The 98,968-nt window shown below is 54.9% G+C and carries 80 protein-coding genes, 1 tRNA gene and 2 pseudogenes (1 of these 83 running past the window's edge); 44 read left to right on the top strand and 39 right to left on the bottom strand.

Going from position 1 to position 98,968, the window contains the following annotated elements; all coding sequences use genetic code 11:
• From FE839_RS06580 to FE839_RS06560, 5 genes are all read right to left on the bottom strand, one after another.
• Positions 1 to 1,461, bottom strand: a 1,461-nt coding sequence (locus FE839_RS06580; protein ID WP_171034832.1) for a sugar ABC transporter ATP-binding protein, incomplete at its 3' end; no start/stop codon positions are given.
• Positions 1,461 to 2,069 (bottom strand): DUF2291 family protein, encoded by a 609-nt coding sequence (locus tag FE839_RS06575; protein WP_138360038.1) that lies wholly within the window; start codon positions 2,067 to 2,069, stop codon positions 1,461 to 1,463. The genes FE839_RS06575 and FE839_RS06580, both read right to left, overlap by 1 nt.
• A gap of 11 nt (positions 2,070 to 2,080) precedes the next feature.
• Positions 2,081 to 3,022: a D-ribose ABC transporter substrate-binding protein gene (locus FE839_RS06570; protein WP_138360037.1), complete on the bottom strand. Its 942-nt coding sequence runs from the start codon at positions 3,020 to 3,022 to the stop codon at positions 2,081 to 2,083.
• A gap of 118 nt (positions 3,023 to 3,140) precedes the next feature.
• The gene (entD, locus tag FE839_RS06565) at positions 3,141 to 3,800 is read right to left on the bottom strand and encodes an enterobactin synthase subunit EntD (protein ID WP_138360036.1); all 660 of its coding nucleotides are present in this window, start codon (positions 3,798 to 3,800) and stop codon (positions 3,141 to 3,143) included.
• Positions 3,801 to 3,867: 67 nt separating this feature from the next.
• Entirely contained in the window at positions 3,868 to 6,105 is a 2,238-nt protein-coding gene (locus FE839_RS06560; protein ID WP_138360035.1) for a TonB-dependent siderophore receptor, read from the bottom strand.
• 385 nt (positions 6,106 to 6,490) lie between these two features.
• Between FE839_RS06560 and fes the strand changes: the two genes are divergently transcribed.
• From fes to entF, 3 genes are read left to right on the top strand one after another with little or no spacing between them, the layout of a single operon-like run.
• Positions 6,491 to 7,690 carry an enterochelin esterase gene (gene fes / locus FE839_RS06555; protein WP_138360034.1) on the top strand — a complete coding sequence of 400 codons (1,200 nt, stop codon included), beginning with the start codon at positions 6,491 to 6,493 and terminating at the stop codon, positions 7,688 to 7,690.
• A gap of 27 nt (positions 7,691 to 7,717) precedes the next feature.
• Positions 7,718 to 7,921, top strand: a complete 204-nt coding sequence (locus tag FE839_RS06550) for an MbtH family protein (protein WP_138360033.1) — start codon at positions 7,718 to 7,720, stop codon at positions 7,919 to 7,921.
• 10 nt (positions 7,922 to 7,931) lie between these two features.
• Complete coding sequence (gene entF, locus FE839_RS06545) at positions 7,932 to 11,813, top strand: enterobactin non-ribosomal peptide synthetase EntF (RefSeq protein WP_138360032.1); 3,882 nt, start codon at positions 7,932 to 7,934, stop codon at positions 11,811 to 11,813.
• An 85-nt stretch (positions 11,814 to 11,898) separates the two neighbouring features.
• Here entF and fepC read toward each other — a convergent pair whose 3' ends face one another.
• Genes fepC through fepD form a run of 3 tightly spaced genes read right to left on the bottom strand, consistent with a single transcriptional unit; the run spans position 11,899 to position 14,686 of the window.
• Positions 11,899 to 12,693, bottom strand: coding sequence for an iron-enterobactin ABC transporter ATP-binding protein (gene fepC, locus FE839_RS06540; protein ID WP_138360031.1), 795 nt, complete (start codon positions 12,691 to 12,693; stop codon positions 11,899 to 11,901).
• Positions 12,690 to 13,682 (bottom strand): iron-enterobactin ABC transporter permease, encoded by a 993-nt coding sequence (fepG, locus tag FE839_RS06535; protein ID WP_171034831.1) that lies wholly within the window; start codon positions 13,680 to 13,682, stop codon positions 12,690 to 12,692. Before fepG ends, fepC begins: the two co-directional genes overlap by 4 nt.
• Positions 13,679 to 14,686: a Fe(3+)-siderophore ABC transporter permease gene (gene fepD, locus FE839_RS06530; protein ID WP_138360030.1), complete on the bottom strand. Its 1,008-nt coding sequence runs from the start codon at positions 14,684 to 14,686 to the stop codon at positions 13,679 to 13,681. The genes fepG and fepD overlap by 4 nt, the downstream gene beginning before the upstream one ends.
• A gap of 112 nt (positions 14,687 to 14,798) precedes the next feature.
• Between fepD and entS the strand changes: the two genes are divergently transcribed.
• A complete protein-coding gene (entS, locus tag FE839_RS06525) occupies positions 14,799 to 16,040 on the top strand; it encodes an enterobactin transporter EntS (RefSeq protein WP_138360029.1) in 1,242 nt (413 codons plus the stop codon).
• Between the two features lie 648 nt (positions 16,041 to 16,688).
• On the opposite strand, the gene fepB is transcribed toward entS, so the two are convergent.
• Positions 16,689 to 17,648, bottom strand: a complete 960-nt coding sequence (gene fepB / locus FE839_RS06515; protein ID WP_138360027.1) for a Fe2+-enterobactin ABC transporter substrate-binding protein — start codon at positions 17,646 to 17,648, stop codon at positions 16,689 to 16,691.
• A gap of 453 nt (positions 17,649 to 18,101) precedes the next feature.
• On the opposite strand from fepB, the gene entC reads away from it, so the two are divergent.
• From entC to FE839_RS06470, 9 genes and pseudogenes are all read left to right on the top strand, one after another.
• Complete coding sequence (gene entC / locus FE839_RS06510) at positions 18,102 to 19,280, top strand: isochorismate synthase EntC (protein ID WP_138360026.1); 1,179 nt, start codon at positions 18,102 to 18,104, stop codon at positions 19,278 to 19,280.
• Between the two features lie 12 nt (positions 19,281 to 19,292).
• Positions 19,293 to 20,900 carry a (2,3-dihydroxybenzoyl)adenylate synthase EntE gene (gene entE / locus FE839_RS06505; protein WP_138360049.1) on the top strand — a complete coding sequence of 536 codons (1,608 nt, stop codon included), beginning with the start codon at positions 19,293 to 19,295 and terminating at the stop codon, positions 20,898 to 20,900.
• Positions 20,901 to 20,913: 13 nt separating this feature from the next.
• Positions 20,914 to 21,765: an enterobactin biosynthesis bifunctional isochorismatase/aryl carrier protein EntB gene (gene entB / locus FE839_RS06500; RefSeq protein ID WP_138360025.1), complete on the top strand. Its 852-nt coding sequence runs from the start codon at positions 20,914 to 20,916 to the stop codon at positions 21,763 to 21,765.
• Positions 21,765 to 22,520, top strand: coding sequence for a 2,3-dihydro-2,3-dihydroxybenzoate dehydrogenase EntA (entA, locus tag FE839_RS06495; RefSeq protein WP_138360024.1), 756 nt, complete (start codon positions 21,765 to 21,767; stop codon positions 22,518 to 22,520). Before entB ends, entA begins: the two co-directional genes overlap by 1 nt.
• Complete coding sequence (entH, locus tag FE839_RS06490; protein ID WP_138360023.1) at positions 22,521 to 22,934, top strand: proofreading thioesterase EntH; 414 nt, start codon at positions 22,521 to 22,523, stop codon at positions 22,932 to 22,934.
• Between the two features lie 257 nt (positions 22,935 to 23,191).
• Complete coding sequence (cstA, locus tag FE839_RS06485) at positions 23,192 to 25,297, top strand: pyruvate/proton symporter CstA (RefSeq protein ID WP_138360048.1); 2,106 nt, start codon at positions 23,192 to 23,194, stop codon at positions 25,295 to 25,297.
• A gap of 54 nt (positions 25,298 to 25,351) precedes the next feature.
• A complete protein-coding gene (locus tag FE839_RS06480) occupies positions 25,352 to 25,549 on the top strand; it encodes a YbdD/YjiX family protein (protein ID WP_138360022.1) in 198 nt (65 codons plus the stop codon).
• 742 nt (positions 25,550 to 26,291) lie between these two features.
• Positions 26,292 to 26,663, top strand: a pseudogene (gene gpJ, locus FE839_RS06475) (TipJ family phage tail tip protein); the annotation flags it as partial.
• Positions 26,664 to 26,675: 12 nt separating this feature from the next.
• Positions 26,676 to 27,563 (top strand): phage tail tip fiber protein, encoded by an 888-nt coding sequence (locus FE839_RS06470; protein WP_138360021.1) that lies wholly within the window; start codon positions 26,676 to 26,678, stop codon positions 27,561 to 27,563.
• Positions 27,564 to 27,691: 128 nt separating this feature from the next.
• Here FE839_RS06470 and FE839_RS06465 read toward each other — a convergent pair.
• From FE839_RS06465 to FE839_RS06455, 3 genes are all read right to left on the bottom strand, one after another.
• A tRNA-Pro gene (locus FE839_RS06465) sits at positions 27,692 to 27,768 on the bottom strand.
• A gap of 77 nt (positions 27,769 to 27,845) precedes the next feature.
• On the bottom strand, positions 27,846 to 29,606 hold the full coding sequence (gene yejM / locus FE839_RS06460) for an LPS biosynthesis-modulating metalloenzyme YejM (protein WP_138360020.1): 1,761 nt from the start codon (positions 29,604 to 29,606) through the stop codon (positions 27,846 to 27,848).
• A gap of 19 nt (positions 29,607 to 29,625) precedes the next feature.
• Positions 29,626 to 29,853: a YejL family protein gene (locus tag FE839_RS06455; protein ID WP_138360019.1), complete on the bottom strand. Its 228-nt coding sequence runs from the start codon at positions 29,851 to 29,853 to the stop codon at positions 29,626 to 29,628.
• 178 nt (positions 29,854 to 30,031) lie between these two features.
• Here FE839_RS06455 and yejK point away from each other — a divergent pair, with 178 nt between their 5' ends.
• On the top strand, positions 30,032 to 31,039 hold the full coding sequence (gene yejK, locus FE839_RS06450) for a nucleoid-associated protein YejK (protein ID WP_138360018.1): 1,008 nt from the start codon (positions 30,032 to 30,034) through the stop codon (positions 31,037 to 31,039).
• A gap of 239 nt (positions 31,040 to 31,278) precedes the next feature.
• Here yejK and rplY read toward each other — a convergent pair whose 3' ends face one another.
• Together rplY and radD are read right to left on the bottom strand one after the other, a co-directional pair.
• Positions 31,279 to 31,563, bottom strand: a complete 285-nt coding sequence (gene rplY / locus FE839_RS06445; RefSeq protein WP_138360017.1) for a 50S ribosomal protein L25 — start codon at positions 31,561 to 31,563, stop codon at positions 31,279 to 31,281.
• 137 nt (positions 31,564 to 31,700) lie between these two features.
• Positions 31,701 to 33,458: a DNA repair helicase RadD gene (radD, locus tag FE839_RS06440; RefSeq protein WP_138360016.1), complete on the bottom strand. Its 1,758-nt coding sequence runs from the start codon at positions 33,456 to 33,458 to the stop codon at positions 31,701 to 31,703.
• Between the two features lie 148 nt (positions 33,459 to 33,606).
• Here radD and rsuA point away from each other — a divergent pair, with 148 nt between their 5' ends.
• The 3 genes from rsuA (at position 33,607) to FE839_RS06420 (ending at position 36,437) form a co-directional block, all read left to right on the top strand.
• A complete protein-coding gene (gene rsuA / locus FE839_RS06435; RefSeq protein WP_138360015.1) occupies positions 33,607 to 34,326 on the top strand; it encodes a 16S rRNA pseudouridine(516) synthase RsuA in 720 nt (239 codons plus the stop codon).
• Positions 34,323 to 35,525, top strand: a complete 1,203-nt coding sequence (locus FE839_RS06430; RefSeq protein WP_138360014.1) for a Bcr/CflA family multidrug efflux MFS transporter — start codon at positions 34,323 to 34,325, stop codon at positions 35,523 to 35,525. Before rsuA ends, FE839_RS06430 begins: the two co-directional genes overlap by 4 nt.
• A 567-nt stretch (positions 35,526 to 36,092) precedes the next feature.
• On the top strand, positions 36,093 to 36,437 hold the full coding sequence (locus tag FE839_RS06420; protein ID WP_138360012.1) for a YejG family protein: 345 nt from the start codon (positions 36,093 to 36,095) through the stop codon (positions 36,435 to 36,437).
• A 3-nt stretch (positions 36,438 to 36,440) separates the two neighbouring features.
• Here FE839_RS06420 and yejF read toward each other — a convergent pair whose 3' ends face one another.
• From yejF to FE839_RS06375, 9 genes are all read right to left on the bottom strand, one after another.
• Entirely contained in the window at positions 36,441 to 38,030 is a 1,590-nt protein-coding gene (yejF, locus tag FE839_RS06415; RefSeq protein ID WP_138360011.1) for a microcin C ABC transporter ATP-binding protein YejF, read from the bottom strand.
• 1 nt (position 38,031) lies between these two features.
• Positions 38,032 to 39,057 (bottom strand): ABC transporter permease, encoded by a 1,026-nt coding sequence (locus FE839_RS06410; protein WP_138360010.1) that lies wholly within the window; start codon positions 39,055 to 39,057, stop codon positions 38,032 to 38,034.
• Positions 39,057 to 40,151 carry a microcin C ABC transporter permease YejB gene (locus FE839_RS06405; protein ID WP_138360047.1) on the bottom strand — a complete coding sequence of 365 codons (1,095 nt, stop codon included), beginning with the start codon at positions 40,149 to 40,151 and terminating at the stop codon, positions 39,057 to 39,059. Before FE839_RS06405 ends, FE839_RS06410 begins: the two co-directional genes overlap by 1 nt.
• Before the next feature lie 9 nt (positions 40,152 to 40,160).
• Positions 40,161 to 41,966 (bottom strand): extracellular solute-binding protein, encoded by a 1,806-nt coding sequence (locus FE839_RS06400; protein WP_138360046.1) that lies wholly within the window; start codon positions 41,964 to 41,966, stop codon positions 40,161 to 40,163.
• A 71-nt stretch (positions 41,967 to 42,037) separates the two neighbouring features.
• Complete coding sequence (locus FE839_RS06395) at positions 42,038 to 43,600, bottom strand: cyclic di-GMP phosphodiesterase (RefSeq protein WP_138360009.1); 1,563 nt, start codon at positions 43,598 to 43,600, stop codon at positions 42,038 to 42,040.
• 173 nt (positions 43,601 to 43,773) lie between these two features.
• On the bottom strand, positions 43,774 to 44,346 hold the full coding sequence (gene mepS, locus FE839_RS06390; protein ID WP_138360008.1) for a bifunctional murein DD-endopeptidase/murein LD-carboxypeptidase: 573 nt from the start codon (positions 44,344 to 44,346) through the stop codon (positions 43,774 to 43,776).
• 427 nt (positions 44,347 to 44,773) lie between these two features.
• Complete coding sequence (locus FE839_RS06385; protein WP_138360007.1) at positions 44,774 to 45,481, bottom strand: phosphatase PAP2 family protein; 708 nt, start codon at positions 45,479 to 45,481, stop codon at positions 44,774 to 44,776.
• 42 nt (positions 45,482 to 45,523) lie between these two features.
• Complete coding sequence (locus FE839_RS06380; protein ID WP_138360006.1) at positions 45,524 to 46,501, bottom strand: CobW family GTP-binding protein; 978 nt, start codon at positions 46,499 to 46,501, stop codon at positions 45,524 to 45,526.
• 119 nt (positions 46,502 to 46,620) lie between these two features.
• A complete protein-coding gene (locus FE839_RS06375) occupies positions 46,621 to 48,087 on the bottom strand; it encodes a mannitol dehydrogenase family protein (RefSeq protein ID WP_138360005.1) in 1,467 nt (488 codons plus the stop codon).
• Between the two features lie 210 nt (positions 48,088 to 48,297).
• Here FE839_RS06375 and uxuA point away from each other — a divergent pair, with 210 nt between their 5' ends.
• Positions 48,298 to 49,488, top strand: a complete 1,191-nt coding sequence (gene uxuA / locus FE839_RS06370) for a mannonate dehydratase (protein ID WP_138360004.1) — start codon at positions 48,298 to 48,300, stop codon at positions 49,486 to 49,488.
• Positions 49,489 to 50,258: 770 nt separating this feature from the next.
• On the opposite strand, the gene yeiP is transcribed toward uxuA, so the two are convergent.
• Complete coding sequence (gene yeiP / locus FE839_RS06365; RefSeq protein ID WP_138360003.1) at positions 50,259 to 50,831, bottom strand: elongation factor P-like protein YeiP; 573 nt, start codon at positions 50,829 to 50,831, stop codon at positions 50,259 to 50,261.
• A 148-nt stretch (positions 50,832 to 50,979) separates the two neighbouring features.
• On the opposite strand from yeiP, the gene FE839_RS06360 reads away from it, so the two are divergent.
• Positions 50,980 to 51,234: a YkgJ family cysteine cluster protein gene (locus FE839_RS06360; protein ID WP_138360002.1), complete on the top strand. Its 255-nt coding sequence runs from the start codon at positions 50,980 to 50,982 to the stop codon at positions 51,232 to 51,234.
• A 32-nt stretch (positions 51,235 to 51,266) separates the two neighbouring features.
• Here FE839_RS06360 and setB read toward each other — a convergent pair whose 3' ends face one another.
• Positions 51,267 to 52,448, bottom strand: a complete 1,182-nt coding sequence (setB, locus tag FE839_RS06355; protein ID WP_138360001.1) for a sugar efflux transporter SetB — start codon at positions 52,446 to 52,448, stop codon at positions 51,267 to 51,269.
• Between the two features lie 330 nt (positions 52,449 to 52,778).
• Here setB and fruB point away from each other — a divergent pair, with 330 nt between their 5' ends.
• Genes fruB through fruA form a run of 3 tightly spaced genes read left to right on the top strand, consistent with a single transcriptional unit; the run spans position 52,779 to position 56,554 of the window.
• Positions 52,779 to 53,909, top strand: coding sequence for a fused PTS fructose transporter subunit IIA/HPr protein (gene fruB, locus FE839_RS06350; protein ID WP_138360000.1), 1,131 nt, complete (start codon positions 52,779 to 52,781; stop codon positions 53,907 to 53,909).
• Between the two features lies 1 nt (position 53,910).
• Positions 53,911 to 54,849: a 1-phosphofructokinase gene (gene fruK, locus FE839_RS06345; RefSeq protein WP_138359999.1), complete on the top strand. Its 939-nt coding sequence runs from the start codon at positions 53,911 to 53,913 to the stop codon at positions 54,847 to 54,849.
• Positions 54,850 to 54,865: 16 nt separating this feature from the next.
• Entirely contained in the window at positions 54,866 to 56,554 is a 1,689-nt protein-coding gene (gene fruA, locus FE839_RS06340) for a PTS fructose transporter subunit IIBC (protein ID WP_138359998.1), read from the top strand.
• 366 nt (positions 56,555 to 56,920) lie between these two features.
• Here fruA and nfo read toward each other — a convergent pair whose 3' ends face one another.
• Positions 56,921 to 57,778, bottom strand: coding sequence for a deoxyribonuclease IV (gene nfo / locus FE839_RS06335; RefSeq protein WP_138359997.1), 858 nt, complete (start codon positions 57,776 to 57,778; stop codon positions 56,921 to 56,923).
• 96 nt (positions 57,779 to 57,874) lie between these two features.
• On the bottom strand, positions 57,875 to 58,924 hold the full coding sequence (locus FE839_RS06330) for a YeiH family protein (protein ID WP_138359996.1): 1,050 nt from the start codon (positions 58,922 to 58,924) through the stop codon (positions 57,875 to 57,877).
• 356 nt (positions 58,925 to 59,280) lie between these two features.
• On the opposite strand from FE839_RS06330, the gene yieE reads away from it, so the two are divergent.
• Both yieE and FE839_RS06320 read left to right on the top strand, forming a co-directional pair.
• Positions 59,281 to 60,147, top strand: coding sequence for a DNA-binding transcriptional regulator YeiE (gene yieE, locus FE839_RS06325; RefSeq protein ID WP_138359995.1), 867 nt, complete (start codon positions 59,281 to 59,283; stop codon positions 60,145 to 60,147).
• A 161-nt stretch (positions 60,148 to 60,308) separates the two neighbouring features.
• Positions 60,309 to 61,778, top strand: coding sequence for an amino acid permease (locus FE839_RS06320; protein ID WP_138359994.1), 1,470 nt, complete (start codon positions 60,309 to 60,311; stop codon positions 61,776 to 61,778).
• A gap of 152 nt (positions 61,779 to 61,930) precedes the next feature.
• On the opposite strand, the gene FE839_RS06315 is transcribed toward FE839_RS06320, so the two are convergent.
• On the bottom strand, positions 61,931 to 63,886 hold the full coding sequence (locus FE839_RS06315; protein WP_138359993.1) for a ligand-gated channel protein: 1,956 nt from the start codon (positions 63,884 to 63,886) through the stop codon (positions 61,931 to 61,933).
• Between the two features lie 453 nt (positions 63,887 to 64,339).
• Positions 64,340 to 65,176: an S-formylglutathione hydrolase gene (gene fghA / locus FE839_RS06310; RefSeq protein WP_138359992.1), complete on the bottom strand. Its 837-nt coding sequence runs from the start codon at positions 65,174 to 65,176 to the stop codon at positions 64,340 to 64,342.
• 366 nt (positions 65,177 to 65,542) lie between these two features.
• Here fghA and folE point away from each other — a divergent pair, with 366 nt between their 5' ends.
• From folE to mglC, 6 genes are all read left to right on the top strand, one after another.
• Positions 65,543 to 66,211, top strand: a complete 669-nt coding sequence (folE, locus tag FE839_RS06305; RefSeq protein ID WP_138359991.1) for a GTP cyclohydrolase I FolE — start codon at positions 65,543 to 65,545, stop codon at positions 66,209 to 66,211.
• Between the two features lie 16 nt (positions 66,212 to 66,227).
• Positions 66,228 to 67,385 (top strand): DUF418 domain-containing protein YeiB, encoded by a 1,158-nt coding sequence (gene yeiB / locus FE839_RS06300; RefSeq protein WP_138359990.1) that lies wholly within the window; start codon positions 66,228 to 66,230, stop codon positions 67,383 to 67,385.
• A gap of 155 nt (positions 67,386 to 67,540) precedes the next feature.
• Complete coding sequence (galS, locus tag FE839_RS06295; protein WP_138359989.1) at positions 67,541 to 68,566, top strand: HTH-type transcriptional regulator GalS; 1,026 nt, start codon at positions 67,541 to 67,543, stop codon at positions 68,564 to 68,566.
• Between the two features lie 282 nt (positions 68,567 to 68,848).
• Positions 68,849 to 69,847, top strand: a complete 999-nt coding sequence (gene mglB / locus FE839_RS06290; RefSeq protein WP_138359988.1) for a galactose/glucose ABC transporter substrate-binding protein MglB — start codon at positions 68,849 to 68,851, stop codon at positions 69,845 to 69,847.
• A gap of 117 nt (positions 69,848 to 69,964) precedes the next feature.
• Positions 69,965 to 71,485 carry a galactose/methyl galactoside ABC transporter ATP-binding protein MglA gene (gene mglA / locus FE839_RS06285; RefSeq protein ID WP_138359987.1) on the top strand — a complete coding sequence of 507 codons (1,521 nt, stop codon included), beginning with the start codon at positions 69,965 to 69,967 and terminating at the stop codon, positions 71,483 to 71,485.
• A gap of 15 nt (positions 71,486 to 71,500) precedes the next feature.
• Positions 71,501 to 72,511: a galactose/methyl galactoside ABC transporter permease MglC gene (mglC, locus tag FE839_RS06280; RefSeq protein WP_138359986.1), complete on the top strand. Its 1,011-nt coding sequence runs from the start codon at positions 71,501 to 71,503 to the stop codon at positions 72,509 to 72,511.
• Between the two features lie 61 nt (positions 72,512 to 72,572).
• Here mglC and sanA read toward each other — a convergent pair whose 3' ends face one another.
• The 4 genes from sanA to FE839_RS06260 all read right to left on the bottom strand — a co-directional run bounded on the left by sanA (position 72,573) and on the right by FE839_RS06260 (position 75,516).
• Complete coding sequence (gene sanA / locus FE839_RS06275) at positions 72,573 to 73,289, bottom strand: outer membrane permeability protein SanA (protein WP_138359985.1); 717 nt, start codon at positions 73,287 to 73,289, stop codon at positions 72,573 to 72,575.
• Between the two features lie 124 nt (positions 73,290 to 73,413).
• Positions 73,414 to 74,298 carry a cytidine deaminase gene (gene cdd / locus FE839_RS06270; protein WP_138359984.1) on the bottom strand — a complete coding sequence of 295 codons (885 nt, stop codon included), beginning with the start codon at positions 74,296 to 74,298 and terminating at the stop codon, positions 73,414 to 73,416.
• 127 nt (positions 74,299 to 74,425) lie between these two features.
• On the bottom strand, positions 74,426 to 75,121 hold the full coding sequence (locus FE839_RS06265) for a CidB/LrgB family autolysis modulator (protein WP_138359983.1): 696 nt from the start codon (positions 75,119 to 75,121) through the stop codon (positions 74,426 to 74,428).
• Entirely contained in the window at positions 75,118 to 75,516 is a 399-nt protein-coding gene (locus tag FE839_RS06260; RefSeq protein ID WP_138359982.1) for a CidA/LrgA family protein, read from the bottom strand. The genes FE839_RS06265 and FE839_RS06260 overlap by 4 nt, the downstream gene beginning before the upstream one ends.
• Positions 75,517 to 75,924: 408 nt before the next feature.
• Between FE839_RS06260 and dusC the strand changes: the two genes are divergently transcribed.
• The 4 genes and pseudogenes from dusC to FE839_RS06240 all read left to right on the top strand — a co-directional run bounded on the left by dusC (position 75,925) and on the right by FE839_RS06240 (position 81,278).
• Complete coding sequence (gene dusC / locus FE839_RS06255; protein WP_138359981.1) at positions 75,925 to 76,872, top strand: tRNA dihydrouridine(16) synthase DusC; 948 nt, start codon at positions 75,925 to 75,927, stop codon at positions 76,870 to 76,872.
• A 142-nt stretch (positions 76,873 to 77,014) separates the two neighbouring features.
• Positions 77,015 to 77,848, top strand: a complete 834-nt coding sequence (gene bglG / locus FE839_RS06250; protein WP_138359980.1) for a transcriptional antiterminator BglG — start codon at positions 77,015 to 77,017, stop codon at positions 77,846 to 77,848.
• 47 nt (positions 77,849 to 77,895) lie between these two features.
• Positions 77,896 to 79,867 (top strand): annotated as a pseudogene (gene bglF, locus FE839_RS06245) (PTS beta-glucoside transporter subunit IIABC).
• Between the two features lie 16 nt (positions 79,868 to 79,883).
• Complete coding sequence (locus FE839_RS06240; RefSeq protein ID WP_138359978.1) at positions 79,884 to 81,278, top strand: glycoside hydrolase family 1 protein; 1,395 nt, start codon at positions 79,884 to 79,886, stop codon at positions 81,276 to 81,278.
• Positions 81,279 to 81,368: 90 nt separating this feature from the next.
• Here the strand turns inward: FE839_RS06240 and FE839_RS06235 are convergent, their stop codons facing one another.
• Positions 81,369 to 81,938 carry a DedA family protein gene (locus FE839_RS06235; protein ID WP_138359977.1) on the bottom strand — a complete coding sequence of 190 codons (570 nt, stop codon included), beginning with the start codon at positions 81,936 to 81,938 and terminating at the stop codon, positions 81,369 to 81,371.
• Between the two features lie 1,333 nt (positions 81,939 to 83,271).
• Here FE839_RS06235 and FE839_RS06230 point away from each other — a divergent pair.
• Together FE839_RS06230 and pbpG are read left to right on the top strand one after the other, a co-directional pair.
• Positions 83,272 to 83,859, top strand: a complete 588-nt coding sequence (locus tag FE839_RS06230; RefSeq protein ID WP_138359976.1) for a Yip1 family protein — start codon at positions 83,272 to 83,274, stop codon at positions 83,857 to 83,859.
• Between the two features lie 174 nt (positions 83,860 to 84,033).
• Positions 84,034 to 84,981, top strand: coding sequence for a D-alanyl-D-alanine endopeptidase (gene pbpG, locus FE839_RS06225; RefSeq protein WP_138359975.1), 948 nt, complete (start codon positions 84,034 to 84,036; stop codon positions 84,979 to 84,981).
• Between the two features lie 74 nt (positions 84,982 to 85,055).
• Here the strand turns inward: pbpG and FE839_RS06220 are convergent, their stop codons facing one another.
• Positions 85,056 to 85,610, bottom strand: a complete 555-nt coding sequence (locus FE839_RS06220; protein ID WP_138359974.1) for a GNAT family N-acetyltransferase — start codon at positions 85,608 to 85,610, stop codon at positions 85,056 to 85,058.
• Between the two features lie 94 nt (positions 85,611 to 85,704).
• On the bottom strand, positions 85,705 to 87,447 hold the full coding sequence (dld, locus tag FE839_RS06215) for a D-lactate dehydrogenase (protein ID WP_138359973.1): 1,743 nt from the start codon (positions 87,445 to 87,447) through the stop codon (positions 85,705 to 85,707).
• A 286-nt stretch (positions 87,448 to 87,733) separates the two neighbouring features.
• Between dld and bglX the strand changes: the two genes are divergently transcribed.
• The 5 genes from bglX to FE839_RS06190 all read left to right on the top strand — a co-directional run bounded on the left by bglX (position 87,734) and on the right by FE839_RS06190 (position 93,980).
• Positions 87,734 to 90,031 carry a beta-glucosidase BglX gene (gene bglX, locus FE839_RS06210; RefSeq protein WP_138359972.1) on the top strand — a complete coding sequence of 766 codons (2,298 nt, stop codon included), beginning with the start codon at positions 87,734 to 87,736 and terminating at the stop codon, positions 90,029 to 90,031.
• A 206-nt stretch (positions 90,032 to 90,237) separates the two neighbouring features.
• A complete protein-coding gene (osmF, locus tag FE839_RS06205; RefSeq protein ID WP_138359971.1) occupies positions 90,238 to 91,155 on the top strand; it encodes a glycine betaine ABC transporter substrate-binding protein OsmF in 918 nt (305 codons plus the stop codon).
• A gap of 6 nt (positions 91,156 to 91,161) precedes the next feature.
• Positions 91,162 to 92,319, top strand: coding sequence for an ABC transporter permease (locus tag FE839_RS06200; RefSeq protein ID WP_138359970.1), 1,158 nt, complete (start codon positions 91,162 to 91,164; stop codon positions 92,317 to 92,319).
• Positions 92,312 to 93,259 carry an ABC transporter ATP-binding protein gene (locus tag FE839_RS06195; protein ID WP_138359969.1) on the top strand — a complete coding sequence of 316 codons (948 nt, stop codon included), beginning with the start codon at positions 92,312 to 92,314 and terminating at the stop codon, positions 93,257 to 93,259. Before FE839_RS06200 ends, FE839_RS06195 begins: the two co-directional genes overlap by 8 nt.
• Complete coding sequence (locus tag FE839_RS06190; RefSeq protein ID WP_138359968.1) at positions 93,243 to 93,980, top strand: ABC transporter permease; 738 nt, start codon at positions 93,243 to 93,245, stop codon at positions 93,978 to 93,980. Before FE839_RS06195 ends, FE839_RS06190 begins: the two co-directional genes overlap by 17 nt.
• On the opposite strand, the gene FE839_RS06185 is transcribed toward FE839_RS06190, so the two are convergent.
• Complete coding sequence (locus tag FE839_RS06185) at positions 93,955 to 94,068, bottom strand: protein YohO (RefSeq protein ID WP_138359967.1); 114 nt, start codon at positions 94,066 to 94,068, stop codon at positions 93,955 to 93,957. The genes FE839_RS06190 and FE839_RS06185 overlap by 26 nt on opposite strands.
• A gap of 228 nt (positions 94,069 to 94,296) precedes the next feature.
• A complete protein-coding gene (locus FE839_RS06180) occupies positions 94,297 to 95,088 on the bottom strand; it encodes a MerR family transcriptional regulator (protein WP_138359966.1) in 792 nt (263 codons plus the stop codon).
• A gap of 210 nt (positions 95,089 to 95,298) precedes the next feature.
• On the opposite strand from FE839_RS06180, the gene FE839_RS06175 reads away from it, so the two are divergent.
• The 3 genes from FE839_RS06175 to FE839_RS06165 are packed head-to-tail and all read left to right on the top strand — an operon-like array spanning position 95,299 to position 98,221.
• A complete protein-coding gene (locus tag FE839_RS06175) occupies positions 95,299 to 96,987 on the top strand; it encodes a sensor histidine kinase (RefSeq protein ID WP_138359965.1) in 1,689 nt (562 codons plus the stop codon).
• Entirely contained in the window at positions 96,981 to 97,700 is a 720-nt protein-coding gene (gene btsR / locus FE839_RS06170) for a two-component system response regulator BtsR (RefSeq protein WP_138359964.1), read from the top strand. The genes FE839_RS06175 and btsR overlap by 7 nt, the downstream gene beginning before the upstream one ends.
• Positions 97,701 to 97,753: 53 nt before the next feature.
• Entirely contained in the window at positions 97,754 to 98,221 is a 468-nt protein-coding gene (locus tag FE839_RS06165; RefSeq protein ID WP_138359963.1) for a YehS family protein, read from the top strand.
• 609 nt (positions 98,222 to 98,830) lie between these two features.
• Here the strand turns inward: FE839_RS06165 and metG are convergent.
• Positions 98,831 to 98,968, bottom strand: the 3' portion of a protein-coding gene (gene metG, locus FE839_RS06160) for a methionine--tRNA ligase (protein ID WP_138359962.1). It continues 1,896 nt past the right edge of the window; 138 of the gene's 2,034 nt are visible here — the last part of the coding sequence; the start codon falls outside the window, past its right edge — the gene reads right to left on this strand; the stop codon is at positions 98,831 to 98,833.

The following is a 98,968-nucleotide window of genomic DNA, read 5'->3' as shown; positions in this document are numbered from 1 at the left end:
GGTTAACTTGCCGCCGGACATCACCAAAATACGGTCAGAAACCGCCATAATTTCTTTGAGATCGGAAGTAGAGAAGACAACTGCTATGCCTTGTTGTGAAAGCTGCACCATCATGCGAAATACGTCTGCTTTCGCACCGATATCAATGCCGCGAGTCGGTTCGTCGAGGAACAGGACTTTGGGGTTTGTTAACAGCGAGCGACCAATAACCACTTTCTGCTGGTTACCGCCGCTCAGCGCCTGAATTTCCACTTCCGGTGAAGAAACTTTAATCGACAGGTTGCCGATGGTGCTGGCTACGACGGTTTCTTCTTCTTTATTTGCGATGGTTAGTCCCCGCCGCAGCCGTCGCCACAAGCTGGCAATTGTCAAATTATTGGCGACGGAGGAAACTGGGAAGATGCCGGTACGCTTACGATCTTCCGGTACCAGGCTCATTCCCATACGTATACGATCGGCGGGAGTTAAGCGTTGTGGCACCGGTTTACTGTCTAACCATAATTTGCCGAAATAGTTACGTTCGGTGCCAAGCATGCATTCAAATAACTCGGTTCGGCCCGCGCCCATGAGGCCATAAATACCGACAATTTCGCCTGTGTGAACTTTAAAGCTAACATCATTCACCACTTTATTTCCGGCCGCATTAACACAGGTAATATGCTCAGCTTCGAGTAAAGGCGCGCCAAAAGTCCGTCCAGGTTCGAGGAAATTACTGACAGGATCGCTGCCTAACATTTCACGAACAATCCATGGGACGTCAATATCAGAGACTTTTGCTTCTGACTGGAATTTGCCGTCTCGCAGAATAGTGATGACGTCGCCGATAGTCATCAGTTCCTCCAGACGGTGCGAAATATAAATAATTGTCACCCCCTGGCGGGTTAGTTCACGGATCACGCGAAACAGAATGTCGACTTCGGTCTTACTCAGTGCAGATGTCGGCTCATCCAGAATCAGTATGTCTGCATCTTCTGCCAGTGCTTTGGCTATCTCTATCAACTGTTGCTGACCGACTTTGAGATTTCCGACCAGTTCTTTGGGAGAGATGGGTTGATCGAGGCGTTTTAATAGCTCGACGGCACGCTTTTCCTGCTCTGCTTCGTTAATTGGCGCAATACCTTTTTGCAGTTCACGACCAAGAAAAATATTCTCGGCTACGCTCAGATTTTCAAACAGGTTTAATTCCTGATGCACCATGCCGATACCGTGAAGCGCGGCTTCACGGGTACTGGAAAAATGTACCGATTTTCCATTGAGCACTATTTCCCCCAGGCTCGGCTGTTGTACGCCAGCAAGGATTTTCATCAGCGTTGATTTTCCGGCACCATTTTCACCGATAATAACGTTAACCTTGCCGCGCCAAACGTTGTAGTCAACATTGTCCAGCGCCACCGTACCGGGAAACAGCATTGAAATGCCTTTTGTATGCAAAATTATATCTTCAGCAGGAATATCGCTCATTACGGTGTCTCCTGTTTCAGTGCAAGCGCAGCGGCATCCTGAGCTGTTCCATTGCTTAATGTCACCGCGAATAGCACACTGATCTTCTTGCCGACCCATTCAGAATCAATTTTAGGTAATTGTTTAACCGCCTCCCGGTTATAGGCCCGTGAAAGCTGGGCAAACTGAACCTGGTTAGTGAAATCTTCAAATTTGAAGCCAGTGGCATCACGAATAGCATTACCCCGTATTACCGGTCCAACCTGAATGGCGAGGGGACGTCCGTTAATGTTGAAAATAAGTTTTTGTTCACGCGTGTTGCTAATATCAACGTCGAGAACAGTAGCGTTCAGACGCACAAAAAAACTGGCTGGCGTACTTCTTGATGACGCCAGTTGATTCTCCAGTGCATTCATGTCCAGGGAATGCTGACTTGCGGTATCAATAACTCGTGTTTTCCAGGTTTGTTGTGCGATCTGCTGTGGTGACAGATTATCGAAGCTTTGTTTCGCATTAGGATCGGCAGGCAAGATCGGTTTGCCATTGTCATCCAGATCAACCACAGTGCAGGCCGTCAGCAACAGAGCGGCGCACCCTAACAGTGCGGCCCCCCATTGTTTAAAAGACATAGCGTTTCACCTTACTCGCTGAGGTTAAACTTATTCAGTTTGCTGGCATTGGAATCATCAATAAGAATGCAGTCCATTAACTGTTTTTCTTCTTTTTGCGCTTTGCCGTTTTTCAGAAAAAAGTCGGCCTGTTCAACGGCCATCTGTGCCTGCTTCCAGCCGGGTTGCAATACGGTAGCTTTGATATTGCCCTTATTGATAATGGAATCACGGGTATAATCACTGCCGTCAAAGCCAACAATAATGACATCTTTCTTGCCGGCGGCTTTCAGTGCGGCCTCCGCGCCCAGCGCCATTGTGTCGTTGCCGGAAATCACGCCAACGATGTCTGGATTGGTTTGTAATATGGCTTCCATTCGAGTAAAAGCTTCCGTCTGGCTCCAGTTAGCTGTTTGTTGCGCCACCATTTTCATATCCGGATAGTCATCAAGTATGTCGTGATAGCCCTGAGAGCGAACGCTGGCATTGGTGTCCGATTGACGGCCAAGCAGCTCGACATATTTACCTTTACCGTTGAGCAACGCGGCGAATTTTTCCGCGCCAATTTGCGCACCTTGATAGTTGTTCGAAACGATTTGTGCCACCGCGATACCCGTTTTATTGATTTCGCGATCGATAAGAAATGCCGGAACGCCAGCCTCCTTTGCTTTTTCCAGTGGCCCAACGGTGGCATCAGCGCCGGCATTATCAAGAATAATGGCCTTTGCTTTGCGGGCGATGGCGGTTTCAATTAATTGGTTTTGTTTATTCACATCATCGTCATGGGAGGCAATGAGTGTGCTGTAACCCAACTCTTTCGCTTTTTCCGCTGCGCCATCAGCCTCAGCTTTAAAGAATGGGTTGTCATGAGAGGGGGTAATAATGGCAATCAGGCCGTTGTCGGCGGCACACAGTGAACTGGATGCGGCAATCATTGAAGCGAACAGGACGGATTTAACAAAGGTAACTTTCATCGTTTTTCTCCATATTGAATATTTATTCAATAATGATTTATTATTCATAGTAACGATAAAGCTGAGTTGTGGAAGTGTCTATGGTTTAAACCGTTAATTTTTTAAAAGGAGAAAGAGATCACGATTTATAACGGGGTAAAGTACAGGTAATGATATGGCGGTCTATTTTTAAGTAATTAATTTTTATAGTAAATTTATTTAATAAAGGAGAGAAGTCAGTATTTAGCTGCAAATGAAGTGTCGCTGGAGAGGCTGATATTACCTGGGCGCTATGAAAACCCGGGAAGGACAGAGCATGAGATGACCACGCCTTAAACCCACTTTCTTTCGCCGAAAACGCCAGCGTCAGCGCCAGTTCTGGCGGCAGGCCGCTGGCTTCCAGCACTTTTTTTTCCGCCGCATTGATGATGCTGCTTTCCAGTTCGGCTGCCAGAGAGGGCGAGAGTATCCGTTCGATATCAATACCGACCGGTTGATCTGAGACCACCGCCAGCGCGCTATGTTCGCAGTGGCTGATGCTTCCGTACCACGGCGCTGGCCACAGCGGCTGACGCCGGTCGCCAATCGCCGGGACACATTTTTCCCCCACTTCCCGCAGCGCATAAACTGCGGCAATGCGCCCGGCAAGATGCTCGGTCTGACGTTTACGGGCGCAGTCGGTTAACCGGGCGTGATGAGGCAACCACAGTAAATCCGCTGGCTGAAAGGTCGCCGGGTCGAAATCTACCCGCTGAAGCGAGTGACCGGCAAGTTGAATGATCGAGTGATTGATTTGCATTGCGTGATGTTAGCAGATTCTCCCTTCCGCCCTCTATGGGAAGAGGGCGGGGGATTCAGACAAGCAATCAGAAGTGGGTATTGACACTCATATACCAGGTACGGCCAGGTTCGTTATAGGTGTACGCGCCTGCGCCATACATATAACCCTTGTTACCGCCTGTGGTTTGCGCGTTACCGGCACGCCAGTGGCGCTTATCGAAGACGTTATCCACGCCGCCGGTCAGGCTGACGTTTTTCGTAACATCCCAGGTCGCGCTCAGGCCGAGAATGCTGTATGGGCTAACCACGTCTTTCTCGCTACCTGTGACGGGTTGACCTTTGTAGTTATATTTCTTCGGCTGCTGCTTACCATACCAGGTAAAGGTCGACTGCAGAGAAACATCCTGATGTACTTGCCAGCTCAGGGTTGAGTTCAGCGTGTATTCGGGAATAATCGACAGACGATCGCCGGTAGTTTTATTCTTACTCTTTAACATGTAAGTGATGTTGTTGGTCCAGTTAACCGTTTCGCTCACAGGAACGTTCAGGGTGCCTTCCAGACCTTCAACCACTGCTTTCGGCACGTTTTCCCACTTGTAGAGATCGGTACCGTTACTGTTGGTATAAACAGGCGCATAACCTGCTTCAATCTTGTCACGATAGTCGTTGCGGAACCAGGTCACGCCTGCCAGCCAGCCGTCGCGTTTAAATTCGAGGCCGATCTCTTTGTTGATGCTGGTTTCGGCTTTCAGATTATCATTACCCTGTAGGTAGCAGCCACCCTGGCTCGCATAGCAGCCCTGGCCTTTACTGTACAGAATGTAGTTGGGGTTGGTTTGAAACAGGCTTGGCGCTTTATAGGCGCGGGCGATACCCATTTTTAACGTGAAGTCATCCCAAAGTCCCTGGGACAAGTTCAGCGATGGGCTCCAGTTATTGCCGACGATACTGTGGTGATCGAAGCGCAGTGCCGGGGTCAACATGGTAGTGTCGGTTAACTCCATGTTGTTCTCAGCAAACAGAGAGAAAATTTTTGCTTTTGAGTATGGACTGCGACCAGCGCTATCGTAGCCTGGGATATCTCCGCCCAAAAAGGTTTGGGTATTAGAGGATTTATCCTTCATCCGTTGCTGGTTCCACTCAGTACCCAGAGTCAGGTTCTGGTTCACCAGCAGATCGAACGGTATGCTCACTTCACTGTGCAGCGTGACATCGTTCAGATCGGCATCAATATATTTTTGCGTGGAATTCGGGTCAAAGATCCCTTCAGTACCGCCCGCCAGACCTTCAGGCGTCCGCGAGTTACGGGTACGTTCATACTGCGCCCAGTTACTGGTGGTGATGCCGTTATCCCAGGCGCCGTTCCAGGTCAGGGAGTAGTTGTTGCGATAAAGGCGGTTAGTCTCTTTACCGTAGTTCTTTTTCACCAGATCGTTACTGTTGGTGTTTTGCGTATCGCCAGAGTAGAGGTTGCCCTGACGGCTATAGCCCGCTTCCAGCTCAATGGACTGCATCGGGGCGAAGTCCCAGCGCACCGTGCCGTTAATATCTTTATTAATCACCCCTTCACGCCCGGCGGGGAGAGTGTCAGCATAAATGCCGGTACGCTCAGACTGATGTCCCTTGTTGATATCCCAGGCGTCGGCCTGCGTTTTATCGAGGTTGCCGTACAGGCGGAAGCTGAAGTCGCCGCCCAGCGGGCCGCTAAGGCTAAAGTTGGTGCGTTTAGTGGCGCCTTCGTCTTTATGTTCCGGAACGTTGAAATAGGTATCCCATGAACCGTGCCACTCATCGCCGCCTTTCTTGGTGATAATATTGACGACGCCGCCCGCCGCGCCATTACCGTAACGGGCGGCGGCCGGGCCGCGAATAACTTCAATACGCTCGATCATTTCCGGCGGCACCCAGCCGGTATCGCCACGGGTATCGCGTTCGCCGCGCCAGCCGAGACGCACGGAGTTGCGGCTGGTAACCGGTTTTCCGTCAACCAGGATCAAGGTATTTTCCGGGCCCATACCGCGAATATCAATCTGGCGATTGTTGCCGCGCTGGCCGCTGGTGGAGTTACCGGTCAGATTGACGCCCGGCATGGTGCGGATTATTTCCGAGATATCACGGGCAGGCGGATTTTTACGAATTTCATCGGCGGTAATGGTTGATACGCCCGGAGCCTGAAGGTTCTGCTCGGCAGCGGTAACCACCATAGTTTCATCAGAGGTTGTTGTTTTGCTATCCGAGGTCACTTCCGCCGCGCTCAGCGGAAAGGCGACCCCATAGATACCCAGATTGACCAGCAAGGCCAGAGATTTGATCCTGTTATTCATTGTACATCCTGCTTTTCGTCGCCACCTTCTCCAACACATCCTTCCCGTTCGGGGGAGAGTGGTGGTGCCAATGTCGCCAGTAGAGGGCAAAGGCACTCCATCGCTGACTAAGATCCCGGTCCTCAGGTATAGTATTGGCCTGTTAGACTCAAGGCTGTGCTCGCGCTCTGCGCGCTGTCCATGAGCAAACCACTGGCAACAATAATGCCTGCTGGACCTGGCTCTAAATTAGCCATCTCTGACATGTTTAATTTGAAAGACGCGCTTCCCACAGCGCGCTAATACGCTATTGCAAATGGAAATGGTTATCAATAATATTATCAATAAATATTGCGTTTATTGATACGTTTGTTGATAAATGTCACGATAAACATAAGGTTGGTGAATGCATAAGAGAGGAAGCGATGGCTGGTGGCAGAGCCTCTCCGGTCCGCAAATAGAGGCCATTGATGGCGCGTATCGGGTGACGTTCTGGTGGCGCGATCCGGCAGGCGACGAAATGTCTTCGCCAACTCAAAAGGTGTGGATCTATATCACGGGTGTCACTGACCATCATAAAAACTCGCCGCCACAAACGTTACAGCGCCTTCCAGGTACCGATGCCTGGTTCTGGCAAACAACGCTTTCTCCCGGCTGGCGCGGCAGTTACTGCTTTGTTCCCTCTGAGAGTGATGATGACTTTTCCCCTCAGCTTTTTAACGGCGAGAGTCCGGACCGCACGCTGCTGCGCGAAGGCTGGCGCAAGCTGCTGCCGCAGGCGATTGCCGATCCGCTAAACCCGCAAAGCTGGAAGGGAGGACGCGGCCATGCCGTCTCTGCGCTGGCGCTTCCTGATGCGCCGGAACAGCCGGGCTGGGCGCTGAGCGATGAATCATATCAGCCGCCGGTCTGCATTGAGTGGCAGAGTCAGCGTCTTGGCAATACGCGACGAATATGGATTTACGCCACTGGCGCAGCACACCCGCAAGCGCGCCCGCTGGCGATCCTGCTTGATGGACAGTTCTGGGCTGAAAGTATGCCGGTCTGGTCGCCGCTGGCGGGCCTGACTCGTGAAAAGCGGCTTCCGCAGGCGGTTTATCTGCTCATTGACGTGATTGATAACCAGCACCGTGCCGAGGAGCTTCCCTGCAATGAAGCGTTCTGGCTGGCTGTTCAGGAAGAGTTGCTGCCGCTGGTGCGCCAGACAACGCCCTTTAGCGATCGCGCGGATCGCACCGTGGTGGCTGGCCAGAGCTTCGGCGGCCTGGCGGCAATGTTCGCCGCGCTCTACTGGCCGCAACGTTTTGGCTGCGTGCTCAGCCAGTCCGGTTCCTACTGGTGGCCCCATCGCGGCGGCGCGCAGACGGGAGTACTGATCGAGCGCTTAAGCCGCGGCGAACTCCATCCTCAAGGGTTGCGAATCTGGCTGGAAGCCGGTGTTCGCGAACCCATCATCTTTCGCGCGAACCAGGCGCTTCTTGCGCATCTGGAACCGCAATCTGTTTTCTGGCGTCAGGTTGACGGCGGGCATGATGCGCTTTGCTGGCGCGGCGGGCTGACGGCGGGACTTATCCAGCTATGGCAACCTTTATGCCGCGAAGAGTAGCGAAGCACGTTTTACGAGGAATTTGACATGCAATTCAGTAACCCCTTCGATGATCCGCAAGGGCAGTTTTACATTCTGCGCAATGACCAGCAGCACTACAGCCTGTGGCCGCATCACTGCGCGCTGCCGGAAGGCTGGGCGGTGGCGTGCCCGCCGCAGTCAGTCGATGCATGTAACCGCTGGCTGATGGCAAACTGGTCAACCCTTACCCCCGCGCACCATGCGATCTGAGGAGCCAATGATGAGCACGCGTTTACCGCTGGTGGCGGCACAGCCAGGGATCTGGATGGCCGAGCGCCTTTCGACGCTGCCCGGCGCCTGGAGCGTCGCCCACTACGTCGAGCTGCGCGGCGATATTGATCCGGCTCTGCTCGGACGGGCGATCGTCATCGGGTTGTCGCAGGCTGACACCCTGAGCATGCGTTTTACTGAAGATAATGGCGAAGCCTGGCAGTGGGTCGACGAAAGCCGCGAGTTTGCCGAACCGGAGTATCAGGACCTGCGTGGGGAGAGTGACCCGCATGCCGCCGCGCTGGCGCGAATGCAGGCCGACCTCGGGCAGAACTTGCGCGTGGACGGTGGTAATCCGCTGGTCTGCCATCAACTGCTGAGGGTGGGAGAGACTCGCTGGTACTGGTATCAGCGTTATCATCATTTACTGGTCGATGGTTTCAGTTTTCCGGCGATTACCCGCCAGATCGTCGCGATTTATCGTGCCTGGCGACGTGGCGAAGAGACGCCCGCTTCGCCGTTTACCCCCTTTGCCGACGTGGTGGAAGAGTATCAGCGCTATTACGGCAGCGATGCCTGGCAGCGCGACAAACAGTTCTGGCAGGAGCAGCGTGAAGCCCTGCCGCCTCCGGCCTCTCTCTCAGCCGCGCCTTTAGCCGGGCGGGCGACCAGCACCGATATCTGGCGAATGAAGCTGGAGGTTGATGCTGACGCCTTCAACCGCCTGGCGGCGAGCGCGCCGCAGTGCCAGCGTGCGGACCTGGCGCTGGCGCTGACGACTCTGTGGCTGGGGAGGCTATGCAGCCGAATGGCGTACGCCGCGGGCTTTATTTTTATGCGCCGGATGGGCTCGGTGGCGCTAACCGCCACGGGGCCGGTGCTGAATGTCCTGCCGCTGGCGGTCAATATTGACGCCGGGGACACGCTGCCGGAACTGGCAACGCGTCTCGCCGGGCAACTGAAGAAAATGCGCCGTCATCAGCGCTATGACGCTGAACAGATCGTTCGCGACAGCGGTAAGGCGGCGGGCGATGAACCGCTGTTTGGTCCGGTGCTCAATATTAAAGTCTTTGACTACCAGCTCGACATTGACGGCGTGCAGACGGTGACGCATACCCTGGCCACCGGCCCGGTGAATGACCTTGAGCTGGCGCTATTCCCGGATGAAGCGGGCGGCCTGTCGCTGGAGATTCTGGCTAATAAACAGCGTTATGATGAACCGACGCTACGCGGGCATATCGCCAGATTATCCCTGTTGTTGAGCCAGTTTGCGGAGAACCCGGATCTGCGCTGTGGCGAAGCGAATATGCTGTCCACAGAGGAAACGGCGCGGTTGCGGCAGGTGAATAATACCGCTATTGCGCTCCCCGAGACCACGCTGAGCGCGCTGGTTGCGAAGCAGGCGGAAAAGACCCCGGATGCGCCTGCGCTGGCAGATGCCCGCTGGCAGTTTAGCTATCGCGAGATGCGTCAGCAGGTGGTGGCGCTGGCTGAATTGCTGCGCGCGCGTGGCGTCAAACCGGGCGATAGCGTGGCGGTGGCGCTGCCGCGTTCCGTGTTTCTGACTCTGGCGCTACACGGTATTGTTGAAGCCGGAGCCGCGTGGCTACCGCTGGATACCGGTTATCCCGACGATCGTCTGAGGATGATGCTGGAAGACGCCCGTCCGTCATTACTGATTACCTCTGAGGATCAACTGGCGCGCTTTAGCGATATTCCCGGCCTGCAAAGCCTGTGCTATCAGCAGCCGCTGGCGGCGGGCGATGCTGCACCGCTGGCGCTCTCTCAGCCCCGGCATACCGCGTATATCATCTTCACTTCCGGCTCTACCGGGAGGCCGAAAGGGGTGATGGTCGGGCAAACCGCCATCGTTAACCGCCTGCTGTGGATGCAGGATCACTATCCGCTCTCCGCTGACGATGTGGTGGCGCAGAAAACGCCGTGCAGTTTTGATGTCTCGGTATGGGAGTTCTGGTGGCCGTTTATTGCCGGCGCGCAACTGGTTATGGCCGAGCCGGAAGCCCATCGCGACCCGCTGGCGATGCAGCGGTTTTTTGCCCGCTATGGGGTGACCACCACGCACTTTGTACCATCGATGCTGGCGGCATTCGTCGCTTCGCTGGATGCGGAAAACGTCGACTCCTGTAAAACCCTGCGTCGGGTATTCTGCAGCGGAGAAGCGCTGCCGACGGCGTTATGCCGGGAATGGGAGAGGTTAACCGGAGCGCCGTTGCATAATCTGTACGGCCCGACGGAAGCGGCGGTGGACGTAAGCTGGTATCCGGCCTGCGGGCCTGAACTGGCGGCGGTGACCGGTACCAGCGTGCCGATCGGCTGGCCGGTGTGGAATACCGGATTGCGGGTTCTGGATGCTTCACTGTGCCCGGTGCCGCCTGGCGTGGCGGGGGATCTCTATCTGACCGGCATTCAACTGGCGCAAGGGTATCTGGGGCGTGCCGATTTAACCGCCAGCCGCTTTATTGCCGATCCTTACGCGCCGGGCGAGCGCATGTATCGCACCGGTGACGTGGCCCGCTGGCTGGATAATGGCGCGGTTGAATATCTTGGGCGCAGCGACGACCAACTGAAAATTCGTGGTCAGCGTATTGAACTCGGTGAAATCGACCGGCTTATGTCGGCGCTGCCGGATGTAGAACAGGCGGTGACGCATGCCTGCATCTTCAACCAGGCCGCAGCCACCGGCGGCGATGCCCGTCAACTGGTGGGTTATCTGGTTTCTGAATCGGGCCTGCCGCTGGATACCGCGGCGTTAAAAGCGCGACTTGGCGAACAGTTGCCGCCGCATATGGTGCCGGTGGCGCTGATTCAACTGCCTGAACTGCCGCTCAGCGCCAACGGTAAGCTGGATCGCAAAGCGCTGCCGTTACCAGCGCTGAACGGTGAACGCGGCGGTCGTCCGCCGGAGCCGGGAGTAGAAACCAGCGTTGCGTCGGCATTCAGCCAGTTACTGGGCTGCGAAGTGAATGATATCGACGCCGATTTCTTCGCGCTTGGCGGCCATTCGCTGCTGGCGATGCGCCTGGCGGCGCTGTTGAGCCGCGAGCTGGCGCGGGAGGTGACGCCGGGACAGGTGATGGTTGCTTCTACCGTCGGCAAGCTGAGCGCGCTGCTGGCATCCGATCTTAGCGATGAGCAGGCTCAGCGTCTGGGCTTCGACGCGATCCTGCCGCTGCGCGAGAGCAGCGGCCCGACGCTGTTCTGCTTCCATCCGGCTTCCGGTTTCGCCTGGCAGTTCAGCGTGCTGGCGCGCTATTTAAGCCCGCGCTGGTCGATTACCGGCATTCAGTCACCGCGACCGCAGGGGCCGATGGCGACGGCGGCGGATCTGGATGCGGTCTGCGAACATCATCTGCAAACCTTACTTCAGCAGCAGCCGCATGGTCCCTATTATCTGTGTGGTTATTCGCTCGGCGGTACGCTGGCGCAGGGGATTGCCGCCCGCTTACGCCAGCGCGGGGAAGCGGTGGCGTTCCTGGGGCTGCTGGATACCTGGCCGCCGGAAACGCAGAACTGGGCGGAAAAAGAGGCTAACGGTCTGGATCCTGACGTGCTGGCGGAGATTGCGCGGGAACGTGAGGCATTTCTTGCTGCCCGGCAGGGGCAGGCTTCCGGCGAGCTGTTCAGCGTTATTGAAGGCAACTACGCCGATGCGGTGCGCCTGTTAACCACCGCTCACAGCGCGAAGTTTGACGGCAAGGCGACGCTGTTTGTGGCGGAGAAAACCCGTCAGCGAGGCATGGACCCGCTGGTGGTCTGGGGGCCGTGGGTCGGTGAGCTGGAGGTGTTTAGCCAGGATTGCGCGCATGTGGATATTATCTCCCCGCAGGCTTTTGAAGCGATTGGTCCGGTGCTCAGGGAGATTCTGGGGTAGCGCTTACCCGATCTACCAAATTATGGGAAACCGTAGGCCCGGTAAGCGTAGTGTAGCGCCACCGGGCGAGTCCGTGAACGCCAGTTTAACGTCGCCCCAGCGGCACCACCAGCGGCGTATGGGCGACCGGATCGTCAATGATCGTACAGCGCAATCCATAAACCTTCTCGATCAGTTCGGCGCTGACAATCTCCCTCGGCGCGCCTTCGGCGACAATTTTGCCGTCGCGCAGGGCAATCAAATGGGTGGCGTAGCGGCAGGCCTGGTTCAGGTCGTGCAGGACTGCGGCCAGGGTATATCCTTTTTTCTGATTCAACTCGCTAAGCAGTTCAAGCAGATCGATCTGATGGCTGATATCGAGCCAGGTGGTCGGCTCATCCAGCAGCATAATCGCTGTCTCCTGAGCCAGCACCATGGCAATCCACGCCCGCTGGCGCTGGCCGCCGGAGAGGGTATCGACGCTTTGCAGCGCAAGCTCAGTGATCCCCGTGGCTTTCATTGCCTTGCTGACCGCCTCTTCATCTTCTTTACGCCAGCGGGTAAACAGCGGCTGGTGCGGATAGCGCCCGCGGGCGACCAGCTCCTGAACGGTGATATCGCCCGGCGTGGTGGCGTTCTGCGCCAGCAGACCAATACGTTTGGCGACCTCTTTACTGGCGTAATGCTGGATCTGCTCACCATCAAGATAAACATGACCGCTGACTGGCGTCATCAGACGGCTGAGGGTTCGTAGCAGCGTCGATTTACCGCAGCCGTTGGGACCAATAATGGCGGTAAAGTGCCCGTCAGGAATGGTGACGCTCAGCGATTCAGCGATGGTCTTTTTGCCGTACGCCAGCGTCAACTGGTCGCCGCGCAAACGGGAAGCTATAGCGGTCATTTTTTGCGGGACTCCTGAATTAATAACGCGATAAGGTAGATACCGCCAAGGCTGACGGTCACTACCCCTACCGGTAACTGATAAGGCATAAACAGACGCTGAGCACAGTAGTCGGATAGCGCCAGCAGCAGGGCGCCGCACAGCGCCGCCTGGGTTAGCCCCCAGCGCGCGGTACCGCTAAGACGGCGCGCGATATGCGGGGCCACCAGCGCAATAAACGAAATCGGTCCGGCAAGCGCGGTGGCGGCGGCGGTAAGCAGCACCCCAACCAGCATCATCAGCAGCCGTGAACGCTCAACCCGCACGCCCAGCGCGCAGGCGGTATCGTCGCCCATCTCCAGCAGCCGCATACGTCGCGCCAGCAGCGCGCCGCAGATAAGCATCAGCAGGATCAGCGGCGCGGAGGGCCAGGTTTTGCCCCACGTCAGGCCGTTAAGGGAACCGGCATACCATAATCCGGCGGAGAGCGCGGTTTCAAGCGAGGCGCGTAACAGCAGCCAGGTATTGAATGCCACCAGCATGGCGCGAATGCCGATACCGATAATAATCAGGCGAAAGGTCTCAATGCCGTTGCGCCAGGCCAGCAGCCAGACCACCAGCGCGGTGAGGATACCGCCGATCATTGCCGCCATTGAGATGGCCGTCAGGTTCTGGCCGAAGAACACCATCGCGATCAGTACGCCGCTCCAGGCCCCGGTGTTAAAACCCATGACGTCCGGGCTGCCCAACGGGTTGCGGGTCAACGACTGAAAAATCGCGCCGCTGACGCCGAGCGCGGCGCCGATAAGCAGCGCCATCAGCACGCGCGGCAGACGCCATTGGGTAACGACAAGGGCGACATTGCGCGGCGCATCGCCGAGCAGGGCGGAAATGACCTGGTTAACACTTAACGGCACCAGACCGGTTCCGAGCCCCCACAAGGAGATCAGTACGCTGGCGACGAACAGCAGCAGGCAGCTAAAAATCAGGCGACGAGAAGGCGCAATCACATCGTACCTCCACGCGGCTGGCGGCGCACCAGCCAGATCAGGACCGGCGCGCCGATAAAGGCGCTCACTACCGATACCCGTAATTCGCCGGGAACCAGCAGACGGCCAAGTATATCGGCAAACAGTAGCAGGGCAGGCGTCGCCAGTAGGGTAACCGGTAGCGACCAGCGATGATCGGCGCCGACCAGCCAGCGGGCCATATGCGGCATCATCAGGCCGATAAACGCGATCGGCCCGACCACCGCCGTGGCGCTGCCGCACAGGACGGTAATCGCCAGCAGACCGATTAGCTGGGTGCGGGCGACCCGACTGCCCAGCGCGGTTGCGGTATCGTTGCCGAGGCTCAGGCTATTTAATGCCCGGCTCAGCAGCAAGGTGACCAGACCAGCGATAATGACTGGGATCAGCACGATTTTCAGGGTTTGCAGCGTGCGCACATCCAGCGACCCGGCCTGCCAGAAGCGTAACTGATCGTAGACGTCGGGGTTCAGCAGCGCGATGCCGCTGGAAAGCCCTTCCAGCACCGCCGCCAGTGCAACGCCCGCCAGCGTCAGGCGAACCGGACTCAGCTGGCCGCCGCCCTGGCTACCGGTAAAAGCCACCAGCAGCGAGGCGGCAAAGGCGCCGCTAAAGGCCATCAGCAGTTGTTCCTGCGGCGAAGAGATACCAAACAGCGCCGCGCCCAGCACGATAGCGAAACTTGCACCAGAGTTGACGCCCAGAATTCCCGGGTCCGCCAGCGGATTGCGGGTGAGTGTTTGCATCAGCGCGCCGGCCAGACCCAGCGCGGCGCCGGCCAGCAGCCCGGCGAGCGTTCGCGGCAGTCGGGCGTCAAGGACGATGGTGCAATCCGCGCTCTGGCAGGTTCCGGTGAAGGCATCAACGACGACGCTGAACGGCAGCGGTTTGGCGCCAATCAGCAGGCTGAGTGCAATCGCAATGATTAAAATGATTAAAAGACCCGGCACGGCAAAGGCGCGTACCGTAGTCGTGGAAGACGGCATGGCATACATCCCTGACTTGATAATGATAGCAATTATCGTTATCGATTTTATCCGGTTATGTTAGCATGTGCACCCCTAAAAATGGTATGGAAAATAATAACAAGGCGCTGTCATGAACCGACAATCCTGGCTGCTGAACCTCAGCTTGCTGAAAACTCATCCGGCCTTTCGCGCCGTCTTTATCGCTCGTTTTATCTCCATTTTGTCCCTTGGCCTGCTGGGCGTGGCGATTCCGGTGCAAATTCAGATGATGACCCACTCAACCTGGCAGGTGGGGCTGTCAGTGACCTTAACCGGCGGCTCAATGTTTGTCGGTCTGATGGTTGGCGGCGTACTGGCCGATCGCTATGAGCGCAAGCGTTTGATCCTGCTGGCGCGGGGTACCTGCGGTATTGGCTTTGTCGGCCTGTGCCTGAACGCCATGCTGCCGGAACCGTCGCTAATCGCTATCTATCTGTTGGGGATCTGGGACGGCCTTTTTGCATCCATTGGCGTGACCGCGCTACTGGCGGCGACCCCGGCGCTGGTCGGACGGGAAAACCTGATGCAGGCGGGGGCGATCACTATGCTAACGGTGCGCCTGGGTTCGGTGATTTCACCGATGATTGGCGGCCTGCTGCTGGCGAGCGGCGGCGTTGCCTGGAACTATGGCCTGGCGGCGATCGGCACCTTTATCACGACCTTAACGCTGCTGCGCTTACCGCTGCTGGCCCCACCGCCGCAGCCGCGGGAGCACCCGTTAAAATCATTGCAGTCGGGGCTGAGATTCCTCTTCAATAGTCCGCTTATTGGCGGCATCGCGCTATTGGGCGGTTTGTTGACGATGGCCAGCGCGGTTCGCGTGCTCTATCCGGCGCTGGCCGGAAGCTGGCAGATGTCGGCGTCGCAGATTGGCCTGCTGTATGCCGCGATTCCTCTGGGCGCGGCGCTGGGGGCGTTGACCAGTGGACAACTGGCGCAGACGGCAAAGCCTGGCGTGCTGATGCTGGCGACAACCGTGGGTTCTTTTGCCGCGATTGCGCTGTTTAGCCTGATGCCGGTGTGGGAACTGGGGGCGCTGTGTCTGGCGTTATTCGGCTGGCTGAGCGCGATAAGCTCGCTGCTGCAATATACGTTGATTCAAACCCAAACCCCGGAAAATATGCTTGGCCGGATCAACGGTTTGTGGACTGCGCAGAACGTGACCGGCGATGCGATAGGCGCGGCGCTGCTTGGCGGTCTCGGCGCGATTCTGACGCCGGTGGCTTCAGCGAGCGTCAGCGGCTGGGCGCTGGTGATTGTTGGCATCGTGCTGGTGGGATTGCTGCGCGAACTGCGTCGTTTTCAGCGCCCTGATGCGGTGAGCGAAAGCTAGTTGATGTTGCTGGCGGTGGTCAGTTCAGGGGGATTTACCTGGGTTACGATTTGTTGAGCGGTTCCGTTAATCGGTGGTTTAAACGAAAACCTAATTCGGTTGATTCACTAACTGAGCTGATACGGGCTGAAATATAAAGGATATAACTTTTTTATGACTTTCAGCCTCTGAAAAGCCCCTGACGAATAACGGACTCACCGCATGGGGGTTGGGCGCATCAAGGAAACCTGGCGAGAACGCAGGCGCGCATCCAGGACTGGCCGCCAGGACGGCGGCCAGAGGGCGGGTCGAGACAGGGACAAAATTACCGGGAGCAATTTTGAACAGCGCTTGCGCTGGCCCTGGAAGGGCGAGTCCCAGGGATGGGACGAGTAGCGTCGAGTCCCGCCCGGTCCGCCAGATGAAGCCGGAGTGGAGCGGACCGCGCAGCGGCAGGTTTTCAGCGCCATGCCGGGGGTGCAGGGGGACGGGCGAAACGTCCCCCTGCCCGTTCACACGCTGTGGATATAACGAATATCCGCGTATTTATAGTGAACGGAATAGTCCACGGAATCTGAATGGGTGAAAACGAAAAATGCCATTTTCGCCAGAACCACCGAAAAGTGATTGCTGTTGACAAACGCCGCCGCCGACCACGCCGATGACCCGTTAACCGAAAAGCGCCGACAAACGCTGTAGCACCAGCAGGGCGCTATAGTAGTCGAGGCGGAAGGTTTCCGTCCCCAGTGGATAAACACGCTTGCCTGCTACCGCCGGCAGATGTGACAGCAGGGGATTAGCGTAAATCGCATCAGCATCTTTTTGATCGCCAGCGAACAGGAACAGACTCTGGCCGTTCAGCCCGGCGGCTAAATTCTCACCGCCCAGTTGCACAATATCATGACGCTTCCCCTGGCTGTGGCTGGCGTGCAGCCCCGTAGGTAGGGTTGCGAGCGTGAAACCCAATTGTTCGAGCATTTGCCCCTGGGCAGACTCTTTCGTCCAGATATTGGCGCTATGGGCGGCGGCGGTGTAGACCAGCGCAGTGACCGGTTGTGGCGGCAGCGTCATCTTCTCTTTAAGTGCCGCCAGCTTTTTATCAAATTCAGCAATCCGTTCAGCGGCCTGTTTTTCATGGCCCGTAATCTGCCCCAGTTCGGTCAGCAGCGCCTGCCAGCTCTTATCGTCGTAGTTGATGATAAGCGTCGGGGCAATCGTCGACAGTTGATCGTAGAGCGCTATCGCTGAGTCGCCGCCGGTGGCGCTAATCAGAATCAGATCCGGCATTTGGGCGGCGACCGCTTCGGCGCTTGGCTCGCCAATATAGAGCCGCGATAGCTTGCGCGCTTTTGCCACTTCGCTCCACTGACGCAGAAACCCCTGATCGTCGGCGACGCGGTTATTTGGCGTCGTGGCGCCACTGGCGACTACCGGCGCGTCAATCGCCAGCAGCGAACCGGTTAATGTCACGCTGGTGGAGACAATGCGCAGCGGCTGGCTTTCCAGCGTATGCGTCCCGCGACTGTCGGTAATCTGACGCGGCCAGTCCGCAGCCAGCACTGAACTAATTCCTAAAAATGCCAGCCCGCTGGCGAGGAGAATATGGCGGCAAAAGGTGGAGAAATTCACGAATTCGCATCCTGATTAAGTTGTGATAAATGCTGCTGGTTTTCAGCGTTGTGCTGTGTGGGGCCCTGTGTAAGCAGCACAACATGCTATCTGCAGGTTGACATGTAGAGCAATACCTTTTAGGTTAGCGAACCAAAATATAAATGATAATTATTCGTAATCCTTTTTATCATTTTTTTTGAGGGTTATACCCTAAATCATGCGAGTTTCAGGGCACAATGGTTAACCGCTTTAAACCACGTTTGCGCGCTCCCGAAGGGGAGAATCCTTCAGGTCGAGTCACGTGGCGACAAATTCGGCAGAGCCGAATTTGAACGACCGCTGATGGCGCCCTGCAGAGAGACCGTATTCCCGGGAAATTACGCCGGTAAGTATCTGCAAGAGGGCAAGTCTCAATAATGCACCGGGGCGCCGTAGCGAACGCATCTGCAACGTAGAGTATGACGGGTATATATGGAAACGTCTTTGGCTGAGGATGTTCGGGAGAAAAAAATGACCCTGCCGCCGGAAAGCTTCTTCTTTATGTCGCCGTATCGCAGTTTCAGAACATCTGGCTGCTTTAGTCGATTTTCGCATCCTGCCGCTGATGGCGATAATCTCAACGGCGAATTCCAGCAAAAAATGGCCGCCGCTTTTAAAGCCGCGCGGGCTAACGGGATCGCTGAACCCGTGATGGTCGGTGCGATCCCGTTTGATACAAATGAGCCATCCGAGCTGTTTATTCCCGCAAGTTGGGAGGCATTCTCCCGTACTGAAAAACAGCGCTCCGCACGTTTTGAGTCGGGGCAAGCGCCAATGGTGGATATTGTTCAGCGCCAGGAGATCCCTGAGCAGGATACATTTATGGCGATGGTTGAACGCGCGGCAGCGCTGACCGCGACGCCGGAAGTGGATAAGGTGGTCCTGTCGCGTTTGATCGATATCACCACTCAGGAACGGGTTGATAGCGGCGTACTGCTGGAGCGCCTGATTGCCCAGAATCCGGCCAGTTTTAACTTCCACGTGCCGTTATCAGATGGCGGTGTGCTGTTAGGAGCCAGTCCGGAACTGCTGCTGCGTAAAGAAGGTGCGCATTTTAGCTCTCTGCCGCTGGCCGGTTCGGCCAGGCGTCAGCCGGATGATGTTCTGGATCGTGAAGCGGGGGGCAAGCTGATGGCGTCAGAAAAAGATCGTCATGAGCATGAACTGGTTGTTCAGGCGATGAAAACGCTATTAGCCCCGCGCAGCAGCGCGCTCTCTCTGCCGGATTCTCCGCAACTGATCTCCACGCCGACCTTGTGGCATCTGGGAACGCAGATTCAGGGTACCGCTCAGGGAAAAGAGAATGCCATGTCGCTGGCCTGCCTGCTGCACCCGACGCCAGCCCTCAGCGGCTTCCCGCATCAGGTGGCTAAGCGCCTGATTAGCGAGCTGGAGCCGTTCGAACGCCAGCTGTTTGGCGGTATCGTCGGCTGGTGCGATGACGAAGGCAACGGCGAGTGGGTGGTGACGATCCGCTGCGCTCGCCTGCATCAGCGCACGCTACGGCTGTTTGCGGGCGCCGGTATCGTTCCTGCCTCTTCACCTTTGGGCGAATGGCGGGAAACCGGCGTCAAATTGACCACCATGCTGAATGTATTCGGCTTGCAATAATAAGGGACTATGATGATCGAATTTAATCGCTGGCCGGAAGATTTCGCGGCCCGCTACCGGCAAAAAGGCTACTGGCAGGATTTGCCGCTCACTAACCTGATTACCCGACATGCGGAAAACGACGCCACCGCCATTATTGATGGTGACAGGCGCTACAGCTATCGTGAATTTAATCGCCTGGTGGATAATCTCGGCGCCTCGTTACAGCGTCAGGGCCTCCGGCGCGGCGAAACGGCGCTGGTGCATCTGGGGAATGTCGCGGAATTCTACATTACATTTTTTGCGCTGCTGCGTATCGGCGTCGCGCCGGTTAACGCGCTGTTCAGCCATCAGCGTAGCGAGCTGAACGCCTACGCCGCGCAGATTGCACCGGCTTTGTTGATTGCCGATCGCCAACATGCGCTGTTTGCGGATGATACGTTTCTTAACGCTTTCATTGCCCAACACGCGTCGGTACGTGCCGTGTTGCTGCTGAACGACAGCGGAGAGCAGAGCCTGACGGCGGCCATTGCGCGTCCGGCTGACAACTTTATCGCCAATCCGACACCGGCCGATGAAGTGGCGTTTTTCCAGCTTTCCGGCGGCAGTACCGGTACGCCGAAGCTTATTCCCCGCACCCATAACGATTACGACTACAGCATTCGCCGCAGTAATGAACTTTGCGGGATTAGCGCCGAAACACGCTATCTGAATGCGCTTCCCGCTGCGCATAACTACGCCATGAGTTCGCCGGGGTCGTTAGGCGTGTTTCTTGCCGGCGGCGTGGTGGTACTGGCCCACGATCCGAGCGCGACGTTATGCTTTCCGCTGATTGAAAAACACCAAATCAACGTAACCTCGCTGGTTCCCCCGGCGGTAAGTCTGTGGCTTCAGGAGATCCATAGCGCGGGCAGCAACTCTCAGTTGCAATCGCTACAACTGCTGCAGGTTGGCGGAGCGCGCCTGTCCGCGACGCTCGCCGCCCGTATCCCGGCGGAAATTGGCTGTCAGCTTCAGCAGGTCTTTGGTATGGCCGAGGGGCTGGTGAACTACACCCGTCTTAACGATAGCCTGGAGCGGATTATCAATACCCAGGGCTGCCCAATGTGCCCGGACGATGAAGTGTGGGTGGCGGACGCAGACGGTAATCCGCTGCCGCGCGGCGCAGTGGGGCGTCTGATGACCCGTGGCCCATACACCTTCCGCGGCTATTACAAGAGCCCGCAGCATAATGCCGAAGCCTTTGATGCTAACGGTTTCTACTGTTCTGGCGATCTGATTTCGATCGATGAAGATGGCTATATCACCGTGCAGGGGCGGGAAAAAGATCAGATCAACCGCGGCGGTGAAAAGATCGCAGCGGAAGAGATCGAGAACCTGCTGCTGCGTCATCCTGCGGTGATCCACGCCGCGCTGGTGAGCATGGAAGACAGCCTGCTGGGTGAAAAGAGCTGTGCGTATCTGGTAGTGAGCGAACCTCTGCGCGCGGTGGCGGTACGCCGTTTCCTGCGCGAACAAGGGGTCGCCGAATTTAAACTTCCCGACCGCGTGGAGTGCGTTGATGCGCTGCCGCTAACGCCGGTGGGCAAAGTCGATAAAAAACAATTACGTCAGTGGCTGGCTGAACGCAAGCTGGGCTGAAGGAGAAGACAGAATGGCAATTCCTCAATTACAGGCTTACGCGCTGCCGGAAGCCAGCGATATCCCGGCGAACAAAGTGAACTGGGTATTTGAGCCGTCCCGCGCCGCGCTGTTAATCCACGATATGCAGGAGTATTTCCTCAATTTCTGGGGCGAGAATAGCGCGATGATGGAAAAAGTGGTGGCCAATATCGCCGCATTGCGCGATTTCTGCAGACAGAACGCTATTCCGGTCTTTTACACCGCGCAGCCGAAAGATCAGAGCGATGAAGATCGCGCGCTGCTCAACGATATGTGGGGGCCGGGTCTGACCCGCTCGCCGGAACAGCAGCAGGTTATCGCCGCTCTTGCACCGGATGAGCACGACACCGTACTGGTGAAGTGGCGCTATAGCGCGTTCCATCGCTCACCGCTGGAAGAGATGCTGAAAGAGATGGGGCGCGATCAACTCATCATCACCGGTGTTTATGCGCATATTGGCTGTATGACGACCGCGACCGATGCGTTTATGCGCGACATTAAACCGTTCTTCGTTGCCGATGCGCTGGCCGACTTTAGCCGTGAAGAGCACCTGATGGCGCTGAAATATGTCGCCGGACGTAGTGGCCGCGTGGTGATGACCGAAGAACTGCTGCCGTTGCCCGCGTCTAAAGCCGCGCTGCGCGCGCTGGTGCTGCCGCTGCTGGATGAATCCGATGAGCCACTGGACGATGAAAACCTTATCGATTACGGTCTGGATTCGGTGCGTATGATGGCGCTGGCCGCCCGCTGGCGTAAGGTTCATGGCGATATCGATTTCGTGGTGCTGGCGAAAAACCCGACCATCGATGCCTGGTGGGCGCTGCTTTCTCGTGAGGTGAAATAATGGCCGGACTGGATTTTCACGGTCAGACCGTGTGGGTTACCGGAGCAGGCAAAGGCATCGGCTACGCCACGGCGCTGGCGTTTGTTGACGCTGGCGCAACGGTGACGGGATTTGATCTGGCGTTTGACGGCGAGAGCTATCCGTTCGCCACCGAGACGCTGAACGTTGCCGACGCGCAGCAGGTGGCGCAGGTGTGCGGCCGTCTGCTGGAGAGCGTTGAGCGGCTTGATGTACTGGTTAATGCGGCGGGAATTTTGCGGATGGGGGCGACCGATACGCTGACTCTGGAAGAGTGGCAGCAGACTTTCGCGGTCAACGTCGGCGGAGCGTTTAATCTGTTCCAGCAGACGATGGCGCAGTTTCGTCGCCAGAAAGGCGGCGCGATCGTCACTGTGGCCTCCGACGCCGCGCATACCCCGCGCATCGGTATGAGCGCTTACGGCGCATCGAAAGCGGCGCTGAAGAGCCTGGCGCTGACCGTCGGCCTGGAGCTGGCGGGCAGCGGCGTGCGCTGTAATGTGGTTTCGCCTGGATCGACGGACACCGATATGCAGCGGACGCTGTGGGTCAGCGAAGATGCTGAACAGCAGCGGATTCGCGGCTTCGGCGAACAGTTTAAGCTGGGTATCCCGCTGGGGAAAATTGCCCGCCCGCAGGAGATTGCGGATACTATCCTGTTCCTCGCTTCCGATCACGCAAGCCATATCACGCTGCAGGATATCGTGGTGGACGGCGGCTCCACGCTGGGGGCGTAAATGGCCTGGAAACGTCAAATGACGCTGGATGAACTGAACGCCACCAGCGCAAATACCATGGTGGCGCATCTGGGGATCGTTTATACCCGCCTGGAGGAGGGCGTGCTGGAGGCGGAAATGCCGGTTGATGCGCGTACTCATCAGCCGTTTGGCCTGCTGCACGGCGGTGCGTCGGCGGCGCTGGCGGAGACGCTGGGTTCCATGGCGGGATGGCTGATGACCGAAGAGGGCCAGTGCGTGGTGGGAACCGAACTCAACGCCACCCATCACCGGGCGGTCTCCAGCGGCAAAGTCCGCGGCGAATGCCGACCGCTGCACCTGGGACGTCAGGGCCAGAGCTGGGAAATCACCATCTTCGACGAAAGAGGAAGGCGCTGCTGCACCTGTCGCCTGGGCACGATGGTACTTGGCTGAGGTATCCTTTTCCCCGTTAGGTCGTATCCTGACGGGGAACGTAACCGTAATGCGGCCTCAGGGACGTAACCGCGATCCGGGAAACGTTATCGATAACCATTTTCATTTATTTTCCTGCCAGAAGTGATCTCGCTTGCAATGTGAGATAAATCCTTGCCGCCAGGCGACATCTGTATCGTTTCAGAGTTGTTAGAATCCGCATTGTGTTCTAGAAACAAATTGTAACATCCTGCTTATCCTACCTGTGGAACACAATGATGAATAATTCAGGGAAATACCTCATCTGGACACTGCTCTCCGTTATCGGAGCCTTTGCCCTTGGTTATATCGCGCTAAATCGTGGAGAACAGATCAACGCGCTATGGATTGTCGTCGCGGCAGTCTGCGTTTATCTGATCGCCTATCGTTTCTATGGACTGTATATCGCCAACAATGTGCTGTCGGTCGACCCGACGCGGATGACCCCGGCGGTGTGTCACAATGATGGCCTCGACTATGTGCCGACCGATAAAAAAGTGCTGTTCGGTCACCATTTTGCGGCTATTGCCGGAGCGGGGCCGCTGGTTGGCCCGGTGCTGGCGGCGCAAATGGGCTACCTGCCGGGGATGATCTGGCTCCTCGCGGGTGTGGTGCTGGCCGGGGCGGTACAGGACTTTATGGTGCTGTTCGTTTCCACCCGTCGCGACGGGCGTTCGCTCGGCGAACTGGTGAAAGAAGAGATGGGCCCGGCCGCTGGTGTACTGGCGCTGGTGGCCTGTTTTATGATTATGGTGATTATCCTCGCGGTGCTGGCGATGATCGTGGTGAAAGCGCTGACCCACAGCCCGTGGGGAACCTACACCGTGGCCTTCACCATTCCGCTGGCGATTTTCATGGGTATTTATATTCGCTATCTGCGTCCCGGCCGCATTGGCGAGGTGTCGGTGATTGGCCTGGTGATGCTGGTATTCGCCATCATTTCCGGCGGCTGGGTGGCGGAAAGCCCCACCTGGGCGCCGTGGTTTGATTATACCGGCGTGCAGTTAACCTGGATTCTGGTGGGTTACGGCTTTATTGCCGCTGTGCTGCCGGTGTGGCTGCTGCTGGCTCCGCGGGACTACCTCTCTACTTTCCTGAAAATCGGCACCATCGTGGGGCTGGCGATTGGTATCCTGATTATGCGCCCGACCCTGACCATGCCCGCGCTGACTAAGTTTATCGACGGTACCGGCCCGGTGTGGAGCGGCGATCTGTTCCCGTTCCTGTTTATTACCATTGCCTGCGGCGCGGTGTCCGGCTTCCATGCCCTGATCTCTTCCGGCACCACGCCGAAAATGCTGGCCAATGAAGGGCAAGCCTGCTTTATCGGCTATGGCGGCATGCTGATGGAGTCCTTCGTGGCGATTATGGCGCTGGTGGCGGCCTGTGTTATTGATCCGGGCGTCTACTTTGCGATGAACAGTCCGATGGCGGTGCTGGCGCCGGCAGGTGTGGTCGATGTGGTGGCATCGGCGGCGCAGGTGGTAAGCGGTTGGGGCTTTACGGTGACGCCGGATACGCTCCACCAGATAGCCAACGAAGTGGGTGAACAGTCGATCATTTCCCGTGCGGGCGGCGCGCCGACCCTGGCGGTGGGGATGGCCTATATTCTGCACGGTGCGTTGGGCGGCCTGATGGACGTCTCGTTCTGGTATCACTTCGCGATTCTGTTCGAGGCGCTGTTTATCCTGACGGCGGTGGATGCGGGAACGCGGGCGGCGCGCTTTATGCTCCAGGACCTGCTGGGCGTAATCAGCCCCGGATTGAAGCAAACCAGCTCCCTGCCAGCCAACCTGCTGGCGACGGCGCTGTGCGTGCTGGCGTGGGGATACTTCCTGCATCAGGGCGTCGTTGACCCGCTCGGCGGTATCAATACCCTGTGGCCGCTGTTTGGTATCGCCAACCAGATGCTGGCAGGGATGGCTCTGATGCTCTGTGCGGTGGTACTGTTTAAGATGAAACGCCAGCGCTATGCGTGGGTGGCGCTGTTGCCGACCGCCTGGCTGCTGATTTGTACCCTGACGGCGGGCTGGCAGAAATCCTTCAGTCCCGATACTAAAGTCGGGTTCCTGGCGATAGCTAATAAGTTTCAGGCGATGATCGATAGCGGTAATATCCCGTCACAGTACAGTGAATCGCAACTGGCGCAACTGGTGTTTAACAACCGTCTGGATGCCGGTCTGACCATCTTCTTTATGGTAGTGGTTGTGGTGCTGGCGCTGTTCTCCATTAAGACCGCGCTGGCGGCGCTGAAAGAGGACAAACCGACGGCGAAAGAGACCCCTTACCAGGCGATGCCTGCTGATGCAGATAACCTGGTGACTCAGGTTAAACGTGCCCACTAAGGCGTGACTTTATCGCCCTCTTTGTGAGAAGGAGGGCGATTATGAGAGTTGAAAATGTTTGATACCCTTTCGAAAGCGGGAAAATATTTAGGTCAGGCGGCGAAAATGATGATCGGCGTGCCGGATTACGACAACTATGTCGCACATATTCGTGCGACACATCCTGAGCAGACACCAATGACTTACGAGGAATTTTTCCGCGAACGTCAGGATGCGCGCTACGGTGGAAAAGGCGGCGCGAAGTGCTGCTAGGCTGGAAGCGTTAGGCCACGCTTCTGCATGACTTGCCGCTTATCCGGGCCCGTCAGACTGTGCGGTTCGCGCCTTAACGCGCAGCCCAACGACCGCTTGCGGCGTTCACGAAGACGGATACATCCTCTTTATGGGTAATGCGGATCAGTTAAGGGCAGTCAGTTGTGTTTATGGCTGGCTGAGCGGTTCTGTTAATCGGTGGTTTAAACGAAAATCTAATTCGGTTGATTCACTAACTGAGCTGATACGGGCTGAAATATAAAGGATATGACTTTTTTATGACTTTCAGCCTCTGAAAAGCCACTGACGAATAACGGACTCACCGCATGGGGGTTGGGCGCATCAAGGAAACCTGGCGGGAACGCAGGCGCGCATCCAGGACTGGCCGCCAGGACGGCGGCCAGAGGGCGGGTCGAGACAGGGACGTCGAGTCCCGCCCGGTCCGCCAGATGAAGCCGGAGTGGAGCGGACCGCGGAGCGGCAGGTTTTCAGCGCCATGCCGGGGGTGCAGGGGGACGGGCGAAACGTCCCCCTGCCCGTTCACACGCTGTGGATATAACGAATATCCGCGTATTTATAGTGAACGGAACAGGCCACGGAATCTGAATGGGCGAAAATGAAAAATGCGTCATGCTCGCCAGAACCACCGATTGACAGAACCGCTCAGCCAGCCATAAACGCAACTGACAGCCCTTAACTGACCAGCATTACACCTCCGGGTGGCTTTTTTTATGGACGCAATATGGCAAATAACATAATCAAAGGGCGCAAGGGTGGCAGCTCCAGCCAGCGCACGCCGATAGAACAGGCTGATGATTTACAGTCTGTAGCAAAAGCCAAAATTCTCATCGCGCTGTGCGAGGGAGAGTTTGCAGGTGAATTAACGGGCAAGGATATTTATCTCGATGGCACCCCGTTATTAAGTGCCGACGGTTCTGAAAACTTTTCCGGCGTGAAGTGGAGATTTCGTCCGGGAACACAGGCACAAAAATATATTCAGAGTATTCCCGGCACTGAAAATGAAATTAGCGTAGGGACGGAAATTTCCAGCGAGACCGCCTGGACGCATACGTTTACCAATACCCAACTTTCCGCCGTTCGCGTCCGCCTTAAATGACCCTCCCTGATGAAACAGGAAGACGACGGTGATGTCGTGGGGAATATCGTGTTGGGCAGCGATGGTTCAACAAGCGACATGATCCTCTATGCTGACCGTTTCTCGCTGTTTAACCGCAACAGTAAAACTTCCGTGCCGGTGATGATCGCCGAGGGCAATGAACTGTACATCGACAAGGCTCGCATTAAAGACGGCAGCGTCGATAATGCGAAAATAGGGAATGTGATTCAGTCGAATGACTTCGCTTCCGGATCGAAGGGCTGGCAGGTTAACAAGAACGGAAAGGCGGAGTTTAATGACGTTACAGTGCGCGGGAAAATTGAGGCGACCAGCGGCGAACTTGATAACGTAGTAATCAATGAAAGCTGTACGATCAGCGGCACTTTGAGCGCGGATAAAATTGTCGGAGACATTTCTGACACACTGCCTGACCAGACTATTTTCTTCAGTGAAAATATTGGGAACGATGGCACGAAGACAGTGAGATTTTGTCGTATCAAACAACAAAGCTTTCAGCAGAAAGTAACTATTGTTGGATCGATATTGATGAATGATTCCGCAGGTCGTCAGAATGCCATTGTCTATGAAAACAGTCCTAGTGACAGGCTCAATTTGGGCTCATGCGCAGTTGGCATGGTCGCTTGTCTGGGGATGACTGCTGGCGGATCAGGCTCTGGAACATATTTCTTGCTCAGGGCCGGTGGCACTCAAATATGGAGGCAGTCAAATGCAGGTCGATACAACACAGGATCGTTCTCCGTCTCTATTCCGACTGGTGATGGTTACACAGATGTGGAATGCGTGTTACACAACGCGTCAAACGCAACCGGGACGATTTTTATGCTTTCTAGGTATCACGTGTTTGTCAGCCGTTCAGGTTCGGTCATCACCAAATAAAAGTAATATCTCGCAGTCACGAAGGTGTAGTCATGGGATTTATGACGGGGTTTCACGCCATTAACTCCCCGTACAAAAAACAGGCATAAAAAAACCAGCCATAAGAGGCTGGTTCTATTGGGATTATTTGGTCGGCACGAGAGGATTTGAACCTCCGACCCCCGACACCCCATGACGGTGCGCTACCAGGCTGCGCTACGTGCCGATTTGTGGGGAACAATATTACCCGTTCCCCAACCGAATGCAAGCCGTGAAGTGCCTGATTGATTTATAAATAATCAATCAGTTAGCGATAAAGCGTTTTTCATCGGTTAGCACCTGCAGTAGCAGGCTCAGTTGCGGTTTTTGATCTTTAATCTTCTTACCTTCGCTGTCCCATGTTCTGTATGTGCCGTTGTGATTGAGCACGATGGTTAATTGTGGCGTCGTGATCGCCAGCGTATTGTTATTCGCAGCGGTAACCCATGCGCGGCGGCGGGCGGGGCTAAACAGATCTTCGCCTTGCGAATATTCATTCGCCGGTGTGGAAACGTGCAACAGGCGCTGCATCAGCGTTGTCATGACATCTTTGTTATCCGTCAGGGTCGCGATCGCCTGTGCCGGAGTACCAGGCCAGTGAATCACTAACGGTACCTGTAGCTGTTCGCGCGACCAGTCAAACGCGTCATGCTGTGCGTCCAGCGGTACACCGTGGCCCGCCGTCACAATAACTACCGTGTTATTCATCTTGCCGGATTCGCGCAGCGCGTTCAGCACGCGACCAATTTGGGTGTCGACATCGCCGGCGGCGGTGCTGTAGCGACGGACAAAGTTTTGTTGCTGCCCGCGATCCAGGGTTGTGCCGTTCAGTGAAACCCATGAGAACCAGCGATTTTCATCCTGGGCGTAGCGGTTCAGCCAGTTGATCCACTGATTTGCCGTCTGCGCATCGCTTTGCGTTCTGGCGGCTGGTAAGGAGAAATCGGACAGCAGCGCCTGGCGATAAAGCGGGCTGCTGAAGCCGTCAGATGAGAACAGACCCAACTGATAGCCTTGTTGATTCAGTGACGTAATCAGCGCCGCAGGAATCCGGGCCGCTAAAATGCCATCCATATAGCCAGGAGAGATACCGTAGAACAAGCCAAACAGGCCGCTGTCCGCAGTATTACCGGAGCTCATATGCTGAGTAAAGTTGACGTTTTCTTTTGCGAATTCGGCCAGCGCCGGCATGTTTTTTTCAAAACGTGAGTAGTTGAGGTTATCAACGGTAATCAGCAACACGTTATAACCGGCGCCGAGATCACGATAACGTAGGTCGCTAAGCGGATATTGCACCGAGACGGCTTCCGGTGAACCTTGTTCTACCAGGCGTCGCTGGTAGTCCTCTGCGTCAAGCAGACCGTGTTTTTCTAGGAACCGGCGCGCCGTCATCGGGTAGGAAAGCGGCAGATTGGCCCGCTGCATAGTGATTGGGCGATAGAAATTCGCATCCGCCCAGATATAAATCAGGTGGTTGCTGATAAAGCAGATAAAGAAAAACCAGGCGACCGGACGGGCATAGTGACGGCGGCGGGTCAGGCTGCGCAGCTTCTGCCAGCTCCAGGTCGCAAAGAGCATTTCCACCAGGAAGATGATCGGGACGCTGATAAACATCAGTTGCCAGTCACGAGCCATCTCATTTTGATCGGGGTTAATAACCAGTTCCCAAACGAAGGGATTAAGGTGCAGGTGGAAACGGGTGAAAACTTCGCTGTCGATCAGCAGCAGCGTCATGCCTGTGGTCGCCAGAATGACCGATATAAAACGCATTAAGCGCTGCGAGATGACGATAAAGGTTAGCGGAAAGAGGATCAGTACATAACTGGTAAAGACCAGGAAGCTGAAGTGACCAACGAGGCTAACGTACGAGAAAAGACGTCCGGCAAGCGTCGTTGGCCAGTCGGCGACAAAAAGATAGCGGCTGCCGAGCACCATGGCCAACAACATGTTGAACAGGGCGAACCAGTGTCCCCAACTGACCATCTGGGAAACTTTTTCTCGGTAGGGCTGACGAAGAGTCACCATATACTGTTGTTCGTTATCCTTAATGCGCTGGCTTGTCGTTGATCGACGACTGCAACGCCTGGGCAAAAGAGCGGGCGATGGCCTGACGCTGCGCCGGCGCGACGCTACTATTGATCAGGTTCGTCACCATATTGCCCAGAACCATCAGTGAAAGGTCAACGGGCGCTTTGTGTGTTTCCAGAACACTCGTCAGCTCGCTGAGCAGTTGTTCGACGTGTTCATCGCTATAGCGGGATAATTGCGGCATAAACTCAAAATCTGTTTGTTCGTGAAAGGGCAACATATTACCGTAGCAGCAGCATTTTTTCCGCATTTTTTCGCCGCGGCGCAAAAGCGCACCGCCTCGCTGGCAAAGCGTCACGTGGTGGTTGCGTCGCCGTCCCGGCGGTGGTTGAATACCGCCCGGTCTAAAAGGAGAGTTTAACATGAGTCTGGATATCGACCAGATTGCCCTGCATCAGCTAATCAAACGTGATGAACAAAATCTGGAACTGGTGCTGCGTGAGTCATTACTGGAGCCGACAGCGACCGTTGTGGAGATGATGGCCGAACTGCATCGGGTCTACAGCGCTAAAAATAAAGCCTACGGCCTGTTTAACGAAGAGAGCGAGCTGGCCCAGGCTCTGCGTCAGCAGCGTAAGGGGGAAGAAGAATTCCTGCCCTTCAGTCGGGCGGCCACCGGTCGTCTGCGTGACGAACTGGCGAAATATCCCTTCGCTGAAGGCGGTATTGTGTTGTTTTGCCAGTATCGCTATCTGGCGGTGGAATACCTGATGGTGGCGGTGCTCAACAATCTGAACAGTATGCGCGTCAATGAAGAACTGGATATCAGCGCCACGCACTATCTGGATATCAATCATGCCGATATTGTCGCGCGTATTGATTTAACCGAATGGGAAACCAATCCGGAATCCACCCGTTATCTGACCTTCCTGAAAGGCCGGGTAGGGCGCAAAGTGGCGGACTTTTTTATGGATTTCCTTGGGGCCAGCGAAGGGCTCAATACAAAAGCGCAGAACCGCGGTTTGTTACAGGCGCTGGATGATTTCGCCGCTGATGCGCAGCTGGATAAATCTGAGCGCCAGAACGTGCGCCAGCAGGTTTACAGCTACTGCAATGAACAGTTGCAGGCCGGAGAGGAGATAGAGCTGGAGTCACTGTCCAAAGAGCTGGCGGGCGTCAGTGAGAAGACGTTTCAGGAGTTTACCGCCGAACAAGGCTACGCGCTGGAAGAGAGCTTTCCGGCGGATCGCAGTACTCTGCGCCAGTTAACCAAGTTTGCCGGCAGCGGCGGCGGGTTAACCATTAATTTTGACGCTATGCTGCTGGGGGAGCGGGTGTTCTGGGACCCGGCGACGGATACCTTAACCATTAAAGGCACGCCGCCAAATCTGCGCGACCAGCTGCAGCGCCGTACTTCTGGCGGAAATTAAAGGCTAAAAATCCTGGTGTCAGGTCGTCATACCGCCCGGTAAGCTCGTCATCAGGATGTTTATGCTGTGTCGTTTGTGAGTGCGAGTCAAAACCAGATCAAACCCGACGAATAGCGCTTAACTGGCCAGCAGGGTGCGCTGAGGGCGTAGACGCTATCTCTTGCTTTATCGCTGCGCCAAAACAAAACGCCCCGGACCTTGCGGACCGGGGCGCTTGCCATACAACGTTCAGTCGGCGATTAAGCGCGAACGAAGTCGATGTGAGCCAGCTTCGGCTTGAACGGGTGACGCTGAACAGCCTGAGCTTTAACTTTCTCTTCTTTGCCATCAACAACGATGGTCAGAACTTCGCTGTAGAACTCAGCATTGTTCTGCAGGTTCCACACTTTGTCGTGATCCAGTTCAATTGCTACTGGCGCAGCTTCACCGCCATAGATGATGGCCGGGAATTTGTTAGCTGCACGCAGGCGGCGGCTCGCACCCTTACCCTGCTCTTTACGTACTTCTGCGTTGATAGTAAACATTGATGTCTCTCTATATATAAATCCTGCTACAGGCGACCCAGCAACAGGCAGATTATCTGCTTTGCGAATGCAAAAGCGGGCGGCATTATAGCCGCCAACGGTTTTTGCAGCAACCAAAACCTCAGCCGCAGAGGCGATTAACGCAATTCATTGGCCCGCCGGAAGCGCCCCTGATAATCGAACACTTTTTCCCGTACCTGCCAGTATTGTCCCTTCATGCGGGCAACAACAAAGTCGGGATGGCGCAACAGCGCCTGCTGAGCGAGGATGTCTGCTGGTGTTATCCAGCGTAGCGGCACGCCAGGCGTTCGGGTATGCGGGCGGATAAACAACTGCTCAAAGGCGGTGCGCTGGGCGGGCGTCTGCAGGCGGAAGCGCTCACTCACATCCGTGCCGTCCTCGTCGTAATAGGTGATTTTCAGCCACGCGCCTTTCTCATCATGACCCTGTTGTAACGCCATTCCGCTACAGCGCAATACCAGCGCATCTTTGAGTTTTAGCGCCGCTTTCAGCATATCGTCTGGATCCACCAGAATCGTGTCGCACTCACGGCAGCGTCGGGCGGCGATATCGTTTTCCGCGTTGCACTGGGGGCAGTTTTTAAAGCGGAAGCGAAAATCGCACTGCTCACGATGGCCTTCATCATCTTCAAACCAGCCCTGGCAGCGGCGACCGAAATGCTCAATCAGCGTGCCGTCGGCGGTGGTTTTCCCCCAGAAGGTATTGGCGAATCCGCAGGCAGGGCAGAACACCTGCACGGGAACGTTGTCACTTTTGCCTTTTGGCGTGCCGACTTCCGGTGCATACAGATCGTGCGGGTTTCCGGCATAGTCGAGGATCAGACAATCGGTTTTACCGGGGGCCAGTCGCAGGCCGCGGCCAACAATCTGTTGGTAAAGACTTACCGACTCGGTGGGGCGGAGTAGGGCGATCAGATCGACATGCGGCGCATCAAAACCGGTGGTCAGCACCGCGACGTTAACCAGATAGCGATACTGCCGTGCTTTAAATGCCTCAATGATGCGATCCCGCTCAGTTCCCGGCGTGTCACCGGTAATTAATACCGCTTCACCCGTCGGCAGTAATCCCGTCACTTCCCGGGCGTGTTCAACGGTGGCGGCGAAAATCATCACCCCTTTGCGGGTTTGGGCAAATTCAACAATCTGGCTGATGATGTGCGGGGTCACGCGCTGCTGCTTTTTTAGTTCGCGGTTCAGGTCGGCTTCGCTGAACAGGCCGTTGCTTTGTGCCTGCAGACGGCTAAAATCATACTGCACCACCGGCATATCCAGCCGCTCAGGGGGCGTGAGGTAGCCGTTCTTAATCATATAGCGCAGCGGCAGTTCATAGATGCAGTCACGAAAAAACGCCTTCTCATCGCCACGTACCATCCCGTGATAATGGAACTGGTAAATCCAGCCCTTTCCGAGACGAAATGGGGTGGCGGTCAGCCCCAGCAGACGCAGATGTGGGTTAACTTGCCGGAGGTGGCTGATGATCTGTTGATATTGGCTGTCATCATCATCACCGATACGGTGGCACTCATCGACGATAAGCAGCGAAAACTCATGCTGAAACTGCGCGAGATTGCGGGCGACCGACTGGACGCTGCCAAACACCACTTTGCCGTGGCTCTCTCTACGCTTCAGGCCGGCCGCAAAGATATCCGCCTCCAGGCCAAGCGCACAATATTTAGCGTGGTTTTGCGCCACCAGCTCTTTAACGTGCGCCAGCACTAACACACGACCGCGCGCCAGGCGCGCCAGTTCGGCGATCACCAGGCTTTTACCCGCGCCAGTCGGCAGGACGATGACTGCGGGGTGCCGATGGCGGCGAAACCAGGCAAGGGTGGCGTCGACCGCCTCTTTTTGGTAGGGACGTAATGTAAAGGTCATGGAATGTATAGCGCTTAATTAACTCGCGAATAGTATGCCACGAATCTTTTCCCTTGAGTGGTGTTAAGAGCTTGTTATACTACCCTAAGATATTCTTCTTTTCGGGCGTATTGCCCGCTCCAGCACTCTTTACAGGCTAAAAAATCTCATGCGACTTGATAAGTTTATCGCTCAGCAACTTGGCGTTAGCCGGGCTATTGCCGGGCGTGAAATCCGCAGCAGCCGCGTTACCGTGGACGGCGAAATTGTAAAAGACTCTGCTTTCAAACTTTTGCCGGAACATGGCGTCGAGTATGACGGCAATCCCCTGGTTCAGCAGCATGGCCCACGCTACTTTATGCTTAATAAGCCGCAAGGTTACGTTTGTTCCACCGATGACCCTGATTACCCGACGGTGCTTTACTTCCTTGATGAACCGGTAGCGTATAAGCTGCATGCCGCTGGCCGCCTCGATATTGATACCACCGGCCTGGTGCTGATGACCGATGATGGTCAGTGGTCGCACCGCATTACTTCTCCCCGTCATCATTGTGAAAAAACCTATCTGGTGGAACTGCAAAATCCGGTGGATGAAACCACCGCAGAGCAGTTTGCCAAAGGCGTACAGCTACATAACGAGAAGAGCCTGACTAAGCCAGCGGTGCTGGAGGTGATCACGCCGACCGAAGTTCGTCTGACCATTAGCGAAGGGCGCTACCATCAGGTTAAGCGGATGTTTGCCGCTGTGGGTAACCATGTGACGGGTCTGCATCGTGAACGTATTGGCGACATTATCCTGGATGAGTCGCTGGGGCCTGGTGAATATCGTCCGCTGACGGCAGCAGAAATTGCCAGCGTCGGTGGTCAACATGCGCGGAGTAAAACGTGACGGCAAAGCAGAATGCTTCATCCGGGATTGTGTTTATTCTGGGCCTGCTGGCCATGCTGATGCCGCTGTCGATTGATATGTACCTCCCGGCGCTGCCGGTGATTTCGGCGCAGTTTAACGTGCCGGACGGCAGCGCGCAGATGACGCTTAGCACCTATATTCTGGGATTTGCGTTGGGGCAGCTTTTATATGGTCCGATGGCGGACAGTTTCGGTCGTAAACCGGTTATTCTCGGCGGCACGCTGATTTTTGCGGCGGCGGCGGTGGCCTGCGCGCTGTCGCAGACCATTGTTATGCTGATAACCATGCGTTTCTTTCACGGCCTGGCTGCGGCGGCGGCCAGCGTGATCATTAATGCCCTGATGCGCGATATCTATCCAAAAGAGGAGTTTTCGCGGATGATGTCGTTCGTCATGCTGGTGACCACCGTCGCGCCGCTGGTGGCGCCAATGGTCGGCGGGGCGGTACTGGTATGGTTTAGCTGGCATGCGATCTTCTGGATCCTCGCGGTGGCGGCGCTATTAGCGTCAGTGATGATCGCGTGTTTTATCAGCGAGACCCTGCCGGTGGAACGTCGGCAGAAGTTTCATATTCACACCACGCTGGGGAATTTTGCCACCCTGTTTCGTCATAAGCGGGTACTGAGCTATATGCTGGCGAGTGGTTTTAGCTTCGCCGGGATGTTTTCGTTCCTGAGCGCCGGTCCGTTTGTTTATATCAATATTAATCACGTTTCACCGCAGCATTTTGGTTACTATTTTGCGCTGAACGTCGCGTTTCTGTTTGTCGTGACCATGATCAATAGCCGTTTTGTGCGGCGGATTGGGGCACTGAATATGTTCCGCACAGGGCTGTTGATTCAGTTTGTGATGGCGATCTGGATGGTGGTGTGTGCACTGTTGGATGTTGGCTTTTGGTCGCTGGTATTTGGCGTGGCGGCGTTTATCGGTTGCGTGTCGATGGTGTCTTCCAACGCCATGGCGGTGATTCTTGATGAATTTCCGCATATGGCTGGCACTGCATCTTCGCTGGCCGGTACGTTTCGTTTTGGCATCGGCGCGATTGTTGGCGCCCTGTTGTCAATGGCGACCTTTACCACCGCCTGGCCGATGCTGGTGTCTATCGCTTTTTGCGCCAGCGCTTCCATTCTGTTTTACCTCTATGCCAGCCGGCGGCGCAAAAAGTCGCATGCTGAGTGATCTTCAGGGACGTTATCGCGAGTGCCGATTGGCTAAGCGAGGCATCGGCGGTGTTTTCTGTTGTATTTGCCAGCCGGAAGCGCTTTTCGGTGGTTCTGGCGAAGGAGTGCTTTTTCTTTTGCCCGTTTGGGTCAGTCGCCTGTTCCGTTCACGCTAAGTGCTGTGGAGATGAGTCATATCCGCGGCGTGTGAACGGCCAGCCGAGGGATCGTCAAAAGCAGATAAATGGCCAGGCATCAGGCATTACCGTCCCTTTATTGAGGTATATCTTGATGCATATCAACCGAAAACGGCTTCACGGTTTGGTGGTTTGTTTCTTTTATGTAAAATCAAATCGCTCAAAAAGTCGCATTGATGCGATAAAAAAGTTGTTTTAGATCACAGAAACGGGTACATATAGCCCGAACATATTCCATCTACACAATTATAAACTTTTGCATTACAAATCAGCAACACAATGATGATGCAGGTGTAAGCGTTTTCTGTGAGGAACTGGGACAACTTGTCAAGAATGTGTTAGCATTAATGTGAATTTATTGTGAAGTATTTTGCTTCCGGGGAAAACAAGTGAATAAACTGCAACTCTCTATCGTACACCGCCTGCCGCAGAGCTACCGCTGGCTGCCGGGTTTTGCGGGTTCAAGAGTTGAACCGATTCCGCAAAATGGCGTTCAGAGTGAAAACAGCCTTGTGGCGCTAAAGTTACTCAGTCCGGATGGCGAAAAAGCATGGCCGGTTATGCATAAGCTCAGCCAGGCGCTTAGCGATATCGAAGTCGATTGCTCGATTGTGGAATGCGAAGGAGAACCGTGCCTGTTTGTTAATTGTCAGGACGAGTTTGCCGCAACCTGTCGGTTGAAAAATTTCGGCGTGGCGATTGCGGAACCTTTCTCTGGTAATAACCCATTCTGAACGTCAGCTCAGCGCCAGTAGCTGACGGGTGTACTCCTGTTGCGGAGCAGTAAACACGCGCTCGCACTCTCCCTGCTCGACGATTTCTCCCTGCCGCAGCACGATGACCTGATGACACAATGCCCTCACGACGCGCAGGTCATGGCTGATAAAAACATAGGTCAATTGATGCTTTTGCTGTAACGTTTTCAGCAAGGCAAGGATTTGCGCCTGTACCGTTTTATCCAGTGACGATGTCGGTTCATCCAGCACGATAAGCTGAGGCCTGACGACCAGCGCCCTGGCGATAGCGATACGCTGACGCTGACCGCCGGAGAAGGCGGCAGGGTAGCGGTGGCGCGACTGCGGATCGAGCCCAACCTCTTGCATGGCCTGAATCACCGTCTGCTCACGTTCGGCAACGCTGAGCGTTGGCTGATGAACCCGGAGTCCCTCTTCGATAATTTGCAGGACGTTGAGCCGCGGGTTCAGCGATGAGTTCGGGTCCTGAAAAACAATCTGCATGCGACGACGGAGCGGCAGCATCTGCCGACGACGGCGTCCCTGAAGTGATTTGCCCTCAAAGGTGATGGCTCCGGTTGAATCAATCAGGCGCAGGAGCGCCAGCCCGGTGGTGCTTTTGCCTGAACCTGACTCACCGACCAGGCCCAGAGTTTCTCCGGCACGTAAACGAAAACTAAGGCCGTTAACCACCCGGTTATGTTCAACGACTCGCCGCAGGAGCCCTTTACGTATCGGGAAGGCGATACTCAGGTTTTCCGCCCGCAGTAATTCGCGCGCATCGGCGGCGAGCGGCACGGGATCGCCCGATGGCTCGCTATCCAGCAGGCGACGGGTATAAGGATGCCCGGGAGCAGCGAACAGCCTCTGGCAACTGTTCTGTTCGACGCAGCGGCCATTTTGCATTACCGCGACGCGGTCGGCGAGCTGGCGCACGATACTCAGGTTATGAGTGATAAACAGCAGCCCCATATTTAACTCTTGCTTCAGTTCGCGCAGCAGCGAGAGGATTTGTGCCTGAACGGACACATCCAGCGCGGTGGTGGGTTCGTCGGCGATAAGCAGCTCCGGGCGGGTCAGCAGCGCCATGGCGATCATGACCCGCTGACGTTCGCCGCCGGAAAGCTGATGGGGATAGTCGGCCAGCCGTCGGGGCGCATTGCGGATCCCCACGCGCTCCAGACAGTCGAGAATTTCTCCACGCGCCGCTTCTTTGCGCATCCCGCGATGTAAAGAGAGCACTTCGTATAGCTGCTTTTCCAGAGTGTGCAGCGGATTGAGCGACACCATTGGTTCCTGAAAAATCATCGCGATGCGGTTACCGCGTATCCCGCGTAGCGTGCGTTCATCCGCATGCAGCAGCGACTGACCGTGGAAACGGATATCGCCGTCCGGATAACTGACCGGCGGCGAGGGGAGCAGCCGCAGCACCGATAACGCTGAAATGCTTTTACCCGAGCCGGATTCGCCCACCAGCGCCAGGGTTTGACCAACGTCGATTTGCAGCGACAGTTCGCTGACGATAGTCGTGGTTTTTCCCTGCTGACGAACAGCAATCGACAGGTTGTCAATGTCTAACAGAGGTTGCGTCATGCTATACCGCCTTACTCGGATCAAAAGCGTCGCGAACCGCTTCACCGATAAAAATCAATAACGTCAGCAATACCGCCACGGAAAGAAAGGCGGTAATGCCCAGCCACGGTGCCTGAAGATTGTTTTTGCCCTGTAAAAGCAGCTCCCCCAGAGAAGGGGAACCCAACGGCAGGCCAAAACCAAGAAAATCCAGCGAGGTCAGCGTGGTTATTGAACTGCACAGAATAAACGGCAGGAAGGTAAGCGTCGCGACCATCGCGTTAGGCAGCATATGACGCAAAATAATCGCGCGATCGCTGACGCCAAGCGCCTGCGCGGCGCGAATGTAATCATAGTTACGGGTGCGCAGGAATTCGGCGCGAACGACGCCGACCAGCGTCATCCAGCCGAACAGCACGGTAATGGCCAGCAGCCACCAGAAATTGGCCTGGACCACGCTTGAAAGCAGGATAATCAGAAACAGCGTCGGCATTCCTGACCAGACTTCGATAAATCGTTGTCCCCAGAGATCGATCTTCCCGCCATAATAGCCCTGGATAGCACCGGCCATCACGCCCAGTACGCTGGAGAAGAGGGTCAGCAGCAGGCCAAAGAGAACGGAAATACGCGTGCCGTACAGGATGCGTGCCAGCACATCGCCGCCATTGGCATCGGTGCCCAGCCAGTTTTGCCTTGACGGCGGTGAGGGAAACGGGCTGTTGGTGGCGAAGTTGATGGTTGACGCCCCGAAGCGAACCGGCGCCCATAGTATCCAGCCGTTATCCTCCAGCCGCTTTTGCAGCCACGGGTCCTGATAGTCGGCGGCAGTGGCAAAGCGGCCGCCAAAGGTGGTTTCGCTGTAATTTTTTAACAGCGGAACATAAAGGCTGCCGCGGTATTGCACCAGTAGCGGTTTATCGTTGGCAATCAGCTCGGCGCACAGGCTGCAGGCGAAAAGCGCTAAAAACAGCCACAGCGACCAGTAGCCGCGACGGTTGTGGCGAAAGCGCGTCCAACGATCCTGATTGGCGGGACTGAAGAATGACATTAGCGGCCCTCAAAATCGATACGCGGATCGACCAGCGTGTAGCTGATGTCGCTGACGATATTCAGCAGCAGGCCAATCAGGGTAAAAATATACAACGTGCCGAACATTACCGGGTAATCGCGAGAAACGGTGGCCTCATAGCCCAGCAAGCCCAGGCCGTTTAGCGAGAACATCACCTCAATCAGCAGTGAACCGGTAAAAAACATACTGATAAAGGTGGCCGGAAAACCGGCGATCACCAGCAGCATGGCGTTACGGAAAATATGCCCCCAAAGGATCTGCTTTTCGCTTACGCCCTTGGCGCGGGCGGTAACGACGTATTGTTTGCGGATCTCATCAAGAAAGCTGTTTTTAGTCAGCATAGTGAGCGCGGCAAAACCGCCAATCACCGTCGCCAGCACCGGTAAGGTGATATGCCAGAGATAGTCGACGATCTTTTGATACCACGGCAGACTGTCAAAGTTGGCGGACACCAGCCCGCGCAGCGGAAAGAGATCGAAATAGCTGCCGCCGGCAAAGATAACGATCAGCAAAATCGCGAACAGAAACGCCGGGATAGCATAGCCGATAATGATCAGCGTGCTGCTCCAGACGTCAAAATGGCTGCCGTTGCTGACCGCCTTGCGGATACCGAGTGGGATCGACACCAGATAGATGATGAGCGTACTCCACAGGCCAAGAGTGACGGAGACCGGCAGGCTGTCTTTAATTAACTGCAGTACCGATGAGCTGCGGAACAGGCTATCGCCGAAATCAAAGCGCAGATAATCACCGAGCATTTTCAGATAGCGCTCGTAGATCGGTTTATCAAAGCCGTAACGATGGGTTATCTCGGCAATGACTTCTGGATCAAGCCCTCGCCCGCCGCGATAGTGACCATCGCTGATGTTACCGACGCCTGTCCGCACATGTCCGGCGCGCATCCCGCTTTCTCCCGCGCCGGGCAAGCTGCCGCGATCGCCAAACTCAATTGCCGCGATGGCCTGATCGACCGGGCCGCCGGGAGCAATTTGCACAATAAAAAAGTTTATGGTGATGATCGCCCACAGCGTAGGGATGATCAGCAGTAACCGGCGGAGAAGATATGCGCCCATCATAATTCCTTAACGTCTGTCCGCAGGGAGTCTGGCCGCTTTGCTTGCATCGTACCACCAGTTTTCAAAACCGGATGAGTAGACCGGGCGCGTATGCGGAAAGGAGAATTTGTCCCAGTATGCGGTTCGATTCTGCGCCATATACCACATCGGCAGCATGTAATAGTTCCATGTCAGCACACGATCAAGCGCCCGACCCAACGGCAGCAGTTTTTGTTTATTGCCCTGCCAGCGAATAATTTGCGCAATGAGCTGGTCAATGGCCGGATTTTGTACGCCAGGGGCATTGTAGCTGGAATTAATATATTCCGAGCCCCAGGAGATTTGTAGATCGGTGCCGGGCCAGGGCGTGGCGAGCCAGACGGTTGGCATCATATCGTAATCCCGGCTGCGCTTACGGTTGCTGTACTGGGAATTATCGACCTGGCGAATATCCATCACGATCCCGAGCCGCTGAAGATTGTGCCGGAAGGGCAGAACCCAGCGATCGTTACTTCCGGAGGGAAGCAGCAGCTCAAAGCGTAATGGTTTGCCGCTCTGCGCGTTAACGCGCCGCTGGTTTTTTACCACCCAGCCCGCCTGATTAAGGATGGCATCCGCTTTAAGGAGATTTGCGCGTTCGAAACCATCGCCGCTGGAAACCGGTGGTTGATATATTTGCGTGAAGACCTCGGCAGGGATCTCGTGTTTCAGCGGCGTCAGCAGGGCCAGCTCGGCGGCATCAGGGTAATCGCGCGCGGCGTATTCCGTATTCTGAAAGAAGCTATTGGCGCGGCTGTAAGCGTGATAAAACAGCGCTTTATTCATCCATTCAAAATCAAAGGCGAGGGTAATGGCTTCGCGAACCCGGCGGTCGGCAAATACCGGACGCTGGATATTAAAGGCCAGCCACTGCGTGTTCTGTGCGGAAGTGCTGGTATATTCGTCTTTGACGATATAGCCGCGGGTAAAGTTACGCCCGACATAGCGGGTAGCCCAGTTTCTGGCGACACTTTCTTCACGGCGGTCGACAGCACCGGCTTTGAAGGCTTCAAAAGCGACGTTGTCATCCAGATAGTAGTCGTAACGTAGGGTGTCGAAATTCCAGCGTCCGCGATTGACGGGTAAATCGGCTGCCCAGTAGTCCTTTACTCGCGAATAGGTGATGAACTGGCCCATTCGCCAGGCCGTCACGCGATAAGGACCGCTGGCCAGCGGCGGAGAGGAGAGCGGATCGCTGAGCTTATGATTTTTCCAGAATTTTTCCGGCAGCACCGGTAGGGAAAACAGGCTGAGCATGTTCTCTTTGCCCGGTTTCGCCAGCTCAATACGTACCGTTAGCGGGGCGATGGCTTTCACCGTGGTTCCTTTATAGTAGAGGCGAAACTGCGGAACTCCCTCGGTCATAAACTTGTGAAAAGTAAAAGCGACATCGCTGGCGGTTATTGGGCTGCCATCGTGATAGCGGGCATGCGGATTGAGAGTGATTTCCATCCAGGAAAAGTCATCGGCGTAACGGGCATGTTCGGCGATGAGCGGATAGTAGCTGCCCGGTTCATCGTCAGAGGAGGTGAACAGGGTATCGTATAGCGCGTCGGTACGAACCCCCGGATTTCCACGCATGGCGTAGCGATTAAAGTTGTCAAAAGTACCGATTGCCGCAAGGGTAATCGTGCCGCCTTTCGGCGCATCGGGGTTGGCATAATCGTAGTGCGTAAAGCCCGCGGCGTATTTGGGCTCGCCGATAATGGCGAATGAGTCGCTCTCTTTAATTGCTTGCGCCTGGCTATGCAGGCTAAATAAGGTCAGCAGTATCAGGCTGAAACGTACAAAAATAACCAGGATATCGTCCTCCAATAACAGGCCTGAAGCGGACTGGCTGCTGATAGCGGAATAATAAAGGACACTCAGCAGGTTGTGAAATATTTTGCCGGCTCATGGCGGGCGGCGATCAGCGCCTCCAGCGTCAGCGGCCGACTTATCCAGTATCCTTGCAGATAGTGTACGCCGCGCTGGCGCAGCCATTCAGCTTGTTCCGGTGTTTCCACGCCTTCGGCGACGGTAGCGAGTTTCAGACGGCGGCTCAGCATGATGACCGCATCCAGCACTGGCGAGGTGACGGTCTCGGTTCCGATGGCCTGAACGAAGCCGCGGTCAATCTTCAGGTAGTCGAAGTTATAGCGCTCCAGATAAATTAGCGCGCTATGGCCGGTGCCAAAATCATCAATTGCAATTTCACAGCCTTGTTTGTGTAGCCAGTCGAAGTTCTCCAGCGAACGATTTTTGTCGATCATCGCGCGTTCGGTTATTTCCAGCACCACGGTAAAGTGGTTGGCGGGCATAGCGGCGGCGAACTGCTGAAGATCCTGCCGAAAGCTATCGGCATGCAGGTGGGCAGGGGAAATATTTATTCCAAGCTTGCTGCCTGCCGGCAGGAGGCGTTGCAGCGTTGGCGCATCACGGGCAATCAGTTTTAACAGATGGCGGGTAAGGGGAATAATTATCTGCTGGGCTTCGGCAAAGTTGATAAAAACATCGGGTGGGATCTCTCTGCTCACCGGATGCCGCCAGCGCAGCAGCACTTCAAGCCCGCTGATTTGAAGCGTGTCAGACTTCACGACGGGTTGATAGACAACGTAAAATTGCTCGTTTTTGATTGCCAGCAGTAATTCCTTACGCGGGTCGGATTTGGTTGTCAGAACGTAATCGCTTAAAAGTCCGGCCAGGAGACCGCATATTATGCCCGGCAGCAGGGCAAACGAGAGGTTTTCCGTCAGCCACTTGTTGCCATAGAGATAGATTTTCAGCGGCAGGCCGTCAATTTGCGCCTGTCGTATGGGGCGCGCGGGCTGCGTCTGCAGGTCGACAAGCCGGTTACTGAAAGTGGAGATGGCCGAGTGGTTAATGGCCAGGGCCAGGCCGCTGGAATCACTCTGTCGTGCTGAATAGAGAATGTTCGACATCTGATTGGCATTAATCGCGACAAATATACCGTCTTTCCCGCCTTGTGGGCTGCGGACCCACATCGCCAGTGCGGGGCTCTGCGGCATCATGGGCGTCCCAGGCAACATGGCCATATCGACTGCTTTCGTCATATTAAGCTGCGGGATTAACTGGTTCAAAGGCGTGTTCATTGCGCCAGTTGCGGAAGAACAAAACACGCGCCCCTTTTTTACCAGCAGAAAGGCGCGTACGTTTGGGCTAAACGCCGCATGGGCCGTTAATCCGGAGACAATGTTTCCACAGGGCTGATTTACCTGGGGTTGCAGTTCATCAATAGTCTGAATTAAATCGTGGAAATAGTGTTTCAGATAAGCGTGAACATGGGTGATGATGGCGTCAAAACGCTCCTCCCGATTGTGATAAATCACCATCAACTGGATACAGACAGCCAGCAGGGCGGCAGCGAAACCGATACCTATACTGGTCTGCCAGATTTTACGTCGGGGAGAGAAGTGACAGGTTGGCATTATAAGTCAGTCCGTGTTATTTGGTCATACCAGGGCTGATGGAAAACGCGTTTCTATCCCTGTTCAAATGCAGGGTTATTTTACTCGGTTTATTGGCAGGCGGGCAAAAAAAAACACTGCCGGAGCAGTGTTTTTCTGCCGTTGGCCAAGGGATTAACCAACGTCAGAAGAGACTATGAGCGGTTCAACACGCGTCGCGCTGTGTTGTAGCGTTTTTTCCAGTACGGCTCATCCATGCTGGAAATCGTCACACCGCTACTGGTGGAGGCATGAACGAATTGATTATTGCCAATGTAGATGCCTACATGGCGACCGGTTGAGCCGGCGCGGAAGAGGACTAAATCACCTGTACGCAGCTGTGAACGGCTGATGGATTTCCCGGAAACCTGCTGCTCAGACGTTGAGCGCGGCAATTCCAGACCGAACTGCTCACGGAACGTTCGTTGCACAAAGGCAGAACAATCAATGCCTTTACGCGTGCTGCCGCCAAGCCGATAGCGAACCCCCTTCCAGCTGGCATATTGGTCCATCAGGCGGGACTTGACGTCCAGGTTGCGAACCATTGTTTCAAATTCATCCTGAGAGGCTTGCAGTGATGATAAATCGTCACTACCCACAGCAAGCGTCTCAGAATGCATATTTCTGGCGGTACTGTTTGAAGAACTACACGCAGAAAGCAGAACCGCAACTGCAATCGCGGGGGCGACCCGCAAGATATATCTCAAAATCGGCTGAGATTTGACCATGCTGTGTGTTATCCCTTGTTGTCCTTAACGACAAAGTCGTTATAAAAAAATGCCAAACGTGTTAGAGCCTAAATAGCTGCCTGCAATGAGACAATTCCTTAAACACAAAACTGTGGCCCGACGCACAAATTTATTTACCCGGCGAATTGCTGTTGCTGAGAAGACAAAACGAGATCGAGGTTACCCGATCGAACGGGGGATGGCGAGCGGTTTTGCGCATTTTCTTATAAGAATTTTTGTGACAAAAAGTAGCGCGGCGGGAAAGGCTAAAAGAGCGACAATGGCGAGTGAAAAATATGCAATTTATTCATTTTTATCATGATTAATGTGACTGGACGATGATGGCGAATGAGAACGCATTGGCCAATAAAAAAAGGGACCCAGAACGATCCCTTATGAATGATATTAATTCATTGTAATGGAGATTTTAATTTTTCGTCTTCCCACCGGGCAGATAACGATCAAATAAGTTAATCAGCTTATCGCTCAGCGAGGTCATCAATACCCACGGGGCGCCAATAAGCACGGCGGTTAATGAGCCGACGGCAATATCGGTAAACCAGTGAGCGCCAATCATCACACGCGGAAAAGCAAAAATCACAAATATGACCAGCGCAATGGCAAATGCGCGACGGCCAAAATAACGCCACATAAAGGCGACGAAAATCAGCAGCATCATACCGTGATCGCCCGGGAAACTATCTTTAGAGGCATCTTTGGTCGGAAATGCAATGACATCACTCACTTTCGTGATATCGGTGAACGAGAGGGAGGGGCTGGCGCGCTTGACCGGCATCAGATGCTGAGCCAGTTGATTGATGATAACGGCAGCAAGCAGCATCACCAGACCGATGATAATGATCCGGCGGCGTCCGGCGCTCTGTTCTTTTAACCAAAAGCTCAGCATCAGGCAGCCCATTGCCAGCAGCGAACAGGCGTCGAATGCGCGGTTGTTGATAATCGCCAGCGTCCAGGTATACGCGGCGCTGACGCCAACCTCGCGGTTAAAGAAATGGAAGATTGCCGAATCCAGAGGATTCCAGAAACCATGGTTAGCGGGAAGATACCATGAACAAAATAGCGCTATACCGGCCGCGTTCAGCAGCAGGATGAGGGGGAGTCGATTTTTAATCATAACTGTCGCGTATTGTATAAAACGATGGCAACCATAGCCGCCTTAACTTAAACGAAGCTTCAACAAAGAGGCCTGCAGCGCGTTCCAGTCCGTATCGGTATCCGTAATCAGCTCAATACGACTATCCGGCGGAGCGACGTTTTGTGTCTCAATATGCAGATCGTGCTGCTGTCGGTTAATGCGCACCAGTCCTTCAGCAATACGCATCACGCCTTTCACCCGCCCGACCGGGGCCAGTCGCGCCCATTCGAGCAGACCAACGGTGTCGAAGAGGGTTCCGGCATCGAAAATCCAGCCGCAGGAGTGATAGCCCTGGCCGCTATTGAGGCAACGGCGCCAGCGCTGATGTGCCGGGAGGCTAAGCGCCGCGAGACCTTTTTTCTGCCCGTGGTTGTGGATGTGCTCTGCGCTTTCAGGGAGTGGCGCGATATTGCGACGCGGTAAATCAAGCCACGTTGGGTCGATATCGCCCTGCGTTGCGCTGACATACTGGCGCTCTCCGGCACAGGCCTGCCACCACGTCGTAAACGCCCGCTGACTTTCGTCAGTCGAACGGTCGGCTTTATTACTGACAATGACATCAGCGGCAGCCAACTGATCGCGAAAGTTTTCGTTGGTCACGATTTTTTCATCCAGCAATTGACGCGGGTCCAGTACGCATAAGGTGGCACGCAGGTCAATCCACGGCGCGTATACTTCAGCGGTCAGAATATCGAGGAGCTGCCTGGGATGGGCAAGTCCGGTCGGCTCAATCAGAAGACGGTCCGGCGTGTTCTGACGTAACAGCGTATTGAGACCAACCTGCATTGGCAGACCGTTAACACAGCACATGCAGCCGCCGGGGATCTCTTTGAGTAAGGCGCCGCTCTCGGCCAGCAGCGCGCCATCAATGCCGACTTCGCCAAACTCGTTGACCAGCACAGCCCATTTTTCATCCGCGGGCTTGTGAGCCAGCAGATGCAGGATCAAGGTCGTCTTGCCGCTGCCGAGAAACCCCGTGATCAAGTTTGTTTTGGTCACTTTTTCTCCAGGATACATGTAATGTTGTAACAGTTAAGACTATCCTGACGAAAAAAAGGAAAAAAGAGAAGTCTTACGGCGGACAGAAAAGTAAGCTGCCCGCTAAAAGGCAGAAATTGTTAACAATCCAGTGTGGCGGCAATCGCCTGGCGGGCGCCTGATCTCGTAAGTTGCTGCCATGCGGCGGTGATTTGGGCAACAAGCTGTGGATTCTGCGGCAGGTCATGGCCAAAGATCTCGGTCAGCGAGAGCAGGGCGGCCACGCGCTGTTGGTCGTTACTGCCGGAAACGCAAGTGTGTAACTTATCGGCCAGCGGATCGCGGATATCAATCGCGTTTCCGGCATCGTCAGTACCGCTGACGTAGCGCATCCAGCCAGCGACGCCGAGCGCCAGTAGCGGCCAGGCGCTGCCACGGTCAAGATGGACGCGAATACCATCAAGCATACGCTGCGGAAGCTTCTGGCTGCCGTCCATGGCGATTTGCCAGGTACGATGCTTCAGCGCCGGGTTGCTGAAGCGCGCGATCAGGCTGTCAGCATAGGCCGTCAGATCGACGCCTTTGATAGATAAAGTCGGCGCCTGTTCATCAAGCATCAGGCGGTAGGCGGCGTTGCGGAAAACCGGGTCCTGCATGCAGTCGCTAATATGCGTATGCCCGGCCAGGTAACCGAGCCAGGCAAGGAACGAGTGACTGCCATTGAGCATCCGCAGCTTCATCTGTTCCCACGGCAGAACATTATCGGTCATCTGTACGCCAGCATTTTCCCATTCCGGACGACCGGCAACGAAGTTATCTTCGACGACCCATTGAATAAAAGGCTCGCAGCTGATCGCGCAGGGGTCTTCCACTCCCAGGATCGCGCTAATTTCCGCCAGCGACGCATCGGTGGCGGCAGGCACAATGCGGTCAACCATGGTAGCGGGAAAACTGACGCGTTCTGCAATCCACTGCGTGAGTTCCGGGTCGCGTTTTTCGGCCATTCCCAGAACGGCGTTCTTTACCACATGTCCATTATTCGGGATGTTGTCACAGGAGAGGATAGTAAACGGCGGCAGTCCCCGTTGGCGGCGACGGGACAACGCTTCGACCAGAATACCGGGTACCGATTGCGGCAGCGTGGGGTTTTGCAGATCATGAATAATACGGGGTTGCGTCATGTCCAGCAGACCGCTGGCGGGATCGATGCAGTAACCCTTCTCGGTGATGGTCAAAGAGACGATGGCAACCTGCGGTTCGCAAAATTTATCAATAATGGCAGCCAGTGAATCCAGCTTCGCGTTCAGGCATTCACGCACGGCACCGACAACGATCGGCTGATTGCCCGCGGCGCCTTTTTCCAGCACGGTAAACAGGTGATCCTGCTGGCGAAGCTGACTCATCAACCGATCGCCGCTGAACAGGCTAATTTCGCAAATCCCCCAGTCTCCACCGCTGGCATTAAGCACCCGATCGGTGAGTAGCGCCTGGTGCGCCCTATGAAAAGCGCCGAAACCGAAATGCACAATACGCGAGCATAATTGGCTACGGTCATAGCGTGGGAGCTGTACGTTGTTCGGCAGCGTGGTTGTGGCAATAGTCATCATTCTCAATACACCTGATTAACCGATAATTAACATCCGGCAGTGTAAAGTTATATGACAAGAAATGAAATTGGTGAGCCGTATTTATCCGCTTAATGTGAGCTTGATCAACCAATTCTGTCGTCTAAATTGATTATAGCTGAGAAGCATGTATGGTAGTCGTCATACGTGGTTAACACTATATTGGTATAACAACTTTTTAAGGGGAACGCGATGGAGCAAACCTGGCGTTGGTATGGGCCAAATGATCCGGTATCGCTTGATGATGTCCGACAGGCGGGAGCGACGGGGGTCGTGACGGCGTTACATCATATTGCTAACGGGCATGTCTGGCCGGTGGATGAGATCAAAAAGCGTCAGGCGCTGCTGGCGGAAAAAGGACTCACGTGGTCAGTGGTGGAGAGTATTCCGGTTCACGAAGAGATTAAAACCCATAGCGGGCAGTTTGCCGTCTGGATCGCCAACTATCAGCAAAGTATCCGCAATCTGGCGGCCTGCGGCATTGATACCGTTTGCTACAATTTTATGCCGATCCTCGACTGGACACGTACCGATCTTGAATATCAGTTGCCGGACGGTTCTAAAGCTTTGCGTTTTGACCAGATCGCTTTTGCCGCTTTCGAACTGCACATTCTCAAGCGTCCGGGCGCGGAGCGGGATTATAGCGAAGAAGAACGGCGGCAGGCGCAGGCCTGTTTCGCCGCGATGAGCGCAGCGGAAGTGGAAAAGCTGACCCGCAATATTATTGCTGGTCTTCCGGGGGCGGAAGAGGGTTATACCCTCGATCAATTCCGTGCGCGGCTGGCGGAATACGACAATATTGATAAAGCGCAGTTGCGGGAAAACATGGCGTACTTCCTGCGCGCGATTGTTCCGGTATGCGAAGACGTTGGCGTGCGTCTGGCGGTTCATCCGGACGATCCGCCGCGGCCGATTCTTGGTCTGCCGCGCATCGTCTCGGCCATTGAAGATATGCAATGGCTGAAAACGACGGTAGATAGCATTAATAATGGGTTTACTATGTGTACAGGTTCTTACGGCGTTCGCGCAGATAACGATCTGGTCAAAATGGTTGAAACCTTTGGCGATCGTATCCACTTCACCCATTTGCGTTCAACCTGTCGGGAAGCTAATCCGCTCACGTTTCATGAAGCCGCGCACCTGGACGGGGATGTGAATATGGTGGCGGTAGTGAATGCGATTCTGTGTGAAGAATTGCGCCGCAAGCGTGCGGGCGATTTGCGTCCGATTCCATTCCGTCCGGATCATGGTCATCAAATGCTGGACGATCTGCGGAAGAAAACCAATCCGGGCTATTCGGCGATTGGGCGTTTAAAGGGAATGGCGGAGGTTCGTGGCGTTGAGCTGGCGCTGAAGATGACGAAGTATCCTGAGCTGCTGTAGTGCCGGGTGTGGGTTAATGCGATCAGTTAAGGGGCGGTCAGCCGCGTTTATGGCAGGCTGAGCGGTTCCGTTAAATGGTGGTTTTAGCGAACATGGCGCATTTTTACTTCCCCCATGTGATTCAGTGGACTGTTCCGTTCACCGTCAGTACGAAGATATATGCCGTCCCTGCAGCCTGTGAACGGCATGGGGGCGTTTCGCTCGCCCCCATGACCCCCGGCATTGCGCTGAAAACCTGCCGCTGCGCGGTCCGCTCCACTCCGGCTTCATCTGGCGGACCGGGCGGGACTCGTGATTACTCGTCCCATCCCTGGGACTCGCCCTTCCAGGGCCAGCGCAAGCGCTGTTCAAAATTGCTCCCGGCAATTTTGTCCCTGTCTCGACCCGCCCTCTGGCCGCCGTCCTGGCGGCCAGTCCTGGATGTGCGCCTGCGTTCCCGCCAGGTTTCCCTGATGCGCCCAACCCCCTTGCGGTGAGCCAACAACCAATCTGTTACTCTCCCGGCGCTGTAGGTCATAAAAAACCGACGATACCGTCAGTCCTGTCACTCCATCAGGCCGTTCGCTAAAACCACCGAAAAAGCGATTACCGTTGAATAAAAAAGCAGAAGAGAACGTCGATGACTCGCTGAACCGATCAGCATTAGAGGGGATGTTATGGATGACCTTCAGCTTCCAGACAATTGCCGATTAACCGCATGTGGGGCGCGCAAAAACGCCCCGCATGCGTGTTTTACATTCTGCGTAAATCCACTGCAAAAGCCGCCGGGCTTAGTCCGCACGCCCCATATAACGGCTCTCTTCAATATGAATCCGAATACGCTCGCCTGCGCTCAGATATTCAGGCACCTGAACCACCAGACCGGTGCTCAGGGTCGCCGGTTTGTTACGGGCACTTGCGGATGCGCCTTTAATACCCGGCGCCGTGTCAACGATTTCCAGATCAACCGTCTGCGGCAGCTCCAGCGCCAACAACTGGCCGTCCCAGGTCAGAACCTGTATATCCGGCATGCCGCCTTCCGGCATATACAGCAGTTCTTCTTCGATTTGCTCTTTGGTGAAGGTATAGGGAGTGTAATCTTCTTTATCCATGAATACGTATTCGTTGCCGTCGATATAGGAGAAGTCAACGGAGCGGCGAGTCAGGGTGACCGTATCGACAATATCATCGCCTTTAAAGCGCTCTTCGACTTTCAGGCCGGTGCGGACATCCGAGAAACGCATTTTGTACAGCGTCGCTGCGCCACGGGCGCTCGGTGACTGAATATCAATATTTTTAACAATCAGCAGTTTGCCGTTGTAATTCAGCACCATACCTTTTTTAATTTCATTCGCTCTTGGCATTGCGGTAATCCTGTCACATAAAGGGTCGAAAATATCGCGTAAAACTACTCGCGCCGGGCCTTTCAGGCAAGCGGAATTCGTCTGTTTTGCTATCTTCAGGGAAAACGTTTAGGCTGGGTCGCCAAAAACGTTAGCGGAAGAGTCGATTATGGAATGCCGCCCTGGCTGTGGGGCGTGTTGTATCGCGCCTTCTATCTCCAGCCCCATCCCCGGTATGCCGCAGGGCAAGCCGGCGAATACCCGCTGTATACAGCTATCGGAGAACAACCGGTGTAATATTTTTGGCTCGCCGTTAAGGCCTAAAGTTTGTGCCAGCCTGCGGCCAGAAGTGGAAATGTGCGCCACGACGCGCGATGAAGCGATGAGCTGGCTTCTTCATCTCGAACAACTCACTTCAACGTGATGCCATGCGCCGCAGCGTTCCGCTATCGCGCCTTATACATCTTTAATACGCCACAGGCAGACCTGCGTGATGATGCCCAGCGCCAGGGCGATCCAGAATACGGTATGGTAGCTCCAGATTTCCGCCACCACGCCCGCCAGCGAACCGGCGATAATCCAGCCGACGCGAGTGGTGTTCGTATAGAGGGTCGTTGCCGCGCCGGCCTGCCCGGGCATCAGATCCTGGAAATAGAGCATGCCAATCCCGGCCAGAATCCCGATAAATATCGCGTTGAGCATCTGCAAGGCCAGCAGTAGCCCAGGGGTATGCGCGGTGAGCATTCCGCTATAAAACAGCACCCCCGCCACAGCCGATACGCGCATCAGGAAACGTTTGCCAAAGCGTCTGGCATAGTAACCCGCAATCAGCATGACAGGAATTTCCAGTCCGGCAGCGGTTCCCATCATCAAACCAGCCAGTTTTTCCGGCAAATGCAGCTCATCAATAATGAACAGCGGCATATTAATGATGTACAGGCTGTTATTTCCCCACATCAACGTACAGATAACAAACAGTAATAGCGCATCGCGACGGTTAGTTCGCGGCGCTTCCAGGTGACCGGTGGCGACCTTCGGCTCTTTGCGCATGCTGGGGAGGAAGCACCAGACTATCGCGCCGCAGATCACGAAGGCGATTGCCGCGCTGAGATACATCACCGTAAAGCCGAAACCCATCGCCAGCGCGTAGGCCAGCGGCGGGCCGATCACCCACGCGAGCGATACCTGAGCGCGTAAAATCGAACTGAACATGACCGCTTCCCGGCCGGTTTTATCCGCGTGTTCACGGGCGAGGGCGAACATCTGTGGGTTCGCGGTCGAACCGAAGCTACTGAGGAATACGCCGACAAACAGCAGAATAAAGTAGTTACGGTTCCAGGCAAATAACAGGCAGGCCAGCACGCCTAACAGGCAACAGAAAACAATAAGCTGTTTACGATCGCCTTTGCGATCCGAACGTCCGGCGAGAAACTGGCTTACCAGAATACCGATTACCGCGCTGCCGGTAAAAAAGAAGCCGACCATGGCTGGCCTGACATGGACTTCATTGGTCAGAAACAGGCTCAGAGTAGGTGTTTGCAACGCCCCGGCGATGCCCGTCAGGAAGGCAACGAGCAGGAAGGCGGAAGAGGTCAAATCAAACCCGTGTCTGGGGAGGGCGGCGCTACTGTGTTGCATATCGGTTTTCGTTGGTTTCAGGTGTCGCGGAGTTTACGCCGTCAGTCAGAAAATGAATAGTGGCAAGGCACGAATAAATTAAAAAGACGTTTCAAAATTCAAGCTTCAGCAAAAAGCTGAAATATGACCGTCTCGCCACCTGCGCGTCAGCAAAAATGTGCTGTACCTCTAACTTCTGTTATCCGCCAGCTAACTTTCCTTGCGTGGTGATGACGAAAGGTACAAAATTCTTGAAACGTTTCAGCGTCATTCTCGGTTTATTCCGCCTGCAGGTGACGCCTTTTTTCCCAAATAAGCTGAAACGATTCAATTCGGCAAGAGAGGAGAACCATGTTCCAGTTATCTGTGAAGGATATTCATCCCGGCCAGCAGGCCGGCAATAAAGAAGAGGCTATCCGTCAGGTTGCTTCCGCGCTGATCAGCGCGGGCAATGTGGCTGAAGGCTACGTCAACGGCATGCTGGCTCGCGAGCAGCAAACGTCCACTTTCCTGGGTAACGGTATTGCGATTCCGCACGGTACCACCGATACCCGCGATCAGGTGCTGAAAACCGGCGTTCAGGTTTATCAGTTCCCGCAGGGCGTGAGCTGGGGCGAAGGGCAGATCGCTTATGTCGCCATCGGTATTGCCGCCAGCTCGGATGAACATCTGGGCCTGCTGCGTCAGCTGACCCATGTGCTGAGCGACGACTCAATTGCTGAACAGCTTAAGGCCGCCACCACGGCTGAAGAGCTGCGCGCCCTGCTGATGGGGGAAAAGCAAAGCGACGTGCTGAAGCTGGATAACGATACCCTCGTTCTGGATGTTGTCGCCAACGATTTGCTGACCCTGCAGGCGCTGAATGCCGCGCGTCTGAAAGAGAGCGGTGCGGTGGATGCTGCCTTTGTTAGCCGCACGATTAACGAGAAGCCGCTGAACCTCGGCCAGGGCGTCTGGCTGAACGACTGTAGCGAAGGCAACCTGCGTAGCGCCATTGCCGTCAGCCGCGCTGCGAACGCGTTTACCTGCGATGAAGAGCCGGTTTCCCTGTTGATCACCGTGGCAATGGCCGATGAGCAGCCGACCGCAGTGCTTAATCGTCTGAGCAATTTGCTGCTCGACAAAAAAGCTGACCGTTTGCTGAAGGCTGATGCCGCCACGTTGCTGGCGTTGCTGACCAGCGACGACGCGGTTGCTGAAGATGTTCTTAGCGCTGAATACGTCATTCGCAATGAGCATGGATTGCATGCGCGTCCGGGCACCATGCTGGTGAATACCATTAAACAATTCTCCAGCGACATTACCGTTACCAACCTTGATGGTTCGGGTAAACCGGCAAATGGCCGCAGCCTGATGAAAGTTGTGGCGCTGGGGGTGAAGAAAGGTCACCGCTTACGCTTTACCGCGCAGGGTGATGATGCGCAACAGGCGCTGGATGCGATTGGTGAGGCTATCGCCGCAGGTCTTGGAGAGGGCGCATAACATGAGCAGACGTGTCGCAACGATTACCTTAAACCCGGCCTATGATCTGGTGGGGTTTACCCCGGATATTGAGCGTGGTGAGGTCAACCTTGTTCGTACCACGGGTTTACATGCAGCCGGGAAGGGTATCAACGTTGCAAAAGTGCTGAAAGATCTCGGTATTGATGTCACCGTTGGCGGTTTTCTCGGCAAAGACAATCAGGATGGTTTTCAGCAACTGTTCAGTGAACTGGGGATCGCTAACCGTTTTCAGGTTGTTCAGGGGCGTACTCGTATTAACGTCAAACTGACGGAAAAAGACGGCGAAGTGACCGACTTCAACTTCTCCGGCTTTGAAGTGACTCCTGGCGACTGGGAGCGTTTTGTTAACGATTCCCTGAGCTGGCTGGGTCAGTTCGATATGGTGTGTGTAAGCGGCAGCTTACCGTCTGGCGTGAGCCCGGAGGCCTTTACTGACTGGATGACGCGTCTGCGTAGCCAGTGTCCGTGCATTATTTTTGACAGTAGCCGTGAAGCGCTGGTTGCCGGTCTGAAAGCGGCGCCATGGCTGGTGAAACCTAACCGCCGCGAACTGGAAATCTGGGCGGGCCGTAAGTTACCCGAAATGAAAGATGTGATTGACGCCGCTCATGCTCTGCGTGAGCAGGGGATTGCTCACGTGGTTATCTCCCTTGGCGAAGAAGGCGCGCTGTGGGTTAACGCATCCGGGGAGTGGATAGCCAGACCGCCTTCAGTTGATGTGGTTAGCACCGTTGGCGCAGGTGATTCGATGGTTGGCGGCCTGATATACGGTCTGCTGATGCGCGAATCCAGCGAACATACGTTGCGTCTGGCAACGGCCGTTGCCGCACTGGCGGTGAGTCAGAGTAATGTTGGTATTACCGATCGTACCCAGTTGGCCGCGATGATGGCGCGCGTCGACTTACAACCCTTTAATTAACAGCAGGAGAGGCATAATGAAAACGCTGCTGATTATTGATGCCGGGCTTGGACAGGCTCGCGCCTATATGGCGAAGACTCTGTTAAGCCGTGCGGCGCAAAAAGCGCAACTTGAACTGATTGATAACCCACATGACGCTGAACTGGCAATCGTGCTGGGCACGGCGCTGCCAGCTGATAGCGCGTTGAACGGTAAGACGGTTTATCTTGGGGATATCAATCGTGCTGTTGCACACCCGGAACTGTTCCTGAGTGAAGCCAAAAACCATGCGACGCCTTACACCGCGCCGACCGCGGCGGTTTTACCCGCAGCGTCCAACGGTCCAAAACGTATTGTGGCGGTAACGGCCTGTCCGACCGGTGTGGCGCATACCTTTATGGCGGCTGAAGCTATTGAAACCGAAGCCAAAAAACGTGGCTGGTGGGTGAAAGTAGAAACTCGCGGCTCCGTGGGAGCGGGTAATGCGATCACCCCGGAAGAGGTTGAACAGGCGGATCTGGTGGTGGTTGCTGCCGATATTGAAGTGGACCTGGCGAAATTTGCCGGTAAGCCGATGTATCGCACCAGTACCGGGCTGGCGCTGAAGAAAACCGCCCAGGAACTGGATAAAGCGGTTGCTGAAGCGAAACCGTATCAGCCCTCGGGTAAATCTCAGGCCGCAGCGGAAGATAAAAAAGAGTCTGCTGGCGCTTATCGTCATCTGCTGACCGGCGTGTCATACATGCTGCCGATGGTGGTGGCGGGCGGCCTGTGCATTGCGCTCTCTTTCGCTTTTGGTATTAAAGCTTTTGAAGTAAAAGATACCCTGGCCGCAGCGCTAATGGACATCGGCGGTGGTTCTGCTTTCAAACTGATGGTGCCGGTGCTGGCGGGCTTTATCGCCTTCTCCATTGCTGACCGTCCGGGTCTGACCCCGGGGCTTATTGGCGGTATGCTGGCAGTCAGCGGCGGCTCTGGTTTTATCGGCGGCATTATTGCCGGTTTCCTGGCGGGTTATGTCGCGAAAGCGATCAGTTCGAAACTGAAATTGCCGCAGAGTATGGAGGCGCTGAAACCAATCCTGATCATTCCGCTGGTTTCCAGCCTGATCGTTGGTCTGGCGATGATTTACCTGATCGGCAAACCGGTTGCCGGGATCCTCGACGCGCTGACCCACTGGCTGCAAACGATGGGAACGGCAAACGCGGTTCTGCTCGGGGCGATCCTCGGCGGTATGATGTGTACCGATATGGGCGGGCCGGTGAATAAAGCCGCCTATGCGTTCGGTGTGGGCCTGCTGAGCACCCAAACCTATGGGCCGATGGCGGCAATTATGGCTGCCGGTATGGTTCCTCCGCTGGCGCTGGGGCTGGCGACGCTGGTTGCGCGTAAAAAGTTCGACAAAGCGCAGCGGGAAGGTGGCAAAGCCGCGCTGGTTCTCGGTCTGTGTTTTATCACCGAAGGCGCTATTCCGTTCGCTGCGCGTGATCCGATGCGCGTCCTGCCTTGCTGTATTGTTGGCGGCGCGGTGACCGGCGCTATTTCCATGGCGATTGGCGCGCAACTGATGGCGCCGCATGGCGGTCTGTTTGTCCTGCTGATCCCTGGCGCGATTACGCCGGTGCTCGGCTACCTGATGGCGATTATTGTCGGTACGCTGGTCGCAGGTCTCTCCTACGCGGTGCTGAAACGTCCTGACGTTCAGGCGGTAGACCAGGCCGCCTGATTAGCCTTGCAATTCGTCTTTGAGGGCAGAGTTTTCTCTGCCCTTTTTTTATTGGTGCACCGGGCATGACGCGCAGCGTCCTGAACGGCGCTGGGAAGGCTGATTCAGGTGAGAAAACTGGCGCAATTGGGCATAGGGGAGTTCCGGGCCTGCAAATCGACATGGAGCGGACGTGGAGTGCAGAGGCATCTCATATGAATCAGGCGTTGCCGGAAAGGCGATGGGATAAAGCGGAACTGATATCAGTCGCAGATACGATACAATGGCTCAAGCGTATAGCCGGAACCGCCGTATACGGAACCGTACGTACGGTGGTGTGCGAGGACGGCAGATTAAAATCTGCCTCCTGCTCGATCGGACAAAGTATCAACTTGGCACTTCTTCCGTCTGTTGCGCTCGCAGCCAGGCGATCTCTTCCGCCCAGATATCAGGATTAATCGTTTCCAGAATCAGCGGGATACCGTTGAAACGATCGTCCTGCATGATCCAACGGAAGGCATCGTGACCAATATTGCCTTCACCCAGACTGTGGTGACGGTCAACGCGGCTACCGAAAGCGCTTTTCGCATCGTTCAGGTGCATACCGCGCAGATACTGAAAACCGACAATGCGATCGAAATCCGCGAAGGTTTTTTCACACGCTTCGGCGCCGCGCAGATCGTAACCGGCGGCGAAAGCGTGGCAGGTATCAATACATACGCCGACGCGGGATTTATCTTCCACACCGTCGATAATGGCCGCCAGATGCTCAAACTTAAAGCCCAGATTACTGCCCTGGCCTGCGGTATTTTCAATTACCGCCGTCACGCCTTCGGTTTTTGCCAGCGCGATATTGATTGATTCGGCAATACGCGCCAGGCACTGCTCTTCCGGTATCTGCTGCAGGTGGCTGCCCGGATGGAAATTAAGCAGCGTCAGGCCAAGCTGCTGGCAGCGGGTGAGTTCATCAATGAAAGCATCGCGGGATTTTTCCAGCGCCTCCGCAACCGGATGACCGAGGTTTATCAGGTAGCTATCGTGCGGCAGAATTTGCCCCGGTCCGAAATGATACTTTTCGCAGGCGGCTTTAAATTCCGTAATCGTGTTGTCGTTCAGGGGCGCGGCGCGCCATTGACGCTGATTTTTGGTGAAGAGGGCAAATGCGTTAGCGCCGATTTCGTCTGCGCGAATGACGGCATTGGCCACTCCGCCGGAGGCGCTGACGTGCGCTCCAATATATTTCATAAAAAACTCCCGTTAAGCCGCTGGTTAGAGGGTAATGATAACGGCTTAGCCGGAGAGTTACATCATCAGAAATATCACCTGACTTGCGAGGGGCTGTCAGCCTAACAGGCGATGAATGACGAGGTTAATCGTCCCGCCACCGATAATCAGCCATGCGAAGAGCATTAGCGCCATCAGTAGCGGTTTGGCGCCGGCTTTTTTCAGCGCGCTGACGTGGGTCGTCAGGCCCAGCGCGGCCATTGCCATTGCCAGCAGCACGGTATCCAGGGTGATCAGCATATTGACAACGGCTTGCGGCAGCAGGTGGAAGGAGTTAAACACCGCAACCAGAATGAACAGGATCGCAAACCACGGAATGGTAATTTTGCTTTTCTCACCGCTGCCCGCCGGTGTTAATTGCTTAACGCGAGCGGCAAGAAGCAGCAGGAACGGGGCCAGCATCATCACGCGCAGCATTTTGGTAATCACCGCTGCGTTTTCCGCATCCGGGCTGACGGCGTGGCCTGCGGCAACGACCTGAGCGACTTCATGCATCGTCGATCCCATATAGATGCCGTAGGTTTCCGGCGTAAACCAGGGCGCCAGCAAAGGGTAGATTGCCGGATACAGAAAGATGGCGAGGGTGCCGAAAATGACCACCGTGGCGACGGCGACCGTAACTTTGCTGGCTTCCGCTTTGACGACCGGCTCGGTGGCCAGCACCGCCGCCGCGCCGCAGATACTGCTCCCGGCGCCAATCAGCCAACTGGTGTGTTTATCCAGATTGAAAACCTGTTGTCCAACAAAGCAGGCAATAAAAAAGGTGCTGGATAGGGTCAGAACGTCAATTGTAATCCCGCTTATCCCGACATCGGCAATCTGGGCGAACGTCAGGCGAAAGCCGTATAAAATGATGCCGAGGCGCAGCAGATGCTGTTTGGCAACGATCACGCCACCGTCGCAAAACGACCAGATCTTGGGGTAAACCGTGTTTCCGATGATCATGCCGAACAAAATCGCCAGCGTTAGCGTGCTGAATCCTGCGCCAGCGATCGCCGGAAAGTGACCCGTCCACAGTGCGACTCCGGTAACGATGGCGGTTAGCGCCAGACCAGGTGTAAAGCGTCGTAATGGACTATGTTTAGTCGGTAAAGTGAGTGCTGTCATAACCTTCTCCTTTGTACGGGAAGAGCATACGACTCGCTGGTTTAAATATAAAATTGATTATATATTTATAATCAATCGTAATAAGTGGTATAGGGTCGATCATGACAGGATGTAACACGGCGGCTAGCAAGGGGTAGAGGCGTCGGCAATGAATGCGATGAGTCGAAAGCGACTCACCGGCGAGAGACAAGCGAGTCTTTCAGGCTGTACCCGGCAACGGAGATCACGATGTGGCTGGAATCGCAAGGCAGTTGGAATAATGACGTGTATATCCGGCTCGCTGAGTGGGATGGGTTCTGCTCTTCATCTCCCAGGGATAGCGGATAGACACGCCGTATATAAAGGCAGGAAGATTTATGCATATTACGCTACGGCAGTTGGAAGTGTTTGCCGAAGTTTTAAAGAGTGGTTCTACGACGCAGGCATCACAAATGCTCGCGCTATCGCAATCGGCAGTCAGCGCGGCGTTGACCGATCTGGAAGGGCAGCTTGGCGTACAGTTATTTGACCGTGTTGGTAAAAGGCTGGTGGTGAACGAACACGGCAGGCTGCTTTATCCACGGGCGCTGGCGCTGCTGGAGCGCGCGCTGGAGATAGAGCAGTTGTTTTGCGGCGATAATGGCGCGATTCGCGTCTATGCCAGCAGCACCATCGGTAACTATATTCTGCCGGAAATTATCGCGCGCTATCGACGCGATTTCCCGGATTTACCGCTGGAACTCAGCGTGGGGAACAGTCAGGATGTGATTAACGCGGTGGCCGATCTGCGCGTGGATATCGGGCTTATTGAGGGCCCTTGCCATGCCGCGGATATTATTGCTGAACCCTGGTTGCAAGATGAGTTGGTGGTCTTTGCGGCCCCGGATTCGCCGTTACTGGAAGGGGCGGTGACGTTGCAACGACTGGCTGAAGCGCCGTGGATTTTACGTGAACACGGCTCCGGGACACGGGAAATTGTCGACTATTTATTATTGTCGCATTTGCCGGCATTTCACCTTGGGATGGAACTGGGCAACTCTGAGGCCATCAAGCACGCCGTGCGTCATGGTTTAGGGATTAGCTGTCTTTCACGGCGGGTGGTTGCTGAACAGCTTGAAGTAGGCTCACTGGTGGAGTTAAGCATCCCGTTGCCACAATTAACCCGCACTCTGTGGCGTATTCACCACCGGCAGAAGCATATTTCCAAAGCCTTACAGCGCTTTTTGCAATACTGCGCAGGGTAGGCTGTCGATCAAGCTGAATGCTGATATTTCTGCGATTTACTACTTTACTAATAATTCATGCGCGATCATGAAGCTCTCTTATAACTCCGCATTTGTATCGGATGGACCCCCGACACTCTGCTACAATCTCGCCTCGTTTTTTGGATGGATAGAATTTTCACATGGTTTCGGATACTAAAACCACAGAAGTGCCCGGTCTACGTCGTGAACTGAAGGCACGCCACTTGACCATGATCGCGATTGGCGGTTCCATCGGCACAGGTCTTTTTGTTGCTTCCGGCGCAACGATTTCGCAGGCCGGCCCCGGTGGCGCGCTACTCTCTTATATTCTCATCGGTCTGATGGTCTATTTTCTGATGACCAGCCTTGGCGAACTGGCGGCATTTATGCCGGTTTCTGGCTCATTTGCCACTTACGGGCAAAATTATGTCGAGGAAGGCTTTGGCTTCGCGCTGGGCTGGAACTACTGGTACAACTGGGCGGTGACGATCGCCGTTGACCTCGTTGCCGCGCAACTGGTGATGGGCTACTGGTTTCCGGATACGCCCGGCTGGATCTGGAGCGCACTGTTCCTTGGCGTGATGTTCCTGTTGAACTGGATCTCGGTAAAAGGTTTTGGCGAAGCGGAATATTGGTTCTCGCTGATTAAGGTCGCCACCGTTATTATCTTTATTATTGTCGGCGTGATGATGATCGTCGGTATCTTTAAAGGCGCCCAGCCTGCTGGCTGGAGCAACTGGACCATCAACGATGCGCCGTTTGCGGGCGGTTTGCCGGCGATGATTGGCGTGGCGATGATTGTCGGCTTTTCATTCCAGGGAACTGAGCTTATCGGTATTGCGGCGGGCGAGTCGGAAAATCCGGAAAAGAACATTCCGCGCGCTGTGCGGCAGGTATTCTGGCGTATTCTGCTGTTCTATGTGTTTGCGATTCTGATTATCAGCCTGATCATTCCGTATACCGATCCGAGCCTGCTGCGTAATGACGTAAAAGACATTTCCGTCAGCCCGTTCACGTTGGTATTCCAGCATGCGGGGCTGCTGTCGGCTGCGGCGATCATGAACGCGGTTATTCTGACGGCGGTATTGTCAGCCGGTAACTCCGGGATGTATGCGTCGACGCGCATGCTTTACACCCTGGCCTGTGATGGCAAAGCGCCGCGCATTTTCGCTAAGTTGTCCAGAGGCGGCGTACCACGTAATGCGCTGTACGCCACAACCGTGATTGCAGCGCTCTGCTTTCTTAGCTCAATGTTTGGTAATCAGACCGTTTATCTGTGGCTGCTCAATACGTCCGGGATGACCGGCTTTATCGCCTGGCTGGGTATTGCGATTAGTCACTATCGTTTCCGTCGCGGCTATGTGCTGCAAGGGAACGATCTGAATAATCTGCCGTATCGTTCAGGGTTCTTCCCGCTGGGGCCGATCTTCGCCTTCGTGCTGTGCCTGATTATTACCCTCGGGCAGAACTACGAAGCGTTTCTGAAAGACACTATCGACTGGGGTGGCGTCGCGGCGACCTATATCGGTATTCCGCTGTTCCTGGTTATCTGGTTTGGTTACAAACTGGCGAAAGGTTCCCGCTTTGTGCGCTATAGCGAAATGACGTTCCCGGAGCGTTTTAAAGACTAAGGTGAGCTCAAGCCCTCCGGCTGGAGGGCTTGAGGCTGATGAGCAACCTGTATTAGACATTGTGCCCGGATTTCCGTCAGGTGGCGGTTAACGCACTTTGTCAGCAACCTGAGCCACCCGCATAGCAGGTGGTTTATTGACACCGTTACCTATCAGAAGTTATACGTTATGCCGACGGTGTAGCGTCGACCGTCCAGTACCATATCGTAGGTATCATCGTCGATCTGCTTATCAAGAACGTTGTAAACGCCAGCGGTTAGCAGCACGTCCAGCGGAAGGTTGTAGCGTAAGCCGATATCCACCTGAGTATAAGACGGCTTGCTTTTCGCCATGGAAGTACGGCTCAGGTACTCGGAAGTTTTACCGCGGAAGTTCAGGCGGCTCCATAAGCCAAAATCCGCTGTCGCCTGCCAGTCTACGGTTGTATTAAACATATTCTTGGGCATTTTATTCAATGGCTTACCGGAAAACTTACCGCTTTTCTGCTCTGATTTTGTATAGGTATAGTTTGCAGTCCAGTTCAGATCGCGGGTTATCTTCCAGCCAAAGGTCGACTCGACGCCACGGATAATCGCTTTGTCCACATTAACGCGATCGCTGACGAAATCGTATTCATGATTGCCGATTTTGCAGGCGGGATCGCTACTGCTGTTACAGCGGCGGACTTCGGTGATTTTATCTTTAAAATCAGTATTGTATACCGTTATGCTGGCGTTCAGGTTATCCGCGTTATCCCACATCAGCGCAATTTCTTCGCTCAGGCTTTTTTCGGGTTTCAGATCCGGGTTACCAACAATAATGCCGTCCAGGTAACGCCCGCCGGTACCTTGCCCCCAACCGGCGGAGGACTGACGAAGATCCGGTGCGCGATAGCCTGCGGAAATACCGCCTTTCAGCGTCCACTGTTCTGTCAGATGCCATACGCCGTATCCACGCGGCGTCCAGTTACTACCGTAATTTTCATCTTTATCCAGATGCAGGCCGCCAGTCAGCGTGAAGCTGTCGGTGATAGCCCACTCATCTTCAGCAAACAGCGCCCAGCTCCAGCGTGTCAGCTTACTTAAACGGTCAGCGGCTTCGAACTTGTTACCTTTATCACTGAGCTTCTCGTAGCGATACTGTCCTCCGAGGGTGAGGGTGTGATCGCCGAGGAAAATCTGGTTCTGAGTGTTGAAGATGGTGTTGTAGGATTTCATGTGGCGACCGGCATTATTGCTTTCTTCACGCTGGATGTAGCTGGTGGAATTGATGTCGTCGTAATAGCCGTTATGCGTAAGTGTGTAGTTGGTGTGCTGGTAATGCGAGTTATCTTTACCGCGTCCGGCGGATCTTGACTTACCCGGGGTGCTATTACGGTCCTGCAATTCGCGGGAGTAATCCAGATCGAAGTCATTTTTTTCATCGGGCGTAAAATTCAGAGTAATGCCGCCGTTGCGCATTTTCTGTTCGCTGTAACCATACTCAATTTTATCTTCTGCGCGGCGGGAGAATAAGCCAGTCACTTTGGCCCCGAGCACCCCATCAATCAGAGGGCCAGAGGCATAAACGTTAGTCTGGTATAAATCACCGGAGTCGCGGTCTTCCTGGAAGGTGGCGTCCGCGTGCAGCGAGCCGCTCCACGCTTTGGTATTCGAGATTTTTTTGGTGATGACATTAATCACGCCGCCCATTGCGTCGGAGCCGTACAGCGAGGACATTGGCCCGCGAATGACTTCAATCCGTTCAATGGATTCCAGCGGTGGTAGCCAGCCCTGTTCGATCCCTGAGTTATCGCTGTTCGGGCGCGTGGTACGGCTACTGATACGCTTACCGTTGACAAGAAATAATGTGTACTGGGAAGACATGCCGCGAATGCTGATGTCACTGCTACTGCCGCCGCCTGTGATGACCACGCCGGGTACATCCTTAAGCGCATCGGTTACGTCGCGGTAGGCTTTATCTTCAATTTGCTGTTTGGTGATAACAGAAATAGATGCAGGCGCATTCTGGATTTTTTGTTCAAAGCCTGTGGCCGTAACGACCATCGTATTATCAGCAGCATGAACAAATTGCGAAGAGATTGCCGCGCATATGGCCACGGCAAGTAATTTAACGTGAGGTCTGGTCATTGATTCATTCCATTTTAAGTGAGAAAAGTTCCATCAGGTAATGCGTAAACCTTGTTTTTTGTCTTGTGTCTCCACCCTGTTTCAGGCGACAGGCTGTGCTGGCTGCACAAATTCACTGCGGCGCGTTATTGCTGACGAATCTGTCGCTCACGTGCCGCGTTGCTCTGCTTATGTGGAGCCAGAGCCAGCATTTTTATCCTGCAACCTGGGTTGAGTAGGGGATAAAAACAGCCATTAATGAAAACAAATGGGAGAATTGTAAAAAATGATATCTATTTTTAAATGTTAATGATAATCAAAATCACTTAGCAAATTCCTAATTTGCAGCGTGAGACCTTTCATGCATTTCGATCGCAGGGATTAAAGCGGGTGAGTATCAGTAAGCAGGCGGCGGGCAGAGCCGCAGGCAAAACGCCTGGCGGCTACATCATATTCGGGAAGGCGCGGGGGATGTCAATTCAACAGATACTGCGCATGAAAGCGCAAATGATCTTCAATAAAGGAAGCAATAAAATAGTAGCTGTGGTCATAACCCGACTGAATACGCAGGGTCAGCGGCCAGCTTTTCTGCCGCGCGATTTCAGCGAGAACCGCCGGTTGCAGCTGTTCGGCAAGGAATGGATCGCTATCGCCCTGGTCGATCAGGGTCGGTATCGCATCCTCCGCCCGGCTGGCTTGCATTAAGGCGCAGCTATCCCAGGCGCGCCAGGTTGTTTCATCCGCACCCAGATAAGCGGTAAATGCTTTTTTACCCCAGGGAATCTGGCCCGGGTTAACGATAGGGGCGAAAGCCGATACGCTGACGAAACGGCCCGGGTTCTTCAGCGCCATAATCAGCGCGCCGTGGCCGCCCATGGAATGTCCACTGATGGCGCAGCGCTCGCTGACGTTAAATTCGCTGGCAATCAGCTGCGGCAGCTCGTTGCAAAGGTAATCGTACATGCGAAAATGCGCGGACCAGGGCGCCTGAGTCGCGTTGAGATAAAAGCCAGCGCCTTTACCCAGATCGTAAGCGCTGTCATCGGCAACGTGTTCGCCGCGTGGGCTGGTGTCCGGCATCACCAGCGCAATACCCAGCTCAGCGGCAACCCGCTGCGCCCCCGATTTGGTGGTAAAATTTTCATCGTTGCAGGTGAGCCCGGACAGCCAGTAGAGAACCGGTGGCGGCGTGTCGGTGGCAGAGGGCGGTAAAAAGAGGCTGAATGTCATTGCACAGTTCAGCGTCGTGGAGTCGTGCCGCCAGCGTTGCTGCCGACCTTCATAACAGCGGTGCTCTTCGAGCAGTTCCATGCAAGGCTCCTTATGGGTTGTGCGCGTAATTCTTCATAATACAGATTTTCATTCACCCGTGAGCAACTTTCACTTTCTCCTTTTCGGAACGTATTGCATCATTAATGCAACGTTTAACCAACATACTGCTGTTGCCATCGCGTCAGGAATTGCGTTATGTCCCCGTGATGAGCTTGATTTCGGCAATCTGTGTAAGGCATTTCCGGACGTATCGTCATTTGCGGGACTGGGGACATGGAACGAGAGGTAAGGCCAATTTCAACAATTATCGCGGCGGCCACTGGATTCTGTGCGTCACCTCACGCACAATGATACAAACTTTGCCCTCAGAAGAGCAAAGCGCGCCACACCTGCAGGAGATTATAAATGTCATCACTGAGTAAAGAAGCCATACTCGTTCATGAAGCGCTTGTCGCTCGTGGGCTGGAGACGCCGTTGCGTCCGCCAGTGCAAGAAATTGATAATGAAACTCGCAAGCGTCTGATTGCCGGACACATGACCGAGATTATGCAGCTGTTAAACCTTGATTTAAGTGATGACAGCCTGATGGAGACGCCGCATCGTATCGCAAAAATGTATGTCGATGAGATTTTCTCCGGCCTGGATTACGCCCGCTTCCCCAAAATCACCGTCATCGAAAATAAGATGCAGGTTGATGAAATGGTGACCGTGCGTGATATCACCCTCACCAGCACCTGCGAACACCATTTTGTGACGATTGATGGTAAAGCGACCGTCGCCTATATTCCGAAAGATTCGGTGATTGGCCTGTCGAAAATCAACCGTATCGTGCAGTTCTTCTCCCAGCGTCCACAGGTGCAGGAGCGCCTGACCCAGCAGATCCTCACCGCGCTGCAAACGCTGCTGGGCACTAATAACGTCGCGGTTTCGATTGACGCGGTGCACTATTGCGTGAAGGCGCGCGGCATTCGCGATGCGACCAGCGCCACGACCACGACATCGCTGGGCGGTCTGTTTAAATCCAGTCAGAATACTCGCCAGGAGTTCCTGCGCGCCGTACGCCATCATAACTAAAAATGGGGCAGGGTAGATGGAGAGAAATGTCACGCTGGACTTTGTCCGCGGCGTCGCCATCCTTGGTATCCTGCTGCTGAATATCGTTGCCTTCGGTTTACCGAAGGCCGCTTATCTCAATCCGGCATGGTCCGGGCGGGTTTCTGATAGTGATGCCTGGACCTGGGCGATCCTCGATCTGCTGGCGCAGGTCAAATTCCTCACGCTGTTCGCGCTGTTATTCGGTGCCGGGCTTCAGCTTCTGCTGCCGCGCGGCAAGCGCTGGATCCAGTCGCGTCTGACGCTGCTGGCGCTGCTTGGTTTTATTCATGGTCTGTTGTTCTGGGATGGCGATATCCTGCTCGCCTACGCGCTGGTCGGGCTGGTGAGCTGGCGGATGGTGCGCGAGGCCCATGATGCCAAATCGCTGTTTAATACCGGTGTGGTGCTGTACCTCATTGGTGTGGCGGTGCTGGTACTGCTGGGCTTGATTTCCGGCAACACGCCAAATCGTTCCTGGGTACCGGATGCGGCGAATGTGCAATATGAGCAGTTCTGGAAGCTGAATGGCGGCTTTGAGGCGGTGCGCAATCGTGCGGATATGCTGTCGGATAGCCTGCTGGCGCTGGGCGCGCAGTACGGTTGGCAACTGGCGGGGATGATGTTGATGGGGGCCGCGCTGATGCGCAGCGGTTGGCTCAAAGGGCAGTTCAGCCTGCGTCATTACCGCTGCGCTGGCGCACTGTTGATTATTGTCGGAATGGCGATTAATTTGCCGTCGATTTTTACCCAGTGGCATCTCGGCTGGGATTATCGCTGGTGTGCATTCCTGCTCCAGGCGCCGCGCGAGATAAGTGCGCCGCTGCAAACGATTGGCTACGCGGCGCTGGCATGGGGCTTCTGGCCGCAGTTGTGTAAATTGCGCCTGGCGGCGGCAATTGCCTGCGTTGGCCGCATGGCGTTGAGCAACTATCTGTTGCAAACCCTGATTTGTACGACGCTGTTTTACCGTTTCGATCTCTTTATGAAGTTTGACCGCTTATCGTTATTGGCCTTTGTACCGCCAATATGGACGGTTAATCTCCTCTTCTCGTGGCTTTGGCTACGTCATTTTCGTCAGGGGCCTGTTGAATGGCTATGGCGTCAGTTAACATGTCGTGCCTCAGGGACATCATTAAAAGATACATCACGATAACGATCTGGATCACAATCGTTAATAAAATAGATGTAACCGTTTCCATCCCTGTGACTTCACTCACGCAGCGCGCCGCACGTCGCTGCCAGAATAGCCACCTTACTGAACACAGGAGGTGAGTATGAGGTACTGCAATTCTCTGAAGGCCGGTGAGCATGATCACCATTCGTGATGTTGCCCGCCAGGCGGGGGTGTCCGTCGCGACCGTTTCACGTGTGCTGAATAACAGCGCGCTGGTAAGCCCGCTAACGCGAGAGGCGGTAATGAAGGCGGTAGCCCAGTTGGGCTATCGACCCAATGCCAACGCTCAGGCGCTGGCCACGCAGGTCAGCGATACTATCGGCGTGGTGGTGATGGATGTATCGGACGCTTTTTTTGGCGCGCTGGTTAAAGCCGTTGATACCGTTGCTCAGCAGCATCACAAATATGTGCTGATCGGCAACAGCTACCATGAAGCGGAAAAAGAGCGCAATGCTATTGAAGTGCTGATTCGCCAGCGTTGTTCAGCGTTGATTGTTCACTCAAAAGCGCTAAGCGACGCGGAGCTGGGTGATTTTATGGAGCATATGCCGGGAATGGTGCTGATTAACCGCATCGTACCGGGATACGCTCATCGCTGCATTGGGCTGGATAACGTCAGCGGTGCGCTGATGGCCACCCGCATGCTGCTGAATCATGGCCACCAGCGCATTGCCTATCTCTCCTCCAGCCACGGTATTGAAGATGATGATTTCCGTCGGGAGGGGTGGAGCAGGGCGTTGCAGGAACAGGGCATTGTTGCTTCTGACAGCTGGGTCGCTTCGGGATCGCCGGATATGCAGGGCGGAGAAGCGGCGATGGTTGAGCTGTTGGGGCGTAATCTCGGCCTGACCGCCGTCTTTGCCTATAACGACAGCATGGCCGCAGGGGCGTTGACCGCCTTGAAAGACAACGGTATTGCCGTGCCGCAGCATCTGTCGCTGATTGGTTTTGATGATATTCCCATTTCCCGTTACACCGATCCGCAACTGACGACGGTGCGCTATCCGATTATGTCGATGGCGAAACTGGCGACTGAACTGGCGCTACAGGGCGCCGCCGGAAAACAGGAGCATGATGCCAGCCACTGCTTTATGCCGACGCTGGTGCGCCGTCATTCTGTGAGCCAAAGGCAAATTGTGGCGCCGATCACTAACTCATGACTTCTCTGATGTAACCGCTTTCAATCTGTGAGTAATTTCACAGTTTATTAACATTAAGATAACTATTATTGCTGCGTTTACGTGTGCCAACATGCGGTGATTACTCACTTTTACCTCAGTAATCAGCGGATAAACGATAAATAAAACCATTTTTCCAGGAGATTCACTTTATACGGAAGACAGAATTACAGTCGTGAATGTAGCTGTTCGGTTACATAAATGTAACGCTACCGTCAGCCATTTTCACCCTCAATGACCCTGCATAATAAAACCGGAGATTCCATGAATAAGAAGGTGTTCACCCTGCCCGCTGTCATCGCTGGCATGTTATTTGGTGCCGCGGCGCACGCAGCAGATACCCGTATCGGCGTGACGATTTACAAATATGACGACAACTTTATGTCGGTGGTGCGTAAGGCAATCGAGAAAGACAGTAAATCAGCGCCGGATGTTCAACTGTTAATGAATGACTCGCAAAACGACCAGTCCAAGCAAAACGATCAGATTGATGTCCTGCTGGCAAAAGGCGTGAAAGCGCTGGCGATTAACCTGGTGGATCCGGCGGCAGCGGGGACGATTATTGATAAAGCACGGAGCCAGAACGTTCCGGTAGTGTTTTTTAACAAAGAGCCTTCCCGTAAAGCGCTGGATAGCTATGACAAAGCCTATTATGTCGGTACCGATTCAAAAGAGTCGGGGATTATCCAGGGCGATCTGATTGCGAAACACTGGAAAGCGAATCCGAACTGGGATCTGAACAAAGATGGCAAGATTCAGTTTGTCCTGCTGAAAGGCGAGCCGGGACATCCGGATGCTGAAGCGCGTACCACCTATGTGATTAAGGAACTGCACGATAAAGGCTTCCAGACTCAGCAGCTGGCATTAGATACCGCAATGTGGGATACCGCTCAGGCGAAAGACAAAATGGATGCCTGGCTGTCTGGCCCGAATGCCAACAAAATTGAAGTCGTTATTTCCAACAACGATGCGATGGCGATGGGCGCGGTAGAAGCGCTGAAGGCCCACAATAAGAGCAGTATTCCGGTATTTGGCGTCGATGCCCTGCCCGAAGCGCTGGCGCTGGTAAAATCTGGCGCAATGGCCGGTACAGTACTGAATGATGCGAATAATCAGGCGAAAGCCACCTTCGATCTGGCGAAAAACCTGGCGGAAGGCAAAGAGCCGGCAGCCGGTACTCACTGGAAAATTGACAATAAGATCGTCCGCGTACCCTATGTGGGGGTTGATAAAGACAATCTGAGCCAATTTATCGGAAAGTAACCTCTTAATAAGCTGCGGGCGTACATAGAGTACGCCCGATTATTCTGATACCGTATCCAACCCTTTCCGATGTTAATACATTGTTCAGGGGATGTACGCACGCAGCCAGGTACAACTATGGTCAGCAATAATAGCGAACAGTCAGGTGAATATTTGTTGGAAATGCGAAATATCAACAAATCGTTTCCTGGCGTTAAGGCGCTCGATAATGTGAACCTCAAGGTTCGTCCCCACTCGATTCATGCATTAATGGGGGAGAACGGCGCGGGAAAATCAACATTATTAAAATGCCTTTTTGGAATCTATCAAAAAGATTCTGGCAGTATTCTATTTCAGGGAAAAGAGATCGATTTCCATTCGGCAAAAGAGGCCCTGGAAAACGGTATTTCAATGGTTCATCAGGAATTAAATCTGGTATTACAGCGGTCGGTGATGGACAACATGTGGCTGGGACGTTATCCCGTTAAGGGCATGTTTGTCGATCAGGAAAAAATGTATCGTGATACCCGTGCGATTTTTGATGAACTGGATATTGATATCGACCCGCGCGCCCGCGTCGGGACATTATCGGTATCACAAATGCAGATGATTGAAATTGCGAAGGCGTTTTCTTATAACGCGAAAATCGTGATTATGGATGAGCCCACCTCATCGTTGACCGAAAAAGAAGTCAATCATCTGTTTAAGATTATCCGTAAGCTGAAAGCGCGCGGCTGCGGTATTGTTTATATTTCCCACAAAATGGAAGAGATTTTTCAGCTGTGTGATGACATTACCGTTCTGCGCGATGGTCAGTGGATTGCGACCCAGCCACTGGAAGGGCTGGATATGGATAAAATCATCGCTATGATGGTGGGGCGTTCTTTGAATCAGCGTTTCCCGAACCGGGAGAACACGCCGGGCGAGGTGATTCTTGAGGTCCGTAATTTGACTTCACTACGTCAGCCGTCAATTCGCGATGTCTCTTTCGATCTGCATAAAGGCGAAATTCTGGGTATTGCCGGGCTGGTTGGCGCGAAGCGTACCGATATTGTTGAAACCTTATTTGGTATTCGTGAAAAGGTTAATGGAACAATAACGCTGCACGGTAACAAGATTAATAATCATAGTGCCAATGAGGCCATCAACCATGGCTTTGCGCTGGTGACTGAAGAACGCCGCTCGACAGGGATCTATGCGTATCTGGATATCGGTTTTAACTCGCTGATCTCCAATATTAAGAATTACAGGAATAAGGTCGGGTTGCTGGATAATTCGCGCATGAAAAGCGATACCCAATGGGTCATTGATTCCATGCGTGTGAAAACCCCAGGACAGCGCACGCAAATTGGGTCGTTGTCCGGTGGTAATCAACAAAAAGTCATCATCGGGCGCTGGCTATTAACCCAGCCGGAAATTCTGATGCTTGATGAACCCACCCGTGGAATTGATGTCGGGGCCAAGTTCGAAATTTATCAATTAATGGCGGAACTGGCGAAAAAAGGCAAAGGGATCATTATTATTTCCTCTGAAATGCCGGAGTTGCTGGGGATTACCGACCGTATTCTGGTGATGAGCAATGGTCTTGTCGCCGGAATTGTTGAGACGAAAACCACCACGCAGAACGAAATTCTTCGTCTTGCGTCGTTGCACCTTTAAGATCAGGGGCTCCTTATGAGTGCGTTAAATAAAAAGAGTATTCTCACTTATCTGAAAGAGGGTGGGATTTATGTGGTTCTTTTTGTGTTGCTGGCAATTATTATTTTCCAGGATCCGACTTTCTTAAGTTTGCTGAATTTAAGTAATATTCTGACTCAGTCTTCGGTGCGTATTATTATCGCTCTGGGGGTGGCTGGCCTTATCGTCACCCAGGGGACTGACCTTTCCGCCGGGCGTCAGGTTGGTCTGGCGGCGGTTATCGCCGCCACGATGCTTCAGGCAGTGGATAATGCCAACAAGGTGTTCCCGGATATGGCAACGATGCCGATTCCGCTGGTGATCCTGCTGGTCTGTGCGGTTGGCGCGGTGATTGGGCTTATCAACGGAATTATCATCGCCTATCTCAACGTGACGCCGTTTATCACCACCCTCGGCACAATGATCATCGTTTACGGTATCAACTCGCTGTATTATGACTTTGTTGGCGCGTCGCCGATTTCCGGCTTCGACAGCCACTTCTCGCATTTTACTCAGGGGTTTGTGTCGCTGGGGTCATTTCGCCTGTCGTATATCACCTTTTATGCGCTGATTGCCGTTTTCTTCGTCTGGATCCTGTGGAATAAGACCCGTTTTGGTAAAAACATCTTTGCTATTGGCGGCAACCCGGAGGCGGCGAAGGTTTCCGGCGTCAACGTTGGTCTGAACCTGCTGCTGATTTATGCGCTGTCCGGTGTGTTCTATGCCTTCGGTGGGCTGCTGGAAGCAGGGCGTATCGGTTCGGCGACCAACAACCTTGGCTTTATGTATGAGCTGGATGCGATTGCAGCCTGCGTGGTGGGAGGCGTGTCGTTTAGCGGCGGGGTAGGTACGGTATTGGGCGTGGTGACCGGGGTGATTATCTTTACCGTTATTAACTACGGCCTGACCTATATCGGCGTGAATCCATACTGGCAGTACATTATCAAAGGGGCGATTATTATCTTCGCCGTGGCGCTGGACTCTCTGAAGTACGCGCGCAAGAAGTAAAGGCCACGCGCTCAGGCAGACGTTGGTTAAGACGTCTGCCTGGACTGGAGAGGGCGGCAAATCACTTCTCTTTTTTCTGTAGCTCCAGCAACTGCTGCGGCGTCACTGCGGGATAGGACTGCGCACCGTCCGGGACTTCCTGCGGTGAGGGAATCGGAATTAGCGGGCCTAAAAAGCGGGGTTCGCGTTTGAAAATATAGAGATCGGCGAGCGCGCCAAAGCGTGCGCCGAACTCGCGCAGGCGTACGCTCCACATATCCTTGGGTGACGGCACCGCATAGCACTGTGCCTGAATCCCCATATGCAGGGCGATAAATAACGCCCGCTCGCAGTGAAAGCGCTGGGTGATAATAATAAAGTCGTTAGTATCGAAAACTTTACGGGTACGAACTATCGAATCGAGCGTGCGGAAACCGGCATAATCCAGCACAATATCCGCCGGATCGACACCAGCTTTAATCAAATCGCGGCGCATGGTCATCGGCTCATTATAACTATGCAAGGCGTTATCGCCGCTTAGCAACAGATAGTTCACTTTGCCGCTGTTATAGGCGTTCAGCGCGCCCTGAATCCGATAACGATAATATTGATTGATGACGCCGGTACGGTAGTACTTGGCGGTGCCAAGAACCACACCCACCTGGCGGTAGGGCAGATCCTGCAGTTCGTCGTAGATATAGGGCGATGTCTTCCAGCTCATCCAGCGGTCAAGACCCAGCACGGTTAACAGCAGTAAGCCGAACAGGACTAACAGGCTGTATAACGCACGCTTTAACATGAACCTGGCTCAATAGTGGCAGAGGGAGACTTCAGGCTACTTTACCCGTCGGGCAAGCGCAAGAAACCGTCGTTTAATTGCGGGGATTTTCAACAATACGGGCCGCCTGACCCGCACTGTGTGATTAACTTAACAGTATGCGATCGATATGATGACAGCCCAGCGCCTTCAATGTCGCCGCGGTGGCATCCCACTGAATCAAGGCCGCATCGCCTTTCTCGGCGAGAATGGCGCGCTGAATATCCGGGTAGTCGTAGCCATTAAGGCTCAGCAGATTTAGCGCCCCCTGCAATGGAGGTAGCGTGGGGTTAAAAGCGGCGTTCTCGGCATAGCTGCCGGTAAATATCGTACCGTCCGTGAGCGCCAGCGCCACGCCGGAGGGCGAGTGGCTGTAAGGCATATGGCTACGGTTTGCTGCCTGAATGGCCGCCTGAGCCAGCGCGTCGCCGCGGAGCGGGAAGCCATGATCCTGCTCATCCATCAGCAGCGTTTTTATTTGTAGGTCTTGCGGGCCGAACGCGTCCGGCAGATAGTGCCGGAGCGAATGCGCTTCGCGACCGGGCAGATGGATACGCAGCGCCAGTCCGCTGTTCAGTTCATTCATAAACTGACGGCAGTGGCCGCAAGGGGTGTAGTTGACGGTAATGGCCCGTAGTGATTTTTCCCCGCGCAGCCAGGCATGACTGATGGCGCTTTGCTCGGCGTGCACGGTCTGCTGCATGGTGGCGCCGAGAAATTCCATATTGCCGCCAAAATACCAGGTTCCGCTGATACCGCGGGCAATCGCGCCGACGTTGAAATGGGAGAGATCGGCACGGGCGCAGGCCGCCGCCAGCGGCAGCAGCGCAAAGGCCAGCGCGTCTTCGTCCAGACCCGTCGCACTTTGCAATTCCGCGACCTGCCCCGCGTTTAACAGAGCAGGAAAATGCGGATCGGCCAGCATCGGGGAAATGGCCGCTTGCAGGTCCGCCGCCAGTTGCGGAAGAGCATCTTGAAAACGTGGATGCATGGCGTTGCCTCATAACAATGTAATGAGAATTCAGTGTACGGGGGGTGTTTATCTCTACATGTGATTAATATCTCATTTTTAGTGTAATTATTTTATGTTGCATTTATAAATGTGATAAAAGTCACGTTTATCCCACTATTGCCAGAATAAGCGGAAATAAAAACGGCGCGATCAGCGAAGTGATAATCCCGCATAACACCAGTGCCAGTGAGCTGAATGCCCCCTCCTGATAGTCGAGTTCCGCACAGCGCGCGGTCCCCAGGGCGTGGGAAGCCGTGCCCATCGACAGCCCGCGTGAGGCTTTAGTGCGGATACGCATTAAATTCAGTAGCGTATGGCCGAAGACCGCGCCGAGAATGCCGACGAAAATAACGCAGACCGCGCTGATTGCCGGAATACCGCCAATACTGCTGCTTACCGCCATGGCAATCGGCGTCGTCACCGATTTTGGCAGAATGGAGGCGGCAATCTGCGGCGTCGCGCCCATCAGCAGCGCCACGGTCGTTCCGGTAACCATGGCTACCACGCTGCCAATAAAGCAGATGGTGATAATGGATTTCCAGCGCGCGCGGATCTGGTGCAATTGCTCATAAAGAGGAAAAGCCAGCGCGACGACTGCCGGTTGCAGCAGGTCATTGAGAATTTTGCTGCCCTGAAAATAGCGCTGATAAGAAATGCCGGTTACCAGTAGAAAGGGGATCAGCACCACCATCGCTACCAGTAGTGGGTTGAGCAGGGGAAATTTAAACCGTGCCGCCAGCTTGCGGGCAAGAAAAAAGACGACCAGGGTCAGCGGCAGCGACCACCAAATTTCATGGATCATTTTTCAGTTCCTTTTTGCCCAACCACTTTGCGTTCCCCGTGAACCAGATGTGAGCTCCAGCTAACCACTAAAAAGACCAGCAGCGTGCTTATCGCACAGGAGACCACCACCGGGCCTAACTGCGCCCGCAGCAGATCCCAGTATTGCATGACGCCCACGCCGATAGGCACAAACAGCAGCGCCATATAGCGAATCAGGATATTGCAGCCCGGGTTAACCCACTGCGGCGGCATGATTTGCAGCGCCAGCAGACAGAACAAAATCAACATGCCAATAATGCTGCCGGGAATGGTAATGGGCAGCAGTGAGGCGATAAAAATACCGGCATACAAACAGGCATAGATCAACACGAAAGCGCGCAGATACTGCCAGACAATATTCAGTGACTTACTCATGGTAATAACCCTTGATGAACCACATTCATCATACAATTAAACCTGAAAATGTGCTACCGATCACATCATGAATTCTCCGCATACCTGAGACAGCGATCGGGAACAATAAACCGTCCGTCTGTCAGAGTGATGATTGCAGGGACAGAAAGTGGGGAAATCGGCTCAGCGCCAGCAACGATACTCACTTTTCCCCTCGCCCCAACGCTACCTTTTTGTTAAAGGCGCGGCAAATTGAGCATAGCCTGCTGGCGACGCATTGCTGACCATCTCATACGTTCACGCCAGGCGCCGATGTGTCGTCCGTTCAGGCGTAATGCGTGGTATGGGGGAGAAAACGCACCTCGCCTCTTTTAACCCGTATCCGGAGACGCTACCATAGCGCCTCTTTTTTCCGGGCAATGATAAACTATGCGTGTATTACTGGCGCCGATGGAAGGCGTACTCGATTCGCTGGTGCGCGAGTTGCTGACCGACGTGAATGATTATGATCTCTGCATCACCGAGTTTTTGCGTGTGGTGGATCAACTTTTGCCGGTAAAATCGTTCTATAAACTGTGCCCGGAGCTGCGCAATAATAGCCTGACGCCATCCGGTACCCGCGTGCGCGTGCAACTGCTTGGACAGTCTCCCCAGTGGCTGGCGGAAAACGCCGCCCGTGCGGTTGAACTCGGTTCCTGGGGTGTCGATCTTAACTGCGGTTGCCCCTCAAAGCTGGTGAACGGCAGCGGCGGCGGCGCGACGTTGCTCAAAGATCCTGAACTCATCTATCGCGGCGCGAAGGCGATGCGTGAGGCGGTTCCGGCGCATTTACCGGTCACGGTGAAAGTGCGTCTGGGATGGGACAGCAGCGAGCGGCGTTTTGAAATCGCCGATGCGGTTCAGCAGGCGGGGGCCAGTGAGCTGGTCGTGCATGGTCGAACCAAAGAAGAGGGTTATAAAGCGGAGTGTATTAACTGGCGGGCGATCGGTGAAATTCGCCAGCGTCTGGCTATCCCGGTGGTGGCCAACGGCGAGATCCGGGACTGGCAAAGCGCCAGGGATTGCCTCACGGCGACCGGCTGCGAGGCGATCATGATTGGCCGCGGCGCGTTGAACGTACCAAACTTAAGCCGGGTAATAAAATACAACGAACCGCGAATGCCCTGGCCCCAGGTGGTTGAACTGCTGCAAAAATATACCCGCCTGGAGAAGCAGGGCGATACCGGTCTTTATCATGTCGCGCGTATCAAACAGTGGCTGAGCTATTTGCGTAAAGAATACTCTGAAGCGTCAGCGCTTTTCAGTGCGGTGCGTACCCTGCAGGACTCATCGAGCATAGCGCGTACAATTAACGGCTGGCGGAACAAAACTATCTGACCTTCATCACATTTTTCGGTTTGCCCCGTTGAGTTTATCCGACGGGCAGTGAAATACTGACGACCGATTGTTACTGCTTCGGCAGGCAAAACCTGATTCCTGGCTTCTGTCGGGGTCAGGTTTTTTTGTTTTTGGGGTTCATATGCAAATCGCCAAAGTACTTAATAATAATGTAGTGGTGGTTGTAGATGAGCAGCAGCGCGAACAGGTGGTCATGGGCCGAGGACTTGCCTTTCAAAAACGCGTTGGTGACTCTCTGGATGAAAGCAAAATTGAAAAGGTCTTCGCGCTGCAGAGCGATGAACTGGTTGGCCGTTTAGGCGAGTTACTCAGTCAGATACCATTAGATGTGATCACCACCTGCGATCGAATTATCGATCTGGCGCGTGATCGTCTCGGTAAATTACAGGACAGTTTATACATTACTCTGACCGATCACTGCCACTTTGCGATTGAGCGGCAGAAGAAGGGTGTGGCGCTGCGTAATGTGTTGCTGTGGGAAATTAAACGGCTGTACCCGAAGGAGTTTGCACTGGGGCAAGAAGCCCGGGCGATTATCGCCAAAAGGCTCGGGGTTGAACTTGCAGAAGATGAAGCCGGGTTTATCGCCCTGCATCTGGTGACAGCACAGCTCAACAGCGAAATGCCGGAGGTGATGCACGTCACCCGCGTAATGCAGGAAATTCTGCAACTGGTGAAATATCAACTGACGCTGAATTATGACGAAGAGTCGTTGAGTTATCAGCGGTTTGTGACTCATCTCAAGTTTTTCGCCCAGCGCATGCTGACGCGGACGGTTGTCGAAGATGATGATGTGACGCTGCACAGCGCCGTAAAGGATAACTACCCTAAAGCGTGGAAGTGTGCGGAAACGGTCGCCCTGCATCTGCAAAAAAGCTATCAGCGACGGCTAACCACGGAAGAAATTATGTTTCTCGCGATTCATATTGAACGCGTGAGAAAAGAGGGACGCTAAGCGCTGAACAGGCCTGGCCTTCCTGATTAAAACGGGATTGTTACTGCATGATGCAGGCAAAACCTGAGCGCAACGCTAACCCGGCGTTGTTCTCGGGTTTTTTTTATTTCTCATACTCAGTTAACGATGCCTGCGGGCAGCAGAAGTAAGGAAAACAGCATGGAATATAAAGCACTCGCGCAGGATATTCTCCGCCGGGTTGGCGGCAAAGAAAATATAGTGAGTCTGGTTCACTGTGCGACACGACTGCGTTTTAAACTTCAGGATAATAACAAAGCCGATGCCGAAGGGTTAAAGACGAATCCCGGTGTTATTATGGTTGTGGAAAGCGGCGGTCAGTTTCAGGTCGTGATCGGTAATCATGTCCATGATGTCTGGCTGGCTGTGCGTAGCGAAGCGGGCCTGACCGATGAAAGCCAGCCTGTTGCTCAAAAAGGGGAGAAAACCTCTCTGCTTGGGCAGCTTATTGATATTGTCTCCGGTATTTTCACGCCGTTTATTGGCGTACTTGCCGCCACGGGTTTACTCAAAGGCTTTCTGGCGCTGGCGGTCGTTTGCGGTTGGCTCAGCGTTGATCACGCCACCTATAAAATCTGGTTTGCCGCCAGCGACGCGCTGTTCTTCTTCTTCCCGCTTTTTCTCGGCTATACCTCAGGGGTGAAATTCGGCGGCAATCCGTTTATCACCATGGCGATTGGCGGCGCGTTAACGCACCCGCTGATGATTAAGGCTTTTGAAGCCGCGCAGGCGCCGGGTGCGCCGGTAGAGCATTTTATTGGTATTCCGGTCACGTTTATTAACTACAGCTCGTCGGTGATCCCGATTATTCTCGCCTCCTGGGTGAGCTGCTGGCTTGAGCGTAGAAGCAACGCGTTGCTGCCGTCGTCCATGAAAAATTTCTTCACGCCAGCGATTTGCCTGGGCATCGTCGTTCCCCTGACCTTTCTGGTGATTGGCCCGGTTGCCACCTGGCTAAGTCAACTGCTGGCGCAGGGATACCAGATTGTATACGCCGTCGCGCCCTGGCTGGCTGGCGCGGCGATGGGCGCGCTGTGGCAGGTGTGCGTGATTTTCGGCCTGCACTGGGGACTGGTGCCGCTGATGTTCAATAATCTGGCGGTTCTGGGCCACGATACCATGGGGCCGATGGTGTTGCCGGCGGTGATGGGGCAGGTGGGGGCGGTATTGGGTATTTTCCTGCGGACTCGCGATATGCGACAGAAAGTGATGGCTGGCTCGGCTTTTTCCGCCGGGATTTTCGGCATCACCGAACCGGCGATTTATGGCCTGACGCTGCCGCTGCGCCGTCCGTTTATTTTTGGCTGTGTAGGCGGGGCGATTGGCGGGGCGATTAGCGCATTCTTTAATACCAGCGTTTACTCCTTCGGTTTCCCGAACATCTTTTATCCTGCGCTGATGATCCCCCCTGGTGGTATCGATGCCAGCGTATGGGGCGGGGTCGTGGGTATGGCTGTGGCGCTGGTTCTCGCCTGCGTGATGACCCTCATCGCCGGCATGCCGCGGAGAACTGCGGAGCAGGCCGCGACGCCGGTCGCAGTCGCCACAGAAGACGACATTCTGGCACCGATGACCGGCAGCGTTTTGCCTCTGGACAAGGTACCAGATAGCACCTTTGCCAGCGGTTTGCTTGGCCAGGGGGTGGCGATTATTCCATCCGAAGGTAAGGTTATCGCGCCGTTCTCAGGTGAAGTGGCCTCAATTTTCCAGACCAAACATGCTATCGGCCTGCTAAGCGACAGCGGTATTGAACTGCTTATCCATGTCGGGATCGATACGGTTAAGCTCGATGGCGTGCCGTTCACCGCCCATGTTAAAGAGGGCGACAAAATAAAAGCGGGCGATCTATTACTGGAGTTTGACCGCAAGGCTATTCTGGACGCCGGCTATGATCTGGCGACCCCTGTCATTATCAGCAACAGTGGCGATTATCGCGCCCTGGATATTGTCTCCGCCAGCACGGTGGAAGCCGGTCAGCCGCTGTTGTCAGTAACCCACTAATTAAGGAGAGAGATGAATGAAGACATTCCCGCAGGCGTTTTTATGGGGCGGCGCAACCGCGGCAAATCAGGTGGAAGGCGCTTATCTGGAAGAGGGGAAAGGATTGACCACCTCAGACGTTCAACCGCGCGGCATATTTGGCGATGTGGTGGAACGCGTGCCGGGTGACAGCGGTATTAAAGATGTCGCCATCGATTTTTACCATCGTTATCCGGAAGATATCAGCCTGTTTGCCGAAATGGGCTTTAATTGCCTGCGCGTGTCCATTGCCTGGGCGCGTATTTTCCCCAACGGTGATGATGCGCAGCCAAACGAAGCCGGGCTGGCCTTTTACGATAAGCTTTTTGATGAAATGGCGCAGCATAACATCACGCCGCTGGTGACGCTGTCGCACTACGAGATGCCCTGGGCGCTGGTGAAAAAGTACGGCGGCTGGGGCAACCGTAAAGTGATTGGTTTCTTCGAGCGCTATGCCCGGACGGTGTTTGCGCGTTACCAGGCGAAGGTCAAACTGTGGCTGACGTTTAACGAAATCAATATGTCCCTGCATGCGCCGCTAACCGGGGTTGGTTTGCCGTCTGACAGCAGCAAAGCCGAAGTATATCAGGCCATTCACCATCAACTGGTGGCGAGCGCGCTGGCGACTAAAGCCTGCCATGAGATCGTGGCGGAAGGTAAAATCGGCAATATGCTGCTTGGCGGGCTGATGTACCCGCTCAGTTGTAAACCGGAGGATATTTTTGAGACCCTGCAGCAGAACCGCAGCTGGCAGTTCTTCGGTGATGTACAGTGTCGGGGCGCGTACCCGGGCTATATGCTGCGTTATTTCCGCGACAACGGTATCAGCATTGAGATCACCGATGCCGATCGCGCAGCCCTGAAAGAGACCGTCGATTTTATCTCTTTTAGCTACTATATGACGGGTTGCGTAACCGCCGACGAAGAACTGAACAAGCAAGCGCGCGGTAACATCCTCAGCATGGTGCCGAACCCGCATCTGGCAAGCTCCGAGTGGGGGTGGCAAATTGACCCGCTGGGCCTGCGCACGTTGTTGAACGTGTTGTGGGACCGCTATCAGAAGCCGCTGTTTATTGTTGAAAACGGGTTGGGCGCGAAAGACAAAGTGGAAGCCGACGGCAGCATTAACGATGACTACCGTATCAGCTATCTTAATGACCATCTGGTGCAGGTACGCGAGGCGATTGAAGATGGCGTTGAGCTGATGGGCTACACCAGTTGGGGGCCAATTGATCTGGTGAGCGCGTCGAAGGCGGAGATGTCCAAACGCTACGGCTTCATCTATGTCGATCGCGATGATCAGGGCAACGGCACTCTGGCGCGCAGCCGGAAGAAAAGCTTCTACTGGTATAAAGAGGTCATTGCCAGTAACGGCGGCAGCTTAAAAGAGTAACGGCCTGATGGCCCGGATAATCTCCGGGCTACCTGTTGGCGCGGCGTTGCGGTCAGAGTAAGGCGTTGACTCCATGACCCGGGAAACGCTTCACTTCTCCTTCTTCGCCTCGCGGCGCTTCAGCCACCCGTGCGCCGCCAGGACCAGTACGACGATCAGAATCAGCCAAATCCAGTGTTTCAGATGCGCATCGAGATGATGCAGCCACGGGCCAATGGCTTCGCCGCCAAGATATCCCAGGGTGGTGAAGATCAGCGCCCATATCATCGCGCCGAGAATATTCAGCGGCAGAAACAGCTTTGGTGGCAGGCGACTGGCGCCAATCAGTAGCGGCCCGATTACGCGAAAGCCGTACATAAAACGCGTGCCAATCACAAACAGATAAGGGCGTCGTTGGATCATGCGCTGTGCCCGGCGGATCCGCGCTTTCTGGCGCGAAAAGCGCCGGAGAATCCGGCCACCGAAGCGTCGGCCAAGAAAATAAAGCACCTGATCGCCAAGCATGCCGCCAAAAGCGACCGAGATCACCACCAGCCAGAACTTCAGTAATCCCTGATGTGCCGCCACGCCGCCGAGCAGGGTGATGGTTTCGCCTTCCGCCATGCTGCCGATGACCAGCGCCGCGTAGCCGTATTGGGAAATCAGGTGATTGATATCCATATAAAGATAAACTCCTTAAATCGTCAGTCCCTTAATCATACACCCTGATGATTAAAATGCGGGGAAGCGTCATGCTGATTGGTTAAGCGAGTCATCGGTTGTGTCATTGGCCAGCGGGAATCGTTTTTTCGGTGGTTTTAGCGAACGGCCTGATGGGGTGACAGGACTGACGGTATCGTCGGTTTTTTATGAGCTACAGCGCCGGGAGAGTAACAGATTGATTGTTGGCTCACCGCAAGGGGGTTGGGCGCATCAAGGAAACCTGGCGGGAACGCAGGCGCGCATCCAGGACTGGCCGCTAGGACGGCGGCCAGAGGGCGGGTCGAGACAGGACAAAATTGCCTGGAGCAATTTTGAACAGCGCTTGCGCTGGCCCTGAAAGGGCGAGTCCCGCCCGGTCCGCCAGATGAAGCCGGAGTGGAGCGCACCGCGAAGCGGCAGGTTTCCAGCGCAATGCCGGGGGTGCAGGGGGACGGGCGAAACGTCCCCTTGCTCGTTCACACGCAAGGGTCAGAAAAACTATCTGCGTATTCACAGTGAACGGAACAGCCCACTGAACCAGAATGTGGGGGGTAGCATTGCGCTCAACGGGGAGATAACAGGCCGGTTTTCGCTACCATACCCGCATTCTTGTCAGGTGGCGGCTAGCGCCTTACCTGACCTGGAACCCCATAAATACAGGCCCTGCGCCACGGGTTCCGTTCACCGTAATCCCGCAGAAAATGGATGACTGTCGCCCGTGAACGGGTAAAGGGGGAGAAAACCGTCTCCCCCTTTACAATCCCCGCGGTCCCGCAAAGAAACCGGTGCTGCGCACTGCGCTCACCTCCCGACCCTCAGCCTGCGGTCGGCTCAACTCGACGGCCTGTCTCGATTCGCCTCTGGCCGCCATCCCTGGCGTCCAGCCCTTGTCTTCGGGTCTCCGGTTCGCCGGTTTCAGCGGGCACCAGGGCATCGCTGTGGGTTTTGTGCTTTCAGCAGCGTATTCGTCGCTGTTCGTTTTTTCAGGGGAGGTTCTGTGTTTTATCACCTTCAGCGGTCAGACAGTTGCAGGTTTCCAGCGCAATGCCGTTCACCGGCTACGGGGATGGCATATCTCTTCTACTGACGGTGAACGGAGCAACCTGCTGAATCACATGGGGGAAGTAAAAATGCGCCACTTTCACCTAAACCACCGTTTAACGAAACCGCTCAGCGTGCCATAAACACGTCTGCCCCCCCTTAACTGACCCGTATTACGGGGAAGCGCATTTTTATCGTTGTACATAAAATAATCTACAGAGTGAATTATACTGAAATGAGTGCTGTAACACGCCGTGACAAGGGGGACACAATGAACCATGTCTGGGGACTCTTCTCTCATCCAGGCCAGGAGATGAGGGTGATTAAAAGCGAAAACGAGACTATTTCGCATCACTATACGCACCATGTATTGCTTATGGCCGCGGTTCCGGTTATCTGCGCCTTTATTGGCACCACGCAGTTGGGCTGGAACTTCGGCGATGGCACGGTAATCAAACTGTCGCTGATGACCGGACTGGCGCTGGCGATACTGTTTTATGCCGTCATGCTGGTCGGGGTGGCGGTGATGGGGCGGGTTATCTGGTGGATGGCACGAAACTACCCGCAACGGCCTTCGCTTAAACGCTGCATGGTCTTCGCTGGGTATGTCGCCACGCCGATTTTCCTGAGCGGGATTGTGGCGCTTTATCCGCTGGTATGGCTTTGTGCGCTGGCAGGCACTATCGCACTGCTCTATACCGGCTATCTGTTGTATCTCGGTATTCCGACTTTCCTCGGGATTGATAAAGAAGAGGGGTTGAGCTTCGCCAGCTCTACCCTGGCGATTGGGGTACTGGTACTGGAAGTGCTGCTTGCCATCACCGTGCTTCTCTGGGGCTACGGATACCGACTCTTCTGATTAACTCATTGCCGGCATGAATAGATTTTTCTGCCGGCAATGCAGCATTTGTTCACGATTCTTATTAGCCAGCCAGCGTTCTGACAGGTTATGATAATTTTTGCCAGCGGCGTGACTACGCTGCGCCGCGGCGTACGTTTATAACGTGCAAAAATACTTTTCAGAATGTTCACGATGACCAGATTTCGCGTTTCTTTTCTCAGCCTGACGTTGCTGCTGGCTGCGCCTTTTGCGCCCCAGGCGATGGCCAAAACCTCCGCGGCAGTGACCGCGTCACAGCCGGAAATTGCTTCCGGTAGCGCGATGATCGTCGATCTCGCCAGTAAAAAAATCATCTATGCCAGCCATCCGGATCGGGTTCGCCCCATGGCGTCGATCACCAAGGTGATGACCGCGATGGTGGTGCTTGATGCCCATCAGCCGCTTGACGAGATGTTAACCGTCGATATTAGCCAGACGCCAGAAATGAAGGGCATTTATTCGCGCGTGCGCCTGAACAGCCAAATCAGCCGTCGTAATATGCTGCTGCTGGCGCTGATGTCGTCGGAAAACCGCGCCGCCGCCAGCCTGGCGCACTATTATCCCGGCGGTTACGCTGCGTTTATTCGTGCCATGAATGCCAAGGCGCAGGCGCTGGGGATGACCCATACCCGTTACGTCGAGCCTACCGGACTGTCAATTCATAACGTCTCTACCGCGCGCGATCTGACCAAACTGCTGATCGCCAGCGAGCAGTATCCGCTGATTGGTCAGCTAAGCACCACTAAAGAGGATATGGCGACCTTTTCTCATCCAACATACACGCTACCGTTTCGCAACACCAACCACCTGGTGTACCGCGATAACTGGAACATTCAGCTGACAAAAACCGGTTTCACTAATGCTGCGGGTCACTGTCTGATTATGCGTACGGTGATTAACCATCGCCCGGTGGCGCTGGTGGTGATGGATGCGTTCGGCAAATATACCCACTTTGCCGACGCCAGCCGCCTGCGGACGTGGGTTGAAACCGGGAAGGTGATGCCAGTGCCGGCTTCCGCGCTCAGCTATAAAAAGCAGCGTGAAGCGCAGATGGCCGATGCGATGCTGAAAGGCGGCGCGCAGACTGCGCAAAACGATTAATCAGAACGCTTCCCGGAAGCGGCGCCTGACGCGGCTTGTTCAGGCAGCCGCACCGGCGGGCCCCGCTGCTGATGTTACTCCGGCAGCGTCCAGTCGCCATCGCCGAGCGGGCGCTGCATGATTAATGTGTCCCGCCAGTCACCCATCTTGTAACCAACGCTGCGCAGCTGGCCCGCGATGCTAAAACCGAATTTTTTGTGGATGGCGATAGACCCGGCGTTGCTGTGCCCGTCGCCGATGATCGCCAGCATTTGTCGCCACGGCCCCTGTTCGCACTGCTCAATCAAACGGGAAAGCAGGGCGCTGCCGATACCGCGTCCGCCCATTCCCGCCTCGACGTAAATCGATTCCTCAAGGGTATAGCGATAGGCCGGACGCGGGCGATAAAAGGTGGCGTAGCTATAGCCGACAATGGTTCCGCGCCACAGGGCAACCAGCCACGGAAGCCCGTTATCGCGTACGTTTTTGATGCGTTTACGCATCTCATCGACGGTGGGAGGGATCTCCTCAAAAGAGGCGCGCCCATTAAGTACGTGCCAGACATACAGTGCGGCGATAGCATGAGCGTCATCGGGCAACGCTTCGCGGATCGTTAAGTCAGCTGCGTGTAATTTTTCCACAGTGGGCATTCTGGAGTTCCTGTAGCGAGATTGCCGGAGAGGGGATTTCTCCGGCGTGCAGCGTAATACAGAAGATGCGCGGCTGAACAGCCCCTTTTGCGGATTATTGCGGATCGATCGCGCGCGCGGCATTCTCCTGGGATTCACCCCAATACTTTTGCTTACTGGTTTTGCCAATACCCGGATTCATGCTGTTGGTTGGATCGTTTTCACGGTAGAAGCGTTTTAAACTTTCCTGCGCTTCATAGAGGTGACCCACGTTATGCTCCGCCGGATACTGGGCGCCACGCGCTTGCAGCAGAGCCAACATTTTTTCCTTCAGCGCGTGGGCATCAACGCCTTTTTTCACAATGTAATCCTGATGGAAAACGTGGCACATAAAGTGGCCGTAATAGAGCTTATAAACCAACTGACTGTCGATCTCGGCGGGAAGATGCTCAAACCATTCGGTATCGTTACGACGCAGCGCAATATCCAGCGCCAGAATATCCTCTACTTCATCCGCATGCACCGCCTGATAGCGGATTGCCGCGCCTGCGGCGGCGAAACGGTGCAGGAAGGCTTTACTGCCTTCTTCGGCGCTACAGACGAAGAAATCGCCATCGGCGTGCTGGAAATAGTCGCTGAGCCAGGTTTGCGCTTCCTCGATGCCGTCTCCCGCCATTTTCAGCAACAGATGGTGTTCGTATTTATCACGCCAGGTTTTCATTCGTTCAGGCAGATGCGTCGGGAAGACGTGCCCCAGTTTTTGCATAAAGCGATCGGTGAAGTGCGGCTTAAACAGCGGTACTTTCTCCAGCATCGCGTCGGTACGGCCTTTCAATGTGAAAAAGAACGGCATTTTATCGGTGCCGAGCTTGTCAATCATCAGAAAGGTATCTTTGCCGTACTGCTCGGCAATATCGTAAATATCGCGGTGCATATACTCGCCCGCCACCGGCAGATGGTTAAATTCAGCCAGAATATGGCGACGAATTTCGGTCAGTATGTCAGGCTGATTGGTGCCGATATAAAACACCTGCTGGCGTTTTTCCGCCGGGAAGGTATCCAGACGCACGGCGAACACCGCCAGTTTCCCGGCGCAGCCTGAGGATTCAAACAGGCGGTCCGGGTCGGCATTGTAGCGCGCGGGCGTATCGGCATTGACGTCGCGCACACGAGTGACGTAGTCATGATCGTGAGCGTGACGGCCATCGTGATGAACGTCGTCATCGTTAATCCGCTCATCGTCAAGACGGCTGAGGATCTGTTCTGGCGTAGAGCCAAGATCGATACCCAGATGGTTGACCAGACTGAGTTTGCCGTTTTCATCAATCCGGGCGAACAGGGACATTTCGGTATAGGCGGGGCCGCGCTGAACCAGTGAGCCGCCGGAATTGTTGCAGATCCCGCCAATTACCGATGCGCCGATGCATGAAGAACCAATTACCGAATGGGGTTCGCGACCCAATGGTTTCAGGGCTTTTTCCAGTGAATAGAGCGTAGTGCCGGGGTAAGCCAGTACCTGTTCACCTTTATCCAGCAGATGCAGTTTATCCAGACGCAGCGTGCTGATAATGACGATTTCCCGGTCATAATCATTACCGTTCGGGGTTGAGCCTTCAGTAAGGCCGGTATTCGCCGCCTGCATCAGGATGATTTTATCGGCCTCAACGCAGGCATTCAGTATGCGCCACAGTTCCAGTAGCGTACCGGGAAACACCACCGCCAGCGCGTCGCCCTGGCCGGAGCGGAATCCTTTGCGATAGCGCTGGGTTTTAGCCGGATCGGTCAACAGATGAGACGCGCCGACCAGTCGGGTGAGTTCAGCCAGAAAGGCGTTGTTATTTGTTGTCGCAGATGACATGTTCCACTCCTTGTGGTGGTACAAGATAATCACGAATAAAGCCATCCATTAGGGCTATTTTGTTTGTCATTCTGAACCAGAGCCGGGCTCAAAATGACGGCACGAATAACGCCTGCTGAATAGGCTATTAAGAATAGCGCTTTGTATGACAATTTGATGCATGAATGTTATGAAAAATCAGAGAAGCGTGCGCGCTTTCTACAGGCGCCTGGTTTATGTTTATGGCAAACTGCGGTTTTTGTTATCTTTTCGCCGAAATATTTGGCTGTAACAATAAGGGGTTAAAATGAAGTGGCTCTGTACTGTAGGCGTCGCGGTCGGTCTGACGCTGCAACCCGCGCTGGCGGATGAACTGTTCGGCAATCATCCCTTAACACCGCAGGCGCGGGATGCGTTTGTGACCAAACTGCTGGCGAAAATGACGGTGGATGAAAAAATCGGTCAGCTGCGCTTAATTAGCGTCGGGCCGGATAACCCGAAAGACGCTATCCGCGAAATGATCAAAGAGGGTCAGGTGGGGGCGATTTTTAACACCGTGACCCGCCATGATATCCGTATTATGCAGGACCAGGTGATGGCGCTCAGCCGCCTGAAAATTCCGCTGTTTTTCGCTTATGATGTGCTGCACGGCCAGCGTACCGTCTTTCCTATCAGCCTCGGTTTAGCCTCCTCGTTTGATCTTGATGCGGTTAAAACCGTCGGGCGGGTATCGGCGTATGAAGCCGCCGACGATGGCCTGAATATGACCTGGGCGCCGATGGTCGATGTTTCCCGCGATCCTCGCTGGGGACGGGTGTCGGAAGGCTTCGGGGAAGACACATATCTGACCACCGTGATGGGCAGGGCGATGGTGGAGTCGATGCAGGGGAAAAGTCCGGCGGATCGCTACTCAGTGATGACCAGCGTCAAGCACTTTGCCGCCTATGGCGCGGTCGAGGGCGGCAAAGAGTACAACACCGTCGACATGAGTCCGCAGCGCCTGTTCAACGACTATATGCCACCGTACAAAGCGGGGCTGGATGCGGGAAGCGGGGCGGTGATGGTGGCGCTTAACTCGCTCAACGGCACACCGGCGACTTCCGACGCCTGGCTGCTGAAAGATGTTTTGCGTGACCAGTGGGGCTTTAAGGGCATTACCGTTTCCGACCACGGGGCCATCAAAGAGCTGATCAAACACGGCGTGGCCTCCGATCCGCAAGACGCGGTACGTGTGGCGCTGAATGCTGGCATTAACATGAGCATGAGCGACGAGTACTACAGCAAATATCTGCCGGGGCTGGTGAAGTCCGGCAAGGTGACGATGGCGGAGCTGGACGACGCCACCCGCCATGTGCTGAATGTGAAATATGATATGGGCCTGTTTAACGACCCGTATAGCCACCTGGGGCCAAAAGGCTCCGACCCGCAGGATACTAACGCCGAAAGCCGTCTGCATCGCAAAGAAGCGCGTGAAGTGGCGCGCGAGAGTCTGGTGTTGCTGAAAAATCGTCTTGAGACGCTGCCGCTGAAAAAGTCGGGCACGATCGCGGTGGTGGGGCCGTTGGCTGACAGCAAGCGCGATATGATGGGCAGTTGGTCGGCGGCGGGCGTTGCCGATCAGTCAGTAACCGTGCTGACCGGCATGCGTAATGCGCTGGGCGATAAAGGCAAAATTATTTATGCCCGAGGCGCCAATATCACCAATGATAAAGGCATCGTCGACTTCCTCAATCTGTATGAGAAAGCGGTGCAGGTCGACCCGCGTTCGCCGCAGACGATGATCGACGAAGCGGTGGCGGCGGCGAAGCAGTCCGACGTGGTGGTCGCCGTGGTTGGCGAAGCGCAGGGCATGGCGCACGAAGCCTCCAGCCGCACCGACATCAGGCTACCGCAAAGCCAGCGCGATCTGATTAGCGCCCTGAAGGCCACCGGTAAGCCGTTAGTGCTGGTGCTGATGAACGGGCGTCCGCTGGCGCTGGTGAAAGAGGATCAACAGGCCGATGCGATCCTCGAAACCTGGTTTGCCGGTACAGAAGGCGGCAACGCCATTGCCGATGTGTTGTTCGGCGATTATAACCCGTCGGGCAAGCTGCCGATGTCCTTCCCTCGCTCGGTCGGGCAAATCCCCGTGTATTACAGTCATCTCAATACCGGTCGCCCGTATAATCCCGATAAACCGAACAAGTACACCTCGCGCTATTTTGATGAGGCTAACGGTCCGCTCTATCCGTTTGGTTACGGTCTGAGCTACACCACCTTTAAGGTTTCCGATGTCAGGATGTCGTCACCCACCATGCCGCGCAATGGCAGCGTTACCGCCAGCGTGCAGGTGACCAACACCGGTAAGCGCGAAGGGGCGACGGTGATTCAGCTCTATCTGCAGGATGTTACCGCGTCCATGAGCCGTCCGGTGAAAATGCTGCGCGGCTTTAAAAAGGTGATACTCAAGCCGGGCGAGACGCAAACCGTCAGCTTCCCGATTGACATCAATGCGCTGAAGTTCTGGAACCAGCAGATGAAGTACGATGCCGAGCCGGGCAAATTCAATGTGTTCGTCGGCGTTGATTCCGCTCGCGTTAAGCAGAGCGAATTTGAACTGCTGTAATTGCGCAGCCGGACGATAACGATGAGGCGGCTGCGTAAAGGCGTTAGCCGCCATCCGGCAGAAATAGCAGCAAGTATCGAATCCGGCTTTGTCATCACTCTCAGGGGGGGAATTAACCGACCTTTTCTTTTTCCGCGATGCCGCAAATGAACTACGCTTTTTCTTAATCTTCTGTTAATGGAGCGCGAATTCAAGAGAGGCGGGGAATGATGCAGGCAAAAAAATGGTCAGCTCTGCTGGCGCTGATGGCCCTGATAAGCATGCCGCTCCAGGCGGCGGAGCCGGTTAAAGTCGGCTCGAAAATCGATACCGAAGGGGCGCTGCTCGGCAATATTATTTTGCTGGTACTGGAAAACCACGGCGTGAAAACGGTCAATAAAATCCAGCTTGGCACAACACCCGTAGTGCGCGGGGCGATAACCGCCGGTGAACTCGACATTTACCCTGAATATACCGGCAACGGCGCCTTTTTCTTTAAAGAGGAAAACGATCCGGCATGGAAAAACGCGCGGCAGGGTTATGAAAAAGTCAAAAAACTGGATGCGGAAAAGAATAAGCTTATCTGGCTGACGCCGGCTCCGGCCAATAATACCTGGACCATCGCCGTGCGTCAGGATCTGGCGGCAAAAAATCATCTCACCTCGTTAAGCGACCTTGCCAGCTATCTGCAAAAAGGCGGTGAGTTTAAGCTGGCTGCTTCGGCCGAATTTATCGAACGTCCGGACGCGCTTCCGGCGTTTGAAAAAGCCTATCACTTTAAGCTTCGGCAAAACCAACTGCTGTCGCTGGCGGGCGGCGATACGGCGCTGACTATCAAAGCGGCGGCGCAGCAAACCTCCGGGGTGAATGCGGCGATGGCTTACGGTACCGATGGCCCGGTCTCTGCCCTGGGGTTGCAAACCCTGAGCGACCCGAAAGGCGTGCAGCCGATTTATGCTCCAGCCCCGGTCGTGCGTGAAGCGGTGCTGGAGGCCTATCCGCAGATAGCCGAATGGCTACAGCCGGTGTTCGCCAGCCTTGACGAAAAAACGCTGCAACAACTGAATGCGAGTATTGCGGTGGAGGGCCAGGATGCGAAGAGGGTCGCTGCCAGCTATCTGCAACAAAAAGGGCTGCTAAAGTAGGCCCGCGTGACGATTCGCTGCTATAACCGGGTTGCGCTGCTGCTGGCGCTGTTACTGCTGCTGGTGATGGCGCTGCCATTTATCAATTATGCGCCCAATCGGCTGTTATCCGGCGAGGGGCGCTGGCTGTGGCAGGTCAGTTCGTGGCTGGCAGGCGTACAGGCGGCGGTTGCGCTACTCGCGGTGCTGCTGTGCTGGTGTCCCGGACGCTTTCCACCGTTGCTTATTTTTCTGCTGGCGGAGATGCTGCTGCCGCTCTTGCTGTGGGGCGCCGGAAAAAGCGCGCTGCTATTGGAACAGAGCGGTTCTCCTCTGGCGCGCACCTCTCCCGGCAGTGGTCTGTGGCTGGCGCTGGCGTTCTGTCTGCTTATCGCCAGCGACGCTGTTCGCCGCATGACGCGCCGTACGCTATGGCGCTGGCTGTTGAATGCGCAAATCTGGCTGCTGCCCGCTCTGCTGCTCTGGCTGGGTACTCTCAATGGGCTCTCCTTACTTAAAGAATACGCCAATCGTCGCGATGTTTTTGACAATGCGCTGTATCAGCATCTGACGCTGCTGTTCGGCACTCTGCTGCCGGGGCTGCTGATTAGCCTGCCTGTTGGCGTTTGGCTCTGGCGGTATCCCGGCTGGCAATCGACGGTATTTGCTGTACTCAACGTTATTCAGACCATTCCCTCCATTGCATTGTTTGGCCTGCTTATCGCGCCGTTGGCCGGGTTAGCCCGTCAGTTTCCGTCGCTGGCGCAACTTGGCGTTTCCGGGACCGGCACAGCCCCCGCATTGATCGCCCTGGTTCTGTATGCGCTATTGCCGCTGGTTCGCGGCGTGGTTACCGGCCTGCAACAGGTGCCGCGGGAAGCGCTGGAGAGCGCTCTGGCGATGGGTATGAGCGCTCTCCAGCGTTTTTATCAGATACAGCTCCCGCTGGCATTGCCCGTATTGTTGCGCAGCCTGCGGGTCGTCAGCGTGCAAACCGTCGGTATGGCGGTGGTGGCGGCCCTGATTGGGGCGGGCGGTTTCGGGGCGCTGGTTTTCCAGGGGCTGCTCAGCAGCGCGCTGGATCTGGTTTTGCTGGGTGTGATCCCCACTATCGCGCTGGCGGTGGTGGTCGATGCGCTATTCGCGCTGTGGGGTGCGCTACTGAAAGGAGAGGTCAGTGATTGAATTCGACGGCGTTAACAAAGCCTTTGCCGGACAGCCTGCGGTGAAAAACCTTAATCTGCATCTGCGCGAGGGGGCATTTTCAGTGTTGATCGGCACCTCCGGCTCGGGGAAATCAACCACGCTGAAGATGATTAATCGTCTGGTGGAGCACGATAGCGGCGCTATCCGTTTCGCCGGGCAGGATATTCGCCAACAACCGGTTCTCGAACTGCGCCGTAGAATGGGTTACGCCATTCAGTCCATCGGTCTGTTTCCCCACTGGACGGTGGCGCAGAACATTGCCACCGTCCCGCAGTTGCAAAAGTGGTCGCGGCAGAAAACGCAGCGACGAGTTGATGAGCTGATGGCATTGTTGGGGCTGGAGCCACAACTGCGCGAACGCTATCCGCACCAGTTGTCCGGCGGTCAGCAGCAGCGTGTCGGCGTGGCCCGCGCGCTGGCGGCTAATCCGCAAGTGTTGCTAATGGATGAACCCTTTGGCGCGCTTGACCCGGTCACCCGTGAAGCCTTACAGCAGGAGATGATTCGCATTCATCGCCTGCTGGGACGGACGATTGTGCTGGTAACCCACGATATCGATGAGGCCCTGCGGTTGGCGGATCATCTGGTGCTGATGGATGGCGGCGAAGTCGTGCAGCAGGGCGAACCGCTGCAGATGCTTCTGCAACCGAAGAATTCGTTTGTGCGAACCTTCTTTGGTCGTAGCGAGCTGGGGGTGCGTCTGCTGTCGCTGCGTCGGGTGGGCGACTACCTGCGCCGCGACGAGCGTCTGAAGGGAGACGCCTTAAGCGTGGTGATGACTCTGCGCGAGGCGCTGTCGCAGTTCGTCGCCCGCCGTTGTGAGGCGCTACCAGTAGTCGATGAACAGGGGCAAGCCTGCGGGACGCTGCATTTTGCCGACCTGCTACGCGAGGAGGTCCGGCGTGAAAGTTCTGCATGATCCGCTGCTGTGGCTTACGGCCATGTTTGTCGTCTTGTTGCTGGTATTGCCCTACAGCGCGCCGCTGTTCAGCACGCTGTTTCCGCAATTGCCGCGCCCGGTTTACCAGCAGGAGAGCTTTGTCTCACTGACGCTGGCGCACTTTTGGCTGGTGGCGCTCTCCAGCCTGTCCGCTACGGTAGCGGGCGTCGGGGGCGGGATTGCGGTGACGCGCCCGGCAGGCCAGGAGTTTCGACCGCTGGTGGAGACCATCGCTGCGATGGGACAGACATTTCCACCGGTGGCTGTGCTGGCGATTGCGGTTCCGGTGATGGGATTTGGCTGGCAGCCTGCGCTGATTGCTTTGGCGTTGTATGGCATATTGCCGGTTTTGCAGGGTACGCTGGCCGGGTTGGGCGCGGTGCCGTCAGGGGTATTAACTATCGCTCAGGGGATGGGGATGAGCGGCTGGCAGAGGCTGATAAAAGTGGAGCTGCCGCTGGCGGCGCCAGTGATGCTGGCCGGTATTCGTACATCAACCATCGTGAATATTGGCACGGCGACCATCGCTTCAACGGTAGGCGCGGACACGCTCGGTACGCCGATTGTTATCGGTCTGAGCGGGTTTAATACCGCTTATGTCATCCAGGGGGCGCTGCTGGTGGCGCTGGCGGCGATTATCGTCGACCGTGGCTTTGAGCGGCTGAATCGGCGAATCAGCCGACACCGCCGCGAACAATAAACGAGTAACCGGCCAGCATAACGCCGCCAATCCCGCCGATGGCCATAACTAAGAACAGAGTGATGACCGCAATTTTCGCTGGCTTCATATTAGGCTCCTGATGTTAACGCAGGGATTATACGGTGAAGCGCAGGTGTTAATAAAACATTAATTGCTTTTTAGCGCCTATCCCACCAGGCGTTATTGGCGCAGCCAGTTTGAATACGGCCAGCGGGGAAGAACCGGAGCGTACACCTAGTACGTGAGGATTCTGAGCACTGCCCGGGTTCAAAATGACAAGCAAAATAGCCCTAATGGGATAGGCTCTTAGCTACGGTCATCTTCCCGGCGGAACTGCGTCGGGCAACGCATACGTACGATCTGCGGGAGAGGTTGCCGTCGCGTTATTCAGCCAGATAACCTGACGCTGTTGCTCCCAGAGACACATTTGATTGACCTGAGCGCTACAGGGGGCGTCGCCGCACCAGATCATTAATGTGCTGTCGGGAAAAAGCTCCGGGCGAATCTGGGTCAGCGAATGGGCAAGGATATCCACCCGCCAGCCTTGCTCGCAGGCTATCCACCCCTCCAGCCACAGCCGGGTAATATCATTCACATTCCAGCCGATCACCAGCGCATGGCTGCCTGTGTGTTTTGCGGCGCCAGAAAGATGGCAGGCGACATGAGTAATCAGAATACCATCAAGAATACCCCGCAACGCCCGCAGCGCCGGCTGCGGGCTAAGCAGACGCTGGCGCAGCGGATTAATCAGATGCTTAACCAGCGTGTGCGCTGATTCACTGTGGTTGCGCTCTTTCAGCCACATGCGCAAACGATGATAGCTGCCATTTTGCAGATAGCCGAGCAGGATCTCTTGCTGGGCGCGCCAGCCATCGGCGATCTCCTGTTCGCTGTCCATCAACAGCGTTTTCACTTTCCCGACCTGAACGCCGGAATCGATCCAGCGCTTAATTTCGCGAATGCGGTCAATCTCATGATCGTTGAATAAGCGATGACCGCCATCGGTGCGCTGAGGTTTCAATAATCCATAGCGCCGCTGCCAGGCGCGTAACGTGACGGGATTGATGTCGCAAAGCTGCGCGACTTCGCCGATTGTATAAAGCGCCATTTTTTCCTCCCGCGCTGTTCTCCTGCATTAACTGTAGAAGCTGTTGGCTGAAAGCGACAATTTTGCTTATTTTTTGTCCAGAAAAGGACGGGGCTGGCAGCAAGAAATGTGATCGTTACCCTGAATTATCATTTTCTTGTATTGCTTCAAAGAAAGTTATTACCGGGCAGTGTATGTTACGCGCTTTCAGGCGAAGTGTGGTTTGCGGGTATGTACGAGTTTGATCTGGTGTTGCTGCTGCTTCAGCAGATGTGTGTGTTTTTGGTCATTGCCTGGCTGATGAGCAAAACGCGGCTGTTCATCCCTCTGATGCAGGTCACCGTTCGCCTGCCGCACAAATTACTCTGTTACGTCACCTTTTCCATTTTCTGCATCCTGGGCACCTACTTCGGTTTGCATATCGAAGACTCCATTGCCAATACGCGCGCGATTGGCGCAGTGATGGGGGGGCTGCTCGGTGGCCCGGTGGTCGGTGGACTGGTGGGGCTGACTGGCGGGCTGCATCGCTATTCGCTGGGGGGCATGACGGCGCTGAGCTGCATGGTCTCCACTATCGTCGAAGGCCTGCTCGGCGGGCTGGTGCACAGTATTCTGGTGAAGCGCGGACGGCCAGATAAAGTCTTCAGCCCGCTTACTGCCGGCGCGATTACCTTCTTTGCCGAATCGGTGCAAATGCTGATTATTCTGCTTATCGCCCGCCCCTTCGCCGACGCTCTGCATCTGGTGCAGAGCATTGCCGCGCCGATGATGGTCACCAATACCGTCGGGGCGGCGCTGTTTATGCGCATTCTGCTCGATAAGCGGGCGATGTTTGAAAAATACACCTCGGCATTCTCGGCCACGGCGCTAAAAGTTGCCGCTTCGACGGAAGGTATCCTGCGTCAGGGGTTTAACGAAGAAAACAGTATGAAAGTCGCGCAGGTACTGATCCAGGAACTGGATATTGGCGCGGTGGCAATAACCGATCGTGACAAGCTGCTGGCATTTACCGGGATCGGCGACGATCACCATCTGCCCGGTAAGCCGATTTCCTCCTCGTATACCCAAAAGGCGATTGATACCGGCGAAGTGGTCTATGCTGACGGTAATGAAGTGCCTTACCGCTGCTCGATTCATCCCGGCTGCAAACTGGGTTCCACGCTGGTTATTCCACTGCGCGGCGAGAATCAGCGGGTGATTGGCACCATTAAGCTCTATGAAGCGAAAAATCGTCTGTTTAGTTCTATTAACCGGACGATGGGGGAGGGCATCGCGCAGTTGCTGTCGGCGCAGATCCTGGCCGGACAGTATGAGCGGCAGAAAGCGTTGCTGACGCAGTCGGAAATTAAGCTGCTGCACGCCCAGGTGAACCCACACTTCCTGTTCAACGCGTTGAATACGCTAAAAGCAGTGATTCGTCGTGACAGCGACCAGGCCGGACAACTGGTGCAGTATCTGTCGACCTTCTTCCGCAAAAACCTGAAACGGCCTGCGGAAATCGTCACCCTGGCGGATGAAATTGAACATGTGAACGCCTATTTACAGATCGAAAAAGCGCGTTTCCAGGCCAATTTACATATTCAGATGCTGGTACCCGACGCGCTGGCGCAGCATCAGTTGCCGGCGTTTACGCTGCAGCCGATTGTCGAAAACGCCATTAAGCACGGGACGTCGCAGCATCTCGGCGTCGGGGAAATTACCATTCGCGCCAGTCAGCATGAGCGCTGGCTGCAGCTGGATATTGAAGATAACGCCGGGTTGTATCAGGACAAACCTGGCGCTAGCGGGCTGGGCATGAACCTGGTCGACCGGCGGCTGCGGGCGCGCTTCGGAGTCGATTGCGGGATCTCCGTTACCTGTGAGCCGGAGTGTTTTACCCGCGTCACGCTGCGGCTGCCTCTGGAGGAGAACGCATGTTAAAAGTATTGATTGTCGACGATGAACCGCTGGCGCGTGAAAATTTGCGTATTCTACTGGAGGCACAGCCGGATATTGAGATTGTCGGCGAGTGTGGCAATGCGGTCGAGGCGATTGGGGCGGTGCATAAACTGCGTCCGGACGTTCTGTTTCTGGATATTCAGATGCCGCGGATCAGTGGGCTGGAGATGGTCGGGATGCTCGACCCTGAGCATCGGCCCTATATTGTGTTTCTCACCGCTTTTGATGAGTATGCGGTTAAAGCATTCGAAGAGCATGCGTTTGATTATTTGCTTAAACCGATTGAGTCCGGGAGGCTGGAAAAAACGCTGGCTCGCCTGCGCCAGGAGCGCAGCCTGCAGGATATGACCGTTCTCGACGATACCCAGCAGGCGCTAAAATATATTCCCTGCACCGGCCACAGTCGGATCTGGTTACTGCAGATGGAAGACGTGGCTTTTGTCAGCAGTCGGATGAGCGGTATTTACGTGACTGACAGCGAAGGGAAGGAAGGATTTACCGAACTGACCCTGCGCACGCTGGAGAACCGTACACCACTCTTGCGTTGCCATCGCCAGTATCTGGTCAATATGGCCCATCTTAAGGAGATCCGCCTTGAAGAGAACGGTCAGGCGGAGCTGCTGATGCGCGCCGGGCATACAGTACCGGTCAGTCGCCGCTATCTGAAAAGCCTGAAAGAGGCGATCGGGCTGTAAAACGGCGGAATCGTGATAGACTTAGCGCCAGAATTTTTCATCATGAAGGCATTATGATCAGTAACGATATCTTACGTAGCCTGCGCTACACCCTGAAAAGCAATAATAGCGGCCTGGTGCGCATTTTTGCGCTGGCGGATACGCCGGTCAGCGCGGAGCAACTGGTACCCTGGCTGAAAAAAGAAGACGAAGAGGGGTTTGCGCGCTGCCCGGATATCGTGTTGTCGGGTTTTCTTAACGGCCTGATTTACGACAAACGCGGTAAAGATGATGCCGCGCCGCCGCTGGCGCTCGATCGCCGGGTGAATAATAATATCGTGCTGAAAAAACTGCGCATCGCCTTCTCTCTGAAGACAGATGACATTCTCGCTATTCTTACCCAACAGAAATTTCGTGTCGCCATGCCGGAAATTACCGCGATGATGCGCGCCCCAGAGCATAAAAACTTTCGTGAGTGCGGCGATCAGTTCCTGCGTTATTTTCTGCGCGGGTTGAGCGAGCGCGAGCACGCGAAGCCGTAACCGGCATCTGGCCCCAGGCCAGAAAGAGGACGTTAAACGGTGGGTTGTGGAGAAAGTGGCGCATATTTGCTTTTCCCATTTGATTCAGTGTGCTGTTCCGTTCACCGTCAGTACGAGGATATATGCCATCCCCGCAGTCTGTGAACGGAATGGGGGCGTTTCGCTCGCCCCCATGACCCCCGGCATTGCGCTGAAAACCTGCCGCTGCGCGGTCCGCTCCACTCCGGCTTCATCTGGCGGACCGGGCGGGACTCGTGATTACTCGTCCCATCCCTGGGACTCGCCCTTTCAGGGCCAGCGCAAGCGCTGTTCAAAATTGCTCCAGGCAATTTTGTCCTGTCTCGACCCGCCCTCTGGCCGCCGTCCTGGCGGCCAGTCCTGGATGCGCGCCTGCGTTCCCGCCAGGTTTCCTTGATGCGCCCACCCCCCCTGCGGTGAGCCAACAATCAATCTGTTACTCTCCCGGCGCTGTAGGTCATAAAAAACCGACGATACCGTCAGTCCTGTCACCCCATCAGGCCGTTCGCTAAAACCACCCGAATAAAGAAAGTGAGGTATTTTAGAATAGATAAATAAAAAAACGCTGCCGGAGCAGCGCTTTATGCAGTATTACTTAACCTGCTGACCTGGCTGTGCGCCGCTGTCCGGGCTCAAGAGGAAAATATCTTTTCCGCCAGGCCCGGCGGCCATCACCATACCCTCCGACATACCGAAGCGCATTTTACGCGGCGCCAGGTTGGCGACCAT

It is taken from the genome of Klebsiella indica, assembly GCF_005860775.1.
GTDB classification, from domain to species: domain Bacteria; phylum Pseudomonadota; class Gammaproteobacteria; order Enterobacterales; family Enterobacteriaceae; genus Klebsiella; species Klebsiella indica.
The sequence above is the reverse complement of the archived record's forward strand: the minus strand, read 5'-3'. Positions and strand labels throughout refer to the sequence as shown.

What these genes read in the sequence shown, in the direction of transcription:
- folE (WP_138359991.1), top strand. Translation starts at nt 65,543, where the DNA reads ATGTCATCACTGAGTAAAGAAGCCATACTCGTTCATGAAGCGCTTGTC.
- fghA (WP_138359992.1), bottom strand. Translation starts at nt 65,176, where the DNA reads ATGGAACTGCTCGAAGAGCACCGCTGTTATGAAGGTCGGCAGCAACGC.
- entA (WP_138360024.1), top strand. Translation starts at nt 21,765, where the DNA reads ATGGCCGGACTGGATTTTCACGGTCAGACCGTGTGGGTTACCGGAGCA.
- mglA (WP_138359987.1), top strand. Translation starts at nt 69,965, where the DNA reads ATGGTCAGCAATAATAGCGAACAGTCAGGTGAATATTTGTTGGAAATG.
- entC (WP_138360026.1), top strand. Translation starts at nt 18,102, where the DNA reads ATGGAAACGTCTTTGGCTGAGGATGTTCGGGAGAAAAAAATGACCCTG.
- FE839_RS06320 (WP_138359994.1), top strand. Translation starts at nt 60,309, where the DNA reads ATGGTTTCGGATACTAAAACCACAGAAGTGCCCGGTCTACGTCGTGAA.
- FE839_RS06360 (WP_138360002.1), top strand. Translation starts at nt 50,980, where the DNA reads ATGGAATGCCGCCCTGGCTGTGGGGCGTGTTGTATCGCGCCTTCTATC.
- fepD (WP_138360030.1), bottom strand. Translation starts at nt 14,686, where the DNA reads ATGCCGTCTTCCACGACTACGGTACGCGCCTTTGCCGTGCCGGGTCTT.
- FE839_RS06405 (WP_138360047.1), bottom strand. Translation starts at nt 40,151, where the DNA reads ATGGGCGCATATCTTCTCCGCCGGTTACTGCTGATCATCCCTACGCTG.
- FE839_RS06315 (WP_138359993.1), bottom strand. Translation starts at nt 63,886, where the DNA reads ATGACCAGACCTCACGTTAAATTACTTGCCGTGGCCATATGCGCGGCA.
- fepC (WP_138360031.1), bottom strand. Translation starts at nt 12,693, where the DNA reads ATGACCGCTATAGCTTCCCGTTTGCGCGGCGACCAGTTGACGCTGGCG.
- fruB (WP_138360000.1), top strand. Translation starts at nt 52,779, where the DNA reads ATGTTCCAGTTATCTGTGAAGGATATTCATCCCGGCCAGCAGGCCGGC.
- yejM (WP_138360020.1), bottom strand. Translation starts at nt 29,606, where the DNA reads ATGGTGACTCTTCGTCAGCCCTACCGAGAAAAAGTTTCCCAGATGGTC.
- osmF (WP_138359971.1), top strand. Translation starts at nt 90,238, where the DNA reads ATGATGCAGGCAAAAAAATGGTCAGCTCTGCTGGCGCTGATGGCCCTG.
- fes (WP_138360034.1), top strand. Translation starts at nt 6,491, where the DNA reads ATGCATAAGAGAGGAAGCGATGGCTGGTGGCAGAGCCTCTCCGGTCCG.
- mglB (WP_138359988.1), top strand. Translation starts at nt 68,849, where the DNA reads ATGAATAAGAAGGTGTTCACCCTGCCCGCTGTCATCGCTGGCATGTTA.
- entB (WP_138360025.1), top strand. Translation starts at nt 20,914, where the DNA reads ATGGCAATTCCTCAATTACAGGCTTACGCGCTGCCGGAAGCCAGCGAT.
- FE839_RS06575 (WP_138360038.1), bottom strand. Translation starts at nt 2,069, where the DNA reads ATGTCTTTTAAACAATGGGGGGCCGCACTGTTAGGGTGCGCCGCTCTG.
- bglX (WP_138359972.1), top strand. Translation starts at nt 87,734, where the DNA reads ATGAAGTGGCTCTGTACTGTAGGCGTCGCGGTCGGTCTGACGCTGCAA.
- yejK (WP_138360018.1), top strand. Translation starts at nt 30,032, where the DNA reads ATGAGTCTGGATATCGACCAGATTGCCCTGCATCAGCTAATCAAACGT.
- entH (WP_138360023.1), top strand. Translation starts at nt 22,521, where the DNA reads ATGGCCTGGAAACGTCAAATGACGCTGGATGAACTGAACGCCACCAGC.
- FE839_RS06265 (WP_138359983.1), bottom strand. Translation starts at nt 75,121, where the DNA reads ATGATCCATGAAATTTGGTGGTCGCTGCCGCTGACCCTGGTCGTCTTT.
- FE839_RS06260 (WP_138359982.1), bottom strand. Translation starts at nt 75,516, where the DNA reads ATGAGTAAGTCACTGAATATTGTCTGGCAGTATCTGCGCGCTTTCGTG.
- entD (WP_138360036.1), bottom strand. Translation starts at nt 3,800, where the DNA reads ATGCAAATCAATCACTCGATCATTCAACTTGCCGGTCACTCGCTTCAG.
- cdd (WP_138359984.1), bottom strand. Translation starts at nt 74,298, where the DNA reads ATGCATCCACGTTTTCAAGATGCTCTTCCGCAACTGGCGGCGGACCTG.
- FE839_RS06470 (WP_138360021.1), top strand. Translation starts at nt 26,676, where the DNA reads ATGAAACAGGAAGACGACGGTGATGTCGTGGGGAATATCGTGTTGGGC.
- mepS (WP_138360008.1), bottom strand. Translation starts at nt 44,346, where the DNA reads ATGGTCAAATCTCAGCCGATTTTGAGATATATCTTGCGGGTCGCCCCC.
- yieE (WP_138359995.1), top strand. Translation starts at nt 59,281, where the DNA reads ATGCATATTACGCTACGGCAGTTGGAAGTGTTTGCCGAAGTTTTAAAG.
- bglG (WP_138359980.1), top strand. Translation starts at nt 77,015, where the DNA reads ATGCAAATCGCCAAAGTACTTAATAATAATGTAGTGGTGGTTGTAGAT.
- setB (WP_138360001.1), bottom strand. Translation starts at nt 52,448, where the DNA reads ATGCAACACAGTAGCGCCGCCCTCCCCAGACACGGGTTTGATTTGACC.
- yeiP (WP_138360003.1), bottom strand. Translation starts at nt 50,831, where the DNA reads ATGCCAAGAGCGAATGAAATTAAAAAAGGTATGGTGCTGAATTACAAC.
- FE839_RS06330 (WP_138359996.1), bottom strand. Translation starts at nt 58,924, where the DNA reads ATGACAGCACTCACTTTACCGACTAAACATAGTCCATTACGACGCTTT.
- dld (WP_138359973.1), bottom strand. Translation starts at nt 87,447, where the DNA reads ATGTCATCTGCGACAACAAATAACAACGCCTTTCTGGCTGAACTCACC.
- FE839_RS06560 (WP_138360035.1), bottom strand. Translation starts at nt 6,105, where the DNA reads ATGAATAACAGGATCAAATCTCTGGCCTTGCTGGTCAATCTGGGTATC.
- yejF (WP_138360011.1), bottom strand. Translation starts at nt 38,030, where the DNA reads ATGACGCAACCTCTGTTAGACATTGACAACCTGTCGATTGCTGTTCGT.
- dusC (WP_138359981.1), top strand. Translation starts at nt 75,925, where the DNA reads ATGCGTGTATTACTGGCGCCGATGGAAGGCGTACTCGATTCGCTGGTG.
- rsuA (WP_138360015.1), top strand. Translation starts at nt 33,607, where the DNA reads ATGCGACTTGATAAGTTTATCGCTCAGCAACTTGGCGTTAGCCGGGCT.
- pbpG (WP_138359975.1), top strand. Translation starts at nt 84,034, where the DNA reads ATGACCAGATTTCGCGTTTCTTTTCTCAGCCTGACGTTGCTGCTGGCT.
- sanA (WP_138359985.1), bottom strand. Translation starts at nt 73,289, where the DNA reads ATGTTAAAGCGTGCGTTATACAGCCTGTTAGTCCTGTTCGGCTTACTG.
- FE839_RS06385 (WP_138360007.1), bottom strand. Translation starts at nt 45,481, where the DNA reads ATGATTAAAAATCGACTCCCCCTCATCCTGCTGCTGAACGCGGCCGGT.
- FE839_RS06375 (WP_138360005.1), bottom strand. Translation starts at nt 48,087, where the DNA reads ATGATGACTATTGCCACAACCACGCTGCCGAACAACGTACAGCTCCCA.
- entS (WP_138360029.1), top strand. Translation starts at nt 14,799, where the DNA reads ATGAACCGACAATCCTGGCTGCTGAACCTCAGCTTGCTGAAAACTCAT.
- btsR (WP_138359964.1), top strand. Translation starts at nt 96,981, where the DNA reads ATGTTAAAAGTATTGATTGTCGACGATGAACCGCTGGCGCGTGAAAAT.
- FE839_RS06235 (WP_138359977.1), bottom strand. Translation starts at nt 81,938, where the DNA reads ATGGATATCAATCACCTGATTTCCCAATACGGCTACGCGGCGCTGGTC.
- entF (WP_138360032.1), top strand. Translation starts at nt 7,932, where the DNA reads ATGAGCACGCGTTTACCGCTGGTGGCGGCACAGCCAGGGATCTGGATG.
- FE839_RS06395 (WP_138360009.1), bottom strand. Translation starts at nt 43,600, where the DNA reads ATGCCAACCTGTCACTTCTCTCCCCGACGTAAAATCTGGCAGACCAGT.
- FE839_RS06180 (WP_138359966.1), bottom strand. Translation starts at nt 95,088, where the DNA reads ATGGCGCTTTATACAATCGGCGAAGTCGCGCAGCTTTGCGACATCAAT.
- FE839_RS06220 (WP_138359974.1), bottom strand. Translation starts at nt 85,610, where the DNA reads ATGCCCACTGTGGAAAAATTACACGCAGCTGACTTAACGATCCGCGAA.
- FE839_RS06570 (WP_138360037.1), bottom strand. Translation starts at nt 3,022, where the DNA reads ATGAAAGTTACCTTTGTTAAATCCGTCCTGTTCGCTTCAATGATTGCC.
- galS (WP_138359989.1), top strand. Translation starts at nt 67,541, where the DNA reads ATGATCACCATTCGTGATGTTGCCCGCCAGGCGGGGGTGTCCGTCGCG.
- uxuA (WP_138360004.1), top strand. Translation starts at nt 48,298, where the DNA reads ATGGAGCAAACCTGGCGTTGGTATGGGCCAAATGATCCGGTATCGCTT.
- FE839_RS06550 (WP_138360033.1), top strand. Translation starts at nt 7,718, where the DNA reads ATGCAATTCAGTAACCCCTTCGATGATCCGCAAGGGCAGTTTTACATT.
- FE839_RS06185 (WP_138359967.1), bottom strand. Translation starts at nt 94,068, where the DNA reads ATGAAGCCAGCGAAAATTGCGGTCATCACTCTGTTCTTAGTTATGGCC.
- radD (WP_138360016.1), bottom strand. Translation starts at nt 33,458, where the DNA reads ATGACCTTTACATTACGTCCCTACCAAAAAGAGGCGGTCGACGCCACC.
- fruA (WP_138359998.1), top strand. Translation starts at nt 54,866, where the DNA reads ATGAAAACGCTGCTGATTATTGATGCCGGGCTTGGACAGGCTCGCGCC.
- FE839_RS06165 (WP_138359963.1), top strand. Translation starts at nt 97,754, where the DNA reads ATGATCAGTAACGATATCTTACGTAGCCTGCGCTACACCCTGAAAAGC.
- yeiB (WP_138359990.1), top strand. Translation starts at nt 66,228, where the DNA reads ATGGAGAGAAATGTCACGCTGGACTTTGTCCGCGGCGTCGCCATCCTT.
- cstA (WP_138360048.1), top strand. Translation starts at nt 23,192, where the DNA reads ATGAATAATTCAGGGAAATACCTCATCTGGACACTGCTCTCCGTTATC.
- FE839_RS06230 (WP_138359976.1), top strand. Translation starts at nt 83,272, where the DNA reads ATGAACCATGTCTGGGGACTCTTCTCTCATCCAGGCCAGGAGATGAGG.
- FE839_RS06175 (WP_138359965.1), top strand. Translation starts at nt 95,299, where the DNA reads ATGTACGAGTTTGATCTGGTGTTGCTGCTGCTTCAGCAGATGTGTGTG.
- FE839_RS06480 (WP_138360022.1), top strand. Translation starts at nt 25,352, where the DNA reads ATGTTTGATACCCTTTCGAAAGCGGGAAAATATTTAGGTCAGGCGGCG.
- mglC (WP_138359986.1), top strand. Translation starts at nt 71,501, where the DNA reads ATGAGTGCGTTAAATAAAAAGAGTATTCTCACTTATCTGAAAGAGGGT.
- FE839_RS06410 (WP_138360010.1), bottom strand. Translation starts at nt 39,057, where the DNA reads ATGTCATTCTTCAGTCCCGCCAATCAGGATCGTTGGACGCGCTTTCGC.
- fruK (WP_138359999.1), top strand. Translation starts at nt 53,911, where the DNA reads ATGAGCAGACGTGTCGCAACGATTACCTTAAACCCGGCCTATGATCTG.
- entE (WP_138360049.1), top strand. Translation starts at nt 19,293, where the DNA reads ATGATCGAATTTAATCGCTGGCCGGAAGATTTCGCGGCCCGCTACCGG.
- FE839_RS06240 (WP_138359978.1), top strand. Translation starts at nt 79,884, where the DNA reads ATGAAGACATTCCCGCAGGCGTTTTTATGGGGCGGCGCAACCGCGGCA.
- rplY (WP_138360017.1), bottom strand. Translation starts at nt 31,563, where the DNA reads ATGTTTACTATCAACGCAGAAGTACGTAAAGAGCAGGGTAAGGGTGCG.
- FE839_RS06455 (WP_138360019.1), bottom strand. Translation starts at nt 29,853, where the DNA reads ATGCCGCAATTATCCCGCTATAGCGATGAACACGTCGAACAACTGCTC.
- nfo (WP_138359997.1), bottom strand. Translation starts at nt 57,778, where the DNA reads ATGAAATATATTGGAGCGCACGTCAGCGCCTCCGGCGGAGTGGCCAAT.